Source organism: Nannocystis exedens, assembly GCF_002343915.1.
In the GTDB taxonomy this organism is placed as follows: Bacteria; Myxococcota_A; Polyangia; order Nannocystales; family Nannocystaceae; genus Nannocystis; species Nannocystis exedens.
In genome coordinates this window covers 9,673,186-9,788,528 of record NZ_NETK01000001.1, presented here as the reverse complement: position 1 = coordinate 9,788,528, position 115,343 = coordinate 9,673,186, and the positions used below count along the sequence as shown (strand labels likewise).

At 71.3% G+C, this 115,343-nt stretch carries 75 protein-coding genes and 4 CRISPR repeat arrays (2 of these 79 only partly in view); of the genes, 46 read left to right on the top strand and 29 right to left on the bottom strand.

Annotated elements, in window-relative coordinates; translation table 11 throughout:
- The 10 genes from csx7 to istB (NAEX_RS38055) form a co-directional block, all read left to right on the top strand.
- Positions 1–134: the end of a type III CRISPR-associated RAMP protein Csx7 gene (csx7, locus tag NAEX_RS38100; RefSeq protein WP_096332377.1), read on the top strand. The gene continues 697 nt to the left of window position 1, outside the view; only the last 134 of its 831 coding nucleotides appear in the window; its start codon lies off the left edge, out of view; it ends in the stop codon at positions 132–134.
- Positions 121–1,056: an RAMP superfamily CRISPR-associated protein gene (locus NAEX_RS38095; RefSeq protein WP_096332376.1), complete on the top strand. Its 936-nt coding sequence runs from the start codon at positions 121–123 to the stop codon at positions 1,054–1,056. Before csx7 ends, NAEX_RS38095 begins: the two co-directional genes overlap by 14 nt.
- The gene (locus tag NAEX_RS38090; protein WP_096332375.1) at positions 1,053–2,069 is read left to right on the top strand and encodes an RAMP superfamily CRISPR-associated protein; all 1,017 of its coding nucleotides are present in this window, start codon (positions 1,053–1,055) and stop codon (positions 2,067–2,069) included. Before NAEX_RS38095 ends, NAEX_RS38090 begins: the two co-directional genes overlap by 4 nt.
- 505 nt (positions 2,070–2,574) lie before the next feature.
- Entirely contained in the window at positions 2,575–2,883 is a 309-nt protein-coding gene (locus tag NAEX_RS52480; RefSeq protein WP_096332374.1) for a hypothetical protein, read from the top strand.
- Positions 2,884–3,053: 170 nt separating this feature from the next.
- A complete protein-coding gene (gene cas1 / locus NAEX_RS38080) occupies positions 3,054–4,946 on the top strand; it encodes a CRISPR-associated endonuclease Cas1 (RefSeq protein WP_096332373.1) in 1,893 nt (630 codons plus the stop codon).
- A 5-nt stretch (positions 4,947–4,951) separates the two neighbouring features.
- Entirely contained in the window at positions 4,952–5,248 is a 297-nt protein-coding gene (cas2, locus tag NAEX_RS38075; protein WP_096332372.1) for a CRISPR-associated endonuclease Cas2, read from the top strand.
- Positions 5,249–5,281: 33 nt separating this feature from the next.
- Entirely contained in the window at positions 5,282–5,848 is a 567-nt protein-coding gene (locus tag NAEX_RS38070) for a hypothetical protein (RefSeq protein WP_096332371.1), read from the top strand.
- A gap of 248 nt (positions 5,849–6,096) precedes the next feature.
- A CRISPR array of direct repeats spans positions 6,097–12,148; the repeat unit is 36 nt; unit sequence CTCGCCGCCTCGATCTCGAGGCGGACCCGTTGAAGC.
- Positions 12,149–12,819: 671 nt separating this feature from the next.
- On the top strand, positions 12,820–13,179 hold the full coding sequence (locus tag NAEX_RS38065; protein ID WP_096332370.1) for a hypothetical protein: 360 nt from the start codon (positions 12,820–12,822) through the stop codon (positions 13,177–13,179).
- Complete coding sequence (gene istA / locus NAEX_RS38060) at positions 13,176–14,690, top strand: IS21 family transposase (protein WP_096327359.1); 1,515 nt, start codon at positions 13,176–13,178, stop codon at positions 14,688–14,690. The genes NAEX_RS38065 and istA (NAEX_RS38060) overlap by 4 nt, the downstream gene beginning before the upstream one ends.
- Complete coding sequence (istB, locus tag NAEX_RS38055; protein ID WP_096333575.1) at positions 14,674–15,429, top strand: IS21-like element helper ATPase IstB; 756 nt, start codon at positions 14,674–14,676, stop codon at positions 15,427–15,429. The genes istA (NAEX_RS38060) and istB (NAEX_RS38055) overlap by 17 nt, the downstream gene beginning before the upstream one ends.
- A 183-nt stretch (positions 15,430–15,612) precedes the next feature.
- A CRISPR array of direct repeats spans positions 15,613–16,229; the repeat unit is 36 nt; unit sequence CTCGCCGCCTCGATCTCGAGGCGGACCCGTTGAAGC.
- A gap of 137 nt (positions 16,230–16,366) precedes the next feature.
- Here istB (NAEX_RS38055) and NAEX_RS38050 read toward each other — a convergent pair.
- Positions 16,367–17,095 carry a hypothetical protein gene (locus tag NAEX_RS38050; RefSeq protein WP_143141429.1) on the bottom strand — a complete coding sequence of 243 codons (729 nt, stop codon included), beginning with the start codon at positions 17,093–17,095 and terminating at the stop codon, positions 16,367–16,369.
- 603 nt (positions 17,096–17,698) lie between these two features.
- Here NAEX_RS38050 and NAEX_RS38045 point away from each other — a divergent pair.
- From NAEX_RS38045 to istB (NAEX_RS38035), 3 genes are all read left to right on the top strand, one after another.
- Positions 17,699–18,289 carry a ParB/RepB/Spo0J family partition protein gene (locus NAEX_RS38045; RefSeq protein ID WP_096332368.1) on the top strand — a complete coding sequence of 197 codons (591 nt, stop codon included), beginning with the start codon at positions 17,699–17,701 and terminating at the stop codon, positions 18,287–18,289.
- Positions 18,290–18,587: 298 nt separating this feature from the next.
- Positions 18,588–20,123 (top strand): IS21 family transposase, encoded by a 1,536-nt coding sequence (gene istA, locus NAEX_RS38040; protein ID WP_096332367.1) that lies wholly within the window; start codon positions 18,588–18,590, stop codon positions 20,121–20,123.
- Entirely contained in the window at positions 20,017–20,949 is a 933-nt protein-coding gene (gene istB, locus NAEX_RS38035; protein WP_211302544.1) for an IS21-like element helper ATPase IstB, read from the top strand. Before istA (NAEX_RS38040) ends, istB (NAEX_RS38035) begins: the two co-directional genes overlap by 107 nt.
- Before the next feature lie 185 nt (positions 20,950–21,134).
- Positions 21,135–22,825: a CRISPR direct-repeat array (repeat unit 36 nt; unit sequence CTCGCCGCCTCGATCTCGAGGCGGACCCGTTGAAGC).
- A gap of 209 nt (positions 22,826–23,034) precedes the next feature.
- Here istB (NAEX_RS38035) and NAEX_RS38030 read toward each other — a convergent pair.
- Entirely contained in the window at positions 23,035–23,226 is a 192-nt protein-coding gene (locus NAEX_RS38030) for an ATP-binding protein (RefSeq protein ID WP_096332366.1), read from the bottom strand.
- 13 nt (positions 23,227–23,239) lie between these two features.
- Positions 23,240–24,301: a CRISPR direct-repeat array (repeat unit 36 nt; unit sequence CTCGCCGCCTCGATCTCGAGGCGGACCCGTTGAAGC).
- A gap of 621 nt (positions 24,302–24,922) precedes the next feature.
- Here NAEX_RS38030 and NAEX_RS51365 point away from each other — a divergent pair.
- Together NAEX_RS51365 and NAEX_RS38025 are read left to right on the top strand one after the other, a co-directional pair.
- Positions 24,923–25,078, top strand: coding sequence for a hypothetical protein (locus NAEX_RS51365; RefSeq protein WP_170136351.1), 156 nt, complete (start codon positions 24,923–24,925; stop codon positions 25,076–25,078).
- A gap of 155 nt (positions 25,079–25,233) precedes the next feature.
- Positions 25,234–25,710 carry a hypothetical protein gene (locus NAEX_RS38025; protein ID WP_143141430.1) on the top strand — a complete coding sequence of 159 codons (477 nt, stop codon included), beginning with the start codon at positions 25,234–25,236 and terminating at the stop codon, positions 25,708–25,710.
- A 220-nt stretch (positions 25,711–25,930) separates the two neighbouring features.
- Here NAEX_RS38025 and NAEX_RS38020 read toward each other — a convergent pair whose 3' ends face one another.
- The gene (locus NAEX_RS38020; protein WP_096332364.1) at positions 25,931–26,467 is read right to left on the bottom strand and encodes a MerR family transcriptional regulator; all 537 of its coding nucleotides are present in this window, start codon (positions 26,465–26,467) and stop codon (positions 25,931–25,933) included.
- A 435-nt stretch (positions 26,468–26,902) separates the two neighbouring features.
- Positions 26,903–27,304, bottom strand: a complete 402-nt coding sequence (locus NAEX_RS38015; RefSeq protein WP_096332363.1) for a MerR family transcriptional regulator — start codon at positions 27,302–27,304, stop codon at positions 26,903–26,905.
- Between the two features lie 180 nt (positions 27,305–27,484).
- Here NAEX_RS38015 and NAEX_RS48865 point away from each other — a divergent pair, with 180 nt between their 5' ends.
- The 6 genes from NAEX_RS48865 (at position 27,485) to NAEX_RS37990 (ending at position 39,944) form a co-directional block, all read left to right on the top strand.
- Positions 27,485–27,820 carry a hypothetical protein gene (locus NAEX_RS48865; protein ID WP_143141431.1) on the top strand — a complete coding sequence of 112 codons (336 nt, stop codon included), beginning with the start codon at positions 27,485–27,487 and terminating at the stop codon, positions 27,818–27,820.
- A complete protein-coding gene (locus NAEX_RS38005) occupies positions 27,810–28,580 on the top strand; it encodes a Crp/Fnr family transcriptional regulator (RefSeq protein ID WP_096332361.1) in 771 nt (256 codons plus the stop codon). The genes NAEX_RS48865 and NAEX_RS38005 overlap by 11 nt, the downstream gene beginning before the upstream one ends.
- Complete coding sequence (locus NAEX_RS38000; RefSeq protein ID WP_143141432.1) at positions 28,489–32,526, top strand: hypothetical protein; 4,038 nt, start codon at positions 28,489–28,491, stop codon at positions 32,524–32,526. Before NAEX_RS38005 ends, NAEX_RS38000 begins: the two co-directional genes overlap by 92 nt.
- A gap of 5 nt (positions 32,527–32,531) precedes the next feature.
- Positions 32,532–32,966, top strand: a complete 435-nt coding sequence (locus NAEX_RS51360) for a hypothetical protein (RefSeq protein ID WP_170136350.1) — start codon at positions 32,532–32,534, stop codon at positions 32,964–32,966.
- Between the two features lie 94 nt (positions 32,967–33,060).
- A complete protein-coding gene (locus NAEX_RS37995) occupies positions 33,061–38,958 on the top strand; it encodes a SpvB/TcaC N-terminal domain-containing protein (RefSeq protein ID WP_170136349.1) in 5,898 nt (1,965 codons plus the stop codon).
- A gap of 8 nt (positions 38,959–38,966) precedes the next feature.
- The gene (locus NAEX_RS37990) at positions 38,967–39,944 is read left to right on the top strand and encodes a DUF4265 domain-containing protein (RefSeq protein ID WP_170136348.1); all 978 of its coding nucleotides are present in this window, start codon (positions 38,967–38,969) and stop codon (positions 39,942–39,944) included.
- A gap of 128 nt (positions 39,945–40,072) precedes the next feature.
- Here NAEX_RS37990 and NAEX_RS37985 read toward each other — a convergent pair whose 3' ends face one another.
- The 3 genes from NAEX_RS37985 to NAEX_RS37975 all read right to left on the bottom strand — a co-directional run bounded on the left by NAEX_RS37985 (position 40,073) and on the right by NAEX_RS37975 (position 42,701).
- Entirely contained in the window at positions 40,073–41,713 is a 1,641-nt protein-coding gene (locus NAEX_RS37985; protein ID WP_096332357.1) for a dihydroxyacetone kinase subunit DhaK, read from the bottom strand.
- Positions 41,714–41,800: 87 nt separating this feature from the next.
- Positions 41,801–42,235, bottom strand: coding sequence for a hypothetical protein (locus NAEX_RS37980; protein ID WP_143141433.1), 435 nt, complete (start codon positions 42,233–42,235; stop codon positions 41,801–41,803).
- Between the two features lie 172 nt (positions 42,236–42,407).
- Positions 42,408–42,701, bottom strand: coding sequence for a hypothetical protein (locus NAEX_RS37975; RefSeq protein WP_143141434.1), 294 nt, complete (start codon positions 42,699–42,701; stop codon positions 42,408–42,410).
- Between NAEX_RS37975 and NAEX_RS37970 the strand changes: the two genes are divergently transcribed.
- Positions 42,691–43,593 (top strand): hypothetical protein, encoded by a 903-nt coding sequence (locus tag NAEX_RS37970; RefSeq protein ID WP_096332354.1) that lies wholly within the window; start codon positions 42,691–42,693, stop codon positions 43,591–43,593. The two genes, NAEX_RS37975 and NAEX_RS37970, sit on opposite strands and share 11 nt — an antisense overlap.
- Positions 43,594–43,599: 6 nt before the next feature.
- Here the strand turns inward: NAEX_RS37970 and NAEX_RS37965 are convergent, their stop codons facing one another.
- The 5 genes from NAEX_RS37965 to NAEX_RS37945 are packed head-to-tail and all read right to left on the bottom strand — an operon-like array spanning position 43,600 to position 49,069.
- Positions 43,600–45,273, bottom strand: coding sequence for a hypothetical protein (locus NAEX_RS37965; RefSeq protein ID WP_096332353.1), 1,674 nt, complete (start codon positions 45,271–45,273; stop codon positions 43,600–43,602).
- A 15-nt stretch (positions 45,274–45,288) separates the two neighbouring features.
- The gene (locus tag NAEX_RS37960) at positions 45,289–46,224 is read right to left on the bottom strand and encodes a hypothetical protein (RefSeq protein ID WP_143141435.1); all 936 of its coding nucleotides are present in this window, start codon (positions 46,222–46,224) and stop codon (positions 45,289–45,291) included.
- A 5-nt stretch (positions 46,225–46,229) separates the two neighbouring features.
- Positions 46,230–47,204, bottom strand: coding sequence for a serine/threonine-protein kinase (locus NAEX_RS37955; protein ID WP_143825706.1), 975 nt, complete (start codon positions 47,202–47,204; stop codon positions 46,230–46,232).
- Entirely contained in the window at positions 47,158–48,675 is a 1,518-nt protein-coding gene (locus NAEX_RS37950) for a M56 family metallopeptidase (RefSeq protein ID WP_096332350.1), read from the bottom strand. Before NAEX_RS37950 ends, NAEX_RS37955 begins: the two co-directional genes overlap by 47 nt.
- Positions 48,668–49,069: a BlaI/MecI/CopY family transcriptional regulator gene (locus NAEX_RS37945; RefSeq protein WP_096333863.1), complete on the bottom strand. Its 402-nt coding sequence runs from the start codon at positions 49,067–49,069 to the stop codon at positions 48,668–48,670. Before NAEX_RS37945 ends, NAEX_RS37950 begins: the two co-directional genes overlap by 8 nt.
- Before the next feature lie 824 nt (positions 49,070–49,893).
- Between NAEX_RS37945 and NAEX_RS37935 the strand changes: the two genes are divergently transcribed.
- Positions 49,894–50,640, top strand: a complete 747-nt coding sequence (locus tag NAEX_RS37935) for a hypothetical protein (RefSeq protein ID WP_096332348.1) — start codon at positions 49,894–49,896, stop codon at positions 50,638–50,640.
- 107 nt (positions 50,641–50,747) lie between these two features.
- Entirely contained in the window at positions 50,748–52,226 is a 1,479-nt protein-coding gene (locus NAEX_RS37930; RefSeq protein ID WP_096332347.1) for a hypothetical protein, read from the top strand.
- Between the two features lie 79 nt (positions 52,227–52,305).
- Here the strand turns inward: NAEX_RS37930 and NAEX_RS37925 are convergent, their stop codons facing one another.
- Positions 52,306–53,439 (bottom strand): leucine-rich repeat domain-containing protein, encoded by a 1,134-nt coding sequence (locus tag NAEX_RS37925; protein WP_170136347.1) that lies wholly within the window; start codon positions 53,437–53,439, stop codon positions 52,306–52,308.
- A gap of 408 nt (positions 53,440–53,847) precedes the next feature.
- On the opposite strand from NAEX_RS37925, the gene NAEX_RS37920 reads away from it, so the two are divergent.
- Positions 53,848–58,989, top strand: coding sequence for an AAA family ATPase (locus NAEX_RS37920; protein ID WP_170136346.1), 5,142 nt, complete (start codon positions 53,848–53,850; stop codon positions 58,987–58,989).
- A gap of 82 nt (positions 58,990–59,071) precedes the next feature.
- On the opposite strand, the gene NAEX_RS37915 is transcribed toward NAEX_RS37920, so the two are convergent.
- Positions 59,072–60,718: an MYXO-CTERM sorting domain-containing protein gene (locus NAEX_RS37915; RefSeq protein ID WP_096332344.1), complete on the bottom strand. Its 1,647-nt coding sequence runs from the start codon at positions 60,716–60,718 to the stop codon at positions 59,072–59,074.
- Between the two features lie 341 nt (positions 60,719–61,059).
- Between NAEX_RS37915 and NAEX_RS37910 the strand changes: the two genes are divergently transcribed.
- Entirely contained in the window at positions 61,060–61,341 is a 282-nt protein-coding gene (locus NAEX_RS37910) for a hypothetical protein (protein ID WP_096332343.1), read from the top strand.
- 352 nt (positions 61,342–61,693) lie between these two features.
- Entirely contained in the window at positions 61,694–63,199 is a 1,506-nt protein-coding gene (locus NAEX_RS37905; RefSeq protein ID WP_143825705.1) for an NHL repeat-containing protein, read from the top strand.
- Positions 63,200–63,227: 28 nt separating this feature from the next.
- Here the strand turns inward: NAEX_RS37905 and NAEX_RS37900 are convergent, their stop codons facing one another.
- Complete coding sequence (locus tag NAEX_RS37900; RefSeq protein WP_096333862.1) at positions 63,228–63,857, bottom strand: RNA polymerase sigma factor; 630 nt, start codon at positions 63,855–63,857, stop codon at positions 63,228–63,230.
- A gap of 316 nt (positions 63,858–64,173) precedes the next feature.
- On the opposite strand from NAEX_RS37900, the gene NAEX_RS37895 reads away from it, so the two are divergent.
- The gene (locus NAEX_RS37895; protein WP_170136345.1) at positions 64,174–67,041 is read left to right on the top strand and encodes a serine/threonine-protein kinase; all 2,868 of its coding nucleotides are present in this window, start codon (positions 64,174–64,176) and stop codon (positions 67,039–67,041) included.
- A gap of 20 nt (positions 67,042–67,061) precedes the next feature.
- Positions 67,062–67,544, top strand: a complete 483-nt coding sequence (locus NAEX_RS37890; protein WP_096332340.1) for a hypothetical protein — start codon at positions 67,062–67,064, stop codon at positions 67,542–67,544.
- Here the strand turns inward: NAEX_RS37890 and NAEX_RS37885 are convergent.
- From NAEX_RS37885 to NAEX_RS37865, 5 genes are all read right to left on the bottom strand, one after another.
- Complete coding sequence (locus NAEX_RS37885) at positions 67,498–68,157, bottom strand: RNA polymerase sigma factor (RefSeq protein WP_096332339.1); 660 nt, start codon at positions 68,155–68,157, stop codon at positions 67,498–67,500. The two genes, NAEX_RS37890 and NAEX_RS37885, sit on opposite strands and share 47 nt — an antisense overlap.
- Positions 68,158–68,685: 528 nt before the next feature.
- Positions 68,686–71,799 (bottom strand): hypothetical protein, encoded by a 3,114-nt coding sequence (locus NAEX_RS37880; protein WP_096332338.1) that lies wholly within the window; start codon positions 71,797–71,799, stop codon positions 68,686–68,688.
- 193 nt (positions 71,800–71,992) lie between these two features.
- Positions 71,993–72,391, bottom strand: a complete 399-nt coding sequence (locus tag NAEX_RS37875) for a response regulator (protein WP_096332337.1) — start codon at positions 72,389–72,391, stop codon at positions 71,993–71,995.
- A complete protein-coding gene (locus NAEX_RS37870; RefSeq protein WP_096332336.1) occupies positions 72,388–78,078 on the bottom strand; it encodes an AAA family ATPase in 5,691 nt (1,896 codons plus the stop codon). The genes NAEX_RS37875 and NAEX_RS37870 overlap by 4 nt, the downstream gene beginning before the upstream one ends.
- A 186-nt stretch (positions 78,079–78,264) precedes the next feature.
- A complete protein-coding gene (locus tag NAEX_RS37865; RefSeq protein WP_096332335.1) occupies positions 78,265–78,738 on the bottom strand; it encodes an SgcJ/EcaC family oxidoreductase in 474 nt (157 codons plus the stop codon).
- Positions 78,739–78,814: 76 nt separating this feature from the next.
- Between NAEX_RS37865 and NAEX_RS37860 the strand changes: the two genes are divergently transcribed.
- Entirely contained in the window at positions 78,815–79,747 is a 933-nt protein-coding gene (locus NAEX_RS37860; RefSeq protein WP_245913892.1) for a LysR family transcriptional regulator, read from the top strand.
- 230 nt (positions 79,748–79,977) lie between these two features.
- Positions 79,978–83,442: an ATP-binding protein gene (locus NAEX_RS51355; RefSeq protein ID WP_170136343.1), complete on the top strand. Its 3,465-nt coding sequence runs from the start codon at positions 79,978–79,980 to the stop codon at positions 83,440–83,442.
- Positions 83,443–83,610: 168 nt separating this feature from the next.
- Here NAEX_RS51355 and NAEX_RS37850 read toward each other — a convergent pair whose 3' ends face one another.
- On the bottom strand, positions 83,611–84,552 hold the full coding sequence (locus NAEX_RS37850; protein WP_096332332.1) for a PfkB family carbohydrate kinase: 942 nt from the start codon (positions 84,550–84,552) through the stop codon (positions 83,611–83,613).
- An 89-nt stretch (positions 84,553–84,641) separates the two neighbouring features.
- Positions 84,642–85,568 (bottom strand): S-methyl-5'-thioadenosine phosphorylase, encoded by a 927-nt coding sequence (gene mtnP / locus NAEX_RS37845; protein WP_096332331.1) that lies wholly within the window; start codon positions 85,566–85,568, stop codon positions 84,642–84,644.
- 151 nt (positions 85,569–85,719) lie between these two features.
- On the opposite strand from mtnP, the gene NAEX_RS37840 reads away from it, so the two are divergent.
- The gene (locus NAEX_RS37840) at positions 85,720–86,781 is read left to right on the top strand and encodes a gamma-glutamyltransferase (RefSeq protein ID WP_211302543.1); all 1,062 of its coding nucleotides are present in this window, start codon (positions 85,720–85,722) and stop codon (positions 86,779–86,781) included.
- Complete coding sequence (locus NAEX_RS54065) at positions 86,667–87,224, top strand: gamma-glutamyltransferase (RefSeq protein WP_338042622.1); 558 nt, start codon at positions 86,667–86,669, stop codon at positions 87,222–87,224. The genes NAEX_RS37840 and NAEX_RS54065 overlap by 115 nt, the downstream gene beginning before the upstream one ends.
- A 619-nt stretch (positions 87,225–87,843) precedes the next feature.
- Here the strand turns inward: NAEX_RS54065 and NAEX_RS37835 are convergent.
- Positions 87,844–88,728, bottom strand: coding sequence for a hypothetical protein (locus tag NAEX_RS37835; RefSeq protein WP_096332330.1), 885 nt, complete (start codon positions 88,726–88,728; stop codon positions 87,844–87,846).
- 884 nt (positions 88,729–89,612) lie between these two features.
- Here NAEX_RS37835 and NAEX_RS37825 point away from each other — a divergent pair.
- The 5 genes from NAEX_RS37825 to NAEX_RS51345 all read left to right on the top strand — a co-directional run bounded on the left by NAEX_RS37825 (position 89,613) and on the right by NAEX_RS51345 (position 96,427).
- Entirely contained in the window at positions 89,613–91,343 is a 1,731-nt protein-coding gene (locus tag NAEX_RS37825) for a serine/threonine protein kinase (RefSeq protein ID WP_096332328.1), read from the top strand.
- 35 nt (positions 91,344–91,378) lie between these two features.
- Positions 91,379–92,905 carry a hypothetical protein gene (locus tag NAEX_RS37820; protein ID WP_096332327.1) on the top strand — a complete coding sequence of 509 codons (1,527 nt, stop codon included), beginning with the start codon at positions 91,379–91,381 and terminating at the stop codon, positions 92,903–92,905.
- Between the two features lie 44 nt (positions 92,906–92,949).
- Entirely contained in the window at positions 92,950–94,389 is a 1,440-nt protein-coding gene (locus tag NAEX_RS37815) for a hypothetical protein (protein ID WP_143141171.1), read from the top strand.
- A 529-nt stretch (positions 94,390–94,918) separates the two neighbouring features.
- On the top strand, positions 94,919–95,620 hold the full coding sequence (locus NAEX_RS51350) for a hypothetical protein (RefSeq protein ID WP_170136342.1): 702 nt from the start codon (positions 94,919–94,921) through the stop codon (positions 95,618–95,620).
- A gap of 51 nt (positions 95,621–95,671) precedes the next feature.
- Positions 95,672–96,427 (top strand): hypothetical protein, encoded by a 756-nt coding sequence (locus NAEX_RS51345; RefSeq protein WP_096332325.1) that lies wholly within the window; start codon positions 95,672–95,674, stop codon positions 96,425–96,427.
- A 212-nt stretch (positions 96,428–96,639) separates the two neighbouring features.
- On the opposite strand, the gene NAEX_RS37800 is transcribed toward NAEX_RS51345, so the two are convergent.
- Positions 96,640–98,829, bottom strand: a complete 2,190-nt coding sequence (locus NAEX_RS37800) for a vWA domain-containing protein (protein ID WP_143141170.1) — start codon at positions 98,827–98,829, stop codon at positions 96,640–96,642.
- Between the two features lie 276 nt (positions 98,830–99,105).
- On the opposite strand from NAEX_RS37800, the gene NAEX_RS37795 reads away from it, so the two are divergent.
- From NAEX_RS37795 to NAEX_RS37775, 5 genes are all read left to right on the top strand, one after another.
- Entirely contained in the window at positions 99,106–100,167 is a 1,062-nt protein-coding gene (locus NAEX_RS37795; RefSeq protein ID WP_096332323.1) for a hypothetical protein, read from the top strand.
- Between the two features lie 9 nt (positions 100,168–100,176).
- Positions 100,177–100,743 carry an RNA polymerase sigma factor gene (locus NAEX_RS37790; protein WP_170136341.1) on the top strand — a complete coding sequence of 189 codons (567 nt, stop codon included), beginning with the start codon at positions 100,177–100,179 and terminating at the stop codon, positions 100,741–100,743.
- A complete protein-coding gene (locus NAEX_RS37785) occupies positions 100,731–101,441 on the top strand; it encodes a hypothetical protein (protein ID WP_096332321.1) in 711 nt (236 codons plus the stop codon). Before NAEX_RS37790 ends, NAEX_RS37785 begins: the two co-directional genes overlap by 13 nt.
- Before the next feature lie 25 nt (positions 101,442–101,466).
- A complete protein-coding gene (locus NAEX_RS37780) occupies positions 101,467–103,041 on the top strand; it encodes a hypothetical protein (protein WP_143141169.1) in 1,575 nt (524 codons plus the stop codon).
- Positions 103,042–103,302: 261 nt separating this feature from the next.
- Positions 103,303–105,048 (top strand): alpha/beta hydrolase, encoded by a 1,746-nt coding sequence (locus NAEX_RS37775; RefSeq protein ID WP_170136340.1) that lies wholly within the window; start codon positions 103,303–103,305, stop codon positions 105,046–105,048.
- Between the two features lie 6 nt (positions 105,049–105,054).
- Here the strand turns inward: NAEX_RS37775 and NAEX_RS37770 are convergent, their stop codons facing one another.
- The 4 genes from NAEX_RS37770 to NAEX_RS37755 form a co-directional block, all read right to left on the bottom strand.
- On the bottom strand, positions 105,055–106,410 hold the full coding sequence (locus tag NAEX_RS37770; RefSeq protein WP_096332318.1) for an ATP-binding protein: 1,356 nt from the start codon (positions 106,408–106,410) through the stop codon (positions 105,055–105,057).
- Positions 106,407–107,108 carry a response regulator gene (locus NAEX_RS37765; protein WP_245913891.1) on the bottom strand — a complete coding sequence of 234 codons (702 nt, stop codon included), beginning with the start codon at positions 107,106–107,108 and terminating at the stop codon, positions 106,407–106,409. The genes NAEX_RS37770 and NAEX_RS37765 overlap by 4 nt, the downstream gene beginning before the upstream one ends.
- Before the next feature lie 502 nt (positions 107,109–107,610).
- Positions 107,611–109,689, bottom strand: coding sequence for a hypothetical protein (locus NAEX_RS37760; RefSeq protein ID WP_096332316.1), 2,079 nt, complete (start codon positions 109,687–109,689; stop codon positions 107,611–107,613).
- 60 nt (positions 109,690–109,749) lie between these two features.
- On the bottom strand, positions 109,750–110,280 hold the full coding sequence (locus tag NAEX_RS37755; protein ID WP_096332315.1) for a 2'-5' RNA ligase family protein: 531 nt from the start codon (positions 110,278–110,280) through the stop codon (positions 109,750–109,752).
- A 169-nt stretch (positions 110,281–110,449) separates the two neighbouring features.
- On the opposite strand from NAEX_RS37755, the gene NAEX_RS37750 reads away from it, so the two are divergent.
- The 3 genes from NAEX_RS37750 to NAEX_RS37740 all read left to right on the top strand — a co-directional run bounded on the left by NAEX_RS37750 (position 110,450) and on the right by NAEX_RS37740 (position 114,492).
- Positions 110,450–112,219, top strand: coding sequence for a DUF1592 domain-containing protein (locus NAEX_RS37750; RefSeq protein WP_096332314.1), 1,770 nt, complete (start codon positions 110,450–110,452; stop codon positions 112,217–112,219).
- Positions 112,220–112,233: 14 nt separating this feature from the next.
- Positions 112,234–113,616 carry a DUF1552 domain-containing protein gene (locus tag NAEX_RS37745; protein ID WP_096332313.1) on the top strand — a complete coding sequence of 461 codons (1,383 nt, stop codon included), beginning with the start codon at positions 112,234–112,236 and terminating at the stop codon, positions 113,614–113,616.
- A gap of 492 nt (positions 113,617–114,108) precedes the next feature.
- Entirely contained in the window at positions 114,109–114,492 is a 384-nt protein-coding gene (locus NAEX_RS37740) for a hypothetical protein (protein ID WP_096332312.1), read from the top strand.
- Between the two features lie 672 nt (positions 114,493–115,164).
- On the opposite strand, the gene NAEX_RS37735 is transcribed toward NAEX_RS37740, so the two are convergent.
- Positions 115,165–115,343, bottom strand: partial view of a winged helix-turn-helix transcriptional regulator gene (locus NAEX_RS37735; protein WP_096332311.1) — the final stretch only. The gene runs 223 nt beyond the window's last position; only the last 179 of its 402 coding nucleotides appear in the window; its start codon lies beyond the right edge, outside the window; its stop codon occupies positions 115,165–115,167.

Genomic DNA, 115,343 nt, shown 5'->3' with positions numbered 1-115,343 from the left:
GCAGCATCGACGCTCGCGCGCTGCTCGTCGGCAAGCCCGAGACCGTACACACCGACGTCGACCGCGTCTTCGCCGGGTACCGCGAGGCGCTGGCGAAGCACCTCGAGGAGGGACCGACCCATGTTCAAGCGTAGTTACAACCGCGCCGTCCTGCGCATCGAGCTCCGCACCGTCTCGCCGCTCCTCATCAAAGCCGGCGACTCCGGCCTCGGACCCACCGCCGCCCAGCTCGCCTGCGTGCGCACCCGCCACGCGGACGCCGGCGTCGAGACGACCGTGTACATCCCGGGGTCGAGCCTGCGCGGGGTCGTCCGCGCCGCCGCCGAGGCGTCACTCGCCGGGAGGACCGTCGTCAACCTCCATGGGCCCGTCGACGGTTACCGCGACCCCTTCGACATGGCCTCCGAGCGTTCGCCCGCGGGTAGCCCGACGACGCCCACCGCCGAGGTCCACCGCAGTCACCCGCTCACGATGCGCCTGTTCGGCAGCACCCGCCTCAAGAGCCGCTGCTCGATCCGCGACCTCTTCCCCTGGTCGCCCGGCACCGCTCGCATCTCGCAGGCCGACTCCTTCACCCAGGCCAACCGGACCGAGCTGCGCAACAGCGTCGCCATCGACCGCGTGCTCGGCTCGGTGAAAAACGGCCCCTGGGACGCCGAGCTCGTCCCCGCCGGCGTCTCGTTCTGGGGCGACCTCGCCCTCGAGAACTACGAGATCTGGCAGCTCGGCCTCCTCGCCCGCGCCTTCGACGAGCTGAACGACGGCTTCGCGCAGCTCGGGTCCGGCAAGAGCCGCGGCCTCGGGGTCGTCCGCCTCGCCGTCACCACGCTCGTGCATGAGCAGCCCGCCCGGGCCGGCGCTCGCCCGCACGGCGTCGCGCACCTCGCCGACGCCGAGACGCGCCGCGCCTACGACCTCTTCTCCGAGCCCGCGGACGCCCTGCCGATCGCGGACGGCGAGCCACGCGGCCTGCATCGCCGCTTCACCGTCACCGACGCGACCCCGTGGCTCGACGCCGGCCGTCACGCGCTCGCGCGCCTGGAGTCGCCCGCATGAAGCCCACCAGCCCCGCCCCCGGCTATGCCTTCATCCCCCTCCCCGAGCGCGTCGATCGGCAGCCGCGGCCGGCTTACGCCGCGCACGATCGACGGCACCAGGGCACCCACGCCGGCACGTTACGGCTCACGTGGCTCGCCGAGCAGCCGATTCACGTCGGGACCGGCTTCAAGCGCCTCGTCGGCGACCGGAACACACGAGCCATCCTCCGAGAGCACGTCCGCCTCGGCGACGTCCCATGCATCCCGGGCTCCAGCCTCAAAGGCGTCCTGCGCGCCCGATTCGAGGCCGTCACGCACAGTTGCTTCGACCCCCCGAAGCGCGACGTCCGCGTCAAGACCCGCTCCACGACCTTCAACGAGCGCGGCATCAACCACGCCGTCCTGACCGCCGACGCTGCCCGCGGCTTCGAGCGCACCTGCAGGAGCCCGGGCCCGCTGTGCCCCGCGTGCGCTCTGTTCGGCGCCCTCAACCTGCGCAGCCGCCTCGTCGTCACCGACGCGCGCCCCGCCGTGCCGACGCTCGACTCGCACACCATCCCCGAGCAGTTCGCCCCCAACCTCCATCACGCCGGGCGTCTTCGCGTCCGCGAGTCGGACAACGTCCTCGAGGTCCAGCGCCTGCACGGCCGCAAATTCGCGGTCGGCCGCGACGAGCGCCCCCCGCCCTCGAACTACGCACACGTCGCCGACCAGCGTCCGCAGCGCCTCGAGATCCTCCCGGCCGGCACCCACCTGCACAGCGAGCTTCGCTACACCAACCTCACCGCCGCGGAGCTCGGCGGGCTCCTCGCCGCCCTCGGCCTCGCCCCGCGCAGTCGCCTCAAGCTCGGCGGCGGCAAGTGTCACGGCCTCGGCCGCCTCTTCCTGGCCGCGCACACCCACCGGCCCCGTGGAAAGCACGACGATGAGCCGCTCGACCTCGACGGCTACGCCCACGCCTTCGCGCGGAGTCCGGCATGTCACGCGGCGAACCTCGCGCGCCTCGTCGCACTTCACGGGGAGGACTGCTGACATGCTGACCTCCGCGGAATTTGGTGAGCTCGCGCGACGTGCCGAGCCGTTCACCACCAAGAACCACCATCGATTCCTGTCGAACGCCCTGATGTGTCTCCGCCGCACCCGCGACCCCGTAGCGGCCTTCGAATTGCTCGCCCGAATGACGGGACGTCCCGACGAGGTCAGCGCCCTGCACGACGTCCGCGGCTGGTACGAACAACTACTGGCACGCCCCACGCGTCTGGACCCCGGCAAGCTCGAGCTGTGGCTCGCCTGGACCCGACGCCTCGCTCGCGTCCAGGAGGCCGAACCTCGCAATCGGCAACAGCCCGATCGTGGGCGCCCCCCCGCGCGCGACGCCCGGCCTTCCGCCACCCTCGAGGCCCAGCTCCGCTCCTTGCGGCAGCGATACCCCGCGCCGCCTTCCCTGCCTCCGCCCTCGCCTCCGCCCATCCCGGGCACGCCTCCCCCCGTCTCCGCACCCGGGCCCCGCCACGCCGAGCGCCCCCCATTACCCGAAGTGCTCGCCGTCCTGTTCGCCCGCCACCAGGACGCAATCAAGACGCTGAAGGAGCTCGCCAAGCAGACCGGCCCTGGCCAGCACCGGCCGAGGCCCATCCCGCTCGCACCCGCCAGCGGCAAGTTCCCGGCGGAGCTCGGCGAGGTCGTCCTCGACGGCGCCAGCGCCACCGGCGTGTCCGAATATCTGCAGGCGCTAACGAAGCGCCACCACGGCAGCGCCTTCCCGTTCCACGTCACGAACCTCGCTTGGGAGGGGGACCGCGTCGTCGCCCGCGCCATCCTCCTCGCGCCCCCGCCGCCGACCTGAATCGAGACTCGCAGCCCCATCCCTGCTCGGAGCCGGAGACGACCGTTCGCAGCCCGAACCGGTCGTCTTCGCGTGCCCGGAACTAGGAAGCGCGTCGCCGTTGCTCTCGCCGAGATCAAGCACGCGGAGGCCATGCTCGATCGAGCTCGTTCGCGCGACTACACGTCAGCATGATCGAACCCGACCAAGAGACCATCCCCGTCCGTATGTGCAATGAGCTCGTCTATTGCCCGCGCCTGTTCCACCTCGAGCACGTCCAGGGCATCTTCGTGGAATCGGCCGACACCATCGAGGGGAGCGGCCAACACGAGCGGGCCGCCCGCCGCGGCAAGGTCAAGCGCCGCGCCGTCGACCCGGCCGCGTCGACCCCCGAACCCGAGACCCTTGAAGCGCTCCCGTGGGACGCCCAGATCCCGCGTAGCATGGAGTTCGCCTCGCCCGCCTGGGGCGTCCACGGCCGCCTCGATCTCGTCGAGCTGGCTGGTGACGAGGTCGTCGCAGTCGAGGCCAAGCGCGGCGCCGCCCCGCGGAGCGATCGGCACCGCTGGAACGACCACGAGCTCCCTTACCGCGCCTGGCCCCCCGACGTCGCCCAGCTCGGGCTCTACATGGCCCTCCTGCGCGACGCCGGCCTCCCCTGCAGCGAGGGTCGCCTCTTCTACCGCAAAGACGGCACCCACACCATCATCACCTGGTCCGACGACCTCGAGCGGTTCCTCCGCGAGGTCGTCCACGAAGCGCGTCGCCTGCGGCTCCAGACGCTCCCGCCCGAGCCGCTCGTCGACAGCCCCAAGTGCCTCGGGTGCTCGCTGCACGGCGTCTGCCTGCCGGACGAGCATCACGCCCTCCAGGCCGAGGAGCTCGCGCTCCGCGACCGGGAGGTCCGGCGAATCCTCCCCGGCCGGGACGACCGCGCCGTCGTCCACATCACGCGCCCCGGCACCCTCGTGCGCAAGGACGGCGACGCCCTCGTCGTCTGCCCCCGCGATGAGGAGCCCACGAGGCTCCTGCTCAAGGACATCGCCCACGTCGCCGTCTACGGCCCGTCGCAGATCACCGAGCAGTGCCTGCAGCACCTCCTCGTCTCCGGCGTCCCCGTCTCTCACCACACCGGCGCCGGCCGGCTCCTCGGCCTCACCGCCCCGCTGCTCACCCAGAACATCGCCCTCCGCCGCGCCCAGTACCGCTGCGCCGATGATCCGGCGCGCGCCCTCGCGGCCGCCCGTGGGCTCGTCGTCGCCAAGATCCGCAATCAACGCACCGTGCTGCGCCGCTACGCCCGCGGCATCGAGCAGGCGCTCGACGACGAGCTCGGCGACCTGCCCGAATGGGCCGCCGTCGACGACGACCCCGCACCGTCTCATGAGGAGCTCGCAGCCGACCGAGCAGGCGGCGAATCCCCGGCTCATGACGCCACCGCGAATCGCCCCGCCGACGATCCGCGCAAGCGCTGCGGTCAAGCCCTTCGGGACATGCGCCAGGCCCTGCGCCGGGCCGAGCACGCCGGTGAGGTCAACGCTCTCCGCGGCCATGAGGGCGAGGCCGCGGCCCACTATTTCGCCGCCCTCCCCGCGATCCTCCCGGCGGCGTGGCAGCGCGACTTCTGCGGCCGCTCGCGTCGGCCCCCGCGGGATCGAGTGAACGCCCTGCTCAGCTTCGGCTACGCCCTCCTGATCCGCGACGCCACCGCCGCGGCCGCCCGCGTCGGCCTCGATCCGATGCTCGGATTCTTGCACGTCGCTCACCCCGGGCGCCCCGCCCTGGCCCTCGACCTCGTCGAACCCTTCCGCGCCGCCTGGGTCGACACCGCCGTCCTGCGTTTGATCGCCACCCGTGGCATCGACCGCGACGACTTCGTCTTCTCGAGCGCCGGCGTCGCGCTCACCGACCGCGGCCGTCGCGCCCTCATCGCTGCCTACGAGCGCCGCGCCGACGAGCTCACCACCCACCCTCGCTTCGGCTACCGCATGAGCTATCGCCGCCTCCTCGAGCTCGAGGCCCGCGTCCTCGGCAAGTGGCTCGTCGGCGAGATCGATCAGTTCACCCCGCTCTGGACCCGGTGATCCCAATGCGCTCTCATTACATCGTCAGCTACGACATCGCCGATCCGTCGCGTCTCCGCCGAGTGCATCGCACCCTGCGGGACTTCGGCGATGGCATTCAGCTCAGCGTCTTCGCCTGCCAGCTCACCGACCGCGACCGCGCCGTCCTCGAGTGTCGCCTGCTCGAGATCCTCAACCAGCGCGAGGATCAGGTGCTCTTCATCAAGCTCGGCCAGGTCGCCGAGGACGGCGATGCACCGCCGCGCTGCAGCGTGCTCGGCCGCAGGCTCACGCCCGGCTTCGTCCGCGCGCTCGTCTACTGATGCAGCCCGACTCGAAGGATTTGGAGTATCTTCATGCCCACGAAACGAACCCCGGACACCGCGCTCATGCAGACCATCGACCGCGACGCACGCGTCCTCGCCTGCGATCTCCTGCGCAATCTCTGCGACCTCCTGCGCGGCGTCCTCGACGACCTCCTCCTCGGCGGTCCCCACCTTGACGTCCAGCAGCTACAGGAGTCGGTCGAGTATCTCGTCGTCTCCTCGCGCTACCACGGCCGAGCGCTCAACAACGCCAGGATCACCCGCCGCGGGACGATTCGTCGGACGCCTTCCGAGAACGTACCCGAGCCGGCCCGCCCGTTCCTGCGGCTGGGCTCGTACATGGGCGCGTTTCGCTCGCACCAGCTCCTCGCCGTCGAGCTCGGTCAGCATACTGCCGCCCCCGCCCCGGCCCGCCCAGAACCGGGCGGGAGCGCGACGCCCGCCCCGGATGACCGCTCCGGCCGCTTCTCGACCTACCGTCGAGACCTCACCGGCGCCGCCATCGACGCCCACCTGCACGGGGACGTGTGGACCATCGACATCGACGGCCAGGTCCACGCCTTCCGCCCCCACTCTGGGGGCTCGGACGAACCCTGAATCGTCTGCCGGACGGCGGCAAGATCCGTTCCAGCAGACGGCCTCGCTCCGAGAATGCACGCGACCTCCGACCGCGCCGTCCCCGGACCTTCCGTGCAATCCCTCGCAGAACGCCGTCTCCCCGGTCCTCAACGTTCCTTGACAACCCTGATGCAGAACAGGAACCTGGGCACTGAGCCGTCGCTCATGCCGCCGCGTGCATCCTCGACCGATAAGCCAGGCGATCTCGCAACCCTGGCCCCCAGGCCCTCGCCGCCTCGATCTCGAGGCGGACCCGTTGAAGCGAGATCATGGACAGCGCCCAACTGGCGGCCCGGCTCCAGACTCGCCGCCTCGATCTCGAGGCGGACCCGTTGAAGCCACGGGCCCGAGCCGTATCGCAGGCGCGCCGTCCAAGGCTCGCCGCCTCGATCTCGAGGCGGACCCGTTGAAGCGGACCGGACTGGGCCGCGAGGATCTGGACGCTGGTCTCGCCGCCTCGATCTCGAGGCGGACCCGTTGAAGCACTCCCGCCCATGTTCGCCCGACACCTCTCCGACCCTCGCCGCCTCGATCTCGAGGCGGACCCGTTGAAGCTCCGAGCGCCCGGACGCCGAGTCCGCGTCCTCAGTCTCCTCGCCGCCTCGATCTCGAGGCGGACCCGTTGAAGCTGCCGCTCGCCGGACCACCACGGCCCAGGCATCCCAGGACTCGCCGCCTCGATCTCGAGGCGGACCCGTTGAAGCTCTCAACCATGGCGAACCTCCCTCAAGTCCTTCAGCACTCGCCGCCTCGATCTCGAGGCGGACCCGTTGAAGCGTCCCGGTCGGCAGCGGCGGGGACGATGGCGAGGACTCGCCGCCTCGATCTCGAGGCGGACCCGTTGAAGCGAGATCGCCTCGTCGGACGCGGCGAGGTTTAACTCCCTCGCCGCCTCGATCTCGAGGCGGACCCGTTGAAGCTCCGGCGACGCCGACCTGTCGAACGTCAACGCGCCCTCGCCGCCTCGATCTCGAGGCGGACCCGTTGAAGCACGCTCACCTTCACATCAACCATCACCATCGTCATCTCGCCGCCTCGATCTCGAGGCGGACCCGTTGAAGCTACCGGGCCCATACAACCTGTCCCGGAGAGCAGGCCTCGCCGCCTCGATCTCGAGGCGGACCCGTTGAAGCGGCGGATCCTCGAGCGGTCCGGCAACCGCTTCCACCCTCGCCGCCTCGATCTCGAGGCGGACCCGTTGAAGCGGCACGCCGGTGCCCTGCGACCGGAAGAACTCCATGCTCGCCGCCTCGATCTCGAGGCGGACCCGTTGAAGCATCTTGTTGGGGTCAGGCACCGCGGTGGCGTGGTTGCGCACTCGCCGCCTCGATCTCGAGGCGGACCCGTTGAAGCTGGCGCCACGCCGTCGCGGTCGGCCTGCTCCACCCCGACTCGCCGCCTCGATCTCGAGGCGGACCCGTTGAAGCCAGCGTTTGCGGCCAGGACGGTGCATGATGGCCAGTGCGTCTCGCCGCCTCGATCTCGAGGCGGACCCGTTGAAGCCTGGTGCCTGGGCTGGGCCCAACGCGTCGCCGGGCTGCTCGCCGCCTCGATCTCGAGGCGGACCCGTTGAAGCCAACTGGCCGACGTTGCCCCCACGGGCTCGGCTCTGCCCCTCGCCGCCTCGATCTCGAGGCGGACCCGTTGAAGCGCAGAGGAGCGGCTCCACGCCCGGGAGCAGGTAGTCCTCGCCGCCTCGATCTCGAGGCGGACCCGTTGAAGCCCGACGTAGAGGCGTCGCTTCAGAGCCGCCGCAGCACCTCGCCGCCTCGATCTCGAGGCGGACCCGTTGAAGCAATCTGGAGCTCGGGATCCCTGTTGAGGACAGCGACCTCGCCGCCTCGATCTCGAGGCGGACCCGTTGAAGCTTTCCCGAGCTAAAGTAGGCGACCCGTTGGCCACCTCGCCGCCTCGATCTCGAGGCGGACCCGTTGAAGCTTTCCCGAGCTAAAGTAGGCGACCCGTTGGCCACCTCGCCGCCTCGATCTCGAGGCGGACCCGTTGAAGCAGACCATGACCCCAAGCGCTCGCGCTTCGAGGTGTTCCTCGCCGCCTCGATCTCGAGGCGGACCCGTTGAAGCAGCTTCGCGCACGGCCAGGTGATGCCACGGCGGGCGACTCGCCGCCTCGATCTCGAGGCGGACCCGTTGAAGCAACTCCCCCCGGACGACGGTGTGCTCGATCGCCCCCACTCGCCGCCTCGATCTCGAGGCGGACCCGTTGAAGCAGGGCGCGGTTCGCCACCCGAGGCCGCAAGTCGCGCTCGCCGCCTCGATCTCGAGGCGGACCCGTTGAAGCCGCCAGTACGTCGAGCGCCTCGCGCCCCTATTCCCCCTCGCCGCCTCGATCTCGAGGCGGACCCGTTGAAGCTTGTCATGGGCGATCAGCGGCACCGAGTCGTCCGCTCGCCGCCTCGATCTCGAGGCGGACCCGTTGAAGCACCATCATGATGCCGTGGGCGACCCGGAAGATGGCTCGCCGCCTCGATCTCGAGGCGGACCCGTTGAAGCGTCGCCGCCCGGCTGCTTCTTCCCGAGCGGCTGCAGCTCGCCGCCTCGATCTCGAGGCGGACCCGTTGAAGCAGAGCGGCCGCACATGAGTCACCTCAGCTCGAGGAGCCTCGCCGCCTCGATCTCGAGGCGGACCCGTTGAAGCTCGTCGTCGACCTTGTTCTTCGAGACGAGCTCCACCGCTCGCCGCCTCGATCTCGAGGCGGACCCGTTGAAGCGCTGCGCGTATGACTGCATACCGGATACGATAGCATCTCGCCGCCTCGATCTCGAGGCGGACCCGTTGAAGCGGCAGCATCAACCAGCTGGGCAACGAACTCGGCATCAAGCTCGCCGCCTCGATCTCGAGGCGGACCCGTTGAAGCCACGGCTGCGCAGTTCCATGAAGACCCGGCGTTCGCTCGCCGCCTCGATCTCGAGGCGGACTCGTTGAAGCTTCGGGTCCGAGTCGATCGGCAGCATCGGCGCCGCCTCGCCGCCTCGATCTCGAGGCGGACCCGTTGAAGCCCGCGCAGCCTCGCGGGCGTCCCTCGCGTCCTCGGCTCGCCGCCTCGATCTCGAGGCGGACCCGTTGAAGCGGGTTCTCCACGGAGACCGTTCCGGTGAACGTGGTGTCTCGCCGCCTCGATCTCGAGGCGGACCCGTTGAAGCGGTTCGCGCGGGGCCTTGCCCGACTCACGGAAGCGCTCTCGCCGCCTCGATCTCGAGGCGGACCCGTTGAAGCGAGGTGTTGCGCATGCGCGTGATGTCGATGGTCGGGGCTCGCCGCCTCGATCTCGAGGCGGACCCGTTGAAGCCGGACGGTGCCCTCGCCGAGCACCGCGTGCGCGGGCGCGTCTCGCCGCCTCGATCTCGAGGCGGACCCGTTGAAGCTCTCCTCGCGGCTCTCGCCGCGCTCGCTCTCCCTGCCTCGCCGCCTCGATCTCGAGGCGGACCCGTTGAAGCGCCGGATGCCCGATCGTCTGGCCGGGCGGGATGCCCTCCTCGCCGCCTCGATCTCGAGGCGGACCCGTTGAAGCGACAACGCGGCGTCGGGGTCGGTGAGGTCCGACACTCGCCGCCTCGATCTCGAGGCGGACCCGTTGAAGCTGCGACGCCGCGTAGGTCTTGACCGCCTTCTCGGCGCTCGCCGCCTCGATCTCGAGGCGGACCCGTTGAAGCAGCCTGACGGGCGTGATGAACATGATCAACGCCGGCTCGCCGCCTCGATCTCGAGGCGGACCCGTTGAAGCGCGTCGGTCAAGCCGCGAGCCTTGGTCTCCAGCGTGTTCTCGCCGCCTCGATCTCGAGGCGGACCCGTTGAAGCAAGTCGCTCCCGGCAGCCAGCATGTGCGAGAGCGCGCTCGCCGCCTCGATCTCGAGGCGGACCCGTTGAAGCCGGACGTAGCCCTCGACCTCGGCGGCCAGCCGGTCCTCGCCGCCTCGATCTCGAGGCGGACCCGTTGAAGCCTCGCCGGCACGCTCGAGCTCCTGCGTCGCTGCGACGCTCGCCGCCTCGATCTCGAGGCGGACCCGTTGAAGCCTCACGTCCGCCGAGGAGTCCGACGCCCGCCGCTTCCTCGACCTCGCCGCCTCGATCTCGAGGCGGACCCGTTGAAGCATCACCTCGGGGCAGTCGCCCAGGATCCACCATCTCACCTCGCCGCCTCGATCTCGAGGCGGACCCGTTGAAGCAGGCTTGACGCCAACGCCATCCGGCTTGGGGCGACGCCCTCGCCGCCTCGATCTCGAGGCGGACCCGTTGAAGCCTGGTCCCTCGAGGATACGTACGTGCATCTCCAGCGCTCGCCGCCTCGATCTCGAGGCGGACCCGTTGAAGCCGCCGGTGTCGGGCGAGCCCGCCCTCAGTCAGTCCTCGCCGCCTCGATCTCGAGGCGGACCCGTTGAAGCTCACTCGCCGAGGCGCGCGCAATGGTGATGGACCCTCGCCGCCTCGATCTCGAGGCGGACCCGTTGAAGCCAGAGGGCGATCGCCTCGTTGCGGGCCCCGCGGAACTCGCCGCCTCGATCTCGAGGCGGACCCGTTGAAGCCCAACGCTGCGGTTTTGGCTGTCTTGGGGCGGCGCTCGCCGCCTCGATCTCGAGGCGGACCCGTTGAAGCGTAGAAGCCACGCGTGTCAGGGCGAAAAGCTCGCAGCTCTCGCCGCCTCGATCTCGAGGCGGACCCGTTGAAGCAAGCACGAGCGGCGCGGGTGCAGTCGGGTTCGTCGGTCTCGCCGCCTCGATCTCGAGGCGGACCCGTTGAAGCCTCGCCGACGATGTCGACGGCCAGCGAGGTCCGCCGGCTCGCCGCCTCGATCTCGAGGCGGACCCGTTGAAGCTGAGCTGTGGCGGGCAGAAGCAGCGCTCGGCAGCGCCTCGCCGCCTCGATCTCGAGGCGGACCCGTTGAAGCATCTGATCACGGCGGAGGGAGAGAACTTCCATCGTCTCGCCGCCTCGATCTCGAGGCGGACCCGTTGAAGCTATCGAGAAAGAACCCTGGTGGTTCACCATCCCGCCTCGCCGCCTCGATCTCGAGGCGGACCCGTTGAAGCCTGACCTCGTCTCGCCGACCGCCGTGGTCGCTCGCACTCGCCGCCTCGATCTCGAGGCGGACCCGTTGAAGCAGCCTGGAGAAGCACGTCCACCTGGACGAGGCCCCTCGCCGCCTCGATCTCGAGGCGGACCCGTTGAAGCTCATATACTTCCGCGACATCCCCCAATATCCACACCTCGCCGCCTCGATCTCGAGGCGGACCCGTTGAAGCGCTGAGAAGACCGACGAGGCCATTGCGGCCGCGCTGGCTCGCCGCCTCGATCTCGAGGCGGACCCGTTGAAGCTCCAGGTCATGGGGTCCACGGCGTGGGGGTCGCCACCGCTCGCCGCCTCGATCTCGAGGCGGACCCGTTGAAGCCGTCCTCAGGTCGCACACCAGCTCTTCCAATCGCAGCTCGCCGCCTCGATCTCGAGGCGGACCCGTTGAAGCTGCAGGCTCCGGACGCGGCTGGCGTAGGCCCGCCACCTCGCCGCCTCGATCTCGAGGCGGACCCGTTGAAGCTGTCGCCCGGGAGCCCCTCCGGGGCCGGGCCCACACCCTCGCCGCCTCGATCTCGAGGCGGACCCGTTGAAGCAGGTCGGAGGCGAGCACGGGCCGGTTGTGTCGGGTGCTCGCCGCCTCGATCTCGAGGCGGACCCGTTGAAGCAGCCCCGAGGCGATCGAGATCCTCAAGACGCTGCCCCTCGCCGCCTCGATCTCGAGGCGGACCCGTTGAAGCCCCGCCGCGGCCGCCCACGCCACAGCGGGCGGCATCTCGCCGCCTCGATCTCGAGGCGGACCCGTTGAAGCTCCGCCGCCTCGATGCCGCGACGTTTCAACCACGTTGCGACTCGCCGCCTCGATCTCGAGGCGGACCCGTTGAAGCCACTCCGCCGCGGTAAACCGGTCGGTGGTCCAACTCGCCGCCTCGATCTCGAGGCGGACCCGTTGAAGCTGGCGGCACCCTATGGCTGGCTGTCCCGCGCACCGGCCTCGCCGCCTCGATCTCGAGGCGGACCCGTTGAAGCCTCGGCCAGGCGGATCACCTGTTCCGGCAGCACCGCTCGCCCTCGCCGCCTCGATCTCGAGGCGGACCCGTTGAAGCAACGGGTAATCTGGCGTCCCCGGTCGAGCGGTCGTCGTGACTCGCCGCCTCGATCTCGAGGCGGACCCGTTGAAGCACGGGATGCGACGGATCCGCCTCTCGTACTCGCAACTCGCCGCCTCGATCTCGAGGCGGACCCGTTGAAGCGGAGTGTCTCAGCGATGAGTTCTCGGTGATGCTGCCCTCGCCGCCTCGATCTCGAGGCGGACTGTCGACGCCGGCCGAAATCCGAGGCGCAGCGCCGATGAGGCGTCAACGGTCAGCGGATGAGGATCAAGCAGCGCGTCAAGTTTTCGGCGAACGCTGGCGGGTCGGGTAGAGGGAGCGCGGCCGCCAAAAGGTGAGCGCTGAGAGGTAGCGACTCTCAGCGCTCGGTGTCGTAGCCGGCCGTACCCCAAAGGACAGCCAACAAAGAAGCGACGGCAGGAGGGTACGGCGAGGGCTCGGGGAAGTCCAGCGGAGTGCGTGGCCGGGCACGTGGTCGATCGAGGACGAGAGCCAGCGACTGTTCAACTGCGGGAGGTGCCGGCGGCAGGTTTCGGTGTGCCGGGCCTGCGACCGCGGGCAGCGGTACTGCGGGAAGGACTGCGCGGCCCAGCAGCGGCTTGCGTCGGTGCGGGCGGCGAGGCGGCGTTACGCGCGGAGCATGCACGGCCGGCGGATGCACGCGAGGGCCGAGGCGAGGCGGCGCGCCGAGCGGCGGATGAAGATCGTGATGGATCACGGTCTAGCCACATCGGAGCCGGCGCCGATGCTCGACGAGCAGGTGGCCGAGGCCGGCGTGGTGCTGGTCGCCATCTGCGGAGACGAGGACGATCGTGAGTCAATCAAGATGGAGAGCGCTGCTGCGGATCTGCGAGCCGGACCTGCAAATCCTGGTGATCGACGGCGAAGGGGATCGGCTGAAGGCCCGGCTGCCGCTGCACAGCGAGCACCCGCGGGCGCTGATGACGGTGCTGGAGGGGCTGGCGATGTGGCAGGGCCAGCGGCTCGACGCTGTGCAGTATGTGGACGCGAGGGGTCCGGATTACATCGACTGGGCGTTTCCCAACGCCGATCTTCGCGGGCACCGCAGCCCGCTCGTGGATTTTTCTACGCGGGTGCACGGCGGCGCGCGGAGACGGATCCGCGGCGTCGGTGACTTTCGGCAGCTGCGCCTTCTCGGAGGTGACGTGTGAAGACGCGGCCCGAAACCGAGGCGGAGATTGTCCGCCTGCATCACGCGGAGGGCTGGCCGATCGGGACGATCGCCGAGCAGCTCGGCGTGCACACGAGCGTCGTGACGCGCGTGCTCGGCCAGGCCGGCGTGGTGCCGGCGGTGACGATGCCGCGACCGTCGAAGGTCGACCCGTACCTGCCCTTTATCCGCGAGATGCTGGAGAAGTACCCGCGGCTGCGGGCGAGCCGGCTGCTGCAGATGGTGCAGGCGCGCGGGTACACGGGGAAGTGCTCGCGCTTCCGCGAGATTGTCGCGTCGATCCGGCCGCGGCCGAAGGCCGAGGCGTACCTGCGTCTTGCGACCTTGCCCGGAGAACAGGGGCAGGTCGACTGGGCGCACTTCGGCAAGCTGCGCATCGGTCGGGCCGAGCGCCCGCTGATGGCCTTCGTCATGGTCCTGAGCTGGTCGCGGATGGTGTACTTGCACTTCTTCTTCGACGCGCGCATGCCGAGCTTTCTGCGCGGGCATCAGCTGGCCTTCGAGACATTCGGCGGCGTGCCGCGCGAGCTCCTGTACGACAACCTCAAGAGCGCGGTGCTGGAGCGGGTCGGCGACGCGATCCGCTTCAACGAGACGCTGCTGCGCCTAGCCGGTCACTACCGCTTCGCGCCGAAGCCCTGCGCGCCGGCGCGGGGCAACGAGAAGGGGCGTGTGGAGCGGCGGATCCGCTACATCCGCGACAACTTCTTCGCCGCGCGCACCTACGAGGATCTCGACGACCTCAACGCCCAGGCCGCCGACTGGTGCGCGCGGATCGCCGCCGCACGCCCGTGCCCGGAGGATCGCGCCCGGACGGTCGGCGAAGTCTTCGCCGAGGAGCGGGCGCGGCTTCTGCCGCTGCCCGAGACGCGCTTCGCGTGCGACGAGGTCGTGCCGGTGCACGTCGGCAAGACGCCGTACGTGCGCTTCGACCTCAACGACTACTCGGTGCCGCACACCCACGTGCGCCGGCAGCTCGCGGTGGTCGCCGATCCGGACACCGTGCGGATCGTCGACGGGACCGCCGTCCTCGCCACGCACCCGCGTGCGTGGGGCCGCGACGAACGCGTCGAGGATCCTGTGCACATCGAGACGCTCGTCGCCGACAAGCGCGCCGCGCATCATCACCGCGGCATGGACCGCCTGCAGCACGCCGCGCCGCACAGCCGCGGCTTCCTGCATCGCTGCGCCGAGCGCGGGCAGAACCTCGGCAACGTGACCTGGCAGCTCGGGCGCCTGCTCGACCAGTACGGCGCCGCGGAGCTCGACGCCGCGCTCGCCGAGGCCAACGCCCGCGAACTCGTCCATCCGCCGAGCGTGCGCCAGCTGCTCGAGCGGCGACGCGCCGACGAGGGGCGGCCCGCGCCGCTGTCCGCCGAGGTACCCACGAACCCGCGGCTGCGCGACGTCGTCGTGAGGCCGCACGCGCTCGACCTGTACGACCGGCTGCGGCCGAAGGATGAGGAGGGTGACGATGGCTCTCGCACCTGACGATGCCCTGCGAAGGCGCGCTCTGGGTCTCGGCCTGCATGGCTTGTACGCACGCTGGGATGAGGTCGTCCGCGAGCCGTGGCTGCGCACCGTCCTCGACATCGAGGAGCACGAGCGAAAGCGTCGCAGCCTCGAGCGCCGCATGCTCGCCGCCAAGCTGACCGCGATGAAGCCGATCGCCGACTACGACTGGAAGCACCCGAAGCTCGACCGCGCCCTCGTCGACGAACTCTTCGAGCTCGGCTTCATCCGCGAAGCCGTCAACGTCGTCTTCCTCGGCCCCAACGGCGTCGGCAAGACCATGCTCGCGCAAAACCTCGCCCACCACGCCGTCCTGCAGGGCTACACCGCCCGCTTCACGACCGCCTCCGCGATGCTCGGTGACCTCGCCGCGCAGGACGGCGCCGCCGCGCTGCGCCGTCGCCTGCACCGCTACGTCAAGCCCGCGCTGCTCGTCGTCGACGAGCTCGGCTACCTGCCCTACAGCAACCGCTACGCCGACCTGCTCTTCGAGGTCGTCTCCCAGCGATACACCAAGGCGCCGGTCGTGATCACCACCAATCGGCCCTTCAGCGAGTGGGCCGCCGTCTTCCACAGCGCCTCCTGCGTCGGCACCCTCCTCGATCGCCTCTGCCACAAGGTCGAGATCGTCGAGATCGCCGGCGAATCCTGGCGCCTCAAGGAAGCCAACGAACGCACCTCCCGTCGCCGTAGCCGTCCGCCAAAACCCCCAGGCTGACCGCCCGCAGCCAGCTCCCGCATCACGTCCACGCCGGCGCTGTGCGCCGGCGATTTGCGTCGGCGTCCGACACCGGCGCTACCCACCGGCGCCGGACACCGGCGCTACGCTGCGGATCGTGGCCGGCGACAACACCGGTTGAAGCGCGGTACGCCAGCGGCGGCACTCCTCGAGGATCGACCTCTCGCCGCCTCGATCTCGAGGCGGACCCGTTGAAGCGCCGCGGCCTCGCTGGCGTGTGCCCGGCGCTCGGCCCTCGCCGCCTCGATCTCGAGGCGGACCCGTTGAAGCGCGTCGTGGTACCATCCGCCCTCGTCCTGGTATCTTCTCGCCGCCTCGATCTCGAGGCGGACCCGTTGAAGCGATGGGCCACCGCTCACCATGCCGTGGCGCACGACTCCTCGCCGCCTCGATCTCGAGGCGGACCCGTTGAAGCCGCGCGCGAGCGTCGTATACCTCCTCGCAGGCCGAGCTCGCCGCCTCGATCTCGAGGCGGACCCGTTGAAGCGACGGACTGCTGTCGCTACGGGCGGCGGAGCGACTCTCGCCGCCTCGATCTCGAGGCGGACCCGTTGAAGCCCCGTTCACGCTCGACGACCTGCGGCTGCTACACCAGCTCGCCGCCTCGATCTCGAGGCGGACCCGTTGAAGCGCGATGTTCACCCCGCCGACTCGGCCGGTGGCCACCACTCGCCGCCTCGATCTCGAGGCGGACCCGTTGAAGCTCGCGGTTTCTTTGATCAGTGGGCGGCAACTGATCGGGCCTCGCCGCCTCGATCTCGAGGCGGACCCGTTGAAGCGGGGCAGCGCTCGACGCCATCCTCTTCAGCGCTATCGGAAAATGACCCCCTTCCGCTCGCCAGAACGAACCCCCTGGCCGGGGGGTCCATTCTGGATAGCGAGACCAAGCGCCTGCAGAAAGGCGTCGTCGAGGTCTTTAGTGTACGGTGGAGGACCCCGGGCCGAGTCTCTTGGGCGGCCCGGGGGTTCCCTCGAACCCGAGCGCCCGCTCGATGTGAGTAGCGATCCACGACAGTGTCTTGGGGTCGTCGAGGCCGCGCAGCAGCGATTGGCGCCGACCATGGCGCTCAAGGAGCACGAGCTCCAAGCGGCGATCCTCGGGGCGCTCGGATCGCGCGAGGGCCCGCACGAACACCCCTTCGACGTCGTCGGCCACGAAGTGCTGGCCGTGGTGAAGAGGGACGCCGTCACCCACGACGGTGAGGCCATCGGACGTGGCGATGAAGCGCATCACGGAGGTCCTGGGGATCAGACTCCACGCGATTCCGCCGACCGCGAGCACCACGACGCCAGCCGTCATCGCTACAGGGAGCTCGCTCCTGGTCACCACAGCGACGAGGAAGAGCGCGGCGGAGGCGGCGGCCGCTCGGAACTGTTGCTGTCGATGCTCGACGAGGATGTCGAGCCGGGCTTCCTCGGCGGCCACACGGTACGGACCGCGCGCATCGCTTTCGGTCAGCGCCGTATTGGCTCGACGCGTGACACCAGGAGGAAGGGCATCGTCCGCGTCGTCGCGTGGTGACCACTCCACGAGCAGGCAGCCGCACGCGTGGCAGTAATCCAGAGCGTGCGGGTCCTGGGCGATGGGGCTCTCGCACAACGGACAGCGCTCGTCGACATCCGGGTCGCGGTTGGACGGCTCCACCCCTGCTGCTCCTCAACGTCCTTCTTCTCATGGTCCTCGTTCGCTGCCAACCCCGTCGCTGCGACCTCCTTCTGCTTCCCGGAAAGAGACCCTGCGGGGTGAGCGCGGTGGTGGGCGACGCTGGCGGCCATGGTCCGCAAGCGACCCTGCCGCGTCTGCCGGCGATGGTTCCAGCCTGAGCGCCGCGTCGGCGATCGACAGCGGGTGTGCAGCGACGTCGAGTGTCAGCGGGAGCGGCACCGGCGGGCGTGCGCGGATTGGCGGGTGCGCAACCCCGACGAGCGACGCGAGGGACGACTCCGACAGCAGCTCCGCGGCGAGGATAAAGGCGCGGCCACTGGAGCGCCCGTCCAGGCTGCGCACGCGGCGCAACGGCCACTACGTCTCGACCGGCTGCGAGACGCAGTCCCGCTCGAAGTCTTTGTGATCCTTGACGAATTGCTCGAAGTCCTGGCTCGCTGGCGGCGAGACGCAGTCCTCGCCCAACCTTATGGCATTTCACGCGAAGTCGACCGACATGGGAAGCGCGGCCGGCAAGACGAGATCGCGGGCGGCCGCGGGCCTCCCTAGCGTCGGGGCGCCGCTTGACGAGCGCGCCGCCCGATGAAGCTCGAGCTCCACCAACTCGACGAGAAGTACGCGGACCTGCGGGTACACGACGCGACCCGCGAGCAGCGGCTCGCGGCATCGATCGCCGAGCACGGCCAGCAGACGCCGGTGGTCGTCACCGCCGGTGCCGGCGAGCGCTTCATCCTTCTCGACGGCCACGTGCGGGTGCGGGTGCTGCGAGCGCTCGGTCGCGACGACGTCGACGCGGTGCTGCTCGAGCTGCCCGAGGCCGAGGCGCTGGTGGTGAGCCACCGCCTCGACAACACGCGGACTCGCTCGGCGCTCGAGGAGGGCTGGATGCTGCGCGTGCTCGTCGACGAGCACGGCCTGCGGCAGTCCGACCTCGCGGCCAAGCTCGATCGATCGGAGAGCTGGGTGAGCCGGCGACTCGGCCTCGTGCGCATGCTGCCGGCGAGCGTCCAGGAGGCTGTCCAAAAGGGCAGGGTCGCGGCGCAGGCGGCCCAGAAGTGGCTCCTGCCCTTGTCCCGGGACAACCGCGAGCAGTGCGTGCGGCTGGTCGAGAACCTCGGTCGCCGCGGCGCCAGCGTGCGCGAGCTCGGGCGGCTCTACCGCGGCTGGCGATAGGCAGACCCGGCCGGACGCGAGCGGATCGTGCGCGAGCCGCTGCTCTTTCTTCAGGCGGAGGCCGCGACGCGGGAGGCCGCGCAGCCGGAGCCCGATGCGGCCGGCGATCTGTCGACGCTGACCGCCGACCTCCGCGCGCTCGCGTCGATCAGCCTGCGGCTCACCCGGCGACTGGCCGAGAGCGGATTACCTGTCCCAAAGAACTGGCGCGAGCGCCGGGCGCTACGAGGCGCATGGACCGGGGTCCGGGCGGCCTTCGCGGCGCTGAGCGCCCATCTCGAAGACGAGGACACAGGCGATGCTGGATCACGAGACGAGGACCACGATCCTGAAGCTCCACCGCGAGGGCCACGGCGCGAAGGCGATCGCGCGGGCCGTCCGCATCTCGCGCAATGCGGTGAGACGCGTCCTGCGTAGCGGCTCCGCCGAGGTCCCGACCCTCGAGCGTCCGGAGCAGCTCGCGCCGCACCTCGACCGGGTCCGGCAGCTCCACGGTGCGTGCGTCGGCAACCTCGTGCGCGTGCACGAGGAGCTCGCTGCGGCGGGGATCACGACCGCCTATTCGTGCCTCACCGCATTCTGCCGGCGCCACCAGATCGGCCATAGCCCGAAGGAGCCGGCCGGCCGCTACCACTTCGAGCCCGGCGAGGAAATGCAGCACGACACCTCGCCGCACACGATCCGCGTCGGCGACCGGGAGCGGCGCTATCACTGCGCGTCGCTGGTGCTGTGCTACTCGCGGATGATCTACGCCCAGGTCTACCCGCGCTGGACGCGATTCGAGTGCCGGGTCTTCCTCACCGAGGCGATCGTCGCGCTCGGCGGCGCCGCGTCGCGGTGCATGCTCGACAACTCCTCGGTGATCATCGCCCGCGGACGCGGCGCGGACGCCGTGCCCGCCGACGCGATGCGGGCGCTGGGCGAGCGCTTCGGCTTCCGCTTCGTCGCCCACGCGGTGGGCGACGCCAACCGCTCGGCGCGGGTCGAACGACCCTTCAGCTACATCGAGAACAACTTCTACCCCGGCCGGACCTTCGCCGACGACGACGACCTCAACGAGCAGCTGCGGGCCTGGTGCGATCGCGTCAACCGCAAGCCGCGGCGCACGCTACCGAGGCCGCCGATCGAGCTGTGGGCCGCGGAGCAGCCGGCGCTGCGGCCCCTGCCGATCTACGTCCCCGAGGTCTACGACGTGCATCCGCGTCGGGTCGACGTCGAGGGCTACGTCAACCTGCACCACAACCGCTACTCGGTGCCCGCCGCGCTGATCGGTCGGCAGGTCGAGGTCCGCGAGACGGCCCAGCGTATCCGCATCTACGATGGCCACCGCCTCCTTGGCGACCATCATCGACTCGCGCCCGGCGAGGGCCTGCGCAGCACGCTCGCCGAGCACCGCGAGGACCGCAGGTGGCGGTCGGCACCGGTGCCGCACAGCCCCGAGGAGAGGCTCCTGCGTGCGACTGACAAGAGCCTCGACGCGCTCTGCGATCTCCTCCGCCGACGCCACGGCGGCGGAGCCGTGCGGGCGATCCGTCGCCTCCACCGGATCTACCTCGACTACCCGACCGAGCCGCTCGTCACTGCCGTGCGCCAGGCCGTCGAGTACGGCCTGTGGGATCTCGGCCGCCTCGAATCGATGGTCCTGCGCGCCGTCGCCGGCGACTTCTTCCGCCTCCCGACCCGCGCCGACAGGCCCCCGAGCTCCACCCCGACCGAGGAGAAGTCATGTGACCCAAAAGACAGCACGAAGCAAGAGCCCACCCCAGGACCCGAGCGGCACGAGCCCGCCGGAGATCGAGACGACGTCGAGCCCGAGCCACCCATCGAACCCTGACGCGAGCCCACCCGGCCCGACGACGACGACGAACAGGCCGCGGGGATCGCCGCCGACGCCGACGAGCTCGACATCGACCTCGACGACGAACCCGACCTCGGATGACCTCGACCAGCTCCTGAAGGGTCTCAAGCTGTCGAGGATCCGGACGATCCTCGGCCGCGAGCTCGCGCATGCCGAGGCGCAGGGCCCGAGCTACTCCGACTTCCTCGCCCGTCTCCTGCGCGAGGAGTACCAGTGCCAGCAGATGCGATACATGGAGTACCGCATCGACCGCGCCGGCCTGCCCGAGCGCTGGTCCCTCGAGACCTACCCCTGGGAGCTCCAGCCCGGCGTCCGCAAGGCCGTGATCGTCCAGCTCGCCTCGCTCGACTTCCTCGCGCGCGCCGAGAACCTCGTCTTCATCGGCCCGACCGGCGTCGGCAAGACCGGCCTCGCCAGTGCCCTGCTGCTCCGGGCGCTGCAAGCGGGGCACCGCGGCCTCTTCATCAAGGCCCAGGAGCTCTTCGACGAGATGTACCGTAGCCTCGCCGACCACTCCTCACGCAAGCTCATCGATCGCCTGATGAAGATCGACCTCCTGGTCATCGACGAGATGGGCTATCTCAACCTGCGGCCCGAGCAGTCCAACATCTTCTTCAAGCTGATGGAGGAGAGGTATGGCAAGCGCTCGACGGTCGTGACCACCAATTTGGACTACGACGACTGGTACGACTTCCTGGGTCACAAGGAGATGGTCGGCGCTCTCCTCGATCGCCTGCGTCACCGCTGCACGACCATCCGCATCACCGGCCCCTCGCTCCGTCGCTCGACCGACACCGCCTGAGCGCCGCCCCCGCGCACCGCCTCCGAGGACAGGACCGCCCCCGCCGCGGCCCTGTCCTTCTCCGTCCGCGCAGACGCCCCCCTTCGGCACGACCGCGCCGCGATCGCCGATCCGCCGAGGGGTCTTTCTCGGCGAGCACCAGGGGGTCTTTCTTCGATAGCGTCGAAGCATCCTGCTCGCCGCCGCTCGCCGCCTCGATCTCGAGGCGGACCCGTTGAAGCTCGCCGGGCGGCGCGCAAGAGGAGGGCCAAGTATGAGCTCGCCGCCTCGATCTCGAGGCGGACCCGTTGAAGCGACTTCAAGAGCACGCAGGCCGAGGTGCTTACCCCGCTCGCCGCCTCGATCTCGAGGCGGACCCGTTGAAGCTCGAGCGTCTCGCGCGGGCCGAGCAGCCCGAGACGGCCTCGCCGCCTCGATCTCGAGGCGGACCCGTTGAAGCAGTTGCCCCGCGCCCGCTCCGCGGCCGCGGCTGCCCTCGCCGCCTCGATCTCGAGGCGGACCCGTTGAAGCACCTCGTAGCACCGGTACCTGATGACGCGTGGCACCTCGCCGCCTCGATCTCGAGGCGGACCCGTTGAAGCGAACACGAGCCCGGCGTCGGGGCTGCCGTCGTAGCCTCGCCGCCTCGATCTCGAGGCGGACCCGTTGAAGCGTCTCGGCGGCCGCGTTCGGGACGAACACCTTCCCCTCGCCGCCTCGATCTCGAGGCGGACCCGTTGAAGCTGCAGGCACAGCGAACCCTCGGGCTCCTGCAGGCACTCGCCGCCTCGATCTCGAGGCGGACCCGTTGAAGCGGTTCCGTCGCCGCAACCCGGCCTTCGAACTCGGCTCGCCGCCTCGATCTCGAGGCGGACCCGTTGAAGCAGGCAGGGTAGGACCAGGTTCCCCGCGACGCTGCCGTCTCGCCGCCTCGATCTCGAGGCGGACCCGTTGAAGCCATCCGCCGACCCGTGGGTCGTCGTCGGCACCACGCTCGCCGCCTCGATCTCGAGGCGGACCCGTTGAAGCTTCTTTTGGCGGCGCTGGTAGGGCACGCCGTTGTGCTCCTCGCCGCCTCGATCTCGAGGCGGACCCGTTGAAGCTAGTGCGGCGTCGTGCTTCTCCTCCATCTGGGCGTCTCGCCGCCTCGATCTCGAGGCGGACCCGTTGAAGCTTTTTGTTCACTTCGACTATTCCGCAGGAAGCGCGGCCTCGCCGCCTCGATCTCGAGGCGGACCCGTTGAAGCGTGGCGCTGGCCGTACCGCGCGGACAACGTCACGACTCGCCGCCTCGATCTCGAGGCGGACCCGTTGAAGCTGTACCAGCGGGGTGTTCGGCGCTGGCTCCGGGACCTCGCCGCCTCGATCTCGAGGCGGACCCGTTGAAGCTCAAAACAAGATGTTCAGTGCACGAGTGGTGGTGGCCTCGCCGCCTCGATCTCGAGGCGGACCCGTTGAAGCGCGAGGTGCTGGTGGCCGAGGACCGCGATGGTCGAAACGCTCGCCGCCTCGATCTCGAGGCGGACCCGTTGAAGCACGACTGGCTGGCCCGCGCCTCGCCCGGGAGCCTCGACTCGCCGCCTCGATCTCGAGGCGGACCCGTTGAAGCGAAGAGGCCGAGAAGGAGGCGCGAACCGAGGCCGCGCGGGCTCGCCGCCTCGATCTCGAGGCGGACCCGTTGAAGCTGCATGCCGGCCGGCAGCCGCACCGTGAGGCGCGTCTCGCCGCCTCGATCTCGAGGCGGACCCGTTGAAGCTGCTCGTAGCCGCAGAGCGCCGGGAGGATGTTGCCGACTCGCCGCCTCGATCTCGAGGCGGACCCGTTGAAGCTCGGCCCGGACGCCGAACCTTTGAACTGCCACCTCGCCGCCTCGATCTCGAGGCGGACCCGTTGTTGTCGCCGGTCGCAAACCGCGCGAATTCGCCGATGCACTTCGCCGACATACATCGCCGACACGTTTCGCCGACAAATTTTGCCGACGCATCTCGCCGGCGCATCTCGCCGGCGCATCTCGCCGACGCGTTTCGCCGCGCCTGTTTTCGCCGGCCAGCGCGCGCGCCGAGGCCGGCGCCCCGCGGGGCGCCGGCCTGAGCGATGTGGTGCTGGTTACTCCGCGGCGACGGCGTTGGCGCGCTGCGAGCGGCGAGAGCGGCGGTCCTTGGCCTCTTTGAGGCGATAGGAGTCGCCGGCGATCTCGACGATCTCGGCGTGGTGACAGAGACGATCGACCAGCGTGCCGACGCAGGTGGCATTGGGGAAGATCGCGCTCCATTCGCTAAATGGCCGATTGGTGGTCACGACAGTGGAGACCCGGCGCCGCCTCGATCTCGAGGCGGACCCGTTGAAGCAGGATGACGCTCGAGTTCGCGGTGCCCGACGCCTTCACTCGCCGCCTCGATCTCGAGGCGGACCCGTTGAAGCGCGCGCAGCGGCAACGGCGATCTGTCGGTGATTGCGCTCGCCGCCTCGATCTCGCGGCGGACCCGTTGAAGCGCCGCATCCTCGCCCTCACCGCGCTGGCGCTCGCCTCGCCGCCTCGATCTCGAGGCGGACCCGTTGAAGCACGGTCGGGTGCGGGTTCCGGCCGCCCTCGCCCCCTCGCCGCCTCGATCTCGAGGCGGACCCGTTGAAGCGTCACGCCGGTGACCGCCCTCGGCGACGACGCGTCGCTCGCCGCCTCGATCTCGAGGCGGACCCGTTGAAGCGACGACGGCCTGTCGTGGCGCCAACGCAACGGCCACGGCGTCGATGCGATCGCCCTCGCCGCCTCGATCTCGAGGCGGACCCGTTGAAGCGACGACGGCCTGTCGTGGCCCCTGGTCGTCGTGGAGGACTCGCGCCTCGATCTCGAGGCGGACCCGTTGAAGCCCCAACAAGCTGGTGCCCGCCAGTCCGGAATCCGCCGCGCTCGCCGCCTCGATCTCGAGGCGGACCCGTTGAAGCGTCGAGGCGCCGGTGGTGCGTGTCGGTGCTCACGCCTCGCCGCCTCGATCTCGAGGCGGACCCGTTGAAGCGCCCACAGCGCCGCGAACACCGGCGCAGCATCGCCTCGCCGCCTCGATCTCGAGGCGGACCCGTTGAAGCTTGAAGTCCGCCCGGTTTGCCGTCCGGACCCCGCCGACTCGCCGCCTCGATCTCGAGGCGGACCCGTTGAAGCAGCGCTGCGGAAACTCGACGCCGCTGTGCGAGCAGCCTCGCCGCCTCGATCTCGAGGCAAACCCGTTGAAGCCGGGAGGCCCAGGCCAAGGCGCGCTTCAGGCGGTCGCCTCGCCGCCTCGATCTCGAGGCGGACCCGTTGAAGCTCCATCGACCGCTTCGAGGTGAGGAGCGTGCGCACCTCGCCGCCTCGATCTCGAGGCGGACCCGTTGTTAGCGCCGGCCAGAATCCGCGTGAATTCGCCGACGAGACATGCCGTCGGTGTCGCAGCGGCTCGGCGGCTCCTGCCTGATGGGTAAGCCAGCCAACCAAACGGGCCGAGGGTGAACCAGGCCAGCTGGTCCTTGAGTTGAATTCGCGGACGGGAACGGCGCTGCGGGTAGAGAGGTGCTGCCGTCAAGAAAAGGGTGAGCGCTGCGGTGTGTGGCAGCCCGCAGCGCTCGGTGTCGAAGATGACCCTAAGGTCAGGCGATGATCGACGGGTGAAGGTACCGCGGCGATCTCAGGAAGGCAAGTGGATGTCGACGGCGGAGTGGCGACGCCATCGACGACGAGGGGGGATTCCGAGCATTTCTGTGCGGGCGGTGCCGACAGCTCGTCGTGCTGTGCCGCCGGTGTGATCGAGGTGACCTGTACTGTGGGCCAGTTTGTGCCGAGGCGCAGCGGCGGGAGTCACTGCGCCTGGCCGGTCGTCGATACCAACAAATTACCGCTGGGGCCCGTCGGCACGCCGCGCGCCAGCGACGGTACCGCGAAGCGCTCCGGCAGAAAGTGACGCATCAGGGTCTTCCCGCAAGCGAGGGCGACGGCTCGGGCTTCACCGGTAGCTACGCGGCCGTGAAGCGCCTATGCCGGCGGCTCGCGGAAGCGAAGGGCCCGGCCGAGACCGACGTGGTCATCCCGATCGACGTCCCGCCCGGCGAGGCCCAGGTCGACTTCGGCTACCTCGGGCACCTCTACGACCCCGACAGCGGCCGCCAGCGCAAGGCCTGAGTCTTCCTGCTCGTGCTGGCCCACAGCCGCCGGATGGTCGCGCGATCGCCTCCGATCAGAGCGCCGAGACGTGGATCCGCCTGCACGTCGAGCCTTTCGAGGAGCTCGGCGGTGCGCCGACGGTCATCGTGCCCGACAACCTCAAGGCTGCTGTCGTGCGGACCGCCTTCGCGATCGACGGCCGCGCCGCGCTGCACCGCGGCTACCGCGAGCTCGCGCGTCACTACGGCAACGCGACCTACATGCCGGACGCGTGGAGGGACATGCTGCGGATGAGCAGGGCTTCGGCGTTCTACGGCCGCAAGTCGTCGCTCGACGGCATCGCCAAGGGCACCCCGATCGCTCTGTACCACACGGGGGTCGGCATGATCGCGCTCGGCAAGGTGACCAGCGAGCGGCGCATCGCAGACGTCGACGGTGACGAGGGCGAGGAGCACTACGTGGAGTGCGCGTTCGAGTACACCATTGACCCGGAGAAGGCGCCCGAGCGCGCCGTCAAGGCGTGGGAGATCAACGAGCAGCTCCAGGCCAGCCACCGCTTCCGCCAGACGGTCTACACGCTCCCGGGTGAAGCGTTACAGTTCATCCGCAAGCGGTTCGCCGAGAAGGGCGCGACCCCGGGCAAGCCGTGACCACCTTCCTCGACGAACACCCGGCCGGGGCGCTCCGCCTCGGTACGAGCCACCGCCACTCGCTCGTCGTGCGTGCGCTGCGGCTCGAGCTGGTCGACAGGGAGGGCGAGCCGCTGGCGGGCGAGCCCTACGAGGTCGGCGAGAACCACGCGGTGATCGCCCGCGGGCGGCTCGACGCCGGCGGGCGCGCCGAGGTCCTGGCCCAGTTCAAGGGGCGGTATCACGTCTGCTTCCCGCAGCTGCGCGACGACATCTGGCGCCGCCCGCTCGATCCTGAGGCGAGCTCGCTCGGTCCCCTGGACGAGCAGGCGCCTGGCTCTTTCTTGCACCCCCGGTCCGGCAGCGTCTTCTCGCCGCGGCCACGTGCGCGGCGACCCTTCGGCTCAGCGAGCACTTCGAGGATCTTTTCCCCGAAGGCCTTGACGATCCGCGGGCGGATCTCCCGCAGACCGTAGGCTAGATCGCGCTGCTCGCGCACGAACGCCGCGATCGTCAGGGTGACCAGCGGCCACTTGGCGATGATGCCGCGTCCACCGGTCGTCCGAGGCCGGGGCAAGAGGCCCTCGCGCAGCCAGTCGTAGAGGGCGGCCCGCTCCACGCCGGCCACCGCGCTCACCTCCTCCGTCGTGGCGTAGTCCTTGCCCATCGGCTTCGGGCCGCCGGGCTGCTCGGTCGAGGCCTCGGCCCCTTCGCTCGCGTCCGCCGTCGCAACATCGTCCTGGCCCTGCGGCTTGGGGTCCCGGCTCTCCACGGTCATGGCCTCTTCGAGGCTACAGCGGCAGGCCGAGAGCCGCCAAGAAATTTAATGGTGCTTAACAAAACTTTTAGGATATGGTTGGCAGACAGTTTCTATCAGGAGACACCGACTCAAGACAGCAGCCCGGTCACCAGACAGGCGACCGGAGTGGAGCGGCGGCCATCGAAGGCCGCCTGCTCGACACGGAGGCTTTCGATGCTCAACGCCCCCCCTGCGCCCGGCTTCTACACCTGGCGCACCGACCGCACCTTCTTCGTTGGGTCCACTCGCGAGGCCGTCACGGAGCTCGCGCAGGTCGGCGTCGTGTCCAACGCCCTCTCCGGTCTGCGCGCGCTGAGCCAGGCGATGCGGACACCCTTCCCGAAGGAGTTACCGACGTCGTCGCCAGCGAACCTTGTCCTTCCGGAGCTCGACCCCCCGCGAGAGGAGCCGCTGCTATCGCTTCTTCTTCGCCACCTTCTTGGCGACCTTCTTGGTCGTCGCCTTCTTCGCCGACTTCTTCTTCGCCACCTTCTTGCCGCCCCGCGGCCGCGGCCCACGGGGCTTGGCGAGGACCTCGAGAACCTTCTCACCGAAGGCCGCGACGATCCGTGGCCGGATCTCCGCCAGGCCATAGGCCAGGTCCCGCTGGCTGCGGACGAACGCCGCGATCTTCAGGGTGACGAGCGGCCACTTGGCAATGACGCCGCGCCCGCCCGTCGTCTGCGGCTTGGGCAAGAGCCCCTCCCGCAGCCACTCGTAGAGCGCCGCCCGCTCGACCCCGGCGACCTCCGCCACCTCTTCGGTCGTCGCGTAGTCCTTGCCAAGCGGCTTGGGTGTCCAGGTCTCCTCGGTCACGGCTGGCGGATTCTAGCTCGCGGGACACGGCTCAGGCTTTTTTTGGCCGCCGAAGAGGACATTTAAGGCGCTGTTGGTGGACGGTTTCCCACGGGCGCGAGGTACCGCCGAGGCTCCTAGCACGCCAGTGGCGCGATCAGCGCAGGCGGGAGGCGTGTCTTGATACTGCGTGGTGATTCAGTGCCACTGCCGCTGTCGTTGGCCGCCCATCGCCAGCTCGGCAACTACCACGGCGCATTCCGGTCGCTGGCGGAGCTCGGTAACTGCCTCCGACTCGCGGTCGGTGTGACGGCGGGACTCACCGTCGCCGAGCGAGTAGCGGTCGCCCGGGACCTGCATGCGCGGGGTGACATCCGGGTCGTCGAGCATGAGAACGCCGTGCATGTGTTCGGGCGGCCCGACAGCGCGGCCGACCGCGTCCTCGCCAGCGAAGGGAACTATCTCGACGAACCACAAGTGATCGACCCGCCGCGGCACCCGCCGCGTCATCAGAAAGGCCAGCGCCATGAAAGTTGAGGCCCCCGGCCCCTTGTGGGGCCTCCGCCGGTTTCCCGTCCTGGCAGACCTGCCGGATGCCCCGCTGCATGCGCTCGCCGGTGCCTCCGTCTCGCGCCAGGTCTCCCGGGGCACGATCCTGCACGTCCCTGGCGAGCGCGCCGACGAGGTGTACTGCCTTCACGGGGGTCGAGTCTCGAGCCTGTGGGAGCACGGCGAGAGCCGGACCATCAGCATTGGCGACTTCGGCCCAGGAGACATCTTCGGCGAGTCGTGCTTGTGGATGGCGGCGGGCGCCAATTGGGACGACACGGCCGTCACGACATCGCCAGCCTTGCTGACGATCGTGCCGCGCATCGTCTTCCGGCGGCTCCTCGACGAACACCCGGCGGTGGAGCGTGCCGTCGTCGCGCAATCCGTCGCGCATCAGGACGCGACCAGGCGTCGCTTGTGCGACGCCCTCAGTCTCAGCCTCCGGGCCCGTGTCGTCGGCCAGCTCCTCCGCCTGGCGGAAGCTGGCCGCGACACCCCTCAGGGCCGAAAGTTCACGATCATGCGCCAGCGCGAGCTTGCCGCCCTGGTGGTATGCACGCGCGAGAGCGCTGCGCTCGCGCTGCGCGCTCTCGAGGACGAGCGCCTCATCGTCCGCGCGGGGCGGGAGCTCATCGTGCCCGACCTCGACCGGCTTCGTGCCGCCGCCCACGAGCGCCCTTCGCAGGCGTCGAACGTCCTTCCGTTCTCCCGCTTGCCGTCCCCGTCTCGGGCGGCCAGCGCCCCCTAATGCACGCCGCGCCCGCCGTGTGTGGGCGCTCGACGGCGGTTGTCGCCGCCGAACCGCTCCGCTGACAACCGCGCTCGCACGAGCGCCACAGGTGAGGTGTATCGTGACTCGTTCTGTCTTGCGCAGGGCCGGGTGGGCCCTGCTGTTCTCGCTTGCGTGCAACCGCGACACCGCCCGAGAGCCGCCTGTCGCGTCTCCCGGCGTGTCCGACCTCGAACGGCTCCCGCCGAGTTCCGACCCCGCCGAGGTCGACGGAACGGTCTGCCGGGTGGATGCGGACTGCGGCTCGAGCAGCTTCTGCGAGCTGCGGGTCTGCGTCACTGGGTGCGCAGCCAACGACGATTGCCCGGAAGGCGCATCATGCGGCGCGCATGGCCGCTGCGCACTCGACGAAGGCGACGAGCCGAAGCCGGCCTCGGGAACCCCGGTACTCGTGGAGCGCTTCACGGTGCTGGGCTTCGGCGAGACCATTGCCCGCACGACGCTCCGCAACGACGGCGCGGGCGTGCTCAAGTTCCGCCTGGATTCGGCCAATCCCGCCCTCGCCGTCGACCCCACGCTGGCGGAGCTCGCCCCGGGCGCCGAAGTCGAGCTCCACGCCGACGTCCACGTGGACGCGCTCGCAGCGACCGATCGCCTGCTGCCGGTGCAGATCATCACCAGCGGCGGTGCGCTCCTATGGTCGATCGAAATCGAAGCCGCCCCCGAGTCCGGGCAGTTCCGCGGCGCCGTAGCCTTCGAGGTCGAAGGCGCCAGCCTCGGCGGCAGCGACCTCGTCCTCGACCTCGACTTCCGCGACGACGGCACCATCGCCGGCCGCGTCGACACCGACGCGAGCCTCCTGTGGCCGCAGCCGCTCTCCCTCACAGGCACCTGGGCTCCGTCCGGCGACGTGACGATCGAGCTGCGCGACCGCCTACCGGCGGACGGCTGGCGCTACAGCCCCCTCGCCCGTGAGCTCGGCCGGACGTTCACCCTCACCGGCACCCGCAGCGCCGCAGGGCTCGAGGGCACGCTCGTCGAGTCGATCACCGGCCTGCGCGACGCCCCCGTCGAGGTCGAGGGGACCTTCGTCCTCCGTCGTCACGGCCCGCTCACGGGCCTCGTCCATGCCGCGGAGGATCCACCGGGCCCTGCAGCCACGCCGACCTGGCTCGCCCCGCTCGGCCTCGATACGGACGCCTGCGAGGGCCTCGGCACCGCCTACGGCACGCCCGAGACCCTCGTCGAACCGACGCCCGCCTGCGACGCCTGCGCGGACAGCAACTGCCCTCCGGAGGACAAGCTCGAGTGCGCCGATGCGCTCCGGACCTCCGCATACCACCTCCCCGCCGTCCTCGCGGAGCTGAACGGCGGCGGCCAGGTGAAGCCCCCAAGCACCTGGACCTGGGACGAATGCACCGCCGCAACCCCGCCCTACACCGAGGGCCAGGCATGCCTCGATATCGCGGCGATGCGCTGCGCCCATGCCCTCCTCCGCCGCGGCGCCGAGGACACCCCCGGCATGACCGGCGAGTTCTACCGGCTCTACGCCGCCCTCTACGCCGCCGACGAGGCGCTCGCCGCCGGCCTGCTCAGCACCGAGACCCAGATCGACGCCGCGTTCGCATACAAGGACGAGCTCGGCGCGCCCGTCTCGGACGTGCTCGCCCGCGAACTCCAGCTCCTCTCGACCGATCGCCAGCGCCTCGCCGCCGCGCTCGCGCCGACGCTCGCCCCGGCCTTCCCGGCGGCGCTCGACGTGATCACATCAAAAAACCCCGACCTGCTGGACGAACACGTCGCCCTGGTGCCGCTCGCCCTGGTCGCGAACTTCGCCGGCACCACCGCCCGCTGGGCTCGCCTCGCCGACCTCGCCGGCACGAACGTCGCCGACGTGCGCGCCGCCGTGCGCCTCGCCGCGATCGCCACGCATGCTGCGGGCGCCGAGCTGCACGCGCGGCTGCACGACCACACCGACGCGGCGGTCGGCTTTCACGCGCTCGGCCCCGCCCTCCAGTCCCTCGCGTCGGTCCACGCGGCGCTGCACACCGACACCTCGTTCGGCTACCCAGCCGCGTACGTACCGCTCGCGCTCAGCCCTCAGGACCTCGACCAGCACCGCAGCAATTTTGAAGCCGTCCACCTCCTCGCAACCGACGACCTCGCCCAGCTCGAGCAGGTCTTCGGGGACGCCTGGAACGCGATCCGCGACTACGAGCAGAAGACCTACGCGCTCGACACGACCGTGCTTCAGCTCGAGGTCGAGTACGACGGCAAGCTGCGCGCCCTCTGCGGCAGCCTCCCCGGCGAGACTCGGCCCGCGCTCGAGCAGTGCGGCCAGCACGGCGGCCAGATCGCCGAGCTCAAGGCGGCGCTCGGCGCTGCGGGTCTGCGCATTCGCCACGCCGCCCAGGCCGTGGAGAACAACCTGCACGCGATCGCGGTCGAGGAAGAGCGCTTCGGGAAGGAGGTCGCGATCCACCTCGACCTCCAGGCCGAGATCGAGGCGGCACAGGGCCAGATCTTCAAGGTGCAGGACGCCGCAGGAAAGGAGCGCTCCGCGCTCGCGCAGGCCGAAGCCGCCGCCGAGTGCAGCCGCGTCCGCGAGAACGCCAACGCCGAGGTCGAGGTGCAGGCCGGCGATTGCATGTCGCAGATCGGCTCCGCGCTGTTCTCCGGACCCAGCATCCTCGGCACCGCCATCCCCAACCCCATGATGCTCGCCGGCGCCATCGTGTCGTGTCAAGCCAGAGCCGAGAGCCTCAGCGTCCAGACCGAAAATCAATGCGCCAGCATCCACGGGCAAGCGGGCCTCGAGAGCGCGCAGGAAGAGCTCGCGCGCAATGAGGAGCAAGCGGTCATGGCGATCAACGCCGAGATCGACGCCGCTATCCGGAAGAGCGACCTCGAGGTGCGCCGCGCCGCCTCGGTCGCCCTCGTCAAGAACATCCGCGCCGAGGGCTTGCTGCTGCAGATCGAAGTCGAGGAAGCCGAGCTCGCACGCGACGCCGCGAGGACGGCGATGTGGAGCGCCTATCAAGAAGTCGGCGCGCTCATGCAGGAGAAGGCCCAAGCGCTCGGCCTCATGGTGGAAGACAGCCCCGACAACGCGCTCACGCGCCCGCACTTCCTGCAGGCGCGCCTGGAGGCCGCGCGCCGCGTCCTCCCCGTCCGCGAGCAGACGGCGCGCCGCGTCTACCTCGCCCTGCGCGCCCTCGAGTACGAGCTCAACCAGCCCCTGCCGACCCTGCGCGACACCCTCGCCGCCGCGCGCTCGCCCGCCGACTTCGCCGGGCTCCTCGCCTGCCTCGACAGCATCTTCGAGGACTACCGGCTCGAACACGGCTTCGGTCAGCCCTACGTCACCGAGGTCAGCCTGCGCTCGGACATCTTCGGCATCACCCGCGACGTGGTCGACGTCGACGGCACCGCCGTGACCCCCGGCGAGCAGTTCGCCGCGCTCCTGCGCGACCCGCTGCACCGACAACCGGACGGCTCCGTCGCGCTGCCGTTCGCCCTCTCCGCCTTCGAGCACGCGCTGTTCTCGTCCGCGCTGTGCGACGACCGTCTCGAGAACGTGGAAATCAAGCTCGTCGGCGACCACCTCGGCGACCGCGAGGCCGAGGTCTGGCTCACCCGCCAGGGCCTCGCCGGCGTGCGGCGCTGCGACGGCGCCGATCTCCCTTCCTGGTCGGCCTACGTGCCCTACAGCTTCGAGCGCGAGCAGATCGTGATCCAGGCCGGCGTCGGCGACTTCGGCACCGCCGGCCCCAATGCCGGCTACGCCGCGTGGCCCGTCCATGGCGAGCAGTGGACGCTGACGATCCCGCCGGCCGACAAGGCTCCCACCAACATCGACCTCGACCTCCACCACGTCGCCGACGTCGTGCTGCGCCTACACCACCGCGCCGGCTCGATCGCCCCCGCGGGACAAGGCGTGTTCACCCCGAGCTGCGGAGGCTGAAAGCCATGGGCACGCCGATCCCTGACGATGAGCCGCTCGAGCTCATCGATCGCTTGCTCGCGGGCGTCGTACGCCTCCTCTGCTACGCCCACGGCAGGCCCGAACGAGCGAGTCTCGAGCGGAGCTGGTGGATCCTCCGCAGCCTGAAGCACGGCGCCGAGGCTGCGCTCTTGGGCGCGACCATGACGCCCCGCAGCTTGAGCCGTGCCGGCCGCGCCATGCTCGTGTCGCATTGCGATGCCGAACGGTCGAGCGTGTACCGCTGCGCCGCGCACCTCGGGCTCGTGCCCCGCGTCGGCCGCGGGCCGTGGATCGAACCAAGCGGCGTTCCGCCCCTGCCGTCCCCCGGGACTTCGGACGTGCCCCAGACTGACCCCGTCCACGTCCTGCCCCAGACCGATTCCAGCAGATCGAGCTTCGGCAATCTCATGGGTCTTTAGCCCCTCACCAGCCTGCGCGGCCCCCTGCGCGCCCCCCCTGCGTGCCACGGACGGCACGGTGCTTCGTCGCCACGTATCGACCGAAAGGCTCCGCATGTCTCTACGAACAGGTTTACTCGTCGTCGCGCTCGCGCTCGTCGCCGGCACCGCTCACGCCGACACCAGCTCGACGCTTGCGACCGCGATCAATCTTCCGAAGGGCCCGGCCTCGATCGAAGGCTTCGGCCAGGGCTACGATCTGAGCCCCGCGAGCGGGCTCCCGTCGCTCTCGTATCCGATCGACGTCCCGCCCGGCCGCGCCGGCCATGCACCCGAGCTCGCGCTGAACTACAGCGCCGGCGAGGGCGCGGGCCCCCTCGGACTCGGCTGGTCTCTCGGACTCCCGGCCATCGAGCGCTCGCTGCGGACCGGCATCCCTCGCTACCACGACACGGACGCGTGGGTCCTGCGCGGCCTCGGCGGAGGCGAGGAGCTCGTCGAGGTCGCGCCGGGCGTCTACCGCGAACGCATCGAACAGGGGCCGCCGGTCGTCGTCCGCGCGCTGACCGGCGGCGCGATGTCGGCCGTCACGACCGATGGCACCGGCTACCTGTTCGGACTGACCGACGACGCGCGCCTCACGGGCGCCGCCGGCGACTTCCGCCTCGAGCTCTCCGCGATCACCGACGTCCACGGCAACCGCATCGACTTCCACTACACCCACAAGCCCGGCTCCACCGCGCCGCTGCTCGCGGCGATCACCTACAACGACGGCCGCGCGACGGTGCGATTCGAGTACGAGGAGCGCCCGGACGTCGTCCACACGCGCGCCGCCGGCTTCGCCGTGGAGCTGCGCCACCGCCTCCACGCGCTGTCGACGGAGGTCGATGGCGTTCTCGTCCGCACGACGACGCTCACCTACGAGCGGAGCATCCTGGTCCCCGCGAGCCAGCTCATCCGGATCGACACCGTCGCCAGCGACGGCGCCGCGCTGCCGCCCTGGCACCTTCGCTACACCGGCGCGCTCGACGAAGCGCTCGAGACCGAGCTCGCCCTCGCCCCGGCGCTCGACCCGACCGCGGACGGACGGGCCTGGGTCGACGTCGACGGCGACGCGCTCCCCGACCTTCTCGACGCCACGGGGGACCCGTGGCGCTACCGCAAGGGCCGCGGCGACACGCTCGATTCGAAATGGACGGAGTTCAACGCGCCGGCGGTCACGCTCACGAAGTCCGCACGCTTCGCCGATCTCACCGGCGACGGCGTCGAAGATCTTCTGGCCCAGCCGGGCGAGGGCGAATTATGGGCCTTCACGGGCGGCGTCGTGCCCTTCGCCACTGCTTCCCCGATCGACGTCGATCTCAGCTTCGACCTCACCGCGCCAAACGTCGCCCTCGTCGATCTCAACCTCGACGGTCGCGTCGACGTCCTGCGCCACGACGACGCCGACGGGTGGCTCTGGCTCCGCCACCACGACGCGCCCGGCTATCTCCCAGCCGAGCCCGTGCCGCCGCCGCTCGCCGGCATGCGCCTCGGCGATCCGGGCGTCCAGCTCGCGGACCTCGACGGCGATCGCCTGCCGGACCTCGTCCGCATCCTGCCGAGTGAGAGTCGCGTCCTCGTCGCCGCGGGCGACGGCCTCGGGCTCTTCGCCGATCCCGTCGACCTCGCAGGCGTGCCGGCGATGGTGGAGAGCGAGCGCTGGGAGCTCGCCGACCTGAACGGCGACGGTGCCGCGGACCTCGTCCGCCTCGGCGGCGCCTCGCTCGACCTCTACACCTACCAGCACGACGGCTCGGTCGCTGCAGCAGCGAACGTCGCGTGGCGCGAGCTCGAGGCCGATGAAGTCGTGCTCCTGAGCGACGTCGACGCCAGCGGCACCGTCGACGTCCTCCGCGTCGACACCGATGGCTCGCAGCCCTGGCGCGCATGGTCCTTCGCCGAGCGCCCGGGTCTCCTCGAGGGCCTGCGCACGGGCCTCGGATACGAGCGAGAGTTCACCTACGCCTCCGCCGCCGCTCTCGCGCGTGCCGATGCCGACGCCGGCGCGCCATGGTCATCGACCCCGCCGACGCCCCTCCCCGTGCTGATCGAATCGCACGAGGCCGACGCACACACGCCCTGGTCGCACACCACCGAACACCACGTCCGCGACGGCTGGTACGACCCGGCACGCGGCGAGTTCCGCGGCTTCGCCGAGCTGCGCGCCGCCAGCACCGGCGACCGCTTCACCGAGCCGTCGACCACCATCACACGCTACGACCTCGGCCAAACCGACGAGGCGCGCAAGCTCCAACTCCTCGACAGCGAGACCCGGAGCCCCCGCGGCGTGCTCGTCCGCGAGACGCACACGCTCGAGGTCGACACGCCGGCGCCGGGAGTGCGTGCCGCCCGTCGCGTCGCCACCGACACCGATCACCTCGAAGCCGGCCCCGAAGCCGCAGCGGTCCGGGTGCGGACCGAGTGGGATCACGACGGCTGGGGCAACGTCCTCGAGGAACGCGCCCTCGGCCGCGTCGACATCAAGACCGGCGCTGACCTCTCGGGCGACGAGCGAATCACGACCTACAACTACGCCGAGCCCGCCGTCGACGGCGGTCCGCGCGATCGCGTCGCCGAGCAAATCATCGCGGACGCCGACGGCACGCAGGTCACCGCCACCCGGACCTACTACGACGGCCCGCCCGAGCAAGGCGCGCCGCTCGGCCAGGTGGGTAACCGTGGCGTCGTCGCCCGCGTCGAGACCTGGCTCGAGGGCGACGAGTGGGTCCCTTCGCTCCGCCAAACCGTCGACGCGCGCGGCAACATCACCCAGCTCCGCGACGCCGAGGGCGGCACGCTCCGGCGCACCTACGACGACGCGGGCCTGTTCCCCGTGGAGGAGCGCCTCCTGCTCGGCGCTTCCGGCGACCTCGTCACGACCGCGACCTGGGACGCGCGGACGGGCCTTCCGCTCACCGTCACCGCCCCCAGCGGCGCGACGACCATCGCCGAGTACGACGGCCTCGGTCGCCTGATCGCGGAGATCGAGCCCGGCGACACGCCCGAGCTGCCGACGGCGCGCTACCGCTACGACCTCGACGGCGCGGCGCCTCGTCCCTCCGTCCTCACCGAGCTGCGACGCGTGAGCGGCGAGCCCGAGGTCGAACTCGTCGTCAGCCACCTCGACGGCCTCGGCCGCGTCGTCCTCGACGTCACGCAGGACGATGCGGGTACCGCCGCAATCCTCCGCACGGCTCGTCGCTACGGCGCGCGAGGGGACGTGGTCGAGCTGCTCGCGGGAGCCGCGCTCCCCGCGGCCGCGCTGTCCCCCGGCGCAATCATCGAGCTGCCCAGCGCCCCATCGCCCAGCATCACCCACCTCGACGCGCTGGACCGCGCCGTCTGGTCGCGCGACGCGGACGGCTACGAGCTCGCCACCACTTACCTGCCGCTCGCGCTCGAACGCCAGGACCACGAGGATCTGCACCCGGAGCCGCCGTACACCGGCACGCCCGAGCGCACCGAGCACGACGGCCTCGGCCGCATCCTGTCGATCACGAGCTCCCTCGCGGGCCACAACATCATCCACCGCTACGCGCACGACGCCGCCGGCAGGCTCACCGGTCACGTCGATCCGGAGGGCCACCGCACCGGCTACACCTACGACGGCGGCGGCCGTCTCAGGAACATCGACTCGCCGGACGCCGGTCACGTTCGCCAGCGCTTCGACGCCACCGGCCGCCTGATCGAGCGAATCGATGCCACCGGCGCACGCGTGTCCTGGACGTTCGACCCGATCGGCCGCCTCACGCACGAGCGCGCCATCGACCCGGCGGGCAAGCAGGTCAGCGACGTCCGCCGCAGCTACGGCACGGGCGGTCCCTTCGCGCGCGGCCAGCTCGTCACCGTCGAGGACGACGCCGGGCGCGTCGACTTCACGCACGACGCCCGCGGCCGCATCACCCGCATGACCCGGCGCTTCGACACGCCGCGCGGCGCTGTCGCGCTGTCCACCGCTCACGTCTACGACGCGCAGGACCGGCCGCTGCGCGACTTCTACCCCGACGGCAGCACCCTCGAGCACGCCTACACGGCCCGCGGCCTCGAGGCGCCCAGCGCCTTCGCCGAAGCCGAGTACGACCCGCTCGCACGCTGGCGCCGCCTGTCCCTCGCGCCAGGTGTCGAGCTCACCCGCGCTCTCGATCAAGCCGGCCGCGTGCATCGCACGCACGTCGCCGAGAAGACCACCGCCCTCCTCGACCTCACGCACCGCTACGACGTCGCGGGCCAGCTCGCCGAGACGCGCGACCACCTCGCCGCCGAAGGCTTCTCGCTCTCGCAGACCTACGTCTACGACGACCTGCGCCGCCTGGTCGCCAGCACTGCACAGGGCAAGACGACACATTGGCGGTACAGCGACGACGGCAACCTCCTCGAGCAAGCCGGCCGCAAGCTCGGCTACGACGACGCGCGCCCGCACGCCGCGGTCCGCCTCGACGCCCAGCACCTCACCTACGACGCAGCCGGCCAGCTCGCCGAGGTCGCCGGCGCCGGTCCCCTCGCCGCAGGCACCTGGCACTTCGATCCCCACGGCCGCGTGCAGTCCTTCGTCGCCGACGACGGCCGCCGCGTCGAGCACGTCTACGGCTACACGGGCGAGCGGGCGATCCGCCGCGAATACGACGCCCGCGGCGAGCTCGCCCACGAGACGCTCTACTTCACGAGGAACGCCGAGGTGCGCGACGGCCAACTCGTCCGTTGGGTCCACTTCGCCGGCGAGCGCGTCGCAGAGAGCGCGGTCCCCATGCCGCGCGACGGCTTCGCCGAGCTCCCGGTCGAAATGGCGGCATCGGCCGAGGCCCGTCGCGCCCTGCCTGCGCCGCTCGGGGAGTGGGCCCTCGTCGGCCTCGTGCTCGCCCTCCTCGTTGCCGCCGCAGGCCTCGTCCGCCTGCTCAACGTCCATGTTCTAACTGCGAACGCATCCATCACGTCGGCCGTCGTCCTCGTGCTCTTCGGCGTCGCTACGCTGAGCTGTCGGCACGACGACACGGCACACCCGCTCGCGCCCGACGAGCACACCCGCTATCACATCACCGATCGCCTGGGCTCCGCCGCCCTCGTGCTCGACCATCGCGGCCGTCCGCTCGCCCGCGACGTGGCGGAGCCCTACGGTGCCGTTCGACTGGCATGGCGCGCCGGCGAGGCCAGCGGGCCCACGTACCGCTTCACAGGGAAGGAAGACGATCCCCTCAGCGGCGCCGTGGCGATTGGCGCTCGTCACTACCTGCCCGAGCTCGGCCGCTGGGCGAGCCCCGACCCGTACCACCTGCTCAACCCCGCCGCTCGTCTGGACGAGCCCGGTGAGCGCAACCTCTACCGCTACGCCGCCAACAACCCTATCAGCAACGTCGATCCGACCGGCCACGGCTGGGTCAGCTGGATCATCAAAGGCGGCAAAGCGACGTTCAAGGCCGCCTACAAGGGTTACGACAAGGTCGACGAGTTCAGCGGCATCGCGGACGACGTCCTGACGGTCGCCAGCGCCGAGGCCGGCATCGGCGCACGCGTCCTGTCCGCCCTGTCGCTCGCCAGTGAGGCGCTCCCGGTCAGCGCCGGCGACATCAAGGGCGCCTATCGCTGGGTCCGCGGCGCAGACCGAGCCGCCGAGGCCGCCAAGAAATTCGTACCGACGAGGGAGCTGCCCGAAGCGACGCTGGAGGCGGTCCAAAACCTCGTCACGCGCAAAGTCGGCACGTCCGGCGGTTCGCGCGCGGGCAAAAGGTTCACGTCGAAGGGGAAAGAGGATATCCGAGCCGAGAACCGCGCGCGTTATGATGGCGTCGAGACCTGCGAGAAGTGCAAGGCCCCCCTCGTGCCCGGACAACGTCACACGGCAAACGTCACCCCGCCGAAGAACGAGCGGCAGCACGACCACATCATCCCCAAGGTTCACGGCGGTGATGGATCGCCCACCAACGGGCAGCTCCTCTGCGGCGGTTGCAACCGGGCGAAAGGAACGAAGACCGAATGAGCGAGCACATGGTCAAAGTGCTGTTCTACCCGGACGACCAGTCCTCGGAGAGCCTCTGGGCCGAGGACTTGGGCAGCGGCCGGTACAAGTTGCGCAACTCCCCGTGGTTCATGTACGGGGTCAGCTTCGAGGACGTCGTACGTGCTCGTCCCGTTGTGGACGGGGTGCTGGAGTTCGTCGAGGTCCTCGAGCCAAGCGGTTCATCCACCTTCCGGATCCTGCTCCGTGAGAACATCGAGCCGACGATGTTTGAGCGATACTGGAAGCCCTTGCAGGCGCTCGGATGCACGTGGGAACAGGCCAAGAAACGACTCTACGCGGTGGACGCTCCGCGTGGTGCTGACCTTGAGCAGGTTGCCGATCTCCTGGAGAGGGGCGTCGCCGATGGCGTCTGGGATTGGGAGACTGGATGCTGGCGTGCGGACCCCGGCGGGGCGCACACCAACGCGCGACAGGCTCGCCGCTTTGCCGAGGATCCGTCTTGTGACTTGGACTCCAGCCCAGATCGACATCTAACCATGCGTCATGGCGCCGGGCCTACCGGGACGGACCAACGCCCTGTCGTCTTTCGGCTGGTGCCCGACGAGGACGGCTATCCCGACTTTCAACGCGAGATCCTGTGGGCGAACCCTCGGGTGGATGGAACCTACGAGATCGCGAGCATCCCCTACTACACCTACGACGTGGCTCGTGGCGACATCGTCTCGGTGAACGAAGAGGATGGCGAGCTGTTGTTCGACAAATTACTGCACGAGTCCGGCAACAGCGTGCTCCGCATCATCGTGCGGAATGCGGAGTGCGTCGACGATGTCCAGCGCATGCTCAAGGGACTCGGGTGCGACACCGAGGCGTCGGGCCGGCTCGTTGCAGTCAACGTTCCCGCGCAGGTGGACTACGGACCGCTTCGCGAGCGCCTACTCGCCGGAGAAGAACAAGATCGCTGGGGCTTCGAGGAGGCCGTCCTTTGTCGAGAGGGGGTCGAGTGACCATAATGCCTCAGGAGGATGGGCGCCCCATGCCCAACCGCTCGTGAGCGAGTCCATGCACTCGCCTCGCAAGGCGGGTGCGAGGCCGGGCGGGCGGGTGGAGCGGCCGAAGCGACGCACAGGCCGCGTCACGCGGGCGACGCCGCCGCGAGCGCGCCGAAGATTGCCGCGACGGCGACCGCCCCAGGATCGGCGACCCCGCGCAACGCGCTCTCGGGCACGTAGCTCGCGCGACCGGCGTGCGTCCGCGTCATCGCCCGCGTCGCCTCCGCCCCTCTCTGCGCCGCCGCGGCGGCCGCTGCGAGCCCCTCGCCGGCCTCGAGCGCCGAGATCGCCGGCAGCAGCGCGTCGAGCATCGTGCGATCGCCCGCCGCGGCGCCGCCGACCTGCTGGATCCGCCGGACGCCCGCGCGCAGCGCCGCCGGCCAGTCCTGCGACGACTTCGCCGCGACGCCCATCGTCGACACCCCGATCGACAGCAAGATCCCGCTCGAGCCGCCCATCACGCTCGACAGGCCCCCGGCGATCGCCGCACACAGCGCGCCCGCGTCGGCGAACGGGAGGCGATCGAGCTCGGCGAGCACGGCGCGCGCCGCCGTCGCGAACGTCGTGCCGGTGTCGCCGTCGCCGACCTTCGCGTCGAGCGCGTTGAGCTCGGATTCGCGGGCGACCAGCTCCTGGCATACGACCTCGACCACCCGCCGGCGCGCCACGTGGACCGACGGCTCCGGCAGCTCGGGCTGCAGGCGCGCGGGCAACGGGACCGGCGCGACGCGGGCGATGCGACGCCCGGGCACCCACGCGGCCGGGCCGACGGGCGACAGCAGCGCGAGCTCGAGCTCGGGGTCGAGCGCGAGCGCGGACAAGGACAGGCCCTTCATGTCGAGCGACGTCATCAGCCGCGCCGGGCCGAAGACCAGACCGACCTCGCGCCGCATCGCCGCGAGCAGCGACCCCGTGGCGACCGCGATCTCGATCGGCGGCACGCCGCCGAGGTCGTTGATCAGCAGCGCCACGGGCGAGCCCGCGTCGCCGATCCGCTCGTGGAGGCGCGACACGAGGATCTCGGCGAGCTCACGCACCGGCGCGTAGCGGATCTTCTCCGCGCCGGGCTCGCCGTGGATCCCGAGGCCGAGCTCGACCTCGTCCGGGCCGAGCCGCAGCTCCGCCGGCTGTCCGGGGATCGTGCACGACGAGAACGACACGCCGAGCGAGCACACCGCCCCGGCGACGCGCTCCGCCGCACGCTTCACCTCCGAAAGCGGCGCCCCTTCGCGAGCGAGGTGGCCGGCGACCTTGTGCACGAACAGCGTGCCTGCGACGCCGCGCGGACGCGGTGCCTCGGGGATCGCGATGTCGTCGCCCACGACGACCATCTCGACGTCGAGGCCGAGCGCGCGCGCCTTCTCGGCCGCGAGTCCGAAGTTGAGGCGGTCGCCGGTGTAGTTCTTGACGACGAGCAGGCAGCCCGGCGCGCCGGTGACCGCGAGGATCGCCGCAAGCACCGCGTCGACGCTCGGCGAGGCGAAGATCTCGCCGCTGACCGCGGCGGTCAGCATGCCGTCGCCGACGAAGCCGACGTGTGCCGGCTCGTGTCCCGCCCCGCCGCCAGAGATCACGGCGACCCGGCTGCGGTCCCAGTCGGCGCGGACGACGACCTTGATCGCGGGGAAGCCGTCGAGCCTGGCGAGCTTGCCTTCGCCGAGCATCACCGCCGTGTCGATCGCCTCGCGGACGATGTCCGCCCGCTCGTTGATGAAGTGCTTCACACGGCGATGGTCGCACAACCGCCGGCCGTGACCAGCTCCCCGGCCGCGCGCGGACGAAGTTGCGAGTGGACGCGGGGCCAGCAACCATCAACCACTCGGCGTTGTCACCGCGATCCCGGCGCCGTCGAGCTTCCACGCGCCTTCGACCGTCGTGCTCGGCGCCCAGAGCCCCGGCCCCAGGCGGACCGGGATGAACTCCATCGAGTACGTCGCCTGCTTGTCGCAGCCGGTGACGCCCACCTGCTTCGGCATGTCGGGTCCCGCGTCGTCGTGGACCGCCAGGACCCGGAGGTGAAGCCGATCGGCCGGGCAGTTGAAATCGAACGTCGCGCGGCGAAGAAGCGTGTTCAACAATTCTTCTGTCTTGTCCCGCTCGAGGACAAAGCCGTCGCGCTCGACGGCGTTCCTGGCACAAGCAACGATGATGAACATCAATCCGACGATGAAACGACACATGGCGAACATTCCGGGCCGAAGGTCTACCGCGACTGCGGCACCCGGACAATCAAATTGCTTCATCATACTAAATGGAAGGTAACTGTCTACCAACTGTATTTAAGTTTGAAAATCAGTTTGTATGCTGGCATACCTGGACGGCATCGTGCTGGCGCTCCGTTCGCACCGACTTCCGAACGGGGGTCGACGGCCCGCAGGTGCCCGCGCAGAACGCCGTGCCAAGGACGCAAGGACGGGACTAGATGCCCGCCCCCACCTGCGCTACGCTGAGAACCATGCGGCCACGGCACCGGCCTCTCTCTCCCGCCGCCGCGCTCCGGCGAGTAACCCTTGCGACTGCCATGCTCGCCGCGCCGCTCGGCTGCGGGGACACAGCGAGCATGACCGGCTTCTCAAGTGGTCCAAGCGTGACGACGGTGACGCCGAGCTCGACCAGTTCCGGGAGCACGGGCTCATCGAGCACGGGGAGCGGCGAGAGCGGGTCGAGTTCGACCTCGAGTGGCTCGACCACCTCGACGAGTGTGGAGGACACGACCGGGCCGAAGCTCGACATGCCCGTGCCGGACGGCGGCAGCGGACCGCCGATCGGCTGCGCGGGGAAGATCGACTTCCTCGTCGTGGTCAGCGCAGACGGCACGATGAAGAACAACCAAGAGCAGCTCATCGCCAGCTTCCCGGCCTTCATCGACACAATTGAAGCGGAGCTCCCCGCGTTCGACGTCCACATCATGTCGGCGGCCAGTCACTCGCTTTGGGCATTCGATGACTGCGCCGACTGCAACGACGCCATGTGCAATCCCCAGGACGGGCTCCCGTTCTGCGGCGTGCAGCCCGAGTTCTGCGACAAGGGCAAGATCGGGGCGAGCGTCACCTTCCCGGTTGGGGAAGGCGCGTCCAATCGCCGCTGCAACCTCTACGGGGGAAACCGCTTCATCATCAGCGGCGAGCCGAACATGGCGGAGATGTTCGGGTGCATCGCCCAGGTCGGCATTTCGGCGGGCGGCGTTGTCGCCGAGGGCATGGTGCGCGCGCTCGGGAAGGAGTGGGTCGACGGCCCCAACAAGTGCAATAAGGGCTTCCTCCGCGACGACGCGCTCCTCGTCGTGGTCCTGATACAGGACACCGACGACGCCTTCTCGGAAGGGACCGTCGAGAGCTGGATCGAGGCCCTACGCGCAGCCAAGCACGGTAACGATGATGCATTCGCGGTGCTCGCGTTGACGACCGACGTCGACGATCCGAACTGCGAGGGGGTCTGTATCCCGGACGAGTGCATTGCATTTAACCCCACGCGCCTCCGCCAACTCGTCAACGGCATCGAGCACGGCTTCATCGGCTCGATCTGCAAGCCGTTCGCGCCGTTCTTCGAGCAAACCGTCGGACACATCGTCGAGCTCTGCGAAAATTTCGTGATCCCCCAGTAGACGCACTCATGGGTGGTACACCCGCACCAGGGCGTGCCGACTCCCATCCTCGGTATAGAAGCCGCCGGCGGCGCAGAAGCCCCGCCGGTCGCAGGAAGCTGTCGCCATCTCGTCAGCGCCCGGAGTCCCGGTACCGTACGTGATGAGCTTGCCTTCGACACCCGGCGCCGCGACCACGCGAGCATCGCCCGAGCCAAGGTTGAGGACCCCCGCGCCGACAACCTTCAGCTCGCGGTCGCAGGCGACTCCACGAAACTCTGCGGAAGAGAGCGGGACGGCGCGAATCTCCTCGGGCGCGCCGCCAGCCGAGAACCAGCGCCACATCGGCGCAGGCATCGAATCCTGCGGAGCGTCGCGCCGCCAGCCTCCGGCGACGACTTGCGTCCCGCAGATTCCGAGTCCGAGAGCTGAATCGTGGGCGAAGTATTCCCCTGGGGAGGTCCAGGGCGTACCGACCCGCCCCATCAGCGGATGCATGCGCACGAGGAACGCCCGGCTATAGATGACTTTGTCGTCGCCCCTGAACTCGCGCTCGCCGACCGCGACGGCGTGTCCCGTCGTCGGCTCGAACACGACGGCACGAAGCCTCTCGCTCAGCTTGTTAAATTCGTCTAGTTGCTCCTGGGCGGAGAACGGCGCCGCGATGTAATCCGGCGGAAACGCTAGCCCGTCAAGCTTGTACATCCAGATCGCCGCGTCGGTCGGCGTGGCGTTCACGCCCGACTGCCGCCATCCGACCGCGAACACGGCGGCCTGCGGCTTCGGCGCCACCGCGACGCCGGTGATTTGCTCACCCACGGCCCCGAGTTGTTCCCACATCGGCGAGGTCATCTTCGCCAGGTACCGCCTTGGCTCGAGGCCATCCAGCACCGTCCCGGCAACGTACACGTTGTCGTCCTCGTCGATCGCCAAAGATGTCCCTGTGGACAGCCCGCTCTTGGCCACGTCGAGGTTCGTCCACTCGGTCACGGACCGCGGCCAGCCCGGCAGCAGCTCGCAGGTGTCACGGTGCAGTTTCCACACCGCGAGCCGGGTGCCCTCGCCGGCGTCGCGCGTGCCCACGGCGACGATCGCATCCTTGGTGTACACCAGGCCCGTGATCGCGCTCGAGGCCGCCGCCTCGTCGTCCTGCCTGTCGAACGTGCATTTCTCCGCGCCCGAGGGCTTCAGGTTCACTTGCAACGTCACGGACGCGGGCGCGCTCTCGAGGCCCTCGCCGTCGATGGCCACCGCCTCGAAGGTGTGCTCAAAGTTGAACTTTGCGGACAGCACCTCGTACTCGTACGGGAAGTCCGAAGGTGCCAGCTCGGCCAGCGGCTCTCCGTTCAGGCTCAGCCGTACCTGGACGGCATCGTCGCTCGCCGCCAGCTCGAGGTGCACGGCGCCCGCTTCCTCGACGACATCGCCCCCGCTGGCACTGAAGGAGAGGATCTCGGGCGGAGGATTTGCTTCGGGACCCGAGGTTCCCGGCTCCCAGGTCGTCGTCTCACTCGACAGCCCGGTGACGGTTTGGACGCCGGATCCCCCCGACGTCGTGGGCGTCGTGTCGCCCGTGGAGGTGAAGCCCGAGCTCGAGCTCGGATCGGTGTCCGGTGCGAGTTCCGCCCCAGCCGCGAAGAGCTCCTGAAAGCAGCCACTCAGCGGGACGGCCAAGATCGACATGAGCATCCGCAACCGCATCGTCCTCTCCTTCGCCTAGAACCTCAGCCGCACCACCGCACCGACGCCCTGCGGGCCACCGTACGGGTGGACGGCATACGCGCCGGCGCGCCTCGTCTTCTTGCGCGTCGCCAGCAACGCGACCCCTGCGCCCACACTCACCAGTCCGGCGACGCCCACGCCGATGGCCACATCGCGTCCGTGGAGCAGCTCGGCCTTGAGCTCGTGGAAGCGGTGGTCCTCGGCGGGCGTGAACTTGCGCTGCTCCGCCAACGCGTCACCGACGAGACCCTGCATCTCCCTGGCGCGCTGCACCTCGAGTCCGACCACGATCGCAGCACCTCCGAGCAGCCCGATGCCGGCCGCAGTCAAGACCGACCCGGACACGGTCTTGGCCCGGACCCTCCGCGTCGTCATCGCGCTCGGCCTCGACAGTTCGCTCACGGGTCCGGTGGCCGCGCCTGACGCCGAATACGGCGAAGCGCCTGGGCTCGCTGGCTCCGACGTCGAGCTCGCCCCGGTGGAGATCGGGACTGTCGACGGACTTGGCTCGGGCGCGTCAGCCTCGCTGAGGACCGCGACGCGAGGCGGGGGCGGCTTGCCTTCGGCATCGAAGCGGCAGTTCGCCTGCTGCTTCTCCTTCGCGTCGTCGCGCAGCCGGTTCAGGTCCTCTCGCCGGCGCTCCTCCCAGGACAGCCGCTCCTGCTCGTCATGGAAGGCGGCGGAGTGCAGCGCCAAGTCCGCGGACGCGAGCGCACGACAGAGGTACTGCGCGTCGTCGGCCAGGAGGTAGGCCGACTCGAAGTTCTTGTGGGCACCTTCAAACTCGTCGAGCGGGTGGTCCTTGGCTTCCATGGCCCGCCGCAGGTGCGCCTCGCCGGCGGTAGCGAAGGCCGCGGTTTGATCCGCGTCGCTCGCGGCCGCGTCGACAGGATCGGCGAGCAAGAGGGAGCAGAGGTACATTTTCAGCATCGGCACTACCTCGCGGAGAACGTGAAATCCTCGATCGGGCTCGCGCCCCGTGGAGGGTTGGCGTCTCGGACCACATCGTCGACACAGATCGAGAACGGGTGCTCCTTGCTCATCTTGAGCACTCGCACCCCATCCACGCCGTTGCCCTTGTAGCGGACCTGTACCGTGACCGATTCCTCCGTGACGCCGGTCTTCTTTGCACAGGCGAGGAGCTTCTTCTTCTGGTTCGCCATGACGCTCGAGAACGTCGGGGACGGAGGCGGCCGAGACGCACTTGCGCGCGGACGCGGTGCATCGGTCGCCGCCAGGACGGCCGGAGCGGGCACGGCAAGAGACGCGGGCTCGACCGCGGCGCGCTCGGGCACCGCCGCCAACGAGGTCGGCTCTCTCGCGGGCGTGTCTCGCGTCTCGGCGACGACCGGCGGCGCCGCTTGCGGCGCGACCGCGGGCGGTGCCTCCCGAGGAGGCGTGTCCCGCACGACCACGACGGTCGTAGGTATCGCGCCGAGCCGCTGCCCGACGAGCAAGCCGAGCACGCCGGTGCCGACGCCGGCGATGAACACCAGCGCGAACGCATGGAAGGCCATCGAGCCGGGCACCCGCGACCGGCCGCCCTCCCACGGTTGCTCGACGGGCAGGCGTGCATGAGCACTGTCGTCCGAGCTCATCGACACACCACTCATCGCAGCAGCGAGTTTCGACGAGGTCGTCGCCACGGCTTCGCCAGCGCCGACGCGACTCACACGCGGCGCCCCATCGGCCGTTCTAAGGGCCAGAACACGATCTCGGGCCAGATCGAGCGCTTCGCCGAACTCGGCCATCGTCGGGGTCCGCTTCTCGGGCTCGAAGTGCATCGCCTGCCGCAGCGCCGCCTCGAGCTCCTCGTACTCGAAGCCTGGCAACGCCTCGCAGATCGGCCGTGGCTCTCGCCGCTCACCAGGCGCGAACGGGTGACGAGCGGTCAGCAGCTCGTACAACACGACCGCGAGGGAGAACACGTCCGTTCGGAAGCTCGGCGGCCGGGGGTTTGCGGGTCAGCTCCTGGGGGTGCTCGACGACGATGATGTCGTGTCCGTGGACCGCGTGGTTGTGCGCCGTCCTCACGACCACCATCGGCGCCTCCGGCACGTGGACGAACGACGGCGTCGGCTGCGGCCCGTTGTCGGGCGTCGTCGGCCACTCCGGAGCCCCGTGGGCCTCGGCCGCGATCGACAGCCCCGGCGCGCCGAAGGTCACCATCGCCAGCAGCGCCGCGCCGAGCGCCACTCGCCAGCGGCGGGCCCACAGCCCGCGGTCGCGCAGGTGCACGTCGAGCAGGCGCTGGACCCGGCGGACCAGCTGCGAGGCGTGGCCCGCCATCGGGCTGGCGAACGCCGACATGTCCCGATGGCCAGGCCAGGCCGCGACCTCGGACAGGCAGCGCGCCAGGTGCAGCTCCGAGCCGGTGTGGCGGACCGCCCAGTCGTCGCACAGCTCCTCCGCCGCCTCCTGCATGCCGCGACGGGCCACGCGATTGAGCGGCTGGAAGAACAGCAGCGACTCGACGAACGCCGCCAGCATCTGCCACGCCGGGTCGCGGCGCAGCACGTGGGCCAGCTCGTGGGCCAGCATCGCGTCCTGCTGGCGCGGCGCCAGCTCGCGCGCGTGCTCCGGCACCACGATCTCGCGCCCCGCGAGGGCGATCGGCGAGCCGATGTCCTCCGACATGCTCAGCGCCACGCTGTGGCCGGGCAGGCGCGCGTGGGCCAGAAGCCGCGTCAGCCGCTCGCGCAGCGGGCCCGAGCCGAGCAGGCGACGCCCGCGGAGCCTGCCGCGCAGGCGGGAGAACGACACCCCGAGGCGGCCGAGCGAGGCCGCGGCCCCGAACACGAACAGCCCCGCGAACGCCCACACCGCCGCGCTCACGCCCCCCATCGGACCCGCGGTCGCGATCTGCATCGGCGCGGGCTCCAGCGTCGGCGCGGTCGTCGGCGCCAGCGCGGGCGTCGGCGCGACCGCCCAGCCCGGCGCGTCGACGAACAGCGGCGGCGAGGCGAACACCGCCGTGACGTCGTCGTCGCTGACGACCACCACGTGCGACTCGCAGCCGACGCACGCGCGCGTGAACGGCACCAGCAGCGGCGCCGGCTCCTCCTCGATCACCGGCGGCGGCGGGGCCGTCCTCGGCGCGACCGCGGCCGGCGAGCTCGCGGCCACGGTGACGCGGCCGAACATCGGCTCGACCCCGAGCCCGGTCTGCAGCGTCGCGGTGAACAGCCCGCCGACCAGCGACATCTTCCACAGCAAGCTGCGGGTCAGCGCGTCGAGCGGCAAAAAGCGGCTGAACATCCACACGCCGCCGATGAGCACCGTCGAGTGGACGAAGTAGGTGCCGAGCCAGCTCACCGTCGTGTGAGCGGCCGGCGCGGCGAGACCGGCGAGGCCGGCAGGATCGATCGCAAGATCAAGCATCGTCGTGTTCCTCAGCTCCGCCGGATCGTTCGGCCAATAGTTGTTGCAGGCGCAGGGCGTCGTCCGGATCGACGCCCCGGCCTTCGACGAGGTGGCTGACCAGCGCCGACACGTCCCCGCCGAAGAAGTAATCGGTGACCCGACTCAGCATCGAGCGCCTCACGTCCACCTCGCCGACGAGCGCCCGGTAGATGAACTGCCGGCCCTCCGTGCGGTGCGTGATGGCCCCCTTCTTCTCCAGGCGCGACAGCATCGTCGACACCGTCGTCGGCGCGAGCCCCCGGTCGCGTTCGACCAGAGCCGAGTGCACCTCGAGCGCCGTCGCCTCGCCGCGGTCCCACAAGATCCGCAGCAGGCCGAGCTGCAGATCGCTGAGCTGGACTTCCTCACCCATGAACGACAACCGTAGTACTACAGGTGTAGTAACCCGTCAAGCGAGAATTTTAGGCCCCTGGCGGCCGTTCAGAACATGTGCGCGATTTCGCTCCAACCTGCACTTTCGTACATGTCGTCGGCTTTTCGCGCAGATCGCGCCGGATCAATTCCGGCCGATCCTTTTAACTGCCAGCGGACCTCGCTAGCTCCCAAAGACATGTTGAACACAACATGTCCTTTCATCCATGTCTAGATAGACATGCTCTTTCGAGCATGTCTGGTCGGGGCCTCCGGCTCGGCGCCCCGCGCACGCGCAGCGCGACTCGCTCACGTTGAACGTCCGGCGAGCAGCGAGTCGCCTCCGCGCCCGGGCCGCCAACGTAGCTCACGCGCTCCGGTGAATCGCATTCGGAGCGCGATCGCATCGGGCGCGTCCTCCCGCTCCGTCGGCCGCCGCGGAGACGGCAGCACGTCGGCCTGCGCCTCCGTCATCACCAGCGCCGGCGCGCCGGCATCATCACGCGGATCCGCCAGCGCCCCGAGCGGGAGCGACACCTCATCCGGCGCGGTAACCCGCCGCGGGTGCCGCGCACCAACGATTGCGGTCCCGCGGTACGCCGAGGTAGGTGTCGGCGTTCGAGCGCGTGAAATTCTCGGCCGCTCGCGCGCGCGGGACGCCCCGCCCGCTTGGTTTCATCGACCCCGCCGCGCTCCGTGTGCGGACCCGACGGTCTCGCATCGTCGCCGCCGTGATCCTCGACCTCGCCTCTCGCAGCTACTCCGACGTGGCGCGGCGACGCGGCCGGATCGGCCCCGCGAATCGCAGCACCGCGTAGGATTATCATGTCATCACGAATCTTCGTATCCACGCTTGCCCTGCTCCTCTTCACCGGCGCCTGCGGCGACGGCGGCGGCGACGGCCCGGACGACACCACGGGCGCGACCGCCGACGCGTCGACGACGGACGACACCGCCTCGACCACAGACGAATCGCCGACGACCACCATCGATAGCACCACCGACGCCAGCACCGACCCGCCGACGACCACCAGCGACGGCGCGACCACCGGCGACGCGGCCACCGGCGACGCGACCACGGACGGCGACACCACCACCGGCCTCCCCGATCCCGACGCCGTCGCAGCCTGCCAGGCCTATTGCCAGCGCTGGGACGAGTGCGGCCTCCAGCCCGACCTCGCCGGCTGCATCGAGGGCTGCAGCGTCAATCAGTTTGGCCTCACCGGCGCATGCAAGCAGGCCAACCTCGACGTCCTCGGCTGCTTCACCGCGCTGAGCTGCGACGAGCTGCTGGCGTCCGTCGAGGACGAGAGCGGCGCGTGCAGCGAGCAGGAGGCCGCCGTGACCGACGCGTGTGCCGGCGACGAGTGCTCGCAGAGCGTGTTCGAGGGCGGCGACGAGTGCGAGGTGCAGCTCGAGTGCGCCGATGCGCCGGTGCAGCAGATGATCTGCGCCGGGCAGACCTGCACCTGCCTCGAGGGCGGCGTTCAGGTCGGCGAGTGCGCGGCCGAGGGCGTCTGCGCTGCGGGCGACGGCATCTTCGACAAGACCGCGCGCTGCTGCGGCTTCTGAGCGGCCGCGCCGGGACGCGCTCGCCCCCCCCGGAGAGCGCGTCCCGGCGCGCCCTCGCGCCCGATCTCGCCTTGAGCGGCCGCGCGGCCGCACGTCACCATGTCGCCATGTCGAACGCCGAGGCTGGCGTCCCCGACGCGCCCACCCCACGCGCCCGCGTCCGACTCGCCGCGGCGCTGCTGCTCGCCGGCTGTCCCGCCGCGCCGATCGGCACCACCGACGACCCCGCGACCACGACCTCCGTCACCACCACCCTCGAACCGGCCACCACGATCGCCACCAGCGAAACCGCGACCACTCTCGGCACCAGCGGACCATTCACCACAGCGACCGCCGGCGACCCATTGCCCACCGCGACCACCGGCGACGACCCCACCACGACCGGCACCACCCTGGCGAGCACCACCGAGCCCGACCCGCCGCCGGCCGTCGCGCTGGCGCTCATCACCGACGACAACCGCGCCTACGTCGAGATGCACGGCGGCTGGGGCCCGCACCTGCGCGGGCTCATGCGCGCGTCCGACGACAGCCTGTGGTTTTGCGTCGACGCCGGCGAGGACGTCCATCACAACCGCACGATCCGCTACTTTCGCCGCGGGGCGGGCGAGCCCGCGTGGAGCCTCGTCGCCGAGCAGCCGCACACCGACGGCATCCAGCAGAACGCCGCCAGCGTGCTGGTCGGCTCGACGATCCTCACCTACGGCGTCAACATCCAGCAGCACTTCCTCGAGGAGTGTTCCCTCGACACCGCCGATCCGGCGGTGCGCGCCTGCAACGCCGTGCTCGTCGGGGGCCAGGTCTACACCACCCCGCCCGCCTCGAATTACGTCGGCGCCGCCGTCCTCGGCCCCGGCGCGCGGGTCGTGTGGTTTACCGTCGTCGGCGAGGGCGGCGGCCCTGGCCGCTGGGTCTACACCTACAACTACGGCGGCGGCTGGAACGGCCCGGTCGAGGTCGACCTCGGCGGCGCCAACGACCTCGGCTACGTCCACGCCATGGCCAGCCCGGGCGGCCAGCTCCAGCTCGTCGGCCAGGCCTTCACCGGCGCGTACCCCGACGGCACCTACGCCGCCGTGGTCGCCGACGTCACCATGGGTCAAGTCCCGACGTTCCTGTCCCTCGAGCCACCCGATCCGGCCGCGCAGATCCGGAGCGGCGCCGACCTGTTCCACGACGGCGCCGGCGACACCCACGTGCTCGCCGCCTTCGACGGCGTCGTCGCCTACTACCACCGCCCCGGCGGCGCGAGCTGGGCCGGGCACACCGCCCCGCTGCACGTGTTCCCCGACACCTACCGGGCCCGCTTCGTCCGGCCGGCCGGGGATCGCCTCTGGCTGGTCCGCGGCAGCATCGGCGGCCAGGGCGTCCAGCTGCTGCGCGCGCCGGAGCAGCGCGGCGGGCCGGTCGACTGGGCCGCCGCGGAGGTCGTCGACGTGACGAGCCCCGGCCCCGGCTTCGCCGCCCCGTCCGCCCTCTACGTCGAATCCCCGACCTATCAGCTCGCCCCCGCCGGCGCCCTCGAGTTCGCGGTGTGCGGGCAGTACCAGGTCGGCGACCGCTCGATCTGGCACGGTCGCCTCATGTGACATGTCCGCTCGGACATGCCCTCGTGACCATGCCCGCATCGACATGTCTTTTCAACCATGTACAGGACTCCGCTCGCGCTCACCCGCGCATGTCGCCGGCCCGGAGCTTCGTCAGTCGCGGCAGCGAGCGCACGGCCTCGGGGATCCCGCTCAGCCGGTTGGCGCTGAGCACGAGCTCTCGCAGCTCGACCAGCTCGGCGATTCGCGGCGGGCAGCGCGTCATGCCGACGTCGGCGAGCTCGAGGACCTGCAGCGAGCCGGGCAGATGCGCGTAGGTCGGCGTGTCGGCCAGGCGGGTGCTCGACAGCACGAGCCGCTCGAGCGGGACCTCGCGCAGCTCGGCCGCGAGCTCGGTGATGGGCTCGAACGGCAGCTCGAGCACCCGTAGCCGCGAAAATCGCCCGATCGCCGGCGGAACCCGGACGAGCGCCATGCAGTGCGAGCCGTGCCCGTGGAGCTCCGCGAGCGACGCCGGCAGGCGGTCGAACAGCGGCTCGCCCAGCCGACCCGCGAGCTGGAGCGTCGACAGCCCTGCGAGTCCCCGCAGGTCCGGCAGCGACCGCAGCTCGCTGCCGAGCGCGAGCTCGCGGAGATGCACGAGCTCGGCGAGCGCGTCGGACACCTCCTCCAGCGCCGCCTGGGCCTTCAACACCGTCAGCCCGCGGGGCAGGCGGGCGACGTCGAGGACCTGCAGGGGATTGGCGGTGAGGTCGAGCTGCGCGAGCCGGCTGTCGGGCGCGAAGGCCGGGGTGTGCGAGATCTGGTTGAACCCGAGGTCGAGGCGCGTGAGCGACGGCGACGCGCACAGGCTCGGCGGCAACTCGACCAGCGCGTTGTGGGCCAGGTCGAGCTGCGTGAGCCGCGGTAGCGCCGCGAAGCGGTCGGGGAGCGCCTCCAGCTCGCAGCCGGACAGGTCGAGCGCCTCGAGGCGCGGCAGCTCGAACACCCCGGCGGGCGGCCCCGGGCCCTCGTGCATGGTGATCTCTAGCGCCGTGATGTTCGTGCGCGCCACCTCGGCGACCAGCGAGCGCGTGAGCAGCTCCGCCGGCACCGACAGGGCGGTCAGGTTCGCGAACGCGGCCAACGGCGGGAACTTCTCGCCGTCGCGCCACGCCATGTACAGATCGAGCATCCGCACGCTGGAGGTCGGGTAGCGGCCGGTCCAGCAGTTGAAGTAACCGCCGCGCGGATCTTCGGTGTACTCCGCCGTCATGGGCGCCCGCAGGATGGTACATCGTCGATCGGGGGTCGCCATCGGCGATCGCAACGAACAACGTCGACATCGCCGCCGGTTCCGCCTCGGCGACGTGGAACCCTCCCCGCGCCTCGCCTTCCGCGAGAGCGCGTTGCCGACCGGTATATTGATAGCATGAAGGCACGGTTCCTTCGGTAGGTGTCGACATTCATGCGCCCGCGCCTTCGCCAGGAGGCCCTCTCCTGCGGGGGCGCGACCACCCGCGACGCGTGCGCCCGGGGCCCCTGCGGGGGTCCCGCCGGCCTCGTTGTGGGCAGTGTGGTTTCCCTACCCGAGTTATGCGAGCTTGTAGTCCAGTCGGCGGTGATTCGTGCCTGCCGGCGCGCGGTGCCGCCAGTGCTTCTATGGCACAATCAGGGCCCCCCCGTGCCGGAACGTCGATCCGAGGAGCGCCCCGGTCTGTCCGGATTTCGCGTCGTCGAGCCGCTCGTCTCGCGCGGGCAGTGGCAGATCGTGCGGGCCGCTCGCGAGGACGGCGAGGTCCTGCTGTTGAAGATGTCGGTCGGCGATGACGCCGGCGCGGGCCTCCTCGCCGAGCTGGAGCGAGAGCACGCCGTGACGCACGCCCTCGCCGCGCCCGGCATCCTGAGGACGCGAGGCGTCGAGCGCCACGGATCGCGGCTCGCGCTGGTCTACGAGTCGTTCGCGGGCGACCCGGTCCGGGTCGGCGATCCGCGCTGGCGCGACGAGGCGGCGACCCTCGAGCTCGCCATCGCGGCGACGGAGACGCTCGCCGACATGCACGCGGCCGGAGCGATTCACGCGAGCCTGTGCCCCGAGGCTCTGTGGGTCGACGCCGGCGGGACCGTCAAGCTCACCGACCTCGCGCGCGCCGGCGTGCGCGGGCTGCCCGGACCCGCGGCGGCCGACGTGTTGTCGGGGCCGATCGACTTCATCGCCCCCGAGCAGAGCGGGCGCACGCGCAAGAGCCCCGACGCCCGCGCCGATCTCTACGCCCTCGGCGCCGTGCTCTACGCCCTCCTGAGCGGGGCCCCGCTGTTCCGCGGCGACGACCCGCTCGAGCTCCTGCACGCCCACCTGACCCGGATCCCCGAGCCCCTCGCCCGCCGCGCGCCGCACGTGTCGCCGGCGCTCGCGGCCGTCGTGCACACGCTCCTGGCCAAGAACCCGGAGGACCGCTACGCCGGCGCCGCGGCGCTCCTGCTCGACCTGCGGGCCGTCGCCACCCACCCGGCCGACGTGCCGTTCGTCCCCCGCCGCGACGGCGCCGCGGCCCACCTGCGCCTCCCGGGCGGCCTGTACGGGCGCGAGGAGGCGCGGCGGCGGCTGCGCCAGGCGTTCGCGCGCGCGGCCGACGGCGACGGCACGGTCTGCCTGCTCGCGGCCCCCTCGGGCGGCGGCAAGACGGCGCTCGTCCACGACCTCGCCGCCGAGGTCGCCGACCGCGCCCGGTTCGCCGCCGGCAAGTTCGAACCCCAGCGCAGCCGCGAGCCGTTCTCGGCCCTGACCCAGGCGCTCGGCGGTCTCTTGCGACATGTCCTTTCGGGCAGGGAGTCCGAGGTCGCCGAGTGGCGCGAGCGGCTGCGCGGCGGCGTCGGCACCGGCCTGCCGGTGATCGCCGAGCTGCTGCCCGAGGTCCAGGCGATCGTCGGCCCGCAGCCGCCGCCGGCGCCGCTGTCCGCCGGCGAGCGCCTGCAGCGGCTGCAGTGGACGCTGCAGCGCTTCATCGCCTGCTTCACAGCCGCCGAGCGGCCGCTCGTGCTGTTCCTCGACGACCTGCAGTGGGCCGACGCCGCCAGCCTGCGCCTGTGCGAGGCGCTGGCGGCGAGCGTCGAGGTGCGGCACCTGCTCGTGATCGAGGCCTTCCGCGACAACGAGGTCGCGGCCTCGCCCCGGCTGCAGGCCCACCTCGCCGCGCTGCGGGACGCCGCGCCGGCGCCGGTGGAGATCGGGCTCGGGGCGCTCGACGTCGAGGACATCGAGCAGCTCGTGCGCGACGCGCTCGGCGGCGGCGGCTCGCTCCGCCCGCTCGCCGAGGAGCTGCTGCGCCGGACCGGCGGCAACCCCCTGTTCGTCCGCGAGTACCTGCGCTTCATCCACCGCGAGGCCCGCCTGCGCTTCGATCCCGACGTCGGCGCGTGGACCTGGGCCCTCGCCGGCGTCGACGCCGCCAGCGTCCCCGAGACCATCGCCGACCTGTTCGGCGCCACCCTGCGCAAGCTGCCGCCGTCCACCCTCCACGCCGTCAAGATCGCGGCCTGCATCGGCGCCCGCTTCGACCTCGAGCTCCTCGCCCAGGTCCTCGGCTGCGACGGGCTCGAGGCCATCCGGCGCCTCGGACCCGCCATCGCCCTCGACCTCGTCGCCAGCGCCGGCCCGTCGGCCATGCGGTTCTTCCACGACCGCGTGCGCCAGACCGCCGACGCGCTGGTCGACGACGAGCTCCGCCCCGCGCTCCACCTCGCCATCGCCCGCGTCATGCTCGCCCGGCTCGACGCGGCCGGCGACGCCCCCGAGGCGCTGTTCGACCTCGTCGCCCACCTCCGCCGCGCCGAGCCGGAGCTCCACGACCCCGCGCTGCGCCGCCGCGCCGTCGAGCTCCACTTGCGAGCCGCTCGCCGGGCCCGCGCCAGCGCCAGCTACGACGCCGCGCTGGCCCACGCCCTCGGCGGCCTCGCGCTGCTGCGGCCCCCCGGCGACCCGTCCCACGACGCGACGACCTGGATCGCCGGCGACCCGCTCTGCTTCGACCTGCACTTCGAGCGCGCCAACTGCGAGTACCTGCGCGGCGCCTTCGACCGCGCCGACGCCTGCCTGGACGCGCTCGCCGCCCGCGAGCTGTCGCCGCGCGAGCGGGCCCACGTGCAGGCGCTGCGGGTGACCGTCCACGTCACGACCGGACGGATCCACGCCGCGATCGAGGCCGGCCGCGAAGGCCTGCAGCTCCTCGGGATCGACCTGCCCGAGGGCCAGGACGCGCGCAAGGCGGCCGTCGCCGCCGAGCTGGCGGCGATCCAGGACGAGCTGGCGAGCCGGCCCTTCCTCGCGCTGATGGACGCCCCGCCGCTCGCCGACCCGAACCTCCGCGCGGCGCTCGAGATCCTGCAAGAGCTGCTCACGCCGGCCAACATGACGATGCCGGACCTGTACGCCCTGCTGATCACCAAGCAGGTCCGGCTCACGATGGATCACGGGCACACCGACCTCTCGGCGTTCACCTACGTGATCTTCGGCTTCTTCCTCGCCACCGTCCGCCGCAGCTACGTCGAGGCGGAGGCGTTCGGCCGGTTCGCGCTCGAGCTCAACGAGCGCCGCGGCAGCGCCGAGCTGCGCTGCCGGCTCGGCTTCGTGTTCGCCTCGTACACGCACTTCTCGCGCACGCTCACCGAGGTGGTCGGCGACCTCCAGCGCGCGCGTCGCGACGGCCTCGAGTCGGGCGACTACAACTACCTGTCGTTCGCGTGCAGCCACCAAATCATCGCCATGCTGAGCCTCGGGCGCCCGCTGCCCGAGGTCGCGGCGGCCACCGACGAGGCGCTCGCGTTGATGGAGCGGACCCGCGTGGCCTCGTCGCGGGCCGTGCTGACCGTCGCGCGCCAGTTCGTCGCCGCGCTCGTGGGCGACACCGTCGCCCCGCACGCGCTGTCGGACGCCGGCTTCGACGAGGAGTCGTTCCGCGAGCGCCTGCGCCGCGACAGCCTGACCTTCGCGCTGCGCTGGTACTACGTCGCCAAGCTGCAGCTCGGCGTCTTGCTCGGCCGCGCCGACGAGGCGCTCGCGCTGCTGCGCGAGGTCGGCCCGGTGATCCAGGCCGGCTACGGCTTCTACTTCACCACCGAGCTGCCGCTGTTCGGAGCGCTCGCCGCCGCCGCCGCCGCCGGGCGCTCCGTGAGCGTCGACGAGGCCCTGCGCGCGTGGATCGATCCCTTCTACGACCAGCTCGTCGAGTGGTCCGAGTTCGCCCCCGAGACCTACGAGCACCGGGCGAGGCTCGTCGAGGCCGAGCGCGCGCGGCTGCGCGGCGACGACGAGCGCGCCGGCCTGGCCTACGACCAGGCGCTCCGGCTCGCCGTCGACAACGGCTTCTCGTGGCACGCCGCGCTCGCGGCCGAGCTCGCCGGCCGTTACTTCACCGCGCGCGGCCGGGTCCAGATCGGCCAGATGCTCCTGCGCGACGCCAGCGAGCGCTACGCCCGCTGGGGCGCCCATCCCAAGGCCGCGCAGCTCCGGCGCGACCTGCCGCACGTCGCCGCGTTCGAGCCGACGGCGGCCTTCGTCGCTCGATCGGCCCAGGCCGAGCTCGACCTCCGCAGCGTCCTGCGCGCCTCGCAGGCGTTCGCCGCCGAGCTCCGCTTCGAGGACCTGATCCACACCGTGATGCGGATCGTCGTCCTCACCGCCGGGGCGAGCCGCGGCGTGCTCGTGCTGCAGGAGCCGCAGGGCCTCGCGGTCGTCGGCGAGTTCGCGGCCGACGACGGCGCCCGCACCCAGCTCGCCCTCCAGCCGCTCGAGGCCTGCCCGCACGTGCCCGCGGTCCCGATCCGCCTGGCCTTCCGGACAGCCCAGATCGTCACCCTCGACGACCCCGCCACCGCCGCCGCGCTCGCGACCGACCCGGTGATCGCCGAGCTGCGCCCGCGCTCGCTGCTGTGCCTGCCGCTCGCGCTCCGCGGCCAGCGGCTGGGCGCGCTCTACCTCGAGAACCGCGTGACCGCCGGCGCCTTCACCCCGGCGCGCATCGAGACCCTGAACCTCCTGAGCTCGCAGATCGCCACCTCGATCGAGCACGCCCGCATGGTCGCGCGCCTGCAGGAGGCGCGCGAGGCCGCCGAGTCGGCCAGCCGGGCGAAGAGCACCTTCCTCGCCAACATGAGCCACGAGCTGCGCACCCCGCTCAACGCGATCATCGGCTACAGCGAGCTGTTGTCCGAGGTCGCCGAGGAGCGGGGCGACGCCGAGCTGCTGGTCGACACCGCCCGGATCCGCCGCGCCGGGTCGCACCTGCTCGGGCTGATCAGCGACATCCTCGACCTCTCGAAGATCGAGGCCGACAAGCTCGAGATCACCGTCCAGAGCTTCGCGGTCGCCCCGCTGATGCACGAGGTCGCCGACGCCGTGCGTCCGCTGATGCAGCGCGCCGGCAACACCTTCACCGTCGAGGTCGCCGACGCCCTCGGAGACATGCACAGCGACCCCGTGCGCGTGCGTCAGGTGCTGCTCAACCTGCTGAGCAACGCCGCCAAGTTCACCCAGGCCGGCGCCGTGACCCTGCGGGTGCGCCGCGACGACGAGCGCATGGTGTTCGCCGTCGAAGACACCGGCATCGGCATGACGGCCGAGGAGACGCAGCGCGTGTTCGAGGCGTTCCACCAGGCGGACAGCTCGGCCGCGCGCCGGGCCGGCGGCACCGGGCTCGGGCTGACCATCACGCGTCGCCTGTGCGAGATGCTCGGCGGACGGATCGCCGTCGTCAGCACGCCCGGTCAGGGATCGGTGTTCACGATCGAGCTCCCCGTGACGAGCCCCGGCGCGCTCCTCGGCGCATGAATCGGGAATGACGGGCTCATCGCGTCCATCGGCGACGCCGCGGGCCGCGTCCGGCGACAGCCGGGCGCGCCGGCAAATGCCATCACCGCCGCCGTCGCCGCGCCAGCGCGCCGAGGCCCAGCAGCAGCAGCAGGCCGGGAGTCGTCTGCCCGGGCGAACGGTCCACGTCGCAGTTGCAGCCGCCCTCGCCGCCATTGCCCTCACCACCACCCGCGGTCGCGCCGTCGCTCCCGGCGCTGCCACCCGTCCCGTCGGTCCCGCCGTCCGTGGTGACCGGCCCCGGCTCCGCGCCCGTGTCGGTCGGCTCCTCGCCCGGGCCCGACGTCGGCGCCTCGCCCGTATCCGTCGTGGGCGCCTCGCCCGACTCCGACGTCGGCGCCTCGCCCGACGTCGGCGCCTCGCCCGTGTCCGACGTCGACTCGCCCGGCTCTTCCCCCGAGCCGAGCTCGTACGCGCCGATGTCCGGCGTCGCGTCCTGCGGGCGCGGGCCCTCCGTGCCGAGCGCGCGGCTGGGAGGCACGTGGGTCGGCAGCGCCAGCGGGTTGATGAATGGTGCCACGTCGAGGACCGTGTCGGTCGCGCCCGCTTCCAGGAGCGGCGAGTCGTCGCGCGGGCGGAAGTCCCACGCCGCCGCGTCGACGAACCCCGGATCTGTCCCCACGATCGTCCCCGTGAGCGTCGCGGGCACGGCCCCGAGCCCCTCCTGCAGCCAGTTGTTGCTGCCGAAGATCAACGGCTCGGGGCCCTCCGCGTCGTAATGATTGTACAGCTCGCCCCCGCTCGCGCCCAGGCGCACGACCACGTTGTTGTGCAGCTCGAGGCTCTCGACCGTGTATTGCATCCCGATCGCCACGTCCGACTGCTCGCCGAGCACCATCGTGTTGTTGACGAAGCGATAGCGGCCCTTCGTGTTGCCGGTGCCGTCACCGCCGATCCGGGCGATCCGCCACTCCGAGTGCTTGATGAACACGTTGCCCACCACGTCCGAGTCCTCGCGCGCGAGGTCCTCGTCCTGACCGTCCGGGCCGATGAGATCGAGCTCATGATAGACCGCCCCCTCGATCCAGTTGTGGTAGATCTCGTTGCGCTCCGCCCGCGATTTGACGTTGTTGCCGCCGGCGCCGTCGTGCACGTAGCAATACTGCATGCGAAACACCGAGCCGGGGTACACCGTCTCGTCGGTGGCCACGTAGATCTGGTGGTCGTAGAGCTCGAAGCCGTTGTCGTAGAACTCGCTCCGCTCGAGCAGGAGCGACCCCGAGTCGAAGTCGGTGCCGAGGAGCCCGTGGCTGCCGACGCCGTGCACCACGAGGTCGCGCAGCGTCACGTTGTCGCCCTTGTGCACGAGGCCGGTGTGCGCCGGGTCGCCGTCGCCGACGATCTCGAAGCCCTCGAACACGAAGTTGCTCACCTGGAACAGCACGATCATGTCGTGCCACTGTTCGCTCCCGACGCCCGCGATGATCGGTCGCTTGCCGTTGACCCGGATCCCGCGCACGGTCACGGGAGCGTCGCTGGTGCCGCTGTGCTCCTCCACGAACCAGAGGTCCCCGGGGTACGTGGCATCGCCCTGGACCTCTACGACGTCGCCGGGCTTCAGCAGCTCGAGGGTGTCCTGGATCGTCGCATACGGCTTGCCGGGACCGACCTCGAACGTCTCCGCGAGCGCGCTCTGCGGGGCGAGCCCGAGCAGGATGAGCGCAAGAGTCTGGCGAGTTTTGCAGCGCATTCCAGGAAGTTACACCCGAGGACCGCGGACATCGATAGGGCTTCTCGACCACGCCATTCCTCTCTGCGTGAATGGACGCGGCTCCGATGGCCGCAGGCGCGCGTGGCTCGGCGCGTTGCCGCTCGACTCGCCGCAGCAGCGCGAGGGTCCCCCACGTGCGTGCTGCGACGCGGGAGGTCCGTCGGCGGTCGCCTGGGGCAGATCGATCTCCGACGCGCGCGAACGGGGGCGCTCTGCTTCCTGCGCTCGAAGTCGGCGAGCGTGATCGCGAGCGGGCAGGTCGAGTTTTGTAATCGTCTCCCGCGCTCTCGCGATTCGAACAGCGCGTGGATCGGCCTGGAATGATCGTTCTCGCCGATCGCGAGCGCGTGATTCAGGTGCTCTCGCACCTCGTCGGCAACGCACTCAAGTTCACGCCCGCGGGCGGTCAGGTGACCCTCTCCGACGTGCCGCAGGCGGCGGAGGTCCGCTTCGCGGTGCTCGACACCGTCTCCGCCCACGGTGGGCGGATCTGGGCCGAGCGCGAGCCTGGTGCGGGCGCGAGGTTCTACTTCACGCTGCCGGCCACCGCGGCGAAGAGCGGCCCGGCGAGCGAGACCTGCACGCAGGCGGCCAGCAACTGACCGAGCGAAGGTGCGCTCGCGCTGGATCTGCCTCTTCGGTCATGTCCGTCGAATGTTCGGTCGGGTTTCACCTTGACCCGAGGTCAAGGTGCAGGCTGGCGTCATGCACGACGCCAGGAGGTCGAGCGCGCACACGCTCGGCGAGGTCGACCGCACGCGCGTCGTTGCTCCCCGCGTCGAGGTCGGCTCACTCCGCGTCGGGCGAGCGAGCGAGGGAATGGCCGAGGACACCCTGAGAGTCTGCCCGACCCTCATCCGACAGCGCTGGCCAGACAAGCTCCCGGGTGCCTCTGCGGCCCTCGTGCGCGCCAGCGCGCTTGTCTCGATCGAGGGTTTCTGCTCTCATCGGAGGATGCGTAGTTCGACTCATCTTCGCTGCCAAGCACACGCAGTCACCCTCGCCGTCGTCGCGGCGATCCACGGATGCGGCGACGCCGGCAGCGGCACGATGAGCGACGGCACGGCCACGCAGGGCACGGCCCCGACCGGCACCGCGGGGACGCTGACCGAGACCGGCGACGGCACGGCCACGCAGACCTCGGGTGACCCGCCGACGGGCACCGGCACACAGGGCGAGACCCAGGGCACCACCACCACTGCGCCGACCACCACCGCGCCGACGAGCACGACCACGGGCACCACCACCGAGGGCGTCACCGTCACCGTCACCGACGGCACCGCCACCACCGCGACCACCACCACCTCGGGCGGCATGAAGCTCGACATGGGCGGGCCCCCGGTCTGTCCGCCCGACGATCAGCCCGTCACCTTCGATTACATCTGGATCGCCAACACCACCCAGGGCACCGTCTCGAAGATCAACACCATGACGGGCGTCGAGGAGGGCCGCTATTACACGAACCCGGTGCCCGACAGCGGCGAGCCGTCGCGCACCTCCGTCAATCAGTTCGGCGACGTCGCGGTCAGCAACCGCAACCCGGGCAGCGTCACCAAGGTCATGGCATTGCCGGAGAAGTGCGTCGACAAGAACGGCAACGGGGTGATCGACACCTCGACCGGACCGGGCGACATCCGCCCGTGGGGCCAGGACGAATGCGTGGTGTGGCACACCCCGCTGCCGCTCGCCGACGGCTATTACGGCGGCGCGCGCCCGACCGCGTGGGAGGGCGTGGCGCAGGACCCGGTCACCTGCGAGACGCCCGTCCCGCGGCTGTGGGTCGGCTACAAGGACGTGAACGGCGTCGCCCACTTCGCGCGCCTCGACGGCGACACCGGCGCGATCCTCGACGACGTCCAGCGCCCCGGCTGGACCAGCAACTCGTTCGGCCCCTACGGCGGCGCCGTCAATTCCGCCGGCGACCTGTTCGTCATCGGCTACGACAACGAGATCTCGATCCGCATCGACGCCCTCACCCTCGAGATCGAGGAGCTCGGCTTCTCCCCCGGACAGTACAAGTACGGCATGGGCGTCGACCAGAACGGCAACATGTGGGTCGGCAGCTTCTCCGGCAACGACCACATGTACTTCTACGACCCGGTCGCCAAGCAGTGGCAGGGCATGGGCAACGGCGGCAACCCCGGCGGCGGCGCGCTCGGCATCGCCGTCGACGACGAGAACCGGGTGTGGGGCGCCGCCAACGGCCCGTGCCGCCTCATCGAGCTCGACGGCGACACCAAAACCTGGACCAACCAGAACATCACCCTGCCCGACTGCGGCTCTCCGTGGGGCGTCAGCATCGACAACGAGGGCTACGTGTGGGTCGTCGACAAGGCCAACAAGGCCTACAAGGTCGACCCCGACACCTACGAGATCAAGCTCGTCGTCACCGGCCTCATCAATCCGTACACCTATTCGGACATGACGGGCCAGGGCCTCAAGCTCGTCCTCCCGCAGTGACGCTCGGCGACGTCGCAGTCCGCGGCCGTCAGGCCTGCTGCTGCCAGCAGCGCTCGCGCACCGCCCTCGCCCACGTCTCCATCCCGTCGATCGTGCGCTCGGCCAGGTCCCCGCTGGCGGCGAGGCGCTCGATCGCCGCCCGCAGCAGCTCGCGTCCGCGATACAGCCGCGACTTGACGGTCCCCGCCGGTAGTTCCAGCGCAATCGCGATCTCGGCGACCGAGCACTGCTCCCAGTAATACAGCTCGAGCGCGACCTGCAGCTCGAGGGGGATCTCGCGCAGACTGGCGAGGAAGATCCGCATCTCTTCGCGCTCGGCGATGAGGCCGGAGATCGAGGGATCGAGCGCGAACGCCGAGACGCTGGTGAGATCGATCTTGTCGCCCTTGCGAGCGCGGTAGTTCTTACACAGCTGGCGATACGCGATCGCAAACAGGTAACTGCGGAAGGTCCCGTCGCCGCGAAAACGCGGCAGACTCTCGAGACAGGCGAGGAACGTCCGCTGGATGAGATCGGCGCTCGCGTCGCCGACCTTGTTGCGGAAGAAACGGGCGACAGGGTCGTAGTAGCGGGCGAAGAGCCGCTGTCCGGCTGCGCGGTCGCCCGCTCGCCAGGCGGCGAGGCACGCGACGTCCTCGTCGTCTTGCTCCGTGGCCACGGAGCCATGGTACACGGGGCGTGCGCCCGAACGTACGTCCGCGGCGAGGACGAGGAGCCCTCTCGTCAGGTCCGATGTCTGCAAGTGAGAGCAGCCCCGAGATGGGGCTCATGGCCCACAATCTCGGGTTCACGGGCCGCCCAAAAGATCTTTCGGTTTTTGCTGCCGAGTCTTGGACACCCCGGCTCGGCCGTCGTCTTCCATGATGAACCGAGCCCGGAGTCCCGTGAACGAAGCCACGCGCACACCCCGTCGCACCCCCGCCGAGCTTCGTGCTCGTCACGGGTACGACGATCGTGCTGAGATGGCGCGCAAAATGAACGACTCCGGCGCCGATCTGTTCGTGTACGTCCCGACGCCCGACAGAGACATCGGCCACGCATTGCTCCGCGATCAGGTCCGCCTCGCGCTGTTCGGCGGAGCGGCGGAAGTCAAGATCGGTCGCTTCGAGATCGAGCGCCGGCTCGGTTGCGGCGGCATGGGCGAGGTGTTCCTCGCCCGCGACCCGGAGCTGCGCCGGCGCGTCGCCGTCAAGCTGCTGCGCTCGGGGGCGGGCTCGAGCTCCGCCGGCGAGCGGACGCGACGCGAGGCCCAGGCGCTCGCACAGATCAGCCACCCCAACGTCGTCGAGGTCTACGAGGTCGGAGAGCACGAGGGCCGCCCCTTCGTCGCCATGGAGTACGTCGAGGGCCGCACGCTGCGAGCCTGGCTCGAGGAGACCCGGCCGAACTGGCGCGAGATCGTCGCGGTGTATGTCGAGGCCGGCCGCGGGCTGCTCGCGGCCCACCGCGCCGGGCTCGTGCATCGCGACTTCAAGCCCGACAACGTCCTGATCTCCGAGCAGGACGACCAGCGACGGGTTCGGGTGCTCGACTTCGGCCTCGCTCGGCTCGCCGGGCTCGACGACCTGCAGCTCCAGAGCACCGTGGACGACGCGCGCGACCAGGCGCTCACCCGCCCCGGCACGGTGCTCGGGACCCTGGCCTACATGCCGCCGGAGCAGCTGCGCGGCGAGGTCGCCGACGCGGCCAGCGATCAGTTCTCGTTCTGCGTCGCGCTCTATCATGCCCTGTGGGGCGAGCAGCCGTTTGCCGGCCGCAGCGTCGAGCAGCGGCTCGCGGCCATGCAGCGCGGACCCGTGCCACCGCCGGCCCGCCGGGGTCTGCCGCGGCGACTGTGGAAGATCGTCGAGCGCGGCCTCGCCCGCGAGCCCGGCGAGCGCTGGCCGAGCATGGACGAGCTGCTCACCGCGCTCGAGCGGGTGATCGCCCGCGGACAGGCATGGCCGGCGTTGACGGCTGCTGGCCTGGTGATGGGCGTGGGCGTGGGCGTCGCCTACGAGCGGGCGACCCTCGAAGATCCTTGCCGCCACATCGAGCTGCGCAGCGCCGAGCTGTGGACCGCGGAGCGAGCGGCGCAAGCCCGCGAACGCTTCGAGGCCAGCGGCCTCGCCTTCGCCGCCGGCAGCTACGAGCGAGTGCATGCAGCGCTCGGGCGCTGGACCACGGCGTGGTCCGAGCAGCGCATGGGCGTGTGTCGCAGCGGTGAAGAGCAGAGCCGCCGCGCGCGCTGCCTCGACGGTGTTCACGCCGAGGTCGCACCGCTGGTCGACGCGATGATCGCCGCGGATGAGCGGACCGTCACGCACGCGGTCGAGAGCCTGGCGGAGCTGCCCTCGCTGCGCGCCTGCGACGACGACGAAGCCATGCGGCTCGGGCTCGCGCCTGTCCCTGAGGACATGGAGGACGAGCTCGCGCGCCACCGCAAGGCCCTGGCCGAGGCCCGGACCCTGGCGCTCACCGGGCACCTCCGCGAGGCCGACGCGGCCTACGCCGCGCTCGCACGCGACGCCGCCGAGTTCGCCTACAAGCCCTTCGCAGCCGAGCTGGAGGTCGCGCGACTCAGCCTCCAGCTCGAAGTCGGCGAGCCGCGCGCGAGCCTCTCCCTGCTCGAGAGCGCAGCCAAGCAAGCCGAGCGGGCCCGCCACGACCGGCTCGCGGCGCACGCCTGGACCCTGCTGGCCCACTGGAGCGCAGATCGACCGACGGGTCCGCTCGTCGGCACCGCGGAACGGCTCGAGCGCGCCGAGATCGCGGTCGCGCGCCTCGATTCGCCGCCCGAACTCGAAGCGCGGCTGCACTGCATTCGTGGTATTTTGCTCGGCCACGCCTCACGCCCGGCAGACGCCGTTGCGGCCTTCGAGCGAGGGCTCGAGCTGTTCACCGAGTTCGTCGCGGACGAGCAAACGTGGCGGAGCATCGGCGCAGTGGCGAATCAATGGCGGCCGGTGTGCGCCGCGGGGCTCGCCAAGCTCCACATCGGCCGGCAGGCGATCGACCTGGCCGAGCGGGCGCTCGCCGAGGCCGAGGCACTTTACGGCGAGGGCCACCCGAAAGTCGGAAACTATGAATTCGCGCTCGCTCGACTGCTGCTCGGCTCCGACGCCGCCGCCGAGCGGCGAAGAGGCGTCGATCTGCTCGAGCACGCGGCCGCGGTCTGGCTGGCCGCGCATGACGAGGCTGCGGTGGCGGTCGGCGACGCCTTCGTCTCGTTGGCCACGGTGGCGGCCGAATCCGGCGATATCGTCGAGGCGCGGCGCAATGTCGAAGACGCGCGAGCAATTTACTCGAAGGCCCTCGCCCCCGACGATTACCAGCACGCAGGGCCCTTGCTCGCCGCCGGGCTGGTCGAATCCCGCGCCGGCGACTTCGGTACGGCGCTCGGGTATTACGATCGAGCTCGCGCATTTTTACCGAACGAACCGACGTTCCTGTCCACGCTCGGCGAGATCGATTTCAACCGCGCCAGGTGCCTGTTCGCCCTCGGCCGACTCGACGACGCCCGGTCGCTGTTCGAAGCGCTGCGCGGGCCCGAGAAGAGCCGACCGGAGATCGAGCTCGCGTTGGCCGGCATCGCGCTTCGTCGGGGCGAGCACGCTCGTGCGCGTGCGCTGCTCGATGGTCTCGCCGAGCTCGACCTGGCCACCGGCGTCGAGCGCAGCATGCTCGTCATGCTGATCGATCGGCGAGCCGGGCGTGAAACAGGCTGCGGCGCGATCGCGCCGACCGACATCGCGGCGCTCGAGCCCGGCGATCGCCACGAGATCGACCGACTCCTGATCGACGTGGAAGCCAGCGAGGACGAGCGACGCTGCCTCGGCTGGACGAACGGACCAATTGATTGACAGAGCGAATGAGTTCAACCATGAGTCACATCAAAGCAGACAACATCGCCCTCATGCAAATCGTGTGCAACGTCGTCGAGCGGACCGCCGTACTGTCGGCCCTCGAGGTCGCGCAGCCCAACACCTCGACCGATCTGCAGCTAGGGGCAGCAATTTCGACCGCGCCCTCGCCCACGTTCGAAGGTCACCCGGTGATCTGTTGGGACACGTACAAAGGCTGCATGAGGCTGCAATTCTTGATACCTATGCATATCGTCGTCCCTTCGCATACCATCGGCGGGGGGCTCCGCGTCGTGCCGGAGGGCAGCAATGTCTTCGCCATCGAATTCGTCGACACTCAGACGACGTATCCTCAATGTGACTTCGAGGTCCGTGCGATCTCCCCCGAAGGGACGCTCTCGACGACGCGCATGAAGGTCATCTTGTTGCCGATGCCGACGCCGCCCGGCCGTCCCTTCACGAGCCCGACCCCCCACCGCCTGACCAAGGCCCTGAGCCCTTGACCTCGCGAATGCCCCGGGCCCACTTCTCCAGCCCATCGAGCGTGCTCTCGACCAGCTGCGGCGTCTCGGCGAGGCGCCGCAGCTGCGCGTGCAGCAGCTCCCGCGCCCGGACCATGCGGCTGCGCATGGCCGAGTGGGAGATCCCGACGATCTCCGCGATCTCGGCCGCAGGGAGCCCCTCCCAGTAGTGCAGCTCGAGCGCGAGCTGATGCTCGACGGGGATGGCGCGCAGCGCCGCGAGCAGGAGCTGCTGCTCGCGCCGCCGGGCGATGATCGACGAGGGACCGGGCTCGAGATCCGCGATGCTGACCTGCTCGAGGTCGAGCGGCGGCCCGCCGGCGCGCCCGCGCTTGCGCAGGTGGTCGATCAGCAGGTTGCGGGCCGTCGTCAGCAGGTACGCCCGCACCGTCGTGCCCTCGCGGAGGGCGTCGCGCGTGCGGACCAGGGCCAGGAAGGTCTGCTGGATCAGGTCTTCGGCCTCGGCCCCGAGCTTGTTCTCGAACACGCGGATGACCGCGTCGCAGTGGCGCTCGTAGAGCTGTCTGCCCGCTGTGCTCTCGCCGGCTCGCCAGGCGGCCAAGAGGGCCTTGTCCGTCTCCCAGTCTGCGGACATACGTGGCGACGATAGCAACGCGGGATCGGGTCGAGCCACGCCCCCATGATCCCGCGTTGCGACTGGGTTTTCTGGAGGCCGTTCGGCCGGCGCCCTTCGAGCCGCGAATGCTCCAATCACCGCGCGATCTCGCATGTGCGCTCGCCCTCCGCGGCGAGATGCGTCGCTGCTGCTGCCCTGGGCGAGGAGCGCTGGCACGATCGACATGCTCGACGTGCCCGAGGCGAGACCTGCGACGGCAACGGCTGGCGCGACCAGCTCCTCGCGCCTGAGGCCGGCATCGAGCGACGAGGCAGCAGTGTTGCAACGCGGACCGACCCTGGTCACCAGCAGGTGTGAGCCTGGGCACGATGGACCGGCCGAGCAGATCTTCCGGACCAGGCGATGACGTGCCGGTCCGACGCAAGACAGGCCATCGCCCGGAGCTGCCCGGGCGGAGAACGAGGCGTCCCTCTTTGTCCGCTCCGCGGCACTTCGGCGACGAGGTTCGCCCCGCCGCCGGCGTACCGCGTGCTCACGCGGCGCTTCTCACTTCGCCGTGAACTTGTGGACACATCGATTGTCGTCGCAGACGAAGTCCGCCGGATAGGCGGGCGCCGGCAGCGGCGACTCGCAATCGCTGTCTTCGAAGCACTCGAAGTCGCAGGCGGATGTCGCGGGGTTGCACGCCATGCCTCTCGACGCGCACCCGGTCCCACTGTTCGGGCAGGAGTCGAAATCGGCGCAGATGGGCCTGGCGTACTCGTCCGGGTGGGTTGCGTACTCGGGGAAGCGCTTCTTCGCCCAGGCTCGCCACGATGTGTCATGGACGCAGTAGCCGTGGCCGTTATAGATGGCTTCGCAATCCGCCTCGCACATCCACGCCGGCGGCCCGGCCGATTCGGACCAGCAGAGCCCGTCGGGGAACTCGGCGAGCCCGTAGGGGCACGAACCGTTCTGAGGCCGGCACCCGATCATCGTGAAAAGGTTCGGGTCTTCCCCTTCGTCCGGCGTCCCGCAGATCTTGCAGGTACCGGCGACGTTCGGCGCGGCGCCCGGGTAGAACGAATCGACGCACGTCATCGGCCGCCCGCTGTCGACGTCGTGCCCGCAGCGCGCCCACCACGCCGAATCACCGTTCGGATGGAACTGCGGAGACTCCAGCGAAGCAACGCCGATTTCGGCCTCCCGAAAGTCGGCACAGGCGCCCCCCGCGACGGTGCCACACTCGTGCTTCTCCGCCGCTCCGGGCCCCTTTGCGAGCACCCCGTTCGTCCCGCAGGCGGGGGCCTTCGACGACTCCAGCTCCGTCGCACGCAAGTGCGCGCAGCGGAGCGAGGGGCGCAACGAGGCGACCGCTGGGCTGTCGTTGTCGCGCAGGTTTACGAAGGGGAACGTATCGGACACGTCTTCACGCGTCTTGACGCGGAGCTCGATGCCCATCGCCGGAAAGAGCGTCTCGATCTTCGCCTGCGCCCGGCAGCTGGTGGGCCCCGTCTTTTCGTAGGCGGGCAAGAGCTTCTCCGAGAACCATTGGGCGGCGGCTCGATAATACTGGAGGAGCGAGGTCGTCTGCCCCGGGTACGAGTAGCCGACGCAGTTGTCCTTGAACTCGTCGTTGTCGAGGAGGAAGCCGATCTTCGCCTGGACGGCGAGGAGCTTGCGCTGCTCGCATACGGCGGGCGCCTCCCCCGGCAAGCAGGGGCCGTCGAGAGTCGCCCGGACCGCGTCGAAATCGACGGCCGCGAGCTCCGCGAGCGGGATCTCGGCGATGTCGAGGTTCGGCGAGCAAGCAGGGGCGGCGGCACACATGGCCGTGAGCGCTCCGTCGATCTCGTCCATCCGGAAGCGCTCGGTCGGTGTCGCCGTCGCCGTCGCCGCTGCCGCATACCCCGACTTCTTCGCCGCGGCGCGGGCACGCACGAAGCGCACGAGCTCGGGAAATCGGTCCCTTGCGAGGCGTGGGGCGCTGCCGCTCGCCGCGAGCCAGAACTCCGTGGGAGCGACAGACGCGGGCGCGGCCGCCACGTCGTGCGGCGAAGCGCTCGCATCGCCGACGAGCTTGCTTCCCTGTCCGTCGTATCCGAGCTTGGTCGCACAGTGTGGGTCGGGGCTGCCGGGCGGGCAAATGTCGAGAGGTTGCAGATCGACCACGATCGCGCCATCCGGCTCGTACGAAACGGCCGGGCACCCCTCGAGGCCGCTGAAGTACGTCTGTTGCAAGAGGCTCGCGTCGACCGCCCCGGACAACATGTCCGTCGCCACGTCGTCCGGATCGCAGGCCGCGCCGAAGAGGCATTTGAAGACCAATGCATATAAATAGTAGAGCCCTCCCTCGGCGTCGATCCTGAGGTCGCTCACGGACGTTTTCACGTCGTAGTACGAGCGGAACTGGGTCGTCTTCATGCCGCAGGCCTTGGACGTGTCGCCCGCCGGACAGCGGAGATGCGCCCGTTTGCTGGCCGGAGTCGCCGCCTCGATCTTCCAGCAGCGCCGCGCGGGGTGCAGCGGCGCATCGTCCGCGCAGGGCGCATACTTGTACGATTTGCCCGCGAGTGTCCCCGCGATGAGGCCGATATCGCATGTAAGGCCGAGATCGAATTCGACGCTCCCCTGCCCGCGGTCGGTGTACTTCGTGCCGCACCATAGTTTGAGCGAGAAGGGATCCTTCACGCAGTCTTGCGGGTCTGCAGCTCCCTTGAGCGCCTCGATGTCGAGGTCGAAGTGGACACTTTTCGCCCGCCCTTCGGTTTCGACCCACGGGCTGGACCGTCGCGCGCTCTTCGGGGGGCAATTCCCGAGGTCGCAGTCGACGCCGTCGTCGGCGAAGAAGAGGATGGAGTGCGACAGCGTTCCTCGTCGGTTCCCGCAATAAGGATTGTCGTCGTATGCGAGCGTCCCGTTCTGCGCGCACCCCTTCGCCTCGCGCGCGAGCCAATCCCCCACAATCCCTTCGACCGTACGCGCGAGCAGCTCGGCGCTGAACGCGATCCCGGGGAGCTTGAAGTTGAACTCGCCGTCGGGTCCGACCTCGACGTACTTGAACCAGGACTCGAGCTCCGCGGCCGTAAAGCCCCACCGGGGGTTCGAGCGCAGCTTCGAACCCGATATCGTGCGCATGCCGTAGAGCCCGCTCCCGACGTCCATCACACACTGGTTCGCGGGCGCGACCTGGTCGTAGAGCAGGACGCCGCCGACGCGGAGGCTCAACTGCTCGACGCAGAAGGCCTTGCTCACGTCCTCGTCGGAGCAGGGGATGCTCCGCGGGTTGTCCCTGCAGTGCGTATAGGGCGCGTCCAAGCCGAGGGTGAGCTCCTCGATGTCGGCGAGCGTCTTGACCTCGGCGGCGGTGATGGTGTGCCAGTCGGCCTGTCCCGCCTTGAAGTCGTCGATGCCACGCTCGAGGTAGTGACAGATCGGGGTCTTGTCCGTGTAGAGAGGCAGTGTCTCGGGCAATGTGAAGCCCACAGCCTGTTCGTCCGCGGCGGGCTGCCCGAACGCGTGGATGCTGGCCGCGTAGCCACCCGCGAGGAGAGAGAGGCCGCTGGCCGCCGCGGCGAGGTAGGTCCGCGGGCGTGCTGCACCTCGGTGCTCGCTGACGTTCAGGCCCTCGGGGTCGGGCGATATCGCGTCGCTTGTCTTCGTTGTCGTCGTGGGATCCATGCCTCCGTTGTTCCAGGGGGGGAGTACCGGTTCGCTGGAGCAGACGATTTTTTCCCCGGTCGCTCGCCGGCCCGGCCGGCGCCCGCGAAGCCGCCTTCGACGCTTTGTCCCCGCCCCTCGCCGCGGGCTGATCCGCGGCCCGACATGTCGACGCCCATCGACCTCGACGCGCCCGCCATCACCCAGGGTGAGCTCAGCACGTGCATGCCGGCGGCCCGCAGAAGCGGCCCACCAGCTGCAGCAGATCGTCGATGTCGATCGGCTTGCTCAGCCCTTCCAGGCCCATCTCCGTCGCCTTCTCGGCCACGCGGTGGTCGCCCGACACCACCACCACCGGGACCGCGGCGATCGAGGGGTCCCGGCGTTGTTCGGCGCGGAACTCCTGCCCGTTCATCACCGGCATCATCAGATCGAGCAGGACCAGGCACGGGCGGACGCCGCTGCGCAGCGTCTTCAGGGCCTCCCGACCGTTGACCGCGGCCGCGACGCGATAGCCCGACACCTCGAGGACCGTCTGCAGCGTCTCGCAGACGTCCGGGTCGTCGTCGACCACGAGCACCAGCCCCCCCGCCTCCTGCCTCTCCGCCGTCATGACCGTCGACCTCCGTCCGTCGCCCCGGCGCACGGCAGCTCGACGATGAACGTCGAGCCCTCGCCCGGCGTGCTCGTGGCGTGGATCGTCCCGCAGTGGCCCTCGACGATCCGGCGGGCGATGTAGAGGCCCAGCCCCAGCCCGCCGTAGTTCTGCGCCGACACGCCGCGCTCGAAGCGCTCGAAGATCCGCGGCAAGTGGGCCGGATCGATGCCGATCCCGTGGTCCCGGATCGTCAGTCGAGCCCTGCCTTCAGCCCCTTCCACCGCGATCTCGATCGGCGCGCCGGCCCCGAACTTGGCCGCGTTCGAGAGGATGTTGGAGACGACCTGCTCGAGGCGCGAGCGGTCCCAGCGGCCGATGACCGGCGCCTCGGCCTCGATCGTCACCGGGCTGCCGGCGCGGGCGAGGTCGGGCTGGAACCGCCCCACGATTTCGCGCACGAGCCCGCTCAGCTCGACCTCGGCGAGCGACAGCGCGAGCTGCCAGGTCTCGATGCGCGACACGTCGAGGAGGTCGCCGATGAGGCGGTTCATCCGCCCCGCCTGACGGTTCGCCAGATCGAGCAGCTTGCTGGTGACCTGCGGATCGAGCGGCCCACCGTCCGGGGCCCGCTTGACCATCGTCTGCAGCGCGAGGGTGAGCGACGTCATCGGCGTGCGCAGCTCGTGCGACGCGACCGACAGGAACTCGTCGCGCAGCCGCAGCGCCGCCTGGGCCTGGCGGTAGAGCCTGGCGTTGTCGATCGCCATCGCCGCGCGGCGGGCCAGCTCCACCAGCAGGTCGAGGTCGGCGGCCGCGTAGGCGAAGCCCGGCCGCGCCGACCCGAGCGTGATGGCGCCGATGATCTGCGGACCCGACGACAGCGGCGCCACGATCGCGGACGTGACCCCGACCTCCCGCAACAGCCGGACGTGGCCCTCGTCGACGCAGTAGCGCACCCGGTCCTCCTCGGTCATCGCGAGGCGGAGCGGCGCGCCGGTGCGAATCACCATCGACGACGGGTGCGGTGAATCGAGGCGCGGCGGATAGCGAGACCGCATCTCCTCGAGCGCAGCCGCCCGGGCCGGGTCGGACGGCACCGACGTGAGGCGGCGGATCTCCCCGTCCTCGACGACGTCGATCGCGCACCAGTCGGCGAACGAGCTCACGCAGAGGTCGGTCAGGCGGTGCAGCACCTCCTCGAAGTCGAGCGACTCGCCGAGCAGCTTGCTCGCGTCGCCGAGGAACGCCGCGCGCCGGTGGTCCGCCTCGGCCGCCTGCCGCGCCGCCTGCTCCTGGGCCAGCAGCGTCGCGTTCTCGAGCGAGATGGCCGCCTGCGCCGCCAGCAGCTCGAGCACCGTCAGGTGTTCGCTGCGGAACGCGCTCGGGACCAGGCTGTTCTCGAGGTAGAGGACGTCCGTCACCGCGCCGCGGCGGCGGATCGGGAAGCACAGCAGCGAGCGCGGCCGCACCAGCGCGACGTAGTCGTCGAGGCCGAACCGACCCGGGTCGGCCCGCGCGTCGTCGAGGAGCACGCGCTGCCCCGTGCGATGGACGTACTGCACGATCGACGCCGGGAGCAGCCTGGCCAGCTCCTCGGGGCCGCGCCGCCGCAGGTCGGCGCGCATCCCCGACTCGTCGAGCGTCGCGCTGGCCTCCAGCGTCAGCTCGCCGCGCCGCACCCCGATCAGATGCGCCGTGTTGGCCCCGCTCTGCTCGAGCACCACGCTGAGCAGCCGGCGGAGCAGCTTCTCCTGCACGATCTCGCTCGAGATCGACTGCGACGCCTTGGTCACCGCCAGCAGATCGATGTGCTCCGCCGAGACCGTGTCGCCCGCCTCGCCGCGGTGCGGAGGCGCGTCGGCCGGGAGCAACCCTTGCTCGTCGAGCTGCCGGACCTTGCCGTGCGCGCCCCACTTCGAGTAGCCGACCCGCGCCGCGCGCAGGTGCGTCTCGGCCAGCATCTCGAGCCCGCGTTCGCGGTAGAAGCGGGCCAGGAGCTCGTCGGCGATCGCCTGATTTTGCACGAAGCCGTGCGCGCGCGCCCCCTTGATCGCGCGGTCGTAGCATTGCAGGGCGTCGCGCTCGCGGCCCTCGAGCCGGGCGATCTCGGCCGAGACCAGCGCGTGCTTGTGGCCGAAGTTCTCCGGGCAGGCGGCCGCCCACTCGGCCAGCTTCGCCGCGTGGCGGGCCAGCACCGCGAGCGCCTCCCGCTGGCGCACCGGCGCCACGGACGACGCATGGGCCGCCAGCGCCAGCGCATAGTAATACCAGTACTCGGGCTCCTGGACATGCGCGAGCGAGGACCACAAGATCGGCGCCGCCTGGTCGCCCGCCGCCAGCGCCGCCTCGTAATCGCCGCAGAGGAACAGCGCCTGCAGCTTCATGATGAAGTACCAGCACCGCACGACCGCCCACGGCGTCTCTACCATCTCCGTCTGGAACGCCTCGTCGTCGAACGTCTCGTCGCTGAAGCTCGCGCGGCTGTTCGTCCGCCCCTGGAGGTTGCGGACCAGCCGCTGGATCCCCACCAGCACCTGCGACGACCCGGCGAAGTTGGCGTTGCGCGTGAATTCCAGCCGCCGCTCCGTCTCGCGCTCGACCTGCTCGAGCGGCTCGCCGAGGACCAGCAGGTCGGCCACGTAATGATTGCAGCAGTAGCAGGCGAACGTGATGTCGCCGGTCTGGAGCGCCGCCTGGAACGCGATCTCGAGGTAGCGCAGCGCGCCGCGGAGGTGCTGCGTCCAGGAGCAGACGCAGTCGCCGAAGATGCAGTGCAGCTTGGCGCGGTACGCCACCAGCCCGAGCCGCTCCGCCAGGTCGTACCCGAGCTTGCCGAAGCGATACCCCTCGTGATAGCGGCCGAACGACGGCCCGAGCACCATCCCGAAGTACGCGTAGCCGAGCGCGGAGCCCTCGCCGTTGCCGTGGCGCAGGCTGATCTGGACCATCCGGCAGTAGCACAAGAACGGCAGCTCGGGGTCGGTGTTGAGGGCCGGGGCGAACAGCACCGCGAGGATCCCGAGCGCCGCGCGCATGTCGGGATCGGTGAGCCGCGGCAGCTCGAGCAGGTCCTCGATCGCCCGCTCTCCGAGCGCGTCCCGGATCGTCTGCAGCTCGCGACGCACCTGCTCGCGCGAGGGGTGGGCCGACAGCTCGACGCCGAGCCAGCGCAGGCCCTCGATCCCGCGCTCGACCGCCGTGCGGAGCTCTTGCCGGCTGGTGAACAGATCGACCTCGATCCGGCGGATCTCCGCCCGCTCGCGGCGGGTCTGCGCGTGGTCGAACAGCGCCGCGAATAGCGACTCCGCGGCGTCGAACCGCCCCTGCAGGTATTCACATTCGGCCCGCCCGAACCCCAGCGAGAAGGCCAGCGAATGCTGCTCGGCCCACGCCTCGGGGTCGAGCAGCGCGCTCCCGGCCGCGTAGTAGCGCACGGCCGCGTCGTAGGCGGTCGACGCCTGGGCCTTGCGCCCGGCCGCCAGGTGGAGCTCGGCGACGCGCACCTTCTCATCTGTCCTTTCGAGCAGGTACGCGCCCTCTTCGAAGTGGGCGGCGACCTCGAACACCTGCGCCTCGAGCTCCTCGCGCGACAGGCGGGCCAGCAGCAGCCGCCCGATCCGCAGGTGGACGGCCGCGCGCTCCGCCGCCGGGATCAGGCTGAACGCCGCCTCCTGCACGCGGTCGTGGGCGAACTTGTAGGCGTCGCCGTCGCGCAGCACCAGCCCCGCCTGGACCGCGGCCGACAGGTCGCGCCGCACCTCCGCTTCCGGCCGGTCGGCGAGCGCCGCGAGCAGGCCGAGCTCGGTGGCGCCGCCGAGGCAGGCGGCCAGCTTGAGGGCCTCGCGCGCCGGCGAGGACAGGCGCTGCAGCGTCCGCACCATCAGCTCGGCGACGTTGCTCGTCGTCGCCTTGGCGTGGATCCGCGGGGCATCGCCCGCCCACAGCCCGGACGACAGGTCGAGCGCGATGAGCCCCTCCTGGTAAAGCATGTTGATGAACTGCAGCGCGAAGAACGGGTTGCCGCCCGTCTTGCCGTGGATCAGGCGGCCCAGCGTGGTCGGGTCGCGGACGCGGCCGCCGAACGTCGCCGTCACGAGCGCGGCGACGTGCTCCTCGGACAGCGGCTTGAGGACGACGTCGCAGACCGGGACGTTCGCCTCGCGCACGCGGGCCAGCGCCGTCATCAACGGGTGCTCCGCGCTCAGCTCGTTGTCCCGATACGCGCCGATCCACAGGAAGTAATGGATGTCGGGGTGCGTGACCAGGTGAGTGAGCAGCGCGAGGCTGGCCGGATCGACCCATTGCAGGTCGTCGAGGAACAGCGCCACCGGGTGCTCCCGGGCCGCGAACACCCCGAGGAACTGGCGGAACACCAGGTGGAAGCGACTCTGCGCGTCCGCTCCCGACAGCTCGGGCACCGGCGGCTGCTCGCCGAGGACGAGCGCCAGCTCGGGGATGATGTCGACGATGAGCCGCGCGTTCAGGCCGAGCGCCGCCGTCAGGCGCCCGCGCCACGCGGTGACGCGCTCCTCCGGCTCCGCGAGGATGTCGCGGACCAGCGCGCGGAAGGCCTGCGAGATCGTCGCGTACGGGATCCCGCGCTGGTACTGATCGAACTTGCCCGCGAGGAAGAACCCGTGCGCCTGCACGATCGGTCGCTGCAGCCTGTAGACCAGCGACGACTTGCCCACCCCCGAATAGCCGGACACGCGCACCACCCCCGGCGCGCCGGTCTCGACCATCGCCTCGAACGCCCCGCGGAGCGCCGCCAGCTCGCGCTCGCGGCCGTACAGCTCCTGCGGCGCGCACGGCCGCTCCGACAGGTCCTCCTCGCCGAGCGGGAACGACTCGACCCGCCCGCGCGCGCGCCACTCCGTCAGGCACCGCTCGAGATCGCGGCGGAGGCCACGCGCGCTCTGGTAGCGGTCCTCCGCCACCTTCGCCAGCAGCTTCACCACGATCGCCGAGATCACCGCCGGAATCGACGGCCGCAGCGCCGCCGGCGGCGTGACCGGCCGCGCCACGTGACAGTGGACCCACTCGAGCGGATCGCTGGCGCGGAACGGCAGGCGCCCGGTCAGCATCCGATAGAACGTGACCCCCAGCGAGTAGAGGTCCGTCCGGCAGTCGAGCGGGCGGTTCATCCGCCCGGTCTGCTCCGGCGACATGTACGGCAGCGATCCTGCGAGGACCCCGGGCGTGGGCGCCAGCCCGGGCTCGCGGTGCCGCGGCGACGCGACGCCGAGGTTGGCCAGCTTGACCTCGCCGCGGACCGGGTCGACGACGATGTTGTCCGGCTTCAGATCCTTGTGGACCACGTCGCGCCGGTGGAGCTCCTCGACCGCGCCGGCGATGCCGATCGCCAGCGCCAGGAAGCGCTCGATCGGCAACGGGGTCGTGGTGAGCAGCTGCTCGAGGAACGTCCCGTCGAAGTGCTCGAGCACCAGCGCCGGCATACCGCGATAAGTATCCAACGCGATCGGCTTCACCGTCCCGGGAATATCGAGCGCTCGCCCCAGCTCGTACTCCGCGCGCAGCCGCTCCAGCTCTCGCGCCGGGCGCATCCGCGGGTCGAGCGTCTTGATGACGACCGCCCGGTTGTCCTCGATTCGGACCGCGCGGTAGATGCCGGACCCAGCGCTCTGACAGAGCAATCCGGTGGCGCGGTACTTGGCTGGGTCCGCTGTCCCTGCGTCGCCCATGCAAATACCGTGGCGTAGCCCGGCGGGGAAAGCCACTGGCCTCGCCGGTGCCTCCTGGCTGCGCTCGGCGACGCTCGCCTCGAAACTGCCTCTCGCCCGTCCGCGTGCTGCGCCGAAGCCCTTCGGCCGGGTTCGCGGGCGGCCCGCCCGCGAGCGCTCCGTGAGCTCGTGCGTCTCCGCTTCGCCTCACCCGATCGCCCCGCGGAGCCGCAGGCGCAGCCGCACGAACCACGCGAACAGCTTGAACCCCAGCGACCCCGGCGGCGGCAGCGGCCGCACGCGCGTGTTGTGGAACGCCGTAATCGTCCATCCCGCGCCGGCGCGTACCAGCACGTACGTCTGCCGCGACAGCCGGTCCGCCGGGATCTCGCGCTGCCACGGCCACACGGCCCCGCCGATCGCGTGGGCCACCGCCACGCCCTCCGCGATCCGGCGCACGTCGGTGACCTCCCCACGCAGACAGGTGCCGCGCAGCACCGTCGCGAACAGCTCCGCGTGGCCCCGCTCGACCTCCGCCCGCCCGCGCGCGAGCGAGCCGTCGAACATCACGTAATCGACCTCGGGCGCGAACAGGGCCGCGAAGGCCCGCGCGTCGCCGCGGCTCCACGCCTCGAAGGTCGCCCGCAAGTGCTCCCGGATCTCCGCCTCGTCGGTTGCCATGCCGGCGGAATAGCCATGGTCGCGGATGACGACCAGTGATACTTCTTCATCATATCCATCATCACCGGTGATAGTCGTGGATCTCGCAGCGATCGACCTCAACCTCTTCCTCGTCCTCGACGCCGTGCTCGCCGAGGGCAGCGCCACCGCGGCGGCCCGACGCCTGCACGTCACCCAGTCGGCGGTCTCGAACGCGCTGGCGCGCCTGCGCGACATCGTCGGCGACCCGCTGGTGGTCCGCCGCGGCCGCGGCCTCGCGCCGACGCCCGTCGCCCTCCAGCTCGCCCCGCGGGTCGCAGCCGGCCTGCAGGAGCTGCGGGCCGCCCTCGCCTCCGGCCGCGAATTCGACCCCGCCACCACCACTCGTCGCTTTACGATCGCCCTCACCGACAACCAGGAGGTCTCCGACCTGCCGCGGATCGTCGCCCGCTTCGAGCGGCAGCTCCCGCGCGCCTCCTTGCAGGTCGTCACCATCGAGCGGCTGATCGCCAGCGACGGCCTCGCCGCCGGCCTCGTCGACGTCGCCCTCGCCCCCGCCGCCGTCACCGCCCCCGGCCTGCACCAGACCCCGCTCTACAGCGAACAGGGCGTCCTCGTCGTCCGTCGCGACAACCGCAAGGTCGGCCGCCGCCTCGACCGCGCCGCCTTCGAGGCCACCCCCTACGTCGACGTGCAGATCGTCGGCGAGGGCGGCCACGGCCAGCGGGTCGCGCGCGACAACCTCGCCCGCGCCGGCCTCCGCCGCCGCGTCGTCCTGACCGTCCCGCACTTCATGGCCGCCGCCGTCGCCGTCTCCCGCACCGACTGGATGACCGGCCTCCCCCGCCGCTTCGCCGCCGAGGTCAGCCGCCGCCTCCCGCTGCGCACGGTCGCCGCCCCGCTCGAGATCGTCGACTTCCCGCTCGCCCTGCACTGGCACGCCCGCACCGACGCCGACCCCGGCGCGCAGTACTTCCGCGCCCTGGTGGTCGCCGCGCTCCGGGCTCCGAGCAGCCGGCGACGGTCCTGACCAAGCTGTCTCTCGGGCCAGGCGCCGTGCCGCTCGTGCTCGGACTCGAGCGTCGCGGACCAGGCCGCGCCTCCAAGGCCTCGACAGCGGCGCGTGGACGATGCAGGTCATGCCCGAGGCGCCATCAGGTCGCCGTCGTCCCGCACGAGCACGAGGTCAGCGTCGGCGCCGATCGGCGCGCTGCTGCACGCGCTTGTGGACGTCCCATGCATCGACGATCATCCGCGACCATGAGGCCCCCCCGCCGCGTCGTGAGGCCCCCCCGCCGCGTCGTCGTCCACGCTGCCGAGCCCGCGCGGGCCGCCGTCGTCGACGCCGTCTGGCGCGCCGGCTTTGTCCCCTGGGACATGTCCTCTGGGACAGAATCTCCCGAGGCCGCGCTCGTGGTCCGCGTCGGCGGCGATCCAGGTCCGGCCGACCTGAGGCTCCCGGACGGCCCGCTCGCGGAGCTCGGCCCCGCCGCCTACGCCGAGCTGCGCCTGCTCGCCCTGCCGCCCGAGGCGAGCTTCGACGACGCCGACCTGGACGATAAGCCGGTCAAGGACGTCGGCAGCTTCGAGCTCCCGTACACCACGCCCGCCCCGCCCGCCCCGCACCTCGTGCATCCGTACTTCAAGTCCAACGCCTTCACCGGCCGCGCCGCCGACCTCGCGGAGCTCGACGCCTGGCTCGCGCGGGGGCAGCCGGCACGGGTGGTCGTCGCGCCCGGCGGGGTCGGCAAGAGCGCGGTGGCGTGGGCGTGGCTCGAGCGGCGGCTCGCCGACGGGCCGCGGTGGGCCGGCTGCCTGTGGTTCAGCTTCTACGAGCACGGCGCCGTCTTCGACGACCTGATCCGTCGCCTCGCGGCCTACACCGCCGGGGAGTCGCCCACGGAGACGTTTCACGGCGACCGCAAGGCGCTCGCGCGCGAGGTGCTCGCGGCCGTGCGGGCGCGACCGTTCCTGATCGTCGTCGACGGCCTCGAGCGAGCCCTGGTCGCGCATCACCGGATCGGTGCGACGCGCCTCGACGGCGACGTCGCCGACGAGGAATTCGACCCCCACTCGTTCAAGGACCCGCGCGACGGCTTGTTCCTGCGCGCGCTGGCGCAAGCAGGCCCGTCGCGGCTGCTGGCGACCTCGCGGGTCTTCCCGACCGACCTGCGCGACGGCGAGGGCCTCGCGCCCGGCTTCGAGCTGCGCGCGCTCGACGGCCTCGATCCCGCCGAGCTCCCCGCCCTGCTGCGCGCGCTCGGCCTCGATCCGGACGCCCCATGGGTCGAGCGCGCGACCCGGGCCATGGCGACGCTCGACCACCACGCCCTGCTGTGGCGCCTGCTCGCGGGCTGCATGCAGGAAGACCCCGCGTTGCTCGACGACATCCTCGACGACGACCCGGAGCCGGCCGAGCTGCGCAAGAACATCCTCGAGGCCGCCTTCGACGTCTTGCCGGCGCGCGCCGAGGACTTGCTGTCGCGGCTCGCCCCGCTGCAATTCGCGGCCGAGCACGACGACTTGCTCGGGTTCGTCAGCCCGCCGCTCGGCCTGCGCCGTCCGCCGCCCCCGCCGCGCGCCCGGCTGCGCGAGGTCGAGGACAAGCTCGCCGCCGAGACTGACCTCGAGACCCGGCGCGAGCTGCTGGATCGACGCGACAAGCTGCGCGCCCGCTGCCACGAGTGGGACATCTATCGCGCGCTCGCGGACGCGTACGCCCGCCAGCCCGGGACCCGCGCCCACTTCGCCGGCATCCACGCCGACCTGTGCCTGCTCGAGACCCGCGGCTTCCTGGCGTGGGACCGCAGCAGCAACCGCTACGACCTCCATCCGCTCGTCCGCGCCCACGCGCTCGAGCGCCTCGACCGCGACGACGACCGCGCCGCCGAGTGCGCCGCGATCCGGCGCCACTTCGTCCGCACCCCCCGGGAGGGCGACGACATCACCTGCATCGCCGACCTGCGGCGATCGATCGAGCTCTACCGCGCGCACGTCGGCGTCGGCGAGCTCGACGAGGCGTCGGAGGTCTTCGAGTCGCGCCTGCAGGAATGGCTCAGGGAGCGCCTCTCGGCCTATCCGGTGATGGTCGAGCTCCTGACACCGCTGTTCCCGGACGGCCTGCGCGAGCCCCCGGCGCTCGACGACCCTACGGCCCGGAGCCGGCGGATCTCCGACCTCTCGCACGCGCTCGCGCAGGTCGGGCGCGAGCCCGAGGCCGCGGCGTTGCGCGAGGTGGCGGTCCGGCTCAACCTCGAGCGCCGCCGCCCCGTCAGTCTGCAGATCAGCCTCGGCGACCGGAGTAAGTCGCTCGCGGCCGCCAACCGCACCCACGCGGCGATGCGCACGTGTGCCCTCGTCCACCGACTGATGCTCGCCCATGGCAAGCAGCAGGTCGGCCCGTTCCAGCTCCGCGCCGTGCTGGCGACCGACCTCGGCCGCTGGGACGAGGCCGAGGCCGACATGGCGGCCCTCGGCAAGGAGCACGACACCATCGAACTCGACCTCTGTCGCGCCGCCATCGCCTTCGGACGCGGCCAGGACCCGGCGCCGTTCCTCAAGGAAGCGTCGGTCTACCTCACGATCGGCTGGCACGCATCCATCGCCACCCGCTGGAATCTGCTGCACGGCCGCATCAAGGCGGCCGACGGCAGGTTCGCCGGGGCCCTGAGACACATGACCGAGGCGGTGCAGCTGGCGCGCCGGATGGGCTCCGACGGCTCGCGCGCTCACGCCTGGCGCGCGGTCTGCCTCGCCAACCTCGACCGCCACGCCGAGGCTCGCCGGGCGCTCGCCCTCGCCCGCGCCGCCGCGACGCGTCACGACAATCGCCGCGTCGCCGGCGTCCTCGCGGCGGCCCACCTCGCGCTCGGCGAGCGCGACCTCGCCGCCTCGCTGGCGCTCGCCGGTCATCGCGAGGCCTGGGCCGACGGCCCGCCGTTCGCCTGGGCCGACGACCTGCGCGTGTGTACCGACGTGCTCGCCGCGCTCGGCCTGGCGCCGCCCGAACTGCCGCGCTTCGACCCGGCCAGCGCGCCGCCGCTGCCCTTCGAGGCCGAGATCGAGGCGTTCATCGCCGAGCTCGCGGCGCAGCGCAAACCCGTCGGCACCCCGCTCGTCCAGCTCGATCCGATGCTGTGCGAGCCTGCCGCGAAGCCGGGCCAGGGCCCGCCTCCCGAGCCCGGTCCGCCGGCGTTCGCCGTCCACGCGCGGGTCAAGGTCGTCACCGACGCGCCGTGGCAGGCCGACGTGAACGGCCTGGAAGGCGTCGTCTTCTGGCGAGAGCCGATGCAGGACCACGTGGCCGTGGCCGAGACGCAGCGCTGGAAGTACATCGTGTACCTGCCGGCGCGGCACAGGTACCGCACGGTGATCGAACGGCACCTCGCCGCGCTCGACGGCGGCGTCGAGCCCTCGTTCTTCTTCGGCGAACGCGCGGAGATCTCGTACGACGTCGTGGTGTCCGACGACAGCACGATCGTGGAAGGATGCGTGCGGCTCCCGGGTGAGACCTGGCGGACGTTCCACGCCGCGAAGAAGGACGACCTGACCGAGGCCCGCCTCGAGACATTCGAGTGGGAGAACGGGATCCGCGGGCTGGCGCTCGATATGCCGGGGGGAGCGCCGATGAACAAGGCGGCGCTCGAGCGGGCGTTGGCCTCGTCCCTCGGCGTGGAGACGATCGTCGAAGCCCCGGGTCCGGACTCGATGATGATGAGACCCTGAAGCACGCTCGCGGCGCTCGGGCGCCCCGGCGGCGAGGCTCGAATCAGCGACGCTGCCCATGGTCCCGGTGCCGCGCTTCGGCGCAGCCCACCTGCCCGCAGCGCATCGACCCGGGAGCCGGCGCAAGCCCGCGAGCTGTCCGATCGGACAGCTCGCGCTCCCCGACGCTCAGGTCAAGCTGGCCCGCGCGAAGTTCGTCAGCGAAGCGAACGTCTCGAAGCGCTTCTGGATCGTCGCCGCATCGAGCCCCTTCAGCCGGTCGTACGAGAACCCTTCCACGCAGAACGAAGCCATCACCGACCCGTAGATCATCGCCGTGCGCAGCGAAGCCCCGCTGGGCTCCACCCCCGGGCGGGCGAGATAGCCCATGAAGCCGCCCGCGAAGCTGTCGCCTGCGCCCGTCGGGTCGACCACCTCTTCGAGCGGCAGCGCCGGCGCCGAGAACACCTCGCCATCGGCGTCGAACAGCAGCGCCCCGTACTCGCCGCGCTTGATCACCAAGTTGCGGGGGCCGAGGGCTCGGACCGCGCGGGCCGCCTTGACGATGTTGTGCTCGCCGCTGAGCTGGCGGGCCTCCTCGTCGTTGAGCGTCAGCACGTCGACGTTCTTGAGCACCGCCTTGAGGTCGTCGTTGGCGATCGAGATCCACAGGTTCATCGTGTCGAGGCCGACCAGGCGGGGCCGCTGCATCTGCGCGAACACGTCGCTCTGCAGGCGCGGCTGGATGTTGGCCAGGAACAGGTACTCGCTGCCGCGGAACTCGGCCGGCAGGCGCGGCTGGAACTTCTCGAACACGTTGAGGTGGGTCTCGAGCGTGGTCCGGTCGTTCATGTTCTCGTGGTACTGGCCCTTCCAGCGGAAGGTCAGCCCGTCCTGCACGACCTCGAGGCCCGACACGTCGACGCCTGCCGCCTTGAGGTCGGCCACCGCGTAGTCGGGGAAGTCGCGCCCGACCACGCCGACCAGCCGCACCTGCGACAGGTACGACGCCGCCATCGCGAAGAAGGTCGCCGATCCGCCGACGCTCTCGGGCCGCTCGGCGCGGGGCGTGATGATCCAGTCGATGGCGACGCTGCCGACGACGACGAGGTGGGGCTTGTGCACGGTCATGGCTCTCTCTTCGTTGCTGTTCGTTCAGACATGCCTGCTAGGCCAGGCATCAAGGGACATGCGCGATGGCGCATGTCCGGAGGGACATCTCACTCGGGCGCCCGCAGCAGGTGCCCCGCGATCAGGTCGAGGCGCCTCCGCGTCTCGGCCGGGATCCGCGCGGGATCGGTGATGAGCGCGTGCTGCAGCGCGCGCGGGTACGGCAGCTCCGCGGTCGACACGGGCAGCCCGGCGGCGACGCGGGCGATCAGCCGGCGCGACAGCGCCACGTTGGCCCTCAGCACCGCGATCACGGCCTCGACGCTGACCTCGACCTCGCTCTGGTGCCAGCAGTCGTAGTCGGTGGCCAGCGCGACCAGGGCGTAGGCGATCTCGGCCTCGCGGGCGAGCTTCGCCTCGGGCAGCGCCGTCATGCCGATCACGTGCGCGCCCCACGAGCGGTACAGGTTGGACTCGGCGCGGGTCGAGAAGGCCGGGCCCTCCATCACGATGCAGGTGCCGCCGACGTGGACCCGGGCGCCCTCGGCCTCGGCCGCGCCGGCGACCCGGCGCGCCAGCCCGGCGTCGACCGGGTCGCCCATCTGCACGTGCGCCACCAGCCCGCCGCCGAAGAAGGTCTGGGCGCGGCCGGCGGTGCGGTCGATGAACTGATCGGGGATGACGACGTCGCCGGGCGCGATGTCCTCGCGCAGCGAGCCGACGGCCGACACGCTGAGCAGGTGGGTCACGCCGAGCTGCTTGAAGCCGTGGACGTTGGCGCGGAAGTTGATTTCGGACGGCAGCAGCACGTGCCCGCGCCCGTGCCGGGGCAGGAACACCGCGCGCACCGGCGGCAGCCCCCCGGCCCGCGGCAAGAGCCCCACCGTGTAGACGTCGGACGGTCGTCCGAAGGGCGTCTCGAGCGCGACCTGCTCGACCTCTTCGAGCCCCTCGATCTCGTACAACCCCGAGCCGCCGACGACTCCCAGCACCAGACGATCACGGGCCTCGGGCGAAGCAGGATGCGGGGTCGACATCGGCCGCGAGGATACCGGCGGCCCCCCGACGCGCCAAGCGCCGTTGCGCGCGACCCCTCACGCACGATACACACCGGACACGCCACCCGAGTTCCATCACGATCGCCGCGGCTGCGTCGCCGCGGGTCACCCCGTCACCGCCGCGGCCGCCATGCACGCGCTCGCGGCCGGCGGCAACGCGTTCGACGCCGTGCTCGCCGCGCTCCTGGCCGCGTGTGTCGCCGAGCCGGTGCTCGCCTCGCCGGGCGGCGGCGGCTTCATCCTCGCGCTGCCGACCGGCCGCGAGCCGCGGCTCTACGACGCCTTCGTCCACACCCCGCGCGTGCGTCGGCCGCAGGCCGAGGCGTGCGCGCGCGAGGTGATCACCGACTGGGGCACCGCGCAGCAGGCCTTCCACGTCGGAGTCGGCTGCGCCGCCACGCCGGGCCTGGTCGCCGGCATGTTCGCGGTCCACCGCGAGCTCGCGCGCCTGCCGATGCCCGTCATCGCCGCTCCGGCGGTGCAGGCCGCCCGCGACGGCATCGCCGTGTCGCCGTTCATGGCCTACCTCATGACGCTGGTCGCGCCGATCTACCTCGAGCGGCCGGCCGCGCGCGCGATCTTCGGCGACCCGACGGCCACGCTGGACGGCGCGCCGGCGCCGGTCAAGGCCGGCGGGCGCCTCGTCAATCCTGTCCTCGGGGACATGCTCGAGCAGCTCGCGCGCGAGGGCGAGGACCTGTTCTACCGCGGCGACGTCGCCGCCGCGATCGTCCGCCAGAGCCGCGAGGCCGGCGGCCACATCACCGCCGACGACCTCGCCGCCTACCGCGTGCAGGCCCGCGCCCCGCTGCGCCTGCGCTACCGCGACGCCGCCCTGCTCACCAACCCGCCGCCGGCGGCCGGCGGCCTGATGATCGCCTTCGCCCTCGCCTTGCTCTCCGGACATGACCTGAAGGGCATGGGCTTTCAGACAGCCGAGCACGTGGCCCTGCTGGCCCGCGCCCAGGCCGAGACGGTGCGCGCGCGCGCGGCCGCCGGCCCCCGCGCGAGGGCGTCGAGGCGGCCTGGCTCGGCGGCGACCTGCTGGCCGCCCACGCCGCCGCGCTGGCCGGCCCGCTGCGCAGCCGCGGCACCACCCACGTCAGCGTCATCGACGCCGCCGGCAACGCCGCCTCGGCCACCGTCAGCAACGGCGAGGGCTGCGGCGAGATCGTCCCCGGCACCGGCATGATGCTCAACAACATGCTCGGCGAGGACGACGTCAACCCGCCCGGCCCGCACGCGTGGCCGCTCGACCAGCGGCTGGCGTCGATGATGTCGCCGACGGCGATCGTCGGCGACGACGGCAGCTTGCTGGTGTGCGGCAGCGGCGGCTCGAAGCGGATCCGCACCGCCGTCCTCCAGGTCGTCTCCAACGTCCTCGACTTCGGCCTGCCGCTGGCCGAGGCGATCGCCGCCCCGCGCGTCCACGTCGAGGACGACCACGTCAGCTTCGAGGCCGGCCTCACCCCCGCCGCCGCCGAGACCCTCGCCGGCCTGTTCGCCCGCACCACCGCCTGGCCCGGGCTCAACATGTTCTTCGGCGGCGTCCACACCGTCCACCGCGCCCCGGACGGCCGCCTGTCGGGCGCCGGCGACCCCCGCCGCGACGGCGTCTGCCTCGGCGGCGAGTGAGTGGGCATTCGCTTTCGGGCATGTCGCCCACGACATGCCCGAAAGAACATGTCGCTCAAGACATGTCGCCACGGACATGACCCTCGAAGGCGGCAGCGCCCGTCGTCAGCGCGACCGCGGGCGGCGCCCCGTCCGTCCCTCGCGCACCGCCGCGGACGGCGCGCGATGGCCGACCTGGGGGCGCGCTCTCGCAGTCCCGCGCCCCGACCGTGCGCCACCGGACCTCGGCATCGCCCCGCGGCCGCCGACGTCGGCCCGCGCGGACCGACGCCCTCGCCCCGCGCCTCGCGCCTCGCGCCACCGCCCCTCACGGGCTCGTCCCACGGCGAGGGCCCGCCGCCGCGGGGCGAGCGCTCGACCGGCGACGCGGCGGCACGCGCCCGCCGACGGGTTGACTGCGCGGCGTCAGCGGAGCGCGGCCGCGCACGGCCGGCGAGACCCCTGCGTCCCGCGCTTAGACTGAAACCCTCCCTCGCTCGCTCCTGCGGACATGCCCTCGACGGCATGTCTCATGCGGCATGTCGCCGAGGACAGGCCCTCGGGCACATGCCCCACGCTCCACCGCCTTCCGCCCCCGGTCGAGGGCCCACGCCGCTCCCCGCCTCAGCCCCGTTCGCGCTCAGAACGAGCCGCGCAGGCTGAGCCCGGCGAACCCGGGCCCCAGCGCCGGCGCGAACGCGGTCTTCGGCGACGAGCGGCGCTTGAGCCCGACGACCAGCAGGCCCACGCCGGCGCCGACCAGCAGCGGGGCCAGCACCGCGCCGGCGATGGCCATCGACTGGGCCGACTTGCCGCGGTCGAGCAGGTCCTGGCACGACGGCGACGGCATCGCCAGCACGCACATGTTCGCGGGGTCGTCGACCTGCTTCTCGAGCGAGCTGACGCGCGCCGCGCCGACCCCGGCCACGACCGCCGCGCCGACCCCGAGCCCGAGCATCACCCCGCCGCCGATCGCCAGCCCCTTCCACGGCTTCGGCTCCGGCAGGTCGTCGGACGGCGGCGGCGGCAGCTCTTCCGGCCCCTCGACCTTGTCCTCGACCGGCGGCTTCTCCGCCGCGGTCGCCGCTTCGGCCTCGGCCAGCCGCTGCTTGAATTCGTCGCGCGCCGCCACGATCTTGGGGCTCAGCGGCGTCTCGGTCCCGTACGCGCGGGTGAAGCCCTCGCAGTAGGCGTCGAGCGCCTGGGCCGCCTCCCGCAGCGCCTCCGGCCGCTTCTCGCCCTGCAGCCCGCGCGTGAACGCGTCGACCACGTACTCGTAGACCGCCGCGCGGTTGTCCCGGTTGGCCGTCGTCTCCTTGAGGTTGGCCGCCGCCTCGATCCACGTGCGCGCCGCCTCCAGGTGCTCGCCGCGGTCGAACTTCGCCTGCCCCTCGGTGAACCCGGCCTCGAACGCCGCCAGCGCCTTGGCGTCCTGGGCCGGGGCCGCCAGCGCCGGCGGCGGCGCCAGCAACGCGAGCGCGGTGAGGAGAGACAGGACCCGAGAGGGACGCGTGGCGTGCTTCATGTCGTGTGGGGGGAGTGTCCGAAAGGACATGGCGGAACGAACCGGTGCGCCGCGCCGCCGCGGTCAGCCGGGCGCCCCGGGGCGAGAGGCACCGGCGATGGGCAGGGCCGAGGGGGGCGGCCCGGCCGGGCCCGCACAGGCGCCGCCGACCTCGACGAGGGCGAGCGACGGGTTGCGGGCGAGTCGGCGCGACATCCGGGGAAAAACCGGCGCGAGTGTACAACACCTGCGCCCGCCGAGCGTCGCGCTGTTCCGCGCCGCCGGCGCGCCGCTCGACCCTCTCACGGCCGGGACATGAAGGCGCAAAGCACTCGCCGTCCGCAGCCCATGCGGGCCGCGACGGGCTCGCGGCGCCGCCGTTTCGGTCGCGTCGACGACCGGCCCGCCGCGCCGTCGTTCGGCTCGCAGCCGCCTGCTCGCGGCGCTCGGCGACGCCGTCGTCGCGCTGCACGACGTCGGCCCGCCGCGGACGCGGCCCGTCACAGCGCGCCTCGACCCTGGCCTGTCACCTCGCAGGGTCCCGTCGCCTCGCCGACTCGCGCGACGAGCCTGAGGTCGAGGGCCCCGAAATCGGCGCACGGCCTCGGCCACCGGCTCCCCGCGTGCCGGTCGCCCGCGACGAGCAGCGGGCCCACGGCGGCGTCCAGGACCCACATCACGGCCCGCGGCCGGGGGAGGATCCCGGACACCTGCGCCACTCGTGTCCGATCGCCGCGAGCACACCCCAGCCCGTCGACGTTTCGCCGCCAACGTCGAGCCAGACGCCGTTTCAGCGCAGATCCGCCCGCCCGGCGCACGTGCGCCCGTCCACGGCGTCGCTCCAGAACGGACTCCGTTCTCGCGTGCAGAACGGCGGCGGCTGGTGTAGGTAAGCGAGACCAGGCATGCCACTCGAGGCCCAGCAGGACGCGCTCGTCGGAACCGTGCTCGAAGGACGCTTCCAGGTCGAGCGTCTGCTCGGCGAAGGCGGCATGGGCCGCGTCTACGTGGCCGACGAGCTGCGCCTGCGTCGCCGCTGCGCGCTCAAGGTCCTGCTGCCCGAGCTGACCGAGGACAAGGACTGCGTCGAACGCTTCCTGCGCGAGGCCCAGGCGATCGCGCAGATCCACCACGAGCACGTCGTCAACATCTACCACCTCGGCGAGGACGTGAACTCCGGCGTGGTGTTCTTCGCCATGGAGCTGCTGGTCGGCAAGGACCTCGAGACGCGACTGCTCGAGCGGGGCCGCAAGCCGCTCAGCTGGCAGCAGGTCACGATCTGGATGGAGCAGGTCGCCAGCGCGATGAGTGCCGTCCACGCGGCCGGCATGATCCACCGCGACCTCAAGCCGTCGAACGTGTTCCTCACCGCCAAGCGCGGCGGCGGCGAGCAGGTCAAGCTGCTCGACTTCGGCATCGCCAAGACCGCCAACCACGCCGCGCTGACGAGCACGGGCGCCGCGCTCGGCACCCCGTTCTACATGTCGCCGGAGCAGATCCTGGCGCAGGCCCTCGACTCGCGCACCGACATCTACTCGCTCGGCGTGCTGTTCTTCGAGGCGCTGGCCGGGCGCATGCCGTTCATCGGCGAGCCGATCCAGGTGGCGATGCAGCACTGCAACGTGCCGCCGCCGACCATCCGCGCCGTCAACCCCGAGTCCGGGGTGCCGGCCGAGCTCGACGCCTTCATCCAGCGCATGCTGGCCAAGGACCGCGACGCGCGCCCGCAGACGATGGAGGAGATCGAGGGCTTCCTCCACGACCTGCTCGCGGCCCACAGCGCCGGCCCGCGCCCGAGCACCGGCCCGCTGCCGATCGCCGCCCCGGTGAGCGGCGGCCTCCACGACTCGGCGCCCAATCACTTCGGCCCCGACTCCACGCTCACCGCCTCGGCCTCCGGCGCGCCGGCGGCCTCGACCCCCGCGGCGAAGACCGTGCTCGCCGGCTCCACCCCGGCCACGGGCCTGCCGCGCGTCGACACCCGCACCAACCTCGACAACCCCCGCCCGCCGGCCTCCACGGTCGAGATCCACCTCGACGCCGGCGACGCGGCTCGCCCGGCCGGGCGCAACAAGCTGCTCGTGCCGGTCCTCGCCGGCGCCGCCGCGCTGGTGCTGCTGCTCGCGTTCGTGTTCAGCGGCGGCGACGACCCGCCGGCCGATGCGGGCGTGCCGGTCGCCGCCCCGCCGCCGGCCAAGGCAGCGCCGGTTCAGCCGGTCCAGCCGCCCACCCCGCCGGTCAAGCCGCCCGACCCGCCGGCGCAGCCCAGGGTCGAGCCTGTCCCGACGGACAGCCCGGGCGCCACCGGCGAACCTGTCCCTTCGGACACAGCCGGCGAGCCCAAGGTCGAGGATTCCAAGGGCAAGAAGAACCCGGTCGTCAAGACCGGCGACAAGACCGGCGACAAGCCGCAAGATCCGATGGCCAAGCTGCGGCGCGCCGCCGACGGCTGCCGCAAGACCCACAAGGCCGTGAAGGGCCCCAAGATCACCGTCGACTACGCCACCGGCAGCGACGGCTCGGTCACCCGCGCCGTGCCCTCGCAGCAGGACGCGCTCGGCAAGTGCCTCGCCGACGCCGTCAAGGCGACCAAGTTCGCGCCCCAGCTCAAGCTCGGCCTCAAGATCGACCTCTGAGCTCGCCCTGCCACGACCAGCGACAAGGCGCTGTCATGCCCGCGTATTCGCGCGCTCTCGTCCTCCCCGGCGTCCTCGTCGCCTCGAGCCTGCCGCTCGCTTGCTTCTCGCCGGAGGGGACGAGCGCGACCACGAGTGAGCCGACCAGCACCGGCGACCTCGACCCCACGCTCGCCGCCGCCCAGGGCTTCACCGGCGAGACCACCGCCGTCACCGACGCGCCGACGGTCACCGCCACCTCGCCGACCACCGGGGGCGAGTGCGGCGTGTGCCCGGAGGGTACCTACTGCGCGCCCAACGGCGAGTGCCTCGACTGCCTCGGCCTCGTCGAGGCCGGCTCGAGCTGTCAGCAGGTCGACCCCGCGCGTCCACGGTGCGACGACAGCGGCCGGTGCGTCGGTTGCCTCGTGGGCACCGACTGTCCCGTCGGCGTCTGCCACCCCGAGCTCGAGCAGTGCGTCGAGTGCAGCAGCTCCGCCGACTGCCCCGGCGGTCTCGCCTGCGACCCCGAGACGCACACCTGCTTCGCCTGCCGCGAGCACGCCGACTGCCCCGAGACCGCCTGCCGGCTCGACGGCGGCACGTGCTTCCCGGGCGACGCCCGGCACTGGTACGTCGACAGCGCCGCCAACGGTTGCAGCCTCGCCTGCAGCGACGCCGAGCCGTGCTGCGAGGTCGCCGACGCCTTCGCCCTCCTCGCCGACGCCCCCGAGACCTTCCACGTCGTCCACGTCGCCGGCGGCACCTACCTCGAACCGATCCGACTCTCCGTGCCCAAGCGCGTGGCCGTGCTCGGCGCGCCCGGGGCCCGCTTCGCCGCCGGCGCCGCCGGCGAGCCGATCGTGCTGGTCGGCGACCCCGCAGCGCCCGCCGTCATCGACGCCGAGCTGTACCTCTCGCGGCTCGCGTTCAGCGGCCTGGGCGAGGTCGCCGTCCAATGTCACAACGCCGCCCAGGCCTGGCTCGACGACCTCGTCGTCGCCGACTTCTTCGGCAACGGCCTCTACGCCAACGCCTGTCGCGCCCACGTCCGCCGCTCGCGCTTCGTCGAGGTCGCCAGCGGCTTCAACGTCGGCGACGACGGCGTGCTCACCGTCGAGAACGGCGTCGTCAGCGGCGTCGGCACCGGCCCCAGCCTGCTGGTCCTGAGCGGCGGCACCCTCGCCCTCGACTACACCACGATCGCCCTGCAGGACCCGGTGAACATCGGCCTCCTGCTGTGCAACCCCGGCAGCAGCGTCCAGATCCGCAACTCCGTCGTCGTCTCCGACCAGGTCGGCGCCCAGGTCGACTGCAAGGCCACGCTGCAGGTCGGCACCAGCGTCACCAGCGAGAGCGAGCTTGCCACCGGCCCCGGCGTCGTCCCCGTCGAGCCCGGCGCCGTCGCCGGGCAATTCGCCGGCTGGGCCGAGCACGACCTGCGCCCGCTGGCGGGCAGCCTGCCGGCCACCGCCGCCCGCTGGCAGGCCGGCGACCCGCGGACCGACATCGCCGGCCTGGCCCGCCCGGGCCGGCCCGAGGCCGAGGACGCGGCCGGCGCCCACCTGCCCGTCGGTCCATGAACTCACGACCATGACCCGAAGAGCATGACCCAAAGAGCATGACCGTGAAGACATCCCCCCTGTCCCTCGCGTCAGCCCTCCTCCTCGCCGCCGGCTGCTTCAACCCCGCGGGCAGCGACCCGACCACCGGCACCAGCGGCAGCGACGGCCCGACCACCACCGGCGAGCCCGTGACCACGCTCGACAGCGAGGGCCCGGCCACCAGCGTCGAGCCGACCAGCAGCGGATCGACCACCGGCGACGAGGGCACCGCCACCGCCGTCACCGGCGACGCCTCGACCGGCGTCACCACCGGCGAGCCCTGCACCCTCGACGTGTGCCCCTGCGACAGCCAGGACGACTGCGAGCCCGGCCTGCAGTGCCTCGACGGCACGTGCGTCGAGTGCATCGACAGCGCCGACTGCGACGGCCAGGCGTGCGACCCGGTCGACCACGTCTGCCGCCCCTGCCGCGAGCACGCCGACTGCCCCGAGACCGCCTGCGAGCTCGACGACGGCCTGTGCTTCCCGCGCGACAGCACCAGCAACGTCTACATCGACCCGCAGCTCACCTGCGCCGATCAGCCGTGCACCTTCGATCAGCCGTGCTGCTCGATCAGCCAGGCGATGAGCCAGCACCAGGACGCCACCCACGTCGTCGTCCACCTCAACCCCGGGACCTATGCGACCGGCCTCCACCTCGCGCAGGGCGGGCGCAGGGTCGCCCTCCTCGGCAACGAGTTGGTCAAGATCACCGTCGAGGCCGAGCCCGCCGTCCACCTCGGCGTGGCGATGCAGGACCTCGCCATCGACAGCGAGCTCTACGTCTCGCAGATCCGCATCGAGGGCGGTCAGGGCAGCGCCGCGGTGCGTTGCAAGTCGTCGGCCCGGCTGTGGCTCGACGACGTCGAGATCGTCGCCTACGGCGGGCGCGCGATCTCGGCGTCCGACTGCCGGGTCGTCGTCCGCCGCGGCCAGCTCGCGCTCAACCTCCAGGCCATCACCGTCGACGAGGGCACCGACCTGCGGCTGGAGAACACCCTCGTCGCCCACTACAACATGGGCGCCGCGCTCGAGGTCGGCAACGCCAGCGCCGCGCATCTGCTCTACACCACGCTCGGCGACGTCACCCAGCACGCGGTCGGCCTGTTCGCCTGCCTCGACGGCACCGCCATCGTGAACGCCCGCAACTCGGCGCTCCTGAGCCACGGGGTCGACGACACCTTCGCGTGTGCCGCCACCGCGCTCGACCTCGCGGACTCGGTCGTCAGCGCGGCGACGCTGGAGAACCCCGACACCAACACGGCCTTCGTCGACCCCGGGACCGTCCATCTCCTCTTCAACAACTGGGGCGGCGGCGACCTGCACGTCGCGGGCAACGGCGGCGCGCTCGCCGGGGCCGCCCGCTGGAAGCAGGGCGACCCGCGGACCGACGTCGACGGCGAACCGCGGCCGACGATGGACGGCGCGCCCGACGTCGCCGGCGGCGACCGTCCGCCGGGCTGACCGTTCCCCCGCCTCCGACCGCGCTCCGGTCGGCTGGTCGAAGGGCCAGGTCGTGACGACGCTCATTTCCTGGCCGAAGGGACAGGTTACGCCGAACCCGGCCGGCTGGTCGAAGGAACAGGTTGCACTGGCGGCAGCGCCCCCGTCGAGTGAGACGTCGCCGACGACTGCGCCGTCATCCTCGGTCGCAGCGTCGCCCGCGAGCTCGCCGAGCAGCGTTACCGCGCCCACGAGCAGACGCGGCGCGAGCAGCAGGCGTTCGCCCTGCGGCGGCCCCGAGCTGCAGCGCTACGAGGACTTCTCGCTCCCGCCCTGCGCGCGCGAGGGCCTCGCCCGGGCTTGCCACCGCCGGGGAGATCGGCACGTCTGCCTGCGCTGACGCGCGCCCACGCGCCGCGGCGCGGCCCCGCGTTCGCATCCGTAACTCACCTGTCCTTCCAGACAGGCCCCTCGCTGCACCGCTGCGGCTCTCCGGCCCCACGGCCCGCGGTTGACAAGGCGATCGCGCGGGCCGCAGACTCGGAGCGCCATGAGGAAGGCCGGAACCGCGCTCGTCGCCGCGCTCGCGCTCGTCGCCTGCACGTCGGAGCCGGCGGACGAGAGCACCGGCACCGGCGGCGACAGCACGTCCACCACCGCGGGCAGCACCTCCTCCGCCGCCACCAGCGTCGAGCCCACCACCGCCTCGACCACCGTCGAGCCCACCACCGCCTCGACCACCGTCGAGCCCACCACCACCTCGACCACCGGCGTCGACGAGGCGCTGTGCGCCGACTACTGCGCCGAAGTCATGACGAACTGCCTCGGTCCCCAGGCGCAGTACCCGAACGCCGACAGCTGCAACCGCGCCTGCGCCAGCTTCCCCGCCGGCGCGCGCGGCGACGTCTCGGGCAACAGCTACGCCTGTCGCCGCTACCACACCGACGCCGCGGCCATGGACGCGCCGACCCATTGCGTCCACGCCGGCCCGAGCGGCGGCGGGGCCTGCGGCGACAACTGCGACGGCTTCTGCGCCATCGCCGTGTCAATCTGCCCGGGCGAGCACCCGAGCGTCGACGCCTGCCTCGCCGCCTGCGCCGGCTTCCCCGACGACGAGGAGTTCGATGTCGGCGACGTCGCCGGCGACACCCTCGCCTGCCGCCTCTACCACCTCACCGTCGCCGCCACCGGCGAGGCCGACGCCGCCACGCACTGCCCGCACACCGTCCAGGATTCTCAGACCTGCATGTAAAGACATGTCCCTTCAACCACGCCGGTTCACGCCGCCACGCAAGGCCCACGCATGCCCTCTCGCGCCCTCCTTCCCCTCCTCGGTACCCTCCTGTTCGCCGCCTGCTTCGACGACTCCCGCGGCGACGACACCGGCTCGACCGCCGCCGCCACCCTCATGACCACGTCGGCGACGCAGGTCAGCGGCGACGTCACGACGACGACCACCACCTCGACCTCCACGACCGACTGGACCTCCGGCGAGCCCACCACGTCCACCTCCACCGGCGGCGTCGACCCGGTCACCGGCACCACCGACCCGACCACCGGCACCTCGACCACCGGCGGCGACACCAACGTCGGCTGCCAGATGTACTGCGCGGCGATGATGGGCAGCTGCACCGGCACCAACGCGCAGTACCCGAGCAACGAGAGCTGCCTCGGCGCCTGCGGCGGCCTGCCGCCGGGCTCGCCGGGCGAGACCTCCGGCAACTCGCTGTCGTGCCGGGCCTACCACGCCGGCATGGCCTCGATCGACCCCGGCGTCCACTGCATCCACGCCGGCCCGAGCGGCGCCGGCGCGTGCGGTCAGAGCTGCGAGGGCTTCTGCGCGATCGCCACCTCGATCTGCCCGACCGAGCACCCGAGCCCCGCCGACTGCATGGCCACCTGCGCCAACTTCATGGACACCGAGCCGTACAACACCGAGGACGCCGCCGGCAACACCCTCGCCTGCCGCCTCTACCACCTCACGATCGCCGCCACCGGCCCGGCCGAGGCCCAGGTCCACTGCGGGCACACGATCGAGGCCTCGCCGCCCTGCATGTGACTCGAAGGGCAGGTCCTCCGGGCCATGCCTCCCCGAGCAGGCTCTCGAGGACATGCTCCCAAGACCAGGCTGCCCACACCTCGGCAGCGCCGGCGCCTGAGTCGCTCGCGTCCGCGCTCCGCTCGCGGCGGCGCGGCGCCCTTCAGAACTCGCGAAGGCCGCGCCGCCGCCCCGCGACGGCGCCGGTTTGCGGCCTCTCGCGCCCTTCCTCGTCAGCGGGCCGACGGCCACGCGTCGGGTCCGGACGCCGGGGTGCGGCGCACCGGGTTGCGCGGCTGCTCGTAGCGCGCGCAGAACTTGTCCCACAGCGACAGCACGCGCGTGACCTCGGGATCGTTCATCCCCTGGGCCATGTCCCGCAGGTCGGCCTTGCCCTGCTCGCACTGCTGCCAGCCGTCAGCGTCGATCCACGCCCCGGCCACCGGCGCGGTGCCGATCGGCTGCGGCCGCGAGGCCATCAACGCCAGCCGGTCGGCCCACGCGATCAGCAGGCGGCCCTTGCGGATGTTGTAGGCCTCGCGCTCGATCTCCCCCAGCGAGAACGCCCGCTCCTCGACCATCTTCTGCCCCGACTCCGGGTCCTCGTACTCGATCGTCAGCATGATCTGGTCCTGCGGGCGCAGCTTCTTGCCGCGGGCCATCACGTCGGACAAGAACAGCTGCGACGTGTTGGCGAAGTAGTGGATCGCCTGCACGTCCTCCTTCACCGCCGAGCTCTCCTCGCCGTAGAACACGTCCATGCGCAGCGACGGCGGCAGGTGCAGCTGGAAGTGGACGTCCATCGCCGTCGTCTCGAGCAGCGAGATGAAGCGCGAGCCGAACACCGCGTCGACCTCGGCCTCGGAGCCGAGGAACACGTAGGCCCCCTTGCCGCGCTCGGTCAGCTTGTCGAGCAGGGCGTCGTTGAACTCGGTGCCGACGCCGACGCCCGACAGGCGGATCTTCCGCTCGTCGTAGTACTTGGCGACCATCGCCATCGTCCGCGGGTCGGTGTTGCCGGTGTTGGCGAGCGCGTCGGTGACGAGCACCACCCGGTTGTTGTAGGTCGGCTGGTAGCCGCGGTCGGCCAGCTCGTAGCCGCGGGTCAGGCCCGCGTGCACGTCGGTCGACCCGCGCGGCTTCATCTTCTCGATCGCCTTCTCGAGCACCTCCGGCTTGTCGCGGCCGACCACGAAGCTCTCGACCGGCACGCACACCTCGTGGTCGAACAGCACCACGTTGACGAGGTCGCCGGTCTTGAGCTCGCCCATCATCCTCCGCATGCCCCGCTTGAGGTAGTCCATGCGGCCCTCGTCGCTCATCGACCCCGAGCGGTCGACCACGAACGTCAGGTTGCCGTTGCGCCGCGCCTGCTTGTCGACCGGGCGCCCGCGGATCGCCAGCGCCAGGTTGTAGATCCCGTCCTGCTTCGGATCCTTGGCGATCTCGGGCAGCACCGAGAAGTCGTCGGTCGGCGCCACCTCGGCCGTCTCGAACGAGAAGTAGTTGAGCAGCTCGTGCGGCCGGATGTGCTCGAGCGGCACCGGCAGGAACTTGTCGATGGCGAAGATCACCCGCTGCGCCGACGACAGGCTCATCGTGTCGTCGTTCGACAGGTACGTCGCCTGGCCCCAGTCGCTGTACTGGCTGTCGTCGCTGTCCCGCGGGACCGGTTCGTACGCCACCGAGCTCTCGTCCTCCGCGTCGCCGCGGGCCACCTGCGCCTCGGCCGGCGCCGGCGCGCTCGCGGCCGGGGCCTCCTCCGCCTTGTCGCGCCCGCGGCCGCGGTCCTTCTTCTTCTCGGCCTTCTCGACGACGCGCACGTCGGCCGCCGCCTCGGCCCGCGAGTTCGCCGACTTCGACGTCGTCACCGGGGGCGGCGGCGGCGACGAGGGAGCCGCCATACCGGCCTCGAACCCGCTGCTGCTGCCGCGACCGGCCGCTCCGCCGCCCTTGCCGAGCGTCCCCGCCGTCGGCGTGGTCTGGACCCGCGAAGGCGACGGCGGAGGCGCCGAGCCGCCGCCGCTGTAGGTCACCTGCTTGTACTTCGGCTTCGGCGGCGCCGGCCTCTTGGTCGGCCTGGCGATCGAACCGCCCGAAGATCCGCCCGACGCGATGGCGCCGCCGCTCGGCCCGTAGCACTGATCGATCCGCGACACCATCTTCGGCAGCGCCGCCAGGTTCGGCGGCGCCGCATCGCTGCGATGGCGCGGCGGGTGCGGACGCGGCGAGAACGTGTGCGTCGGCCCCTCGTACGCCACGTCCCCTTGCCCATGCGCCAGCATCACGTTGTTGTTGCCGTCCGGGGTCACGGTGCCGATCGGGGCCACCGCGCTCGAGCGGCACTGCGTCAGCGCGAGCGGGGTCGCCAGGAGGATCCACTTCATCCACGGGTTCATGCGCGTCTCCTTGGGCCGGGACACGGGCCAGCTCGGCAGCCTCGTGCCTCGGCGTGCAGCTCCCCAACGCCGCCGCCTCGCCCGCGCTGACACCCCCGCGGACGCGCCGTTGCGAGCCCCCGGGGCGCGCCCACGACCTCCGGGCGGTTCCGCCCGGCGACCCGCCTGCTCACAATCACATGTCCCCAAAGCCAGGTCGGCTCCTCGCCGCCGAACGCCGGACAAACTCACCGGGCGCCCCGCCGCAGCCCCCTGGCGTCCCGGCCGGGCTCGTGCCTACCATCCGAGGCTGCTGCGTCCATGCTCGGTCCGACCTCCGCGCTGCTCCTCCTGTCGCTGGCCGGACCGCCCGCGATCGAGTGGCGCGCCCCCGAGGGTTGCCCGACCCGCGACGACGTCCTCGACGCCCTGGCCGCCCTCACCCGGCCGCCCGACCTCGAGGGCGTGCGCGTGCGCGGCGTCGTCCGCCGGGTCGCCGGGCGCTACGAGCTGCGGCTCGACATCCACACGCAGCGGCTGACCCAGCGCCGGGTCGAGCGCGCCGACGCCTGCGAGTCGCTCGACGGCGCCGCGGCCCTGATCATCGCCATCGCCATCGACCCGCTCGAGTTCGCCAACCAGCTCGCGCCCCCGGCCCCCGAGCCCGAGCCCGAGCCCGAGCCTGCTCCTCCGCCCCCGGTCCCACCGCCGCCCGAGGTCGTCGGCCCCGCGCCCGCCGCTCCCGCGCCCGAGCCGGCCGGCGATCCTCCGCCCCCGCCCCGCGACGCTCCGCCCCCGCGTCCGCGCGCCCCCCGGCCCGCCCGCGCCCACGAGCTCAGCGTCCTCCTCCGCGTCGACGGGGCGATCGACGCCGGCGCCACCCCGACGATCGCCGGCGACATCGGCGGCGCGTTCGGCTTCCTCTACCACCGCCTCCGCATCGAGGCCGTCGGCCACTACATGCCCGCGCGCCCGCTGACCTTCGAGGACGCCCGGGTCGGCGTCGTCGCCCGCTGGGCCCTGGGGGTCCGCGGTTGCGGCCGGTTCCTCCCCGGGCCCCTCGAGATCCCGGTGTGCCTCGGGCTCGAGGGCGGTCAGTTCCTCGCCGAGGGCGCAGGCATCACCGTCTCCCGCCGGGAGGCTCGCCCGCCCTGGTTCGCCGTCTCGCTCGGGCTCGGCCTCGTGTGGTCCCCGCACCCGCGGGTCGGCCTCGGCGTCCGCACCGACTTCCTCGTCACCCCGCTGCGGGCCCAGTTCACCGTCAGCGACGAGCTCGTGTTCATCACCCAGCCGGTCGGCGTACGCTTCGGCGGCGGCCTCGAGATTCGTCTCGGGCCGGGCGCGCGGCGTGACGGATCGACCGCGGCCCGGCCAAAGAAATAAGTGACTGCCGTGCTGAAGGTTCAGCCGCCCATATCTGGCCCCGAGGAGCACGCGCAGCGCGGGTTCGTCACCGTGTACTACGCTTACTTCGACCTCGTCTGGCGGATCCTTCGCCGCCTCGGGGTCCCTTATGACCAGCTCGAGGACGCCGCCCAGGACGTGTTCCTCGTGCTGCACCGCCGCCTCCCCGGCCTCGATCCGCAGATCTCGCTGCGGAGCTGGCTGTTCGGCACCGCGCGGCGGGTCGCCAGTGATTTCCGCCGCGGTCTGCGGCGCCATGAGCGCCGGATCCAGGCGTTCGCCGTCGTCCACACCCACCAGCCGCGCGAGCGCGTCGCCGAGCGCGCCGAGGCCGCCGACTTCGTGCAACGCTTCCTCGACAGCCTCGACAACGACAAGCGCATGGTCTTCATCCTCGCCGACCTCGAGGGCTTCACGGCGCCGGAGATCTCCCAGGCCCTCGACGTCAAACTGAACACCGTTTATTCGCGTCTACGGGCCGCTCGGGCCGAGTTCGAGCGGGCCATCGCCGAGACCGAACGGGCGGACGGGAGGCAAGCAGCATGGAACCGCTGAGTTCGGAGGCGCGGGCGCGCCTGGCCGCATTTCGCAGCGCCGAGTCGCCCGACCGCGCGGTCGCCGACCGTGTCCTCGCGGCGCTCGAGCAGCGCGTCGACGAGGGCGGCGGCGACGATCTCGACGAGGAGGCGCCTCGACGGTCGCGCCTCGCCCCGCGGGTGCTCGGCGGCTTCGCGCTGGCGGCCGGCGTCCTGCTGGCCCTGACCTGGGCCGTGATGCAGCGCGGCGAGGCGCCGCAGACCCACGTCGCCGCTCCTTACCAGGCCCGCGAGGGCGACGCGGCGCAGACTGCCGAGGCCGTCCGGCGCCCCGAACCGGCCCGCGCCCCCGCGCCCGAGCCCGCGCCCGAGGTCGCACCGCCGGAGCCGTCCGCCGACAAACCTGTCGCTCCGGACCCCGCCAAGACCCGCCGGCCTGCGCGTGAGGACACCGTGGCCGCCGAGGTCGACCTGCTGCGGCGGGCCAAGCTGGCCGCCCCGGCCGAGCGCCTCCAGCTCCTCGAGGAGCACGCCCGGCGGTTCCCCGGCGGCATCTTGGCCGCCGAGCGCAGCCTGCTCGAGATCGAGGCGCGCTGCGCCCTCGGGCAGCGCGACGCCGCGCGCGACCTCGCGGCCAACTTCCCGCGGCGATTCCCGGGCTCGCCTCTGGTCGACCGGGCCGCCACGCTCTGTACTGGACCGGCCGCGCAGCCCTGACCCGGCGCGGCGGGTGAGACGACCCGTGCCCACCTCGAGATCGCACCGCAGCACCATCGCCTCCGCGGCGAGGGTGGGCCTCGCCGTGGTTCTCACCTGTCCTTTCGTACATCTCGGCTGCATCCTCGATCCGAGCCCGCTGGGCGAGCTCCCGGGCGACACCGACGGCGCCGAGACCGGCGGCCTCGACACGCTCGTCGTCACCTCGCAGCAGGTCGACGACACCACCGTCGGTCCGCTGCCGACCACCACCGCCGACCCGGGCACCACCGGCGAGCCGCCCGACGACACCACCGGCGAGCCCGTCACCACCGGCGAGGATCCGCCGCCGGAGGCCGGCTGCATCGACGGCGGCGCCTGCCAGCAGCTCGACGTCCTGTTCGTCATCGACAACTCCGGCACCATGGGCGAGGAGCAGAGCCAGCTCGCCGACAGCTTCCCCACCTTCGTCTCGCTGCTGCGCGGCCTCAGCGACGCCAACGGCCAGCTCGTCGGCGCCGACGTGCACATCATGGTCACCACCACGGACGTGCCGCATCCGCTGTGCACGCCGTTCGAGAAGCCCGACTACGACGCCGCCGACGGCGAGCCGATCGACACCCCGTGCACCGAGCGGCTCACGCGGTTCACCGGCCTCGGCGCCGATCCGCCGGTGATGTCCGAGATCTGCACCTCGCGCTGCGCCGAGGCTGCGCCCTCGGTCCCCACCGATCCCTTCATCCACTTCAGCCCCACCGGCCACAACGTCATCGATCCCGACGGCATGGGTGACGCGGCCGCCGACGCCCTCGCCTGCATCGGCCCGCAGGGCATCGACGGCTGCGGCATGGAGTCGCCGCTCGAGGCCATGGTCCGCGCGCTCGACCTCGAGGCGCGGTGGAACACCGGCGAGCGGCCCTTCCTGCGCCCTGGCGCGCCGCTGGCCGTCGTCATCGTCACCGACGAGACCGACTGCTCCACCCTCAACTTCGCCTACTTCGACCCCAAGCTGCACGACGACCCTGAGTTCAGCAAGTACTGGCCGCCGCACCCCAGCAGCGGCCAGCGGACCGAGCCGACCAGCGCCGTGTGCTGGAACGCCGGCATGACCTGCGCCGACGACGACGACGACGGCGTCTACGAGTGGTGCATGTCCGACGACAAGCAGGTCCTCCACCCCGTCGCGCGCTACACCGACGCCCTGTCCGACCTGCGCCACCTCCACGGCAAGGACGTCGTCATGCTCGTCCTCGGCGGCGTCCCCCAGGTCACCGCCCACAACCCTGCCCCGCCGTTCGAGCCGCTCGCCGGCGGCGTCGACGCCCTCGTCTACCGCGACTGGCGCCCCGAGGACATCCTCCCCGGCGACGGCGACACCCCGGCCGACAAGCAGTTCGAGTTCGGCATCGGTCCCGGCTGCGTCGGCCCGGCCGGCCAGGCCGTCCCGCCCGGCCGGATCCAGGAAGTCTGCCAGTCGCTCGACCTCCCCGACGACCCCGACACCGCCGTCAACGAACGCGCCATGCGCTGCTGCATCGAGTCCGTCTGCGACAGCGACTACACCGCCGCCCTCGGCTGCCTCGCCGGCATGCTGCAGCCGACCCTCCACGCCATGCCCTGACGGACATGCCTCGTCGAGCATGTCTTTTTAGACATGCTCGCGTGGACATTCCCTCCGGGTCATGTCCCATCATTCCCGTCCGGTACGCCCTCGCGGCGGCGGCCGCGACGACCGCGCTCCGGTCCGGCGAACGAGCCGTCGCGGCAGCGACGCGGCGCATCATGCTCGGCCGGTTACAAACGCTTACGCGCGGCGACAATCTCACGACGGACATCCCTCCGGCCGCGGGTCACTGTTCTGGCGACGGAGCGGAGAGACGAAATGATGCTTCATTCGTGGTTGTCTTGGGCGGTGGCCGGCCTCGGCCTGGCGGCGATGCATGGATGCGCGGAGGCGCAGAGCGACGACACCGATGTCGATCCCGGCAGCGAGACCGAAGCGACCGTGGGTACCGACGATTCCGGCGCCACCGACGGCGACACGGGAGACACCGACGGCGACACGCCGATGCTCGCGTGGGAACCCTGCCCCCTGAGCACCCACGGGAGCGGAGACGAGGCCGACTGTGCGGTCGTCGAGGTCCCGCGTGACTGGGATGATCCGGCGGGCGAAACGATCGAGCTGTTCGTCAAGCGCATCGCCGGCAGCGGCCCGAAGACCCGGCAGGTCTGGCTGCTGTCCGGCGGCCCTGGTCAGTCCAGCGCCCCGTTCGAGGACACGGTCGTCCGACCCCTGCGGGAGCTCTCGCCGGCGAGCGACATCTACATTCTCGATCACCGCGGTGTCGGCCGCTCGACCCGCCTCGGCTGCCCTGACCACGAGGTGCCCGGCGTCGACGCCATCGAGCCGGGCGAGTGGCCCGCCTGCATCGACCACCTCGAAGCGACCTGGGGTGACGGGCTCGCGGACTTCAACACGACCCAGGCCGCGCGGGACGTCGGGGCGCTCATCGCGTGGACGCGGGCCCCGGACCAAGACGTGCACGTGTACGGCGTCTCTTACGGCAGCTACTGGGCCCAGCGATACATGCAGCTCTTCCCCGAGCAGCCGACCTCGGTGACGCTCGACAGCTTGTGTCAGGCCGGCCTGTGCTCGCTCGACCAGTTCGACCCCTGGGTCGACCGGGTCGGCCGCAAGTTCATGCAGGCGTGCGCGGCCGACGATTTCTGCGCCGGCAAACTCGGCGGCGATCCGCTCGCGGCCATGGGCGCGTTCCTCGACGGGCTGGACGAGGGGGCCTGCGGCGGGCTCGCCGAGGCCGGCATCACGCGCACCATGGCCAAACAACTGTTCGGCGCCTTCCTGGCCGCCCTCGAGACCCGCCCGCTGATCCCGGCGCTCGTCTATCGCGGGAACCGCTGCGAAGCGGGCGATGTCGCGGTCTTCCACAACCTCCTCGCCGTCCTCACCGCCGCGCCCGATCTTGACTCCGCGCCTCCGGACGTCCTGCTGTCGTCGCAGGTGTTGGGCAACCACATCGCCATCTCGGAGATGATGTCCCTCGAGCTGCCCCCGCTCGCGCAGGCCCTCGAGACCCAGGAACAGGCGTATTTCTGGGGCGGCGACGTCGCCTCGGAGTACGCCCTCTACGAGCAGTGGCCGCGGTACCCGCGCGACGAGTACGTCGGCGAATACCCCTCGGTCGCCTTCCCGATGCTCATGATGAACGGCACGCTCGATCCGCAGACCCCGATCGAATTCGCCGACGAGATCGCGCCGCACTACGCGAAGCCGGGCCAGACGTTCGTGGCGGTCCCCGACGCTCCCCACGGCATCGTGGTCCGGACCCCGACCGTGACGGCGCCGCACACCCCCTGCGGCCTGTCGATGTTCGCCGCCTTCGTCGAAGATCCGCTCGCGCCGGTCGACACGTCCTGCCTCTCCGACATCGTGCCCCTCGACTTCCACGGCGATCCGGCGACCGCCGCCGCCTTGCTCGGCACCACCGACGCGTGGGAAGACGGGGCGCCGTCGACATCGCCGGGCCCCATCCTCATCGGCGACGAGCTCGAGGTCGTACGCCGCCGCTTCCAGCGCGCCCGCCAGCGCCCTCCGAACGCCCCCTGAGGGCGATCAAGCGGCCTCGGCGCCGCGGGGCCAGGTCAGGATCAAGCGCGCGCCGCCGAGCTCGCTGCTCTCGGCTCGCGCGCTGCCCCCGTGGGCTTGCATCACCCGATGCACGATGGCCAGCCCGAGGCCGTACCCACCGGTCGCGCGGTTGCGGCTGGCGTCGAGCCGCTCGAACGGCAGGAACACGCGCGCGCGCTGGTCCTCGGGGATGCCGGGGCCGTCGTCGTCGACGGACACCGTGGCGAAGGCGTCGGTGAGGTCGAACCGGACCCGGATCTGCGCCCGCGCGTGGCGCTGGGCGTTGCGCAGCAGGTTGCTGACGGCGCGCGCGAGGTGTCGCTCATGGGCCATGCACGGCGCCGACGCCGGCCCCTCGATCACCGGCGGGAGCGCGGGCGCCAGCGGCCCGAGGTCGCGCACGACGTCACGCACGACCTCGGCCAGGTCGAGCGGCGCCAGCTCGAGCGGCGGCGCGCCGGGCTGCAGCCGCGCGTAGATCAGCAGCTCCTCGACCAGCGCCTCGATCTCGCCGACATCGCGGGCCATCGCCTCGAGGTGGTCTCGCGCCGCCGGGACCTCGGCCAGCGCGCTGCCGGCGACCTCGAGGGCGAAGTGGAGGCGCACGATCGGCGTGCGCAGCTCGTGGGAGATGGCTTGCAGCGTCGCTTGTTGCGCGTCCGAGGCCCGCTGAATGCGCTCCGCCATGGCGTTGAAGGTGCGCGCGAGCCGACCGATCGGCTCCGGCGCGGTCGTGGGGACCCGCGCGTTTAGTTGACCCGAACCGAACGCGCGAGCGGCCTCCGCCAGGCGGGTCACGTGGCGCGCGAGCGGCCGCGTCAGCGCCAGGATCGTGAGCCCGAGGATCGCCAGCAACACCATGACGTCGACGCCGATCAGCTCGAGCAGCACGTCGACCGGCGGCCCGAGCTCGAGCTCCTGGACCAGCACGCGGTCCGTCCCGGCGAGCGGCAGGTAGAGCGAGAGGCGCTCCGAGGTCGCGTGGGTGACGCGCGACCACGCCGCCGCTTCACCCGCCGCGACCCGCTCGCGCACGAACGGCGGCAGCTCGCCGGCGAGCACCTCCCGGGCGGACCGCAGCTCGATCGGGTAGCGGAAGTGCGGCCGCCACCGCTCGACGATCGCGTCCCACTCCGCCGGCGGCCGGTCGAGCAGCGCCTCCTGCATCAGCCAGTGGTTGCCCTGCGTCAGCGCGACGTAGTGCTCGGCGAGCCTGGCGTCCTGGTCCTCGCGCTCGGCGACCGTCTCACGCCGCCCGGCGGCCGCGACCACGAGGAGGATCAGCGCCAGCGCCAGCGCGGCGACGACACCGACGTAGAAGCGTACGAACAGGTTGTTCATCGGTCCTTCACGAACAGGTAGCCGCGGCCGCGAACCGTCCGGATCACGCGGTGAGGCGGCTGGTCGTCGCCGAGCTTGCGGCGCAGCTTGGACACCCGCATGTCGATCGAACGATCGAGGCCGTCGAATTCGATCCCGCGCAGCTCGGCCACCAGCTCGTCGCGCGAGAGCACCGCCGGCGCTCGCCTCGCCAGCAACCAGAGCAGGTCGAACTCGGCGTCGGTGAGGACGACGGGCGCGCCTCCGCGGGTGACGGTCCGGCGATCGACGTCGATGGCGAGGTCGCCCGCGAGGATGCACGAGCTGCGCTCGTCGGCGCCGCTCACCCGCGCCCCGCGCCGCAGCAGGGCCCGCAGGCGGGCGAGGAGCACCTGGGGCCGTACGGGCTTGGTCAGGTAGTCGTCGGCGCCCGTGTCGAGCGCGACGACCTCGTGGATGTCTTCGTCCTGCGCCGTCAACACGAGGATGAACCCGCGGTAGCGGGCGCGGACCGTGCGACACACCTCGAGTCCGTCGGCGCCCGGCAGCAACATGTCGAGGATGACGCCGTCCGGCGGCTGGTCGAGGATCGCAGCGATCGCCGCGCGGCCGTCGGCCACGGCCCGGACCTGAAACCCTTGCGTGGTCAGGAAAGCCGTGATCAACGCCGCGAGCCGCGCGTCGTCCTCGACCAGCAGGATCTGGGCATGGCTCTCCACGTCCGGCCCGGGGCGCGATGAATCTGCGAGATACCCGAAGAACTCGCAAGGCCGCGAGCGCCTCGCCGCGCGCTTCGCTGCCGCAGCGGGCGCGCGAGCGCACGCGCGACGCGGGACGCGCCGCGGAGCCGACCACCTCCTCGCACAGCCCCCTGCCGCGGACATTCCCATTCGGACATGTCCTGGAGAGCAACCACCTCCAACCACGCCCGGACCCCCGACCCCTCCGGTCCGATCGCCAGCCCTGGCCACGGGGCCGCCCGTCTCCCGCGCCTTCCGGCCCTCCCCGCGCAGAGATGCCACGCCGGTCATGACGCGAGAAAGCGTCTGCTCGGCGGGCAGCCCTGGCCGTCGAACAGCCGCCCCGTGACCTGCCCCAAAAGACACCCGCCATCGGAGCCCACGACGGCGAGGCGGACTCTCACGGCTGCAGCCCTTCCCCGGACCCCGCGAGGCGCAGGGCGGCAATTCGCGAACCACTGCACCTCGCCCCCGACGCGACCTACCCCGGGTCGCAAGCCCCGTCGCACTGATTTTCGACCACCCCCTCGAGCAAGAACGCCCCGAGGATCCCCTGCACCGCCGGATCGTCGACCGCCGCCCCGTGCGCCCCGTTGTCGCCCTCGGCCGGCAGGTTCTCGACCGGAGGCAGCGGCCCCTGCTTCGTATCGACCTGCAGCAGCGCCGACCCCGTGAACCCGGGCGGCGCATCCTCGATCCCCCACACCGGGTACACCGACGGTCCCGCCATCCTCATCCCGTACGAGCGGGCCATCGCCTCCGACGCGATGTTCGCCACCTGCGCGTCGCCGATCGACTCGATCAGCAGCAGCGCATCGCCTGCCTCCTCGATCACCGAGCGGTACGTCACCGGGTCCGCCACGTCGAACACCGCCTGGTACAGCGCGAACAGGAACTCGCGGTTTTGCACGCTCGGCTGCGTCGCCGCCCACACCGAGTTCACCTCCTCGAACGCCGTCGAGCGCCACACCATCAGCGAGTAGTTCGACGCGCCGACCACCAGCACCGCGCGCTGCAGGTTGGGCGCCATCGCAGTCACCGTCGCGCCCATGATCCCGCCCTGCGACCCGCCGATGTAGTAGACCGTCGACGGATCGATCAACCCTTGCAGCGCCGGCTCCGCCGCCAGCTCGCCCTGGGCCAGGTACGCCAGCGTCGTGAAGTTGACCGCCGACTGCACCAGTCGCTCGCCGAGCGTGCGACCCCCGGTGAAGTTCTGCCCGATCATCCCGATCACCGCCGCGATGTCGTCCTCCGACATCCCCCAGAAGTCGGTCCCGGCCATGATCAGCGCCCCGTTCTTCTTCGCCACCGACTCCGCCTCCGAGCCCGAGCCCAGAAGGCCGTGGCCGTACACCGCCACCGGCGCCGGCGTCTTCGCCTCGTAGATCGCCTGCGGCACCGCGATCCAGAAGTTCGCCGTCGCCGTGTTCGAGCAGTCCGGCAGCCCTCCCGGATCGCGGGCGAACACCGTGCCCGGGCCGCTGTCGCCGGCGAGGCAGCTCGGCACCGTGAACGTCCCGCGCACCACCAGCGGCACCTCCGTGCCCGGGTCCTCGCTCACCTCTTCGATCGTGTAGCCGAGGTCCCCGGCCTCCGCGCTCGCCACGATCTGCGGCACGATCGCCGTGAAGTCGCGCTGCAGCTCCGCCTGCGTGTTCGTCGTGAAGTCCCACGCCAGCTGCAGCGACGCCCGATCGACCCCTGCGGCGGCGAGCGCCGCGAAGATCTCGTCGTAGCGCCCGCGCTCGGCCTCGAGCTGCGGCACGTCGGTCACGAGCTCGTCGCGCAGCGCGCGGAACAGCGGCGAGGCCGGGATCTCCTCGCCGTTTTTATCGCGCAGCCTGCGAACGGCGACCACGTAGCGCTCGCCCGCACGCGGCTGTCGCATCGGCCGCACGAAGATCGTCTGCGGCTCGCCGGCCACGGCCGTCGCATCGACCTCCGCGAAGTACGGCCAGCGTTCCCCCGAGCCGACCTCGAGCAGCACGATCGGCGCGTCGTCGGCCAGCGAGCGCCCGATGTCGGCGATCGGCGGCAGCGCGGCCGGATCGATCGGCCGCGCCGACGCGAACCGGATCTGCGCGTTCGGAGTGAACCCCGGCTTCCCATTGAGGAAATCATCCGCGGGGAACTCGGCCTGCTGCGTGTTCTTCGGCAGCAGCGCCGCCGGCAACGCGACCGCCAGGCCGGTCGAGCTCTCGGCCGCGGGCTGCGTGTAGAAGTTCGACGGCCACGGGTACACGCACTGCCCGCGGCCCGCCGGGTCGCCGAGCGGGTGGCAGCCGGCCTCGATGTCCGCGCGACCGACCGCCTCGCAGATGCCGGCGACGCAGGCCTCGTCGGCGGCGCAGCCCTCGGGGCAGTCGTCCTGCGCGGCGGTGGATCCGGAGCTGCCCGATGACGAGGTCGTTGGGACAGGTTCCATCGGACCTGTCGTGGAGGACATCTCGGAGGTCGACTCCGAGCCCGAGGCGTCGTCGGTCGCGCTGCTCGCGGCCGGATCCTGGCAAGCGACGAGGCCGACGGTGACGAGGGATACGAGGCCCGATCTGCGCACGATCGACCGAGTACCCGAGCGCGGGCCTGCCCGGCAACAACTTCTCGCGGGCCGCGGGGCTCACGAGCCGGCGAGCGGCCGCGACCACACGCGGACGATGCGGTCGTCGGGCGTCCGCTGATACAGGGCCAGCTCGGCGATCGTGAACTCGCCGGGGACGGAGAGCGAGAACAGCGCGCTGATGTCCTGGTCGGTGAGCGGGCCGGCCATGCGGATCGTGCAGTGCGGGAAGAACGGGAACTGGCTCTCCTCGAACGCGATCCCCGAGTGCTTGAGCGCCTCGTGGAGGGCCATGAACGGCATCGGGTCCGACATGCTGAGGCAGAAGATGTCGGTGTCCGGGAAGCGGACCATCCCGCCGAGGCTCGCGCGGATCGGCGCCCACTCCTGCGCGATGGCCTCGAGCTTGGGCTCGACGCGGTCCCAGTGGAGCTGCGGCAGCATCGCGCCCACGCCGCTCGAGCCGGTGATCGTGATCTCGGGCGGGAAGTCTTTGAGGCGCTGACAGTAGCGGCGACGCAGCGCCATCACTTCCGACGCCTGCGGCTCGGGCAGGTCGAGGCAGATGTACGTCGGCGGGACGAGGTTCATCGCTCCACGACCGGTAATACAACGCTTTCGCGGGCGCGTCACGGCCCGACCTCGACCCGTGGGGTCTTCTGCGGACAGGGAACCTCAGTAGACAGGCCCCCTCACGGTGCGCGCCGTGGACGCAGATCTTGACCCCCTTTATGGTGGATCCCCCAGCAAGGAGCCGCCCATGCCCAGGCAGCATCGTTTCGCCCGCGCACCATCCAGGCCGCAAGGTCCGGGTGAGCTCGCGGTCCTCCTCACTCTCACGGCGAGTCTCGCCGGCGGTTGCTACCACGGCGCCGGCCAGAACGAGAGCGCCTCGAGCCCGACCCTCACCGCCGGCGAGGATCCCACCGAGACCGGCGGGCCGAACCCCGCCGGCACCGACGGTGATCCGACCGACGGTGACCCGACCGACGGCGGCGGCGAAGCGTTCGCCCCGGCCCCGGCCCGGCTGCGCCTCCTGCTCGCGCGCCAGTACCGGAGCTCGGTCGCCTACCTGCTCGGCGACGCCGCGGCCGCCGAGGTTGAGACCCCGCCGGACAGCGCCATCAACGGCTTCGAGGCGATCGGCGCCGCTCAGCTCGCGCTCAACGATCAGGCCGTCGACACCTACGAGAAGTCGGCGCGCAAGGTCGCGGCCGCCGCCGACGACGCGATCCTCGCCAGCTACCACACCTGCGTGCCGACCGGGCCCGACGACGAGGCCTGTCACAAGGAGTTCGTCACCAACTTCGGCCGCGTCGCCTGGCGCCGCAGCCTCACGCAGGCGGAGATCGATCGCTACGGCGCGGTCGGCCGCGACGCCGCGCTGGCGTTCGGCAGCTGGGAGGCGGGCCGCGAGTACGCCGTCGCCGGCCTGCTGCAGTCGCCCTACTTCCTCTACCAGGTCGAGGTCGGCGAGCCCGACCCCGACGATCCGGCGCAGCGGGTGCTGACCGGCGTCGAGCTCGCCACGCGCCTGAGCTTCTTCCTGCTCGACACCACCCCGACGCGCGAGCTCATCGACCTCGGCGAGGGCGACGGCCTCGCCACCGCCGACGACATCCGGGCTGTCGCCTGGACCATGCTCGAGACGCCGGCCGCGCGCGCCGCCCTCGGCGGGTTCTTCGCCGAGGTCCTGCGCCTGCGCACGCTCGAGGCGCTGCCGAAGGATCCCGCGACCTTCCCCGCCTGGTCGCCCGCGCTCGGGGCCGCCATGCGGGAGGAGGCGTTGAAGCTGATCGACGACATCGCCTTCACCCGCGAGGCCGACTTCCGCGACTTCCTCAACGCCCCGTACACCTTCGCCAACGGCCCGCTCGCCGCGCTGTACGGCCTCATCCCCGACCCCGCCGTGCTCGGCGACACCTGGCAGCAGTTCGACCTGCCGGTCGAGAGCAAGCGCGGCGGCCTGCTCGGCCAGGGCGGCTTCCTCGCCGCCTACGCGCACATCAGCAGCACCTCGCCGACCCTGCGCGGCAAGTTCGTGCGCGAGGTGTTGATGTGCCAGGGCATCCCGGCGCCGCCGCCCGACGTCGTCACCGAGCTGCCGGTCGGCGAGGACTACCCGACCATGCGCGACCGGCTGGCCGAGCACCAGACCAACCCGTCGTGCTCCGGCTGCCACAAGCTCATGGACGACATCGGCTTCGGCCTCGAGAACTTCGACGGCATCGGCGTGTTCCGCCTCGTCGAGAACGGCGTCACGCTCAACACCGTCAGCACCCTCGACGGCCTCGGCGAGTTCGACGGCGCCCGCGAGCTCGGCACCCTCCTGCGCGAGAGCCCGGCGGTCACGCGCTGCCTCGTGCGCAACCTGTTCCGCCACGCCACCGGCCACCTCGAGGTGCCGGGCGAGGCCGGGGCGCTGAAGGACCTCGACCAGGTGTTCGAGGACAACGAGTACCGCATGAAGGAGCTCCTCGCCGAGCTCGTCGCCAGCCCCGCCTTCCTGCGCGTGGGCACTCCGGAGTGAAAGGAGCACGAGTCATGAAGCGCCATCAACTCAGCCGTCGCACCATGCTCCGCGGCGTCGCCGGGGGCACCTCCGTCGCGCTCGCGCTCCCGCTGCTCGAGGCCATGCTCAACTCGAACGGCACCGCCCACGCCGACGGCACCGCCCTGCCGCGGCGCATGATCACCTGGCACTTCGGCAACGGCGTCGCCCTCGTCGACCCCGCCGACGTCGGCAAGGGCAACCGCTGGGCCCCCGCCGAGACCGGGCCCAACTACCCGCTGACCCCGCAGCTCGCCGCGCTCGCGGGCGTGCGCGAGTACTGCAACCTGCTCACCGGCTTCGACATCAAGGCCTCGTCGAAGCACCGCCGCGGCCACCACGACGGCTGCGCCGGCTTCTTCTCCGGCTACCCGTTCATCGAGCTGCCGCACGCCGAGAACAGCTACTCGTCGAAGTTCGGCGGCCCCTCGATCGACCAGGTCGCCGCCGCCGCGATCGGCGACCAGACCTTCATGCCGTCGCTGCAGCTCGCGGTGTCGAAGCGGGTCATCACCGGCGAGGGCCCGACCCTGCAGTACCTGTCGCACAAGGGCCCGGACCAGCCGCTGCCGCCGTTCTTCAACCCGCAGGAGGCCTTCGCCGCCCTGTTCGACAGCTTCGTCCCGCCCGACGACCCGACCAAGGGCCCGCGCGTCGACATCCTCGACGCCGTGCGCGAGGACGTGAAGGCGCTCAAGCTGCGGGTCGGCAGCGCCGACAAGATCCGCCTCGACGCCCACCTCGCCAGCGTCGAGCAGATCAAGAAGCAGATCGAGACCCTGCCGCCGGCCTGCACGCTGCCCGGCATGCCGATCGAGACCAACATGGACATCGACGGCGCCGAGCCGATCGAGCTCGTCAACGCGGCGATGGTCGAGATCATCATCGAGGCGTTCCGCTGCGACCTCACCCGGATCGTCAGCGTCCAGTTCTCGGGCTCGGTCGGCTACCACATCTTCAAGAGCCTCGGCCACTCCAAGGGTCACCACGACATGACCCACGACACCGCCGACAACGAGGCGGTCGACCAGTGCACGATCAAGACCGTCGAGTGCTTCGCCGTCCTGCTCAACCGCCTCAAGGAGACGGTCGAGGGCGACGGCAACCTGCTCGACAACTCGTGCGTGATCCTCGGCAGCGACGCCGCCTCGGGCTACACCCACAGCGTGTTCGACCAGCCGTGCATCGTCGCCGGCCGCGGCGGCGGCACCCTGCGCTACCCCGCCGAGCACTACCACTCGCCCTCCGGCGAGAACACCTCCGACATCTTGCTCGCCTGCCTGCAGTCGGTCGTGCCGGAGGCCACCGAGGTCGGCGCCACCAACGCCGACGGCGACGGCTACTCGAACACCCCGTGCGCCGCCCTCCTGGCCTGAAAGACAGCTAATCTGACCTGAAGGACAGCCACGCGGCGAGGTCGGCTCAGCCCGACCTCGCCGCCGTCGCGACGTCCGTCCCGGCGCCGTCCCCTCGAACCTGCCCTCAAGGACAGCCGGCAGGCCTACCCCGGCGGGCGCGCCGGCCCCCCGCGAGGCCTGGCCTGGGAGACAGCTCGCCGCCCGGCCCGCCGGGACCGGACCGGGGGCGATCTACGGCCGGCGACACCCCCGTCGCCCGGATCCCCCCAGGCCAAGGGGGATTTCTGGTCCCCTTGCGCTGGACGCGCAGAGTCCAGGGAGCGCCAGAAAGCCGCCCAGAGGCCTCTGCGGCCGCTTCTGCCGAACGCGTGCAACCCGCGACGCACGCGCGCCCGCGGACCGACGGCGCCGGTTTTTCGCCGACCCCCCGCCGATCGCGTGAGCACCGGCCCCGGCTCCATGTAGTGTGGTCCACGCGCTCGCTGATCGCGGCCCGAGAGGCACACCGAGATGAACCTGAAAGACGTGAATTCGACCCTCACCGAGATCGAAGACGGCCTGATGGGCGGCCTCGCCACCATCGACGTCTTCAGCAAGACCTCCGGTATGTCGGTCGCTGGCATCCGTAGCTCGCCCAAGGCATGCGCCCTCTTCAACATCCTCTGCGAGAGGATCACCGAGGCGCTCAAGAAGTCGCAGTTGCCGGTGCCCGACTTCGTCTACCAGACGCTCCTTCGCCTCGGCGAAGAGGGCAACGTCATGATCATCGTCGTCGACCTGACCGACAAGTACCGCATGGGCATGGCCGTCGACTGCGTCAAGGCGCCGCTCGGCATCCTTGTCAGCGTCGTCCTCCCCGACACCATCCCGCGGCTCCGCGGCTCGCTGAGGTAATCGGCGCCCGCTCCCCTCCCGCCCGGCGTCCCGCGACTCCGGGCGGTTTCGTCGCGACCGCGTGCCGACGCCGGCGGCTCGACTCGTCTGACCGAAGAGACAGGCGACCGCGAGCGCTACGTCGTTCGTCCGGCCCGAGCGCCAGGCGACGCGCGAGCGTCGGTGGCGCGGCCTCGCCTCACCTGTCCCGAGAGCCAGGGGCCCGAGCCCGGCCACCGGCGCCCAGGGTCGCTTCCCCTGTCCCGAGAGCCAGGCGCCCGAACCCGACCGCTCTCGCCGAGGGTCGCTTCCCGAGAGCCAGGCGCCCGAGCCGGTAGCTCTCGCCTGGTGTCGTGCACCTGTTTGAAGAGCCAGGCGCCCGAGCCGACCGCTCTCGCCGAGAATCGCTTCCCCCTGTCCCGGGAGCCAGGCGACCGCCCGGCCGCGGTCGCCTGGTCTCGCGCACCTGTCCGGAGAGCCAGGCGACCGCGCCCGCGCGACGAGACAGAGGGCGACCGCAGCGCGCGCACTCCTCGGCCGGCCAGCCGGACCGTCCGTTCGACGTCACGGCGGACCGCGGCGCTCGTGGCCTGTGGCCCGCTCGCCTGTCCGAAGAGCCAGGCACCCGGACCCCGGCGCCCTGGGCCCTGACCCGCCCGCCGTTCCATCGTCCCGGGCCCGCCCGGGCCCCGCTCACTCCGTCTCGATCGGAGGCGACGCGGCGCCGGCCGGCTCCCGCCGCGCCGACCATCTCAAGAGCGAATCGAGGGTCGGGCACAGCGACTGCCCCCATTCGGTCAGGCGGTATTCGACGCGCGGCGGCACCTCCCCGAACACCTCGCGACGCACCAAACCGTCGCTCTCGAGCCGAC

Coding starts and splice junctions, on each gene's coding strand:
- NAEX_RS38095 (WP_096332376.1), top strand. CDS start 121: ATGTTCAAGCGTAGTTACAACCGCGCCGTCCTGCGCATCGAGCTCCGC.
- NAEX_RS38090 (WP_096332375.1), top strand. CDS start 1,053: ATGAAGCCCACCAGCCCCGCCCCCGGCTATGCCTTCATCCCCCTCCCC.
- cas1 (WP_096332373.1), top strand. CDS start 3,054: ATGATCGAACCCGACCAAGAGACCATCCCCGTCCGTATGTGCAATGAG.
- cas2 (WP_096332372.1), top strand. CDS start 4,952: ATGCGCTCTCATTACATCGTCAGCTACGACATCGCCGATCCGTCGCGT.
- NAEX_RS38070 (WP_096332371.1), top strand. CDS start 5,282: ATGCCCACGAAACGAACCCCGGACACCGCGCTCATGCAGACCATCGAC.
- istB (WP_096333575.1), top strand. CDS start 14,674: ATGGCTCTCGCACCTGACGATGCCCTGCGAAGGCGCGCTCTGGGTCTC.
- NAEX_RS38045 (WP_096332368.1), top strand. CDS start 17,699: ATGAAGCTCGAGCTCCACCAACTCGACGAGAAGTACGCGGACCTGCGG.
- istA (WP_096332367.1), top strand. CDS start 18,588: ATGCTGGATCACGAGACGAGGACCACGATCCTGAAGCTCCACCGCGAG.
- NAEX_RS38020 (WP_096332364.1), bottom strand. CDS start 26,467: ATGACCGTGGAGAGCCGGGACCCCAAGCCGCAGGGCCAGGACGATGTT.
- NAEX_RS38005 (WP_096332361.1), top strand. CDS start 27,810: ATGAAAGTTGAGGCCCCCGGCCCCTTGTGGGGCCTCCGCCGGTTTCCC.
- NAEX_RS51360 (WP_170136350.1), top strand. CDS start 32,532: ATGGGCACGCCGATCCCTGACGATGAGCCGCTCGAGCTCATCGATCGC.
- NAEX_RS37995 (WP_170136349.1), top strand. CDS start 33,061: ATGTCTCTACGAACAGGTTTACTCGTCGTCGCGCTCGCGCTCGTCGCC.
- NAEX_RS37990 (WP_170136348.1), top strand. CDS start 38,967: ATGGTCAAAGTGCTGTTCTACCCGGACGACCAGTCCTCGGAGAGCCTC.
- NAEX_RS37980 (WP_143141433.1), bottom strand. CDS start 42,235: ATGATGAAGCAATTTGATTGTCCGGGTGCCGCAGTCGCGGTAGACCTT.
- NAEX_RS37965 (WP_096332353.1), bottom strand. CDS start 45,273: ATGCGGTTGCGGATGCTCATGTCGATCTTGGCCGTCCCGCTGAGTGGC.
- NAEX_RS37960 (WP_143141435.1), bottom strand. CDS start 46,224: ATGCTGAAAATGTACCTCTGCTCCCTCTTGCTCGCCGATCCTGTCGAC.
- NAEX_RS37950 (WP_096332350.1), bottom strand. CDS start 48,675: ATGCTTGATCTTGCGATCGATCCTGCCGGCCTCGCCGGTCTCGCCGCG.
- NAEX_RS37945 (WP_096333863.1), bottom strand. CDS start 49,069: ATGGGTGAGGAAGTCCAGCTCAGCGATCTGCAGCTCGGCCTGCTGCGG.
- NAEX_RS37935 (WP_096332348.1), top strand. CDS start 49,894: ATGTCATCACGAATCTTCGTATCCACGCTTGCCCTGCTCCTCTTCACC.
- NAEX_RS37930 (WP_096332347.1), top strand. CDS start 50,748: ATGTCGAACGCCGAGGCTGGCGTCCCCGACGCGCCCACCCCACGCGCC.
- NAEX_RS37925 (WP_170136347.1), bottom strand. CDS start 53,439: ATGACGGCGGAGTACACCGAAGATCCGCGCGGCGGTTACTTCAACTGC.
- NAEX_RS37915 (WP_096332344.1), bottom strand. CDS start 60,718: ATGCGCTGCAAAACTCGCCAGACTCTTGCGCTCATCCTGCTCGGGCTC.
- NAEX_RS37910 (WP_096332343.1), top strand. CDS start 61,060: ATGATCGTTCTCGCCGATCGCGAGCGCGTGATTCAGGTGCTCTCGCAC.
- NAEX_RS37905 (WP_143825705.1), top strand. CDS start 61,694: ATGCGTAGTTCGACTCATCTTCGCTGCCAAGCACACGCAGTCACCCTC.
- NAEX_RS37895 (WP_170136345.1), top strand. CDS start 64,174: ATGAACGACTCCGGCGCCGATCTGTTCGTGTACGTCCCGACGCCCGAC.
- NAEX_RS37890 (WP_096332340.1), top strand. CDS start 67,062: ATGAGTCACATCAAAGCAGACAACATCGCCCTCATGCAAATCGTGTGC.
- NAEX_RS37885 (WP_096332339.1), bottom strand. CDS start 68,157: ATGTCCGCAGACTGGGAGACGGACAAGGCCCTCTTGGCCGCCTGGCGA.
- NAEX_RS37880 (WP_096332338.1), bottom strand. CDS start 71,799: ATGGATCCCACGACGACAACGAAGACAAGCGACGCGATATCGCCCGAC.
- NAEX_RS37875 (WP_096332337.1), bottom strand. CDS start 72,391: ATGACGGCGGAGAGGCAGGAGGCGGGGGGGCTGGTGCTCGTGGTCGAC.
- NAEX_RS37870 (WP_096332336.1), bottom strand. CDS start 78,078: ATGGGCGACGCAGGGACAGCGGACCCAGCCAAGTACCGCGCCACCGGA.
- NAEX_RS37865 (WP_096332335.1), bottom strand. CDS start 78,738: ATGGCAACCGACGAGGCGGAGATCCGGGAGCACTTGCGGGCGACCTTC.
- NAEX_RS51355 (WP_170136343.1), top strand. CDS start 79,978: ATGAGGCCCCCCCGCCGCGTCGTGAGGCCCCCCCGCCGCGTCGTCGTC.
- NAEX_RS37850 (WP_096332332.1), bottom strand. CDS start 84,552: ATGACCGTGCACAAGCCCCACCTCGTCGTCGTCGGCAGCGTCGCCATC.
- mtnP (WP_096332331.1), bottom strand. CDS start 85,568: ATGTCGACCCCGCATCCTGCTTCGCCCGAGGCCCGTGATCGTCTGGTG.
- NAEX_RS37840 (WP_211302543.1), top strand. CDS start 85,720: ATGCACGCGCTCGCGGCCGGCGGCAACGCGTTCGACGCCGTGCTCGCC.
- NAEX_RS37835 (WP_096332330.1), bottom strand. CDS start 88,728: ATGAAGCACGCCACGCGTCCCTCTCGGGTCCTGTCTCTCCTCACCGCG.
- NAEX_RS37825 (WP_096332328.1), top strand. CDS start 89,613: ATGCCACTCGAGGCCCAGCAGGACGCGCTCGTCGGAACCGTGCTCGAA.
- NAEX_RS37820 (WP_096332327.1), top strand. CDS start 91,379: ATGCCCGCGTATTCGCGCGCTCTCGTCCTCCCCGGCGTCCTCGTCGCC.
- NAEX_RS51350 (WP_170136342.1), top strand. CDS start 94,919: ATGAGGAAGGCCGGAACCGCGCTCGTCGCCGCGCTCGCGCTCGTCGCC.
- NAEX_RS51345 (WP_096332325.1), top strand. CDS start 95,672: ATGCCCTCTCGCGCCCTCCTTCCCCTCCTCGGTACCCTCCTGTTCGCC.
- NAEX_RS37795 (WP_096332323.1), top strand. CDS start 99,106: ATGCTCGGTCCGACCTCCGCGCTGCTCCTCCTGTCGCTGGCCGGACCG.
- NAEX_RS37785 (WP_096332321.1), top strand. CDS start 100,731: ATGGAACCGCTGAGTTCGGAGGCGCGGGCGCGCCTGGCCGCATTTCGC.
- NAEX_RS37775 (WP_170136340.1), top strand. CDS start 103,303: ATGATGCTTCATTCGTGGTTGTCTTGGGCGGTGGCCGGCCTCGGCCTG.
- NAEX_RS37770 (WP_096332318.1), bottom strand. CDS start 106,410: ATGAACAACCTGTTCGTACGCTTCTACGTCGGTGTCGTCGCCGCGCTG.
- NAEX_RS37755 (WP_096332315.1), bottom strand. CDS start 110,280: ATGAACCTCGTCCCGCCGACGTACATCTGCCTCGACCTGCCCGAGCCG.
- NAEX_RS37750 (WP_096332314.1), top strand. CDS start 110,450: ATGCCCAGGCAGCATCGTTTCGCCCGCGCACCATCCAGGCCGCAAGGT.
- NAEX_RS37745 (WP_096332313.1), top strand. CDS start 112,234: ATGAAGCGCCATCAACTCAGCCGTCGCACCATGCTCCGCGGCGTCGCC.
- NAEX_RS37740 (WP_096332312.1), top strand. CDS start 114,109: ATGAACCTGAAAGACGTGAATTCGACCCTCACCGAGATCGAAGACGGC.